101 protein-coding genes, 1 pseudogene and 1 riboswitch are annotated in these 115,343 nt (G+C 36.8%); of the genes and pseudogenes, 87 read left to right on the forward strand and 15 right to left on the reverse strand.

The genetic code is table 11. The features are described 5' to 3' along the window. Nucleotides 1-210 precede the first annotated feature (210 nt). Both D8M05_RS01740 and D8M05_RS01745 read left to right on the forward strand, forming a co-directional pair. Nucleotides 211-909: a hypothetical protein gene (locus D8M05_RS01740; RefSeq protein WP_121128036.1), complete on the forward strand. Its 699-nt coding sequence runs from the start codon at nt 211-213 to the stop codon at nt 907-909. A gap of 685 nt (nt 910-1,594) precedes the next feature. Continuing rightward, nucleotides 1,595-2,494, forward strand: coding sequence for an alpha/beta fold hydrolase (locus tag D8M05_RS01745; protein WP_121128038.1), 900 nt, complete (start codon nt 1,595-1,597; stop codon nt 2,492-2,494). A gap of 71 nt (nt 2,495-2,565) precedes the next feature. On the opposite strand, the gene uvsE is transcribed toward D8M05_RS01745, so the two are convergent. Together uvsE and D8M05_RS01755 are read right to left on the reverse strand one after the other, a co-directional pair. Next, nucleotides 2,566-3,519, reverse strand: a complete 954-nt coding sequence (gene uvsE / locus D8M05_RS01750) for a UV DNA damage repair endonuclease UvsE (RefSeq protein ID WP_121128040.1) — start codon at nt 3,517-3,519, stop codon at nt 2,566-2,568. 177 nt (nt 3,520-3,696) lie between these two features. Continuing rightward, complete coding sequence (locus D8M05_RS01755) at nt 3,697-4,701, reverse strand: tetratricopeptide repeat protein (RefSeq protein ID WP_121128042.1); 1,005 nt, start codon at nt 4,699-4,701, stop codon at nt 3,697-3,699. Between the two features lie 145 nt (nt 4,702-4,846). Next, nucleotides 4,847-4,947, forward strand: a riboswitch (purine riboswitch). A 154-nt stretch (nt 4,948-5,101) separates the two neighbouring features. Between D8M05_RS01755 and D8M05_RS01760 the strand changes: the two genes are divergently transcribed. The 6 genes from D8M05_RS01760 (at nt 5,102) to D8M05_RS01785 (ending at nt 14,879) form a co-directional block, all read left to right on the forward strand. Next, nucleotides 5,102-6,397 (forward strand): NCS2 family permease, encoded by a 1,296-nt coding sequence (locus D8M05_RS01760; protein WP_121128044.1) that lies wholly within the window; start codon nt 5,102-5,104, stop codon nt 6,395-6,397. Nucleotides 6,398-6,498: 101 nt separating this feature from the next. Then, entirely contained in the window at nt 6,499-7,407 is a 909-nt protein-coding gene (locus D8M05_RS01765) for a chemotaxis protein (RefSeq protein ID WP_121128046.1), read from the forward strand. Between the two features lie 355 nt (nt 7,408-7,762). After that, nucleotides 7,763-7,936 carry a sporulation histidine kinase inhibitor Sda gene (gene sda, locus D8M05_RS20865; RefSeq protein ID WP_121128048.1) on the forward strand — a complete coding sequence of 58 codons (174 nt, stop codon included), beginning with the start codon at nt 7,763-7,765 and terminating at the stop codon, nt 7,934-7,936. 95 nt (nt 7,937-8,031) lie between these two features. Continuing rightward, the gene (locus D8M05_RS01775) at nt 8,032-10,503 is read left to right on the forward strand and encodes an EAL domain-containing protein (protein ID WP_183072676.1); all 2,472 of its coding nucleotides are present in this window, start codon (nt 8,032-8,034) and stop codon (nt 10,501-10,503) included. A 253-nt stretch (nt 10,504-10,756) separates the two neighbouring features. After that, nucleotides 10,757-14,035 carry a response regulator gene (locus D8M05_RS01780; protein ID WP_121128052.1) on the forward strand — a complete coding sequence of 1,093 codons (3,279 nt, stop codon included), beginning with the start codon at nt 10,757-10,759 and terminating at the stop codon, nt 14,033-14,035. After that, the gene (locus D8M05_RS01785; RefSeq protein ID WP_245985133.1) at nt 14,028-14,879 is read left to right on the forward strand and encodes a CheR family methyltransferase; all 852 of its coding nucleotides are present in this window, start codon (nt 14,028-14,030) and stop codon (nt 14,877-14,879) included. The genes D8M05_RS01780 and D8M05_RS01785 overlap by 8 nt, the downstream gene beginning before the upstream one ends. A 278-nt stretch (nt 14,880-15,157) precedes the next feature. Here the strand turns inward: D8M05_RS01785 and D8M05_RS01790 are convergent, their stop codons facing one another. From D8M05_RS01790 to D8M05_RS01805, 4 genes are all read right to left on the reverse strand, one after another. Further along, complete coding sequence (locus D8M05_RS01790) at nt 15,158-16,825, reverse strand: sensor domain-containing diguanylate cyclase (RefSeq protein ID WP_121128054.1); 1,668 nt, start codon at nt 16,823-16,825, stop codon at nt 15,158-15,160. Nucleotides 16,826-16,842: 17 nt separating this feature from the next. Continuing rightward, nucleotides 16,843-17,223, reverse strand: a complete 381-nt coding sequence (locus tag D8M05_RS01795; RefSeq protein ID WP_121128056.1) for a PilZ domain-containing protein — start codon at nt 17,221-17,223, stop codon at nt 16,843-16,845. Between the two features lie 46 nt (nt 17,224-17,269). Then, on the reverse strand, nt 17,270-20,236 hold the full coding sequence (locus tag D8M05_RS01800) for an EAL domain-containing protein (protein WP_183072677.1): 2,967 nt from the start codon (nt 20,234-20,236) through the stop codon (nt 17,270-17,272). A gap of 89 nt (nt 20,237-20,325) precedes the next feature. Continuing rightward, nucleotides 20,326-20,691, reverse strand: a complete 366-nt coding sequence (locus tag D8M05_RS01805) for a response regulator (RefSeq protein WP_121128060.1) — start codon at nt 20,689-20,691, stop codon at nt 20,326-20,328. 279 nt (nt 20,692-20,970) lie between these two features. On the opposite strand from D8M05_RS01805, the gene D8M05_RS01810 reads away from it, so the two are divergent. Next, on the forward strand, nt 20,971-21,729 hold the full coding sequence (locus tag D8M05_RS01810) for an acyl-[acyl-carrier-protein] thioesterase (RefSeq protein ID WP_121128062.1): 759 nt from the start codon (nt 20,971-20,973) through the stop codon (nt 21,727-21,729). Nucleotides 21,730-21,980: 251 nt separating this feature from the next. Here the strand turns inward: D8M05_RS01810 and D8M05_RS01815 are convergent, their stop codons facing one another. Next, nucleotides 21,981-22,697 (reverse strand): hypothetical protein, encoded by a 717-nt coding sequence (locus tag D8M05_RS01815; RefSeq protein WP_183072678.1) that lies wholly within the window; start codon nt 22,695-22,697, stop codon nt 21,981-21,983. A gap of 124 nt (nt 22,698-22,821) precedes the next feature. Here D8M05_RS01815 and D8M05_RS01820 point away from each other — a divergent pair, with 124 nt between their 5' ends. The 9 genes from D8M05_RS01820 to D8M05_RS01860 all read left to right on the forward strand — a co-directional run bounded on the left by D8M05_RS01820 (nt 22,822) and on the right by D8M05_RS01860 (nt 35,199). Beyond that, on the forward strand, nt 22,822-23,295 hold the full coding sequence (locus D8M05_RS01820; RefSeq protein ID WP_121128066.1) for a flavodoxin: 474 nt from the start codon (nt 22,822-22,824) through the stop codon (nt 23,293-23,295). Nucleotides 23,296-23,417: 122 nt separating this feature from the next. After that, nucleotides 23,418-25,334, forward strand: coding sequence for a glycoside hydrolase family 15 protein (locus D8M05_RS01825; protein WP_121128068.1), 1,917 nt, complete (start codon nt 23,418-23,420; stop codon nt 25,332-25,334). A 343-nt stretch (nt 25,335-25,677) separates the two neighbouring features. After that, nucleotides 25,678-26,955 carry an extracellular solute-binding protein gene (locus D8M05_RS01830; protein WP_121128070.1) on the forward strand — a complete coding sequence of 426 codons (1,278 nt, stop codon included), beginning with the start codon at nt 25,678-25,680 and terminating at the stop codon, nt 26,953-26,955. Nucleotides 26,956-27,062: 107 nt separating this feature from the next. Further along, nucleotides 27,063-28,343, forward strand: a complete 1,281-nt coding sequence (locus tag D8M05_RS01835) for a sugar ABC transporter permease (protein ID WP_121128071.1) — start codon at nt 27,063-27,065, stop codon at nt 28,341-28,343. 1 nt (nt 28,344) lies between these two features. After that, nucleotides 28,345-29,187, forward strand: a complete 843-nt coding sequence (locus tag D8M05_RS01840; protein WP_121128073.1) for a sugar ABC transporter permease — start codon at nt 28,345-28,347, stop codon at nt 29,185-29,187. Nucleotides 29,188-29,207: 20 nt separating this feature from the next. After that, a complete protein-coding gene (locus D8M05_RS01845; protein WP_121128075.1) occupies nt 29,208-31,559 on the forward strand; it encodes a glycoside hydrolase family 31 protein in 2,352 nt (783 codons plus the stop codon). A 30-nt stretch (nt 31,560-31,589) separates the two neighbouring features. Beyond that, nucleotides 31,590-32,612, forward strand: coding sequence for a LacI family DNA-binding transcriptional regulator (locus D8M05_RS01850; RefSeq protein WP_121128077.1), 1,023 nt, complete (start codon nt 31,590-31,592; stop codon nt 32,610-32,612). 61 nt (nt 32,613-32,673) lie between these two features. Next, entirely contained in the window at nt 32,674-34,335 is a 1,662-nt protein-coding gene (locus D8M05_RS01855; protein ID WP_121128079.1) for a glycoside hydrolase family 13 protein, read from the forward strand. A gap of 300 nt (nt 34,336-34,635) precedes the next feature. Beyond that, nucleotides 34,636-35,199: a Uma2 family endonuclease gene (locus D8M05_RS01860; RefSeq protein WP_121128081.1), complete on the forward strand. Its 564-nt coding sequence runs from the start codon at nt 34,636-34,638 to the stop codon at nt 35,197-35,199. Between the two features lie 94 nt (nt 35,200-35,293). Here D8M05_RS01860 and D8M05_RS01865 read toward each other — a convergent pair whose 3' ends face one another. Next, nucleotides 35,294-35,764 (reverse strand): hypothetical protein, encoded by a 471-nt coding sequence (locus D8M05_RS01865; RefSeq protein ID WP_121128083.1) that lies wholly within the window; start codon nt 35,762-35,764, stop codon nt 35,294-35,296. A gap of 97 nt (nt 35,765-35,861) precedes the next feature. Between D8M05_RS01865 and D8M05_RS01870 the strand changes: the two genes are divergently transcribed. The 4 genes from D8M05_RS01870 (at nt 35,862) to D8M05_RS01880 (ending at nt 40,332) form a co-directional block, all read left to right on the forward strand. Continuing rightward, nucleotides 35,862-38,135 carry a TOTE conflict system archaeo-eukaryotic primase domain-containing protein gene (locus D8M05_RS01870; protein WP_121128085.1) on the forward strand — a complete coding sequence of 758 codons (2,274 nt, stop codon included), beginning with the start codon at nt 35,862-35,864 and terminating at the stop codon, nt 38,133-38,135. A 113-nt stretch (nt 38,136-38,248) separates the two neighbouring features. Beyond that, nucleotides 38,249-38,356 (forward strand): putative holin-like toxin, encoded by a 108-nt coding sequence (locus D8M05_RS20375; protein ID WP_220667571.1) that lies wholly within the window; start codon nt 38,249-38,251, stop codon nt 38,354-38,356. A gap of 331 nt (nt 38,357-38,687) precedes the next feature. Then, on the forward strand, nt 38,688-40,013 hold the full coding sequence (locus tag D8M05_RS01875; protein ID WP_121128087.1) for a globin-coupled sensor protein: 1,326 nt from the start codon (nt 38,688-38,690) through the stop codon (nt 40,011-40,013). Between the two features lie 133 nt (nt 40,014-40,146). Next, nucleotides 40,147-40,332: an EamA family transporter gene (locus tag D8M05_RS01880; RefSeq protein WP_121128089.1), complete on the forward strand. Its 186-nt coding sequence runs from the start codon at nt 40,147-40,149 to the stop codon at nt 40,330-40,332. Nucleotides 40,333-40,436: 104 nt separating this feature from the next. Here the strand turns inward: D8M05_RS01880 and D8M05_RS01885 are convergent, their stop codons facing one another. Continuing rightward, nucleotides 40,437-41,762, reverse strand: coding sequence for a short-chain fatty acid transporter (locus D8M05_RS01885; RefSeq protein WP_121128091.1), 1,326 nt, complete (start codon nt 41,760-41,762; stop codon nt 40,437-40,439). Nucleotides 41,763-42,112: 350 nt separating this feature from the next. Between D8M05_RS01885 and motA the strand changes: the two genes are divergently transcribed. The 11 genes from motA (at nt 42,113) to D8M05_RS01940 (ending at nt 55,609) form a co-directional block, all read left to right on the forward strand. Beyond that, nucleotides 42,113-42,898, forward strand: a complete 786-nt coding sequence (gene motA, locus D8M05_RS01890; protein WP_121128093.1) for a flagellar motor stator protein MotA — start codon at nt 42,113-42,115, stop codon at nt 42,896-42,898. Then, entirely contained in the window at nt 42,891-43,655 is a 765-nt protein-coding gene (gene motB / locus D8M05_RS01895; protein WP_121128095.1) for a flagellar motor protein MotB, read from the forward strand. The genes motA and motB overlap by 8 nt, the downstream gene beginning before the upstream one ends. Before the next feature lie 30 nt (nt 43,656-43,685). Continuing rightward, nucleotides 43,686-43,886, forward strand: a complete 201-nt coding sequence (locus D8M05_RS01900; protein WP_121128097.1) for a YjfB family protein — start codon at nt 43,686-43,688, stop codon at nt 43,884-43,886. Nucleotides 43,887-44,048: 162 nt separating this feature from the next. After that, nucleotides 44,049-46,004 carry a flagellar filament capping protein FliD gene (fliD, locus tag D8M05_RS01905; RefSeq protein WP_121128099.1) on the forward strand — a complete coding sequence of 652 codons (1,956 nt, stop codon included), beginning with the start codon at nt 44,049-44,051 and terminating at the stop codon, nt 46,002-46,004. 35 nt (nt 46,005-46,039) lie between these two features. Continuing rightward, entirely contained in the window at nt 46,040-46,408 is a 369-nt protein-coding gene (locus D8M05_RS01910) for a DUF8042 domain-containing protein (RefSeq protein WP_121128101.1), read from the forward strand. A 278-nt stretch (nt 46,409-46,686) separates the two neighbouring features. Continuing rightward, nucleotides 46,687-48,627, forward strand: coding sequence for a lipoteichoic acid synthase (ltaS, locus tag D8M05_RS01915; protein WP_121128103.1), 1,941 nt, complete (start codon nt 46,687-46,689; stop codon nt 48,625-48,627). A gap of 239 nt (nt 48,628-48,866) precedes the next feature. After that, complete coding sequence (locus D8M05_RS01920) at nt 48,867-50,561, forward strand: methyl-accepting chemotaxis protein (RefSeq protein ID WP_121128105.1); 1,695 nt, start codon at nt 48,867-48,869, stop codon at nt 50,559-50,561. A 396-nt stretch (nt 50,562-50,957) separates the two neighbouring features. After that, complete coding sequence (locus tag D8M05_RS01925; protein ID WP_121128107.1) at nt 50,958-51,419, forward strand: chemotaxis protein CheX; 462 nt, start codon at nt 50,958-50,960, stop codon at nt 51,417-51,419. A gap of 273 nt (nt 51,420-51,692) precedes the next feature. Then, on the forward strand, nt 51,693-53,738 hold the full coding sequence (locus D8M05_RS01930; RefSeq protein ID WP_121128109.1) for a chemotaxis protein CheA: 2,046 nt from the start codon (nt 51,693-51,695) through the stop codon (nt 53,736-53,738). 17 nt (nt 53,739-53,755) lie between these two features. Beyond that, the gene (locus D8M05_RS01935; protein ID WP_121128111.1) at nt 53,756-54,217 is read left to right on the forward strand and encodes a chemotaxis protein CheW; all 462 of its coding nucleotides are present in this window, start codon (nt 53,756-53,758) and stop codon (nt 54,215-54,217) included. Nucleotides 54,218-54,397: 180 nt separating this feature from the next. Further along, on the forward strand, nt 54,398-55,609 hold the full coding sequence (locus D8M05_RS01940; protein ID WP_121128114.1) for an MFS transporter: 1,212 nt from the start codon (nt 54,398-54,400) through the stop codon (nt 55,607-55,609). 91 nt (nt 55,610-55,700) lie between these two features. On the opposite strand, the pseudogene D8M05_RS01945 reads toward D8M05_RS01940, so the two are convergent. Further along, nucleotides 55,701-56,108 (reverse strand): annotated as a pseudogene (locus tag D8M05_RS01945) (SLC13 family permease); the annotation flags it as partial. 208 nt (nt 56,109-56,316) lie between these two features. Here D8M05_RS01945 and D8M05_RS01950 point away from each other — a divergent pair. Both D8M05_RS01950 and D8M05_RS01955 read left to right on the forward strand, forming a co-directional pair. Then, nucleotides 56,317-57,504, forward strand: coding sequence for an MDR family MFS transporter (locus D8M05_RS01950; protein ID WP_121128118.1), 1,188 nt, complete (start codon nt 56,317-56,319; stop codon nt 57,502-57,504). Nucleotides 57,505-57,520: 16 nt separating this feature from the next. After that, the gene (locus D8M05_RS01955; RefSeq protein WP_121128120.1) at nt 57,521-58,258 is read left to right on the forward strand and encodes a Cof-type HAD-IIB family hydrolase; all 738 of its coding nucleotides are present in this window, start codon (nt 57,521-57,523) and stop codon (nt 58,256-58,258) included. Nucleotides 58,259-58,414: 156 nt separating this feature from the next. On the opposite strand, the gene D8M05_RS01960 is transcribed toward D8M05_RS01955, so the two are convergent. Next, nucleotides 58,415-59,437 carry a YeiH family protein gene (locus tag D8M05_RS01960; protein ID WP_121128122.1) on the reverse strand — a complete coding sequence of 341 codons (1,023 nt, stop codon included), beginning with the start codon at nt 59,435-59,437 and terminating at the stop codon, nt 58,415-58,417. Between the two features lie 169 nt (nt 59,438-59,606). Here D8M05_RS01960 and D8M05_RS01965 point away from each other — a divergent pair, with 169 nt between their 5' ends. The 4 genes from D8M05_RS01965 to D8M05_RS01980 all read left to right on the forward strand — a co-directional run bounded on the left by D8M05_RS01965 (nt 59,607) and on the right by D8M05_RS01980 (nt 62,575). Then, complete coding sequence (locus D8M05_RS01965; protein ID WP_121128124.1) at nt 59,607-60,479, forward strand: LysR family transcriptional regulator; 873 nt, start codon at nt 59,607-59,609, stop codon at nt 60,477-60,479. Between the two features lie 68 nt (nt 60,480-60,547). After that, on the forward strand, nt 60,548-60,730 hold the full coding sequence (locus D8M05_RS01970) for a cold-shock protein (RefSeq protein ID WP_121128126.1): 183 nt from the start codon (nt 60,548-60,550) through the stop codon (nt 60,728-60,730). 264 nt (nt 60,731-60,994) lie between these two features. Further along, nucleotides 60,995-62,026 carry a hypothetical protein gene (locus D8M05_RS01975; RefSeq protein WP_121128128.1) on the forward strand — a complete coding sequence of 344 codons (1,032 nt, stop codon included), beginning with the start codon at nt 60,995-60,997 and terminating at the stop codon, nt 62,024-62,026. Between the two features lie 105 nt (nt 62,027-62,131). Then, a complete protein-coding gene (locus tag D8M05_RS01980) occupies nt 62,132-62,575 on the forward strand; it encodes an IDEAL domain-containing protein (protein WP_121128130.1) in 444 nt (147 codons plus the stop codon). 663 nt (nt 62,576-63,238) lie between these two features. On the opposite strand, the gene D8M05_RS01985 is transcribed toward D8M05_RS01980, so the two are convergent. The 3 genes from D8M05_RS01985 to D8M05_RS01995 all read right to left on the reverse strand — a co-directional run bounded on the left by D8M05_RS01985 (nt 63,239) and on the right by D8M05_RS01995 (nt 67,336). Next, nucleotides 63,239-65,251, reverse strand: coding sequence for a penicillin-binding transpeptidase domain-containing protein (locus D8M05_RS01985; RefSeq protein ID WP_183072679.1), 2,013 nt, complete (start codon nt 65,249-65,251; stop codon nt 63,239-63,241). A gap of 268 nt (nt 65,252-65,519) precedes the next feature. Then, the gene (locus D8M05_RS01990; protein WP_121128134.1) at nt 65,520-66,464 is read right to left on the reverse strand and encodes an LCP family glycopolymer transferase; all 945 of its coding nucleotides are present in this window, start codon (nt 66,462-66,464) and stop codon (nt 65,520-65,522) included. A gap of 251 nt (nt 66,465-66,715) precedes the next feature. Then, complete coding sequence (locus D8M05_RS01995) at nt 66,716-67,336, reverse strand: class D sortase (protein WP_121128136.1); 621 nt, start codon at nt 67,334-67,336, stop codon at nt 66,716-66,718. A 445-nt stretch (nt 67,337-67,781) separates the two neighbouring features. Between D8M05_RS01995 and D8M05_RS02000 the strand changes: the two genes are divergently transcribed. From D8M05_RS02000 to D8M05_RS20060, 9 genes are all read left to right on the forward strand, one after another. Then, complete coding sequence (locus D8M05_RS02000; protein ID WP_121128138.1) at nt 67,782-68,483, forward strand: TasA family protein; 702 nt, start codon at nt 67,782-67,784, stop codon at nt 68,481-68,483. Nucleotides 68,484-68,555: 72 nt separating this feature from the next. Then, complete coding sequence (locus D8M05_RS02005) at nt 68,556-69,113, forward strand: TasA family protein (protein ID WP_121128140.1); 558 nt, start codon at nt 68,556-68,558, stop codon at nt 69,111-69,113. 128 nt (nt 69,114-69,241) lie between these two features. Further along, a complete protein-coding gene (tapA, locus tag D8M05_RS02010; protein WP_183072680.1) occupies nt 69,242-70,048 on the forward strand; it encodes an amyloid fiber anchoring/assembly protein TapA in 807 nt (268 codons plus the stop codon). Beyond that, complete coding sequence (gene sipW, locus D8M05_RS02015; protein WP_121128144.1) at nt 70,045-70,626, forward strand: signal peptidase I SipW; 582 nt, start codon at nt 70,045-70,047, stop codon at nt 70,624-70,626. The genes tapA and sipW overlap by 4 nt, the downstream gene beginning before the upstream one ends. A 22-nt stretch (nt 70,627-70,648) precedes the next feature. After that, nucleotides 70,649-71,302 (forward strand): hypothetical protein, encoded by a 654-nt coding sequence (locus tag D8M05_RS02020; RefSeq protein WP_121128146.1) that lies wholly within the window; start codon nt 70,649-70,651, stop codon nt 71,300-71,302. A 189-nt stretch (nt 71,303-71,491) separates the two neighbouring features. After that, nucleotides 71,492-71,617 (forward strand): anti-repressor SinI family protein, encoded by a 126-nt coding sequence (locus tag D8M05_RS02025; RefSeq protein WP_245985136.1) that lies wholly within the window; start codon nt 71,492-71,494, stop codon nt 71,615-71,617. 84 nt (nt 71,618-71,701) lie between these two features. Continuing rightward, a complete protein-coding gene (locus D8M05_RS02030; RefSeq protein WP_121128150.1) occupies nt 71,702-72,031 on the forward strand; it encodes a helix-turn-helix domain-containing protein in 330 nt (109 codons plus the stop codon). Nucleotides 72,032-72,205: 174 nt separating this feature from the next. Further along, on the forward strand, nt 72,206-72,697 hold the full coding sequence (locus D8M05_RS02035; RefSeq protein WP_121128152.1) for a VanZ family protein: 492 nt from the start codon (nt 72,206-72,208) through the stop codon (nt 72,695-72,697). Between the two features lie 127 nt (nt 72,698-72,824). Continuing rightward, on the forward strand, nt 72,825-72,974 hold the full coding sequence (locus D8M05_RS20060) for a hypothetical protein (protein WP_183072681.1): 150 nt from the start codon (nt 72,825-72,827) through the stop codon (nt 72,972-72,974). A gap of 46 nt (nt 72,975-73,020) precedes the next feature. Here the strand turns inward: D8M05_RS20060 and D8M05_RS02040 are convergent, their stop codons facing one another. Beyond that, nucleotides 73,021-73,668, reverse strand: a complete 648-nt coding sequence (locus tag D8M05_RS02040) for a YigZ family protein (RefSeq protein ID WP_121128154.1) — start codon at nt 73,666-73,668, stop codon at nt 73,021-73,023. Between the two features lie 124 nt (nt 73,669-73,792). Between D8M05_RS02040 and D8M05_RS02045 the strand changes: the two genes are divergently transcribed. The 39 genes from D8M05_RS02045 (at nt 73,793) to D8M05_RS02245 (ending at nt 115,316) form a co-directional block, all read left to right on the forward strand. After that, a complete protein-coding gene (locus D8M05_RS02045; protein ID WP_121128156.1) occupies nt 73,793-74,929 on the forward strand; it encodes a sensor histidine kinase in 1,137 nt (378 codons plus the stop codon). 102 nt (nt 74,930-75,031) lie between these two features. After that, nucleotides 75,032-75,724 carry a response regulator gene (locus D8M05_RS02050; protein WP_121128158.1) on the forward strand — a complete coding sequence of 231 codons (693 nt, stop codon included), beginning with the start codon at nt 75,032-75,034 and terminating at the stop codon, nt 75,722-75,724. A gap of 191 nt (nt 75,725-75,915) precedes the next feature. Next, on the forward strand, nt 75,916-76,758 hold the full coding sequence (locus D8M05_RS02055) for a DegV family protein (RefSeq protein WP_121128160.1): 843 nt from the start codon (nt 75,916-75,918) through the stop codon (nt 76,756-76,758). Between the two features lie 446 nt (nt 76,759-77,204). Next, nucleotides 77,205-78,347 carry an ATP-dependent helicase ComFA gene (locus D8M05_RS02060; RefSeq protein ID WP_245985139.1) on the forward strand — a complete coding sequence of 381 codons (1,143 nt, stop codon included), beginning with the start codon at nt 77,205-77,207 and terminating at the stop codon, nt 78,345-78,347. Next, nucleotides 78,348-79,028, forward strand: coding sequence for a ComF family protein (locus D8M05_RS02065; protein ID WP_121128164.1), 681 nt, complete (start codon nt 78,348-78,350; stop codon nt 79,026-79,028). It begins immediately after the preceding gene. 130 nt (nt 79,029-79,158) lie between these two features. Then, nucleotides 79,159-79,542 carry a TIGR03826 family flagellar region protein gene (locus D8M05_RS02070; RefSeq protein ID WP_425454160.1) on the forward strand — a complete coding sequence of 128 codons (384 nt, stop codon included), beginning with the start codon at nt 79,159-79,161 and terminating at the stop codon, nt 79,540-79,542. 73 nt (nt 79,543-79,615) lie between these two features. Then, nucleotides 79,616-79,879: a flagellar biosynthesis anti-sigma factor FlgM gene (gene flgM / locus D8M05_RS02075; protein WP_121128168.1), complete on the forward strand. Its 264-nt coding sequence runs from the start codon at nt 79,616-79,618 to the stop codon at nt 79,877-79,879. A 28-nt stretch (nt 79,880-79,907) separates the two neighbouring features. Continuing rightward, nucleotides 79,908-80,399: a flagellar protein FlgN gene (locus D8M05_RS02080; RefSeq protein WP_121128170.1), complete on the forward strand. Its 492-nt coding sequence runs from the start codon at nt 79,908-79,910 to the stop codon at nt 80,397-80,399. Between the two features lie 33 nt (nt 80,400-80,432). Then, nucleotides 80,433-81,974, forward strand: coding sequence for a flagellar hook-associated protein FlgK (gene flgK / locus D8M05_RS02085; protein WP_121128171.1), 1,542 nt, complete (start codon nt 80,433-80,435; stop codon nt 81,972-81,974). A 10-nt stretch (nt 81,975-81,984) separates the two neighbouring features. Then, a complete protein-coding gene (gene flgL / locus D8M05_RS02090) occupies nt 81,985-82,887 on the forward strand; it encodes a flagellar hook-associated protein FlgL (protein WP_121128377.1) in 903 nt (300 codons plus the stop codon). Between the two features lie 83 nt (nt 82,888-82,970). Then, nucleotides 82,971-83,534: a DUF6470 family protein gene (locus tag D8M05_RS02095; RefSeq protein ID WP_121128174.1), complete on the forward strand. Its 564-nt coding sequence runs from the start codon at nt 82,971-82,973 to the stop codon at nt 83,532-83,534. A gap of 22 nt (nt 83,535-83,556) precedes the next feature. Beyond that, the gene (gene fliW / locus D8M05_RS02100) at nt 83,557-84,003 is read left to right on the forward strand and encodes a flagellar assembly protein FliW (protein WP_121128176.1); all 447 of its coding nucleotides are present in this window, start codon (nt 83,557-83,559) and stop codon (nt 84,001-84,003) included. Then, entirely contained in the window at nt 84,003-84,230 is a 228-nt protein-coding gene (gene csrA / locus D8M05_RS02105) for a carbon storage regulator CsrA (RefSeq protein WP_121128178.1), read from the forward strand. Before fliW ends, csrA begins: the two co-directional genes overlap by 1 nt. A 60-nt stretch (nt 84,231-84,290) precedes the next feature. After that, complete coding sequence (gene flaG, locus D8M05_RS02110) at nt 84,291-84,656, forward strand: flagellar protein FlaG (RefSeq protein ID WP_121128180.1); 366 nt, start codon at nt 84,291-84,293, stop codon at nt 84,654-84,656. A 44-nt stretch (nt 84,657-84,700) separates the two neighbouring features. Next, nucleotides 84,701-85,096 carry a flagellar export chaperone FliS gene (fliS, locus tag D8M05_RS02115; protein ID WP_121128182.1) on the forward strand — a complete coding sequence of 132 codons (396 nt, stop codon included), beginning with the start codon at nt 84,701-84,703 and terminating at the stop codon, nt 85,094-85,096. A gap of 1 nt (nt 85,097) precedes the next feature. Beyond that, nucleotides 85,098-85,451: a flagellar protein FliT gene (fliT, locus tag D8M05_RS02120; protein ID WP_121128184.1), complete on the forward strand. Its 354-nt coding sequence runs from the start codon at nt 85,098-85,100 to the stop codon at nt 85,449-85,451. A 625-nt stretch (nt 85,452-86,076) separates the two neighbouring features. Then, on the forward strand, nt 86,077-86,631 hold the full coding sequence (hpf, locus tag D8M05_RS02125) for a ribosome hibernation-promoting factor, HPF/YfiA family (RefSeq protein ID WP_121128186.1): 555 nt from the start codon (nt 86,077-86,079) through the stop codon (nt 86,629-86,631). Between the two features lie 178 nt (nt 86,632-86,809). Beyond that, nucleotides 86,810-89,326: a preprotein translocase subunit SecA gene (gene secA / locus D8M05_RS02130; protein WP_121128188.1), complete on the forward strand. Its 2,517-nt coding sequence runs from the start codon at nt 86,810-86,812 to the stop codon at nt 89,324-89,326. A 341-nt stretch (nt 89,327-89,667) separates the two neighbouring features. Further along, nucleotides 89,668-90,769, forward strand: a protein-coding gene (prfB, locus tag D8M05_RS02135) for a peptide chain release factor 2 (protein ID WP_121128190.1) whose coding sequence is annotated in 2 segments (ribosomal slippage) — nt 89,668-89,739 and nt 89,741-90,769 — 1,101 coding nt in all. Because the reading frame shifts where the segments join, the coding sequence is not laid out codon by codon here. A 276-nt stretch (nt 90,770-91,045) separates the two neighbouring features. Then, nucleotides 91,046-91,435, forward strand: a complete 390-nt coding sequence (cccB, locus tag D8M05_RS02140; RefSeq protein WP_121128191.1) for a cytochrome c551 — start codon at nt 91,046-91,048, stop codon at nt 91,433-91,435. Nucleotides 91,436-92,172: 737 nt separating this feature from the next. Then, nucleotides 92,173-92,859, forward strand: coding sequence for a cell division ATP-binding protein FtsE (gene ftsE, locus D8M05_RS02150; RefSeq protein WP_121128195.1), 687 nt, complete (start codon nt 92,173-92,175; stop codon nt 92,857-92,859). Further along, nucleotides 92,849-93,742 carry a permease-like cell division protein FtsX gene (ftsX, locus tag D8M05_RS02155; protein ID WP_121128197.1) on the forward strand — a complete coding sequence of 298 codons (894 nt, stop codon included), beginning with the start codon at nt 92,849-92,851 and terminating at the stop codon, nt 93,740-93,742. The genes ftsE and ftsX overlap by 11 nt, the downstream gene beginning before the upstream one ends. Nucleotides 93,743-93,882: 140 nt before the next feature. After that, nucleotides 93,883-95,256 carry a murein hydrolase activator EnvC family protein gene (locus D8M05_RS02160; RefSeq protein ID WP_121128199.1) on the forward strand — a complete coding sequence of 458 codons (1,374 nt, stop codon included), beginning with the start codon at nt 93,883-93,885 and terminating at the stop codon, nt 95,254-95,256. 605 nt (nt 95,257-95,861) lie between these two features. After that, on the forward strand, nt 95,862-97,331 hold the full coding sequence (locus tag D8M05_RS02165; RefSeq protein ID WP_121128201.1) for a S41 family peptidase: 1,470 nt from the start codon (nt 95,862-95,864) through the stop codon (nt 97,329-97,331). Between the two features lie 297 nt (nt 97,332-97,628). After that, nucleotides 97,629-98,819 carry a S1C family serine protease gene (locus D8M05_RS02175; RefSeq protein WP_121128205.1) on the forward strand — a complete coding sequence of 397 codons (1,191 nt, stop codon included), beginning with the start codon at nt 97,629-97,631 and terminating at the stop codon, nt 98,817-98,819. Nucleotides 98,820-99,416: 597 nt separating this feature from the next. After that, entirely contained in the window at nt 99,417-101,399 is a 1,983-nt protein-coding gene (uvrB, locus tag D8M05_RS02180) for an excinuclease ABC subunit UvrB (protein ID WP_121128207.1), read from the forward strand. Between the two features lie 7 nt (nt 101,400-101,406). Continuing rightward, entirely contained in the window at nt 101,407-104,280 is a 2,874-nt protein-coding gene (gene uvrA, locus D8M05_RS02185; RefSeq protein WP_121128210.1) for an excinuclease ABC subunit UvrA, read from the forward strand. A gap of 268 nt (nt 104,281-104,548) precedes the next feature. Beyond that, nucleotides 104,549-104,902 (forward strand): YojF family protein, encoded by a 354-nt coding sequence (locus tag D8M05_RS02190; protein WP_121128212.1) that lies wholly within the window; start codon nt 104,549-104,551, stop codon nt 104,900-104,902. Nucleotides 104,903-104,941: 39 nt separating this feature from the next. Further along, on the forward strand, nt 104,942-105,607 hold the full coding sequence (gene bshB2 / locus D8M05_RS02195) for a bacillithiol biosynthesis deacetylase BshB2 (RefSeq protein WP_121128214.1): 666 nt from the start codon (nt 104,942-104,944) through the stop codon (nt 105,605-105,607). A 75-nt stretch (nt 105,608-105,682) separates the two neighbouring features. Then, nucleotides 105,683-105,877 carry a PspC domain-containing protein gene (locus D8M05_RS02200; RefSeq protein ID WP_121128216.1) on the forward strand — a complete coding sequence of 65 codons (195 nt, stop codon included), beginning with the start codon at nt 105,683-105,685 and terminating at the stop codon, nt 105,875-105,877. Between the two features lie 556 nt (nt 105,878-106,433). After that, nucleotides 106,434-107,366 (forward strand): HPr(Ser) kinase/phosphatase, encoded by a 933-nt coding sequence (hprK, locus tag D8M05_RS02205; protein WP_121128218.1) that lies wholly within the window; start codon nt 106,434-106,436, stop codon nt 107,364-107,366. A gap of 20 nt (nt 107,367-107,386) precedes the next feature. Further along, nucleotides 107,387-108,250 carry a prolipoprotein diacylglyceryl transferase gene (gene lgt, locus D8M05_RS02210; RefSeq protein ID WP_121128220.1) on the forward strand — a complete coding sequence of 288 codons (864 nt, stop codon included), beginning with the start codon at nt 107,387-107,389 and terminating at the stop codon, nt 108,248-108,250. 21 nt (nt 108,251-108,271) lie between these two features. Beyond that, nucleotides 108,272-109,228, forward strand: a complete 957-nt coding sequence (locus tag D8M05_RS02215; protein ID WP_121128222.1) for a nucleoside recognition domain-containing protein — start codon at nt 108,272-108,274, stop codon at nt 109,226-109,228. Next, entirely contained in the window at nt 109,203-109,838 is a 636-nt protein-coding gene (gene ppaX / locus D8M05_RS02220; RefSeq protein ID WP_121128224.1) for a pyrophosphatase PpaX, read from the forward strand. Before D8M05_RS02215 ends, ppaX begins: the two co-directional genes overlap by 26 nt. 3 nt (nt 109,839-109,841) lie before the next feature. Next, nucleotides 109,842-110,360: an acyltransferase gene (locus D8M05_RS02225; protein ID WP_121128226.1), complete on the forward strand. Its 519-nt coding sequence runs from the start codon at nt 109,842-109,844 to the stop codon at nt 110,358-110,360. A gap of 13 nt (nt 110,361-110,373) precedes the next feature. Continuing rightward, a complete protein-coding gene (locus D8M05_RS02230) occupies nt 110,374-110,925 on the forward strand; it encodes a glycerol-3-phosphate responsive antiterminator (RefSeq protein WP_121128228.1) in 552 nt (183 codons plus the stop codon). 231 nt (nt 110,926-111,156) lie between these two features. Further along, nucleotides 111,157-111,984, forward strand: a complete 828-nt coding sequence (locus D8M05_RS02235) for an MIP/aquaporin family protein (RefSeq protein ID WP_121128230.1) — start codon at nt 111,157-111,159, stop codon at nt 111,982-111,984. A gap of 15 nt (nt 111,985-111,999) precedes the next feature. Beyond that, a complete protein-coding gene (gene glpK / locus D8M05_RS02240; protein ID WP_121128232.1) occupies nt 112,000-113,493 on the forward strand; it encodes a glycerol kinase GlpK in 1,494 nt (497 codons plus the stop codon). Nucleotides 113,494-113,651: 158 nt separating this feature from the next. Next, entirely contained in the window at nt 113,652-115,316 is a 1,665-nt protein-coding gene (locus D8M05_RS02245; protein WP_121128234.1) for a glycerol-3-phosphate dehydrogenase/oxidase, read from the forward strand. Nucleotides 115,317-115,343 lie beyond the last annotated feature (27 nt).

Genomic DNA, 115,343 nt, shown 5'->3' on the forward strand with positions numbered 1-115,343 from the left:
TTCTCACTCAATATAATCACTCCTGATGTTTCCCCCTAACATGTCATTAGGGTTATTTTCTATCAAAAGTGGCTCAGTTTTCAATTGCTATGGTGGCTCACTTTTAAGTTACCATATACACTTGGTTATGTCTTTTTAGGATTCATTATACTTGTCATCATAGGGTGGACACTATTTAATACCCCAAAAACAACAGGAGAATGGCTAGAAATGTTGTTTTTTCTATTCCCTCTTGGATTGGTTTTCGCCATTATTTTCAGCAGTCGTTCCCATTACAACAAAGTAAAGGATATTGACTTCCCTAATTCAAAGCAGCGGTTGCTCGACTTGAATCATGTGGTGATTAAAAAGGATGTTGGGTTCACGCCAAGGTTACTGTTTTTTGAGAAAGATGGTAATTTTATCGGTATAATGAAGCCGCTTGAAATTCCGTGGTGGATGTTTCCATTTCGCATTTTTAACGAGTCGCTACATGAACTTTTTCCGTTAACTTACGGATTTATATCTCATGATGAAGAAACCCAATTCACATTCCGGAAAACAGGTTGGTTGAAGCAGGTGAAGCTAACGATTTTTGACAGGGAGAATCAGGATATTGGTACATACATACAGGAGGAACTGAAGGCTTTATTCCGTATTAAAGGCAAATTGTATAACGAAAAGGATGAGGAGGTTCTTTCTATTGAAGCATCCGGTTTTTCTGGAGATTTTAGATGGAAGGATGAAGAAGGCAAACAGTGGGCTTACTTTTATAATGGTAAGTTTCCTCACGAATATAAAAATATATTCAGGGATACGCATAATGATATTGTCGAGTTGTCGGACACGCTTTCCAAACAGGATAAAGTTCGGCTATTGGCAGTGATTGGTTATTTGTTTATGGCACGAGTAAACAGTAAAGCTCAATAAAAGTTATTTACCTTTCTTCGTTCTGCAAAAAAGTCGGTAGCTACTGTCAATATGGATAACGGGCAGGATTTTAAGATTTACTAGGTGAATGTAATGGATATAGTAAAAGTGCGTTTAATAAATCGCCCAATCTAAAATGAATAGAATATGTTTTCATCTCAGTATGCAGGTTATTTTTCTAATAGGCTCTTTTCGCATAATTTGTTGCTTTATTATAATTGACATTTTATATAAACTTCGAACTAACTTAATTTAGATTATCTTAAACAGGAGCAAATCTCGCCGTCCGGGATCGCTCCGGGCGGATGCTTTCCACGGGCACGGCCTCAGCCCTCCTCGCGGAGAAAACGCCGCTGCGGGGTCTTCGGACACGTGCTATTCCCGTAGGAGTCACCGCCCTCCACTCACCCGGACTAGTAGTGGTACTATGCTCTTGACTATATGTATCGCAGGAGATAAAGGTTAGAAACTTAAACCTTCCGGGACGGTGTTTTCAGGACTATTCTGAATTAAAGAGATCAACAATTTACATCAACTATGAATTAAATTTACAATAGCTGAAAAAACAACAATCTTTTAGAAAACAGCCTACTAATCAATCAGAAGGTTTCTTGAATAAAGTTTTTACTAATAATATAGTGGCTCTTGGTGGTAGAGTTTTTTTGGGGGAATAATTATTATTTCAATTTTAAAGGTAAAACAAAAGAAGATAGAGGTACTTAGGAAAGGTAACAAAGGGAAAACGATTATCATACTAACGGGGATGGGCTGTTCTTTTGACGAATGGCACAACATTACAGAGACTTTAAGTGAAACAAATAGAGTGGTAATGTTTCACAGACCTGGACTTGGAGAAAGTGAAATTGGGAATGAGGTTCGCAATACGGAGGCTGTTGTTAAAGAATTACTCGATTTAATGTCAGTTCTCGAAATTACTGAGCCAATTATTTTGGTGGGTCATTCATATGGAGGGTTGTGTGCACAACATTTTGCTAAATGTTATCCTCAGAAGATTGCAGGAATTGTTTTAGTGGATTCAACCTCTGTGGATTTACAGGAATTAGACGAGTTGGATTTACCTGTATTAGATAGAGATGAGGCAGATGAAGTCTGGTTAGAGAAATGCACATTATATTCCTCGTTGGAACAGGAGCAATTAAGGGGAATAATACATCCTATTCTTTCAGAAAAGCTAAAATCAATTCCTAAAGAGGTTCAACAACGATTATTAGATTTTCAAACAAGACCTTCATTATACAAAGCGATGTACTCTGAAATTAGTAATTGGAAACAAGATGCTAAGGTTATTAAGTCCCTAGAAACGACTCTCAATGTACCACTAATTGTTTTAGGAAGAGATAAAGCGTTTAGCATTAAAATAGGAATACAGGATGGGCTACCAGAAAAAGAATCAAGAGCCTTTGAAGAAAAATGGCAAGAACTCATTACCAGACAGGGAAAGCTTTCTAATGATAGCAATATCTTACTTGTAAGAAGTTCAAGCCATTCCATACATATTGATAGACCAGACATTGTCATCCAATCAATTTCTGAGATTGCGAATAGGTTACTTAAAGTAAATTAACTAGCTTTTGCCAGTTATTATCTTGGATTTCCAAAATAGGGCGCATTTGTTGAAAATCATAACTTTTTAAATTACCATTCCACCGTAGAACTCGAGATTCGTTTTATTCCCCGGATGGAAGCTACTTCTTCTACAAGTCGATGCATTGCCATATTCTTCTGCTTCGCCTCTATCATTATGTCAAAGTCTTGATTACGTTCTTTTGCCATTTTTAAAAAAGGAAGTACAAAATCGAATGAGGCAAAATCAGCGTGGGCACGATAGGCTTGATCCGACTTTGGTGAAGAAATATGTGCTTTGGGTATGTGATTCCTAACGTTCCAAGTGTTAAATATACGTGGTAAATAATGAGAGAGTTCTCCCTCCGTTTTATTAGCCATATGATGGTGGTAGTCGAGAATCATTGGAATGTTTTCCTCTTCACAAGCAACCAATGTTTCTTCCACATTATAGGTTTTGTCATCATTTTCGAGGGTCATTTTATTTTTAATTTCTGTTGGTAGATTCTTAAGATTTAAGTGGAATCTTCTTAAAGTCTTCTTTTTATCTCCATAGGCCCCACCAATATGAATATTAATAATTCCTGTTTCGAGGGCGTTCATTGCTTCAAGCATCTTATAGTGGTATTCCATATCTATCACTGCATTCATGGTCACATGCTCTTTAGGACTTGTAAAAAGTGTATATTGATTTGGATGAAAACTTGGTCTAATGTTGAACTGTTGTATTAATTGACCGAGCTCTTCCCACTCCTTTTTAAATGGAGTGGTGAAGTCCCATAGTACTTCTGGATGGGTCGCTAAGGGGACAAGCGAGCTTGAAAAACGATATAGTTTAATTTCATGTGCAATATTATAATGCAAAATTCTTTTCGTATGATGCAAATTTTGTGCGGTAATGGATTTAAGTTTGTCCAATCTCTCGTGTTTAGGAAGGGCCGTATACCGTTTAAATGTTAGCGTCTTGGAAGGACTAGCATCCCACAACCCTAATGCAGTAGCTACATAACCGAAACGAATTTTCATTGTTGTCTCCCCTTATTTGTATGTAGTAAAGACAGTACGCTTATAGCAATACTATTATGATTTGTGATAACACGATTCATTATTCCTAATCAATGGGGACAGCGAAATTATCTGAGTTTGCTTATAAAGGAAAAACAACAAATTCCAACATTTTTCGACAAGTGACAGGCACCAAAATTACAGTTTGCTTAACCGCTCCCTTGCTTGCACATCCCCTTTAATCGCAGCCATCTGATACCAATGTTTTGCTTTTTTTATGCTAATTGTGGTACCAATGCCGTTTTCATAGCACATGCCAAGGTTAAATGCACCATAGACGTCTTGTCTGTCTGCAGCCATTTTATACCAATAAATGGCATCCGTACCGCGGCCTTCCTCCACGGCTTCATGTCCAAGACGGTTAGCAGCAAAAACATCACCAGCGAGTGCAGATTGGGTGTACCAATATGTTGATTTTTCATGGCTTACTTCTGTGCCAATTCCATTTTCGTATAAATAGCCTACTGTGTACATGGATTCCATGACACCATTTTCAGCAGCAAGAGAAAATAATTCAAAGGCACGTTTGTTATCCTTTTCCACGTATTCCCCGCGGAAATACATATCTGCATAATTGTTCATTGCATCTGGATGACCTTGTAATGCCGCTTCTTTATAGCATATAAATGTTTTCTCCCAATTTTTCTCTACAACAATGCCATCATAGTTATAATTACCAATCCAGTACATAGCATCTGCATTACCTGCATTTGCCGAAGTTTCATACCATATAAATGCGAGGTCATCTCGCCCAATAGCTTTATAGAATTTTCCGAGTTCAAGCTGGGCCTCCACATTACCTTGCATCGATTTTTTATATAACGTAACAGCTTCCTCTAACTCACCATCTTCTATATAAATTGTCGCAAGTTCGTCTGATGGATTGACTATTTCCTGTAAAACTAACAATATATCGTGCATGAATATGTCTTGGAAGTCTTTATTATATTGAGGTAGAGCGCGGATTTGTTCATAAAGGATGTAGATATCATCTGAAAGAGTACTGTCTGATAGATGGCATGCTTCAAAAACCTCAGAAATCACTTTGGTTTTATCATCACTATTTTCAATCGAATCTAGTAGTTTTGCTGCTTTTTGGAACTTTAGTTCTATAAGTTCTTTTTGTAAGGCTTGTATATCCATTAAGACACCCTTTCTTCAGATTGATTTCTTACCTCATATCATATCATTTCCATTTTCTTAATCAACAAATTCTAACAATTTTCGACAAGTGACAGGCACCCCATTGACGTGTCGGGTTAAAATTGTTATGATTTTTCTATTGTTTAAAAATAGAATAGCTATACCTTGTATAAGTCCTGAGAATATGGCTTGGACGTTTCTACCAGCTACCTTAAATAGCTGTCTACAAGGGGTGGGAAATAGATGATATTTTTTATTCCTTTCGTAGATGAAACTTTGGCCGTCGCTTGTTGCCAAAGTTTTTTTTGTCTAGTGCAAGCGGACCAGCGACTAGCGAGACGAAGCGGGCGCCGCGAGCTCTTCGTTATACAGAGTTTAGTAGAATAGGAGATATAACATCATGAAGAATTTTTTCCAATTTACGGAACGGAATACGTCCTTTAAACAGGAAACACTAGCGGGAATCACAACCTTCCTTTCTGTAGCTTATATATTAGTCGTAAACCCGCTTATCCTTAGTCAAGCTGGGATGGATAGGGGGGCAGTATTTACTGCAACCGCACTGACTGCGATCGTTGGTACAGTCCTTATTGGGCTTCTTGCTAACTATCCAATCGCTATCGCACCAAGTATGGGGCTTAATTCCTTCTTCACCTTTTCTGTTTGTATCGGGATGGGAATAGAGTGGCAAGTAGCATTAACAGGTGTGTTTATTGCAGGCGTTATTTTTATGATTCTAAGCTTGATGAAGATCCGTGAAAAGATAATTAATGCGATTCCAGAGGCATTAAAACATGCTATTGCTGCTGGAATAGGGTTCTTCATTGCATTTATTGGTTTAAAAAATGCGGGAATTGTTGTAGGAAACCCAGATACATTTGTAACGATTGGAGAATTAACATCACCTAAAGTTGCATTAGCTGTTATTGGGCTTATCATTACAATCTTTATGATGGTACGTGGTATAAATGGAGCGATTTTTTACGGCATGGTAATTATGACGATTATTGGAATGATTGTCGGGTTAATTAGCATCCCATCATCCATTATCGGTACGATACCAAGTCTTGAACCGACGTTTGGTGTTGTGTTTATGAATTTACAAGATATTTTTACCCCTGAGGTTTTAGCCGTTATCTTCACGTTTTTATTTGTAGCTTTCTTTGATACGGCCGGTGCATTAATTGCGCTTACGAGCCAAGCAGGAATTATGAAAAATAATGAAATTCCAAAAATTGGACGAGCATTACTAGCTGACTCTTCTGCTGGTGCAATCGGTGCGGTGCTCGGAACATCCACACCTGCAACAAGTGTTGAATCCTCAGCAGGAATTGCAGTTGGGGGAAGAACAGGATTTACGTCAGTCATTATTGCATTATGTTTTGCGATTGCTTTGTTCTTTTCACCAATTCTTTCTGTTATTACAACAGAAGTAACAGCACCAGCGCTAATTATCGTAGGGGCATTAATGGCGATGGATATAAAAAACATTGACTGGAGTAAAATCGAAATTGTTATTCCAGCATTTTTAACAATTATTATGATGCCACTTACCTCAAGTGTCGCAATGGGACTAGCATTCGGCTTCATTCTTTATCCATTCGTTCTAATTGCACAAAAACGGTATAAAGAAATACATCCAATTATGTACGCCCTTTGCTTATTATTTATTTTGTATTTTATTTTTATCGCATAGATGAACAGTATTGAGATATCAAATGTAATGAAACGTTCTTCATTCTTATTAATCTGTTATGGTAAACTATTAGTAAAAGCTGATATATAGGAGAGGCATTAATGAATACACAAAACGATGGTATTTTATTAAAAAGTGGAACGAATGAACTTGAAGTCATTCTGTTTAGGATTGGCGATGGGAGTTTTGCGATAAATGTTTTAAAGGTACGAGAAATTGTTACACCATTACCAATTACAAAAATCCCTAATTCCCATCATTATGTGGAAGGGGTTATCTATCTACGTGGGGAAGTAATCCCAGTTGTTAATGTAGCAAATGTAATCAATGTTCGGCAGTCCGAACAACCTGAACAAGATAAATTCATTATTGCAGAATTAAATGATGTAAAAATCGCATTCCGTGTGCATGAAGTGAATCGAATTTATCGCATTTCATGGGAGCAAATCGAAAAACCAAATGAATTATCAGCAGGGAAACAGCCATATGCAACAGGAATTATTAAACTAGAAAATATGATGTCTATTTTACTAGATATGGAGAAAGTAGTTGTTGAAATTAATCCTGAACTTGGTGGAAGCGTAGATAGCATTAAAACATTAGGGCGTCGCGAGCGCTCTTCAAAAAAAATTGTTGCAGCAGAAGATTCAGCTGTGTTACGCGCATTACTAAAAGACACATTAAGTGAAGCGGGTTATGATAATGTAACATTTTTCCAAAATGGAAGAGAAGCTTGGGAATACCTAGAAACGATAGCTGCAGAAGATTCAGGACCGAATGATCGTGTCCATTTACTTTTAACGGATATTGAAATGCCACAAATGGATGGGCATCATTTAACGTATCGTGTCAAACAACATGCGCAATTAAAGGATATCCCTGTTGTTATTTTCTCATCAATTATCACGGAAGACCTGTATCATAAGGGAGAAAATGTTGGGGCAAGTGCCCAAGTTAGTAAACCGAAACTCGTTAATCTTGTGCGTGAAATAGATAAATATATTTTATGATGGAAGGGCGTGATTGCTCTTCCATTTTTTAGTTGGAAAAAAGTTAACATCCTAAAACCCGTCTGCTGTACTGGAGTCCCCCCTCAGATAAAGCTATTTAATGATCAGGTATTCTACCGGAGCGAATGGTAGCTCCGAACATTAATAAGCGTAAGAGTGAACTAAACTATTCTAAATTAAATAAGTAAACAATTTACGTCAACTACAAAGAATAAAAAGCAACAAACATTACGAAAACAGCCAAGAAATAAGAAAAAATTACTATTCATAAAAGGAATGGCTTCTCATCACAAGCTGTCCCTGTTTCTTTACAATTATAAATAGGAAAATAGCGGCAATGAAATGGGGGAGTCTAATGGAACATTTAAGCGATCAACTACTTATAGAAGCTTACTTGAAAGCACGAGAATATCATTTAGAAGGGGATTTTGTAGCATTATTAATTACAGAATTAGATAGGAGGGGAATTTCCCCTTCATCAGATCAATTTGAACGCAATTGCAATCATTTGACCCTGAATCACGAGTAGATTTTTCCATTTAAGTCTAGTCCCTTTATCCTCTAGAGTATGGTAATCTAGAAATGTGTCGAAATTGTGTTGTTTTATGGGAGAGGGAGTCGACTATGCATGATAATGAGAAGATAAATATACTCCTTGTCGATGATCGACCGGAGAATTTACTAGCTATTGAAGCAATTATTGAAAAAGAAGAATATAACTTAGTGAAAGCCTCATCGGGAGAAGAGGCGCTGAAGTTTTTACTTAAAAATACATTTGCAGTCATTTTATTAGATGTGCAAATGCCAGGAATGGATGGCTTTAGCACGGCAAAGATAATTAAAGCAAGAGAAAAGACGAAAAATATTCCAATCTTATTCATTACAGCAAATAATTTAGAATCAGAACATATCTTTATGGGGTATTCTGTAGGTGCAATTGATTATATTTTAAAGCCTGTTGATCCATTAATTTTAAAGGCAAAAGTAGAAGGATTTGTTGGGATTTATAAAATGAGACAGCAGCTTATTACACAAGCTACCACTTTAGCAGAAAAGACAACAGAACTGGAAGCAGCCAATAAGGAACTTTCGGAATTAGCTGTGAAACTCAGGCTGTCAGAAACGTTAGCAAATGTGATTAGTGAGACATCAAAGGATTCGATGCTTATTTTAGATGAGAATGGGACCATTATAAAGGTAAACCCTTCTGTCCGTCAGATGTTTCAATACAGTGAAGATGAACTGATTGGAAAAAATATTCGCATTCTATTTACAGAGGATACAGCAAATAGATATATAGAAAAGGTATTCGACACGATTCAAACATTTGGTACATTAAGGGGCTTTGATCATCAAAAGGAAGTAAGTATAAATCGAAAAGATGAAACGTCCATAATCGTAGACCTGCAATTCGGACTAAAATTTCTTCAGGACAGGTATATTGTTGCCTGTACAATAAGAGATATTACCGAGCAGAAGGAAAATGAAGCATTGATTAAAAAAATGGCGTATTACGACGCGCTAACGACTCTACCAAATAGAAGAGCATGGCGTGAAACAGTGATAGATTTCCTGCAGATAGCAAAAAGTGCAAATCAGTCTCTAGGAATTATGTTTTTAGACATGGATCGCTTTAAAAATATCAATGACTCACTCGGGAATCAAATGGGTGACCGCGTCCTTCAAAAGATTGCAAAGCGGATTGTGACGACACTAAGTGAAGAGGATTATGTCGCTAGAATCAGTGGAGATAAATTTGCGATACTACTTGCAAATACGAATCGGGATAGCGCGTTAGTAGCTGCAGACCGAATACGAGATGCTTTCAGGCAAGCCTTAGTCATTAACAACTACGAGCTTTATCTAACAATGAGTATTGGGCTCAGTATCTTTCCTTATGATGGAGAAGATTATTCCGAGTTAGTTAAAAATGCTGATGCTGCTTTATATCATGCGAAAGAAATAGGGCAAAACAATTATCATGTTTTCCATGCAGGAATGAATATACAGTCATACCGATCATTTATGATGCAGAATGAGTTATATAAAGCTATTGATCGGAAAGAATTTGAAATACTCTATCAGCCTCGTATAAATGTAAAAACTGGAAAAGTGGAAAGTGCTGAAGCGATGATACGCTGGAATCACCTAAATTGGGGTTCTATCTTACCGAAGGAGTTTATTCCGCTTGCAGAACAAACGGGACAAATTGTTGCAATTGATAAATGGGTGCTAGAATCTGTATGTCATCAACTGAAAGAATGGAAGAAGGCTGGAATGGCACCGATTCGAATTGCCTTTCATTTCTCGGCGCAGCAATTTCTACAAACAGATGTAGTAGATGATATGAAACGAATCTTAAAGGAAACCAATGTATCACCGAATCTATTAGAAATCAAAATAACCGAGTCAGCCTTGCTGAATAACGAGAAATTTTCAAAAAGTACATTACAACATTTAATGGACTTAGGCATTTGTATTAGTATTGATGATTTTGGGACAGGCTACTCTTCATTGCATTATTTAAAAGAATTACCAGTAAGCATCCTTAAAGTTGACCGCTCCTTTGTTCAAGGTATCATGGATAAGAAATCAAAGAATCGAGCAATTATCACGGGAATTATTTCGTTAGCAAAAGCGTTAAAACTATCGATTATAGCCGAGGGTGTTGAGACGGAGGAACAATTTGAGTTCTTCAAATTACATGAATGTGATGAAGTCCAAGGTTATTTATTCAGTCCTCCTGCCCAGAGACCGATATTTGAGAAAATGATAGTAGATGGCAAATATGAGGTTAAGTCTACCGATAAGCCGCCAGTTACAATGGAAGAGAAAAGGGAACGGCTACAAAAGTCAAATCCAGTACCTCAAGCACTCAAAAAGTTGAAGGAAATGTACACCATATCGCAAAGAGAGTTAGAAGTATTCGAGTTAATCTTAGCTGGGTTAAGTAATAAAGAAATATCTCAACGTTTATTTATCAGTGAGCATACTGTAAAAAATCATATCTCCCATATTTTCCAGAAGCTAGTGGTAACTGATCGTGCACAGGCAATGGCATTGGTGTACCGTTACTGTATCAGTGATGGTGAATAACGTAATGGATAAAGCCTTCTTAGGTAATCGCGAATATCGGATGTCTAGCTCCAGCGCTAAAGCTGTAGCGCGACTTCCCTCACCTCACGACAATCTAAGTCAACATCAGTGTGCTCGTCACGTTGCAAGTCTATTCGGGGAGATCGCGCTCCTCGCAAAGCTGCACGTAGTTGGTCTGAGAAGTAATTCATGGAGTAAATCAAGAACGATTCGCTAAACGGGTGCTTACACTTTTCAAGGAGGAATGTAGCAAGTGAAAATTAGAACAAAACTATTGCTGGCATTAAGTACATTGCCTATTTTTCTTATCATTCTTATTGTAAGTGGAAGAATGCAGATTACGAACTTTAATAATTTTAGTGAAACATTAAATGAAAATTATGAAAGGATGGTATTAGCAGAATCTGTGCACAGAGATATTAAAGATGAATCGATTAGTCTACGTAATATAACGTTATTCAATAATGAAGAGACCATTCAAAGTGAAATTACGAAGATACAGACCATTAGTGATCGAATCAATGAAAATATTGATATCTTAGAGGAGTTAGGGCGAGAAACTGAACAGCATGATTTAATTACCCAATTAAAAGAGACGAACCAGGAATTCATCCTATATAAGGATCAATTAATTCGACTGGTAAATGACGGGAATAAAGCAGAGGCTGTCGCATTAATTGGCGAAGACTCCATGGAATTTCATCGTGATTTCTTGGATTTGATTTCAGAGCTTACGACTGCATATGAAACGAGAATGTACACTTCTTTCCAAACAGAAAGTTCATCATTTAGTAGCACAATTGTAATGGAAGTAATTATTTTAACGGCTATCATTGTCATTATCATGATGCTTCTATTACGGACTAACTGGAGCGTATCGTCAAGGTTAAATAGGGTTTCAAATGTGATGAGTGGAATTGCAAGTGGTAAGTTAAATTTAAATACCAAAGTAGAAGTTATTGCGAATAATGAGATTGATGAAGTAGCAATGTCATTTAATCAAATGGCAGCGACCCTAGAGGAACAAAGAGATAAAGAACAGAATCTTATATGGATTAAATCAAGCATCGCAGATATTACGACGAGTTTAACTGGAGCAAAATCAGTAGAATATGTAGCGGAAACTTTCTTGTCCAAGATTGTCCCACTTGTTCATGGTAATCATGCTGTATTCTATGTCGCTAATGAAAACGAAGAAGACTCGGATGCAATTTTTACATTACGTGCCTCGTATGCTTTTAAAGAACGGAAACATATGACAACTGCATTCCGAACTGGTGAAGGTTTAATTGGACAGTGTGCACGTGAGAAGTCACCGATTATTTTATCAAATGTTCCTCCCGATTATATTTCAGTGAAGTCAGGACTGGGTGAAGCTACACCACTAAACTTGTATTTGCTTCCAATTCTCTTTGAGGGGGAGGTTAGGGCTGTTATTGAGATTGCCTCTTTTGAGCCTTTTGGTGAGAAGGAACAAATATTGTTAGAGGAAATGTTAATCGATTTAGGAATTATCCTAGAGAGTGTTCTAGGAAGAATTAAACAAACAAAACTATTAGAAGAAACACAAATGCTCATGGAAGAAATTCAAACCCAATCCGAAGAACTACAATCACAGCAAGATGAGTTAAAAGCAACAAATGAAGAACTAGAACAACAAACAATTACACTTAAACAATCCGAGGAGAAACTCCAAAGTCAGCAGGAAGAACTTGAACAAACAAACACAGAATTAGAAGAAAAGGCAATCAGTTTAGAAGAACAGAATCAGATGTTTGAGGAGAAAAATAAAGAATTACTGCAGGCGAGAGCAGATTTAGAAGAGAAGGCCAAACAACTTGCATCTAGCTCGAAATATAAATCTGAATTTCTAGCAAACATGTCACATGAACTTAGAACACCATTAAATAGTATGCTAATTTTATCAAAATTATTATCCGATAATGATGATGGTGCATTGTCTACGAAACAGGTGGAATTTGCAAAAACGATTTATACTTCTGGCAAGGATTTATTGGCATTAATTAACGACATATTAGATTTATCTAAAATTGAATCTGGTAAAATGGAAGTTTATCCAAGCAATGTTGTATTAACGGATTTGGCAGCGGCAGTGGAAAGTAATTTTAAACCAGTCGCAGGTGAAAAGAATCTACAATTTGATATTATATTGAACGAGAATTTGCCAACATCTATTTTCACTGATGAAGGGAAACTGCAACAAGTATTAAAAAATCTGTTGGGAAATGCATTTAAATTTACGAAAAAAGGGAAAGTAACACTAGAAATCTCACAGGATCCGAATGCTACGATTCATCAATCACTTGTTTTTTCTGTAACAGATACAGGAATCGGGATAGCAAAAGAAAATCTGAATCTTATCTTTGACGCTTTCCAGCAGGCAGATGGTACAACAAGTCGTAAATTTGGTGGTACAGGTCTCGGTTTGTCCATTAGTAAGGAATTGGCACGTCTTCTTGGTGGAAAGGTAGTTGTAACAAGTGAAGAGGGTATTGGAAGTACATTCTCTTTTTACCTCAGAAATTATGAAGCACAAACGGATACTAATCTGGAATTTGTACATTCTAAGGAAGTTGCAGCAACCGTTGAGGAAAAAGTGGATTCCCAACCACAAGTGGGGGAAAAGCTTGAAGAACCTGTAGTAGCAGTAACGGAGCAGCTAGTGGAAGAATATAGCCATATTAAGCGATTATTAATTGTTGATGATGATTCGAACCAACGGAATAGTCTAATGGAGTTAATCGGGGATATGGACGTTATTATGAAAGCTGTCTCATCAGGTAAGGAAGCAATTGGTGAGTTAAAACGAAATAAATATGACTGTTTAATCCTCGATTTAGGATTAACGGATACTTCTGGGTTTGATTTGCTAGAAAAAATGAGTGATAAAAAAGAAAATCAAAATCTGAAAGTTTTCATCTATACAGGAAAAGACGTTACCCTTGAAGAAGAATATTTCCTAAATCAATATGCACACACGATTATTATTAAGGACCAGCATTCTCCAAGAAGGTTAAAAGAAGAACTGGCATTATATTTGAATGATGTAAATCCTGATGAACGTAATTCTCATAAAGCGTTGACCAAGGAGCCCATAGAAGCGGTAGAACTTCAGGGGAAAAAGATCCTGTTAGTTGATGATGATGTACGTAATGTCTATGCGCTATCTAGTATTCTGGAGCATTCCGGAATGGATATTCGTTTTGCGGAAAATGGGATGGAAGCTTTAAAAATATTAGAAGAAGATGTATCGATTGACCTTATCATTATGGATATTATGATGCCTGAAATGGATGGGTATGAAGCAATGCAGCGGATACGAGAAATGCCAGCCTATGAAAATCACCCAATTATTGCTCTAACCGCTAAGGCGATGATCGGGGATCGTGAGCAGAGTTTGTCCAGTGGAGCATCAGACTATATTGTTAAACCAGTGGATACAGATCAGCTAATCTCCTTAATCAAGGTTTGGTTATTCGACTTGGAAGGGAAAAACGAGGAAAATGGTTGATAGAAATGTAACTGAAATGGATTCGCTCGAGTACCTTGAAAAACTAGAAATTGAATTGTTTTTGCAAGGAATTTATGATTGGTATGGATACGATTATAGGGATTATGCTTACCAATCGATAAGGAGAAGGATATGGCATCGGGTGGAAGCTGAGAAGGTATCTAGCATTCTCGAATTATTGGATAAGGTATTACATGATACCAGCTGTGTGCAGCGTTTAATGGCCGATTTTTCAATCAATGTAACAGAGATGTTCCGTGACCCCCTGTTCTTTGGGCAATTTCGGGAGAAGGTCGTACCATTACTACGCACCTATCCTTCCATTCGGATTTGGCATGCTGGCTGTTCAACGGGTGAAGAGATATATTCAATGGCAATCCTGCTGAAAGAAGAAGGATTGTATGATAAAACGAAAATCTATGCAACAGACATCAATGCAGATGTGTTAAAAATTGCTAAAAACGGTTATTATCCGCTTGATAATATGAAGAAATATACAAGTAATTACCTACAAGCTGGAGGAAAAGATGCTTTTTCAGCGTATTACACGGCGACAAATAATGGTGTACGATTCAATCCATGTCTAACGAAGAATGTTGTTTTTGCCCAGCACAATCTTGTTACAGATCGTTCTTTCAACGAATTTCATGTTATCATATGCCGAAATGTACTCATTTACTTTAATAAAACATTACAAGCAAAAGTACATCAGCTTTTCTATGAGAGTTTAGGTATGTTCGGAATTCTCGGTCTTGGTGATAAAGAAACAATTGCCTATACGAACCAAGCAGACCATTACAAGGAATTAAGTGGGAAACATAAATTGTATCAGAAAGTGAATTAGTATGGGTGCCTACGTGTACAGGCCTTGCTTACGGTGCTATAGCGCTAATGATGGAGATATAGATGATATAGGTTAGAAATGAAAAGCCGGAATCCAATTTGGACTTCGGCTGTTTCGTGATTATAAGGGATGATGATGGCCATGGACGTTTTGAAGGAGAAGGTTAGGTAAAGTGGTAGAAGAGAGAGGGTGTCATCGCTCTAAAGAGGATAAGAGTAAAAAAATGCCTGTCACTTGTCGACATAAATCGATAAGTGACAGGCACCGTTAAAAGAAGATTAAAATATTTTATACGTATTTTTGCCTGCGTCTTTGGCGATATAGAGCGCTTTATCGGCTTCTTTTAGTATGGTATGGGTTGAAGTTTCATTTGATATTGAGTAGGAGATTCCAATACTCGTCTTCAGGTCGATGTGCATGTCATCAATTTTTAAAGGTTGTTCCATCAGTATCTCTACTTTTTTTGCAACCATTATTGCATTGTTGATTGATTTAACATTTGGTAATAAGACGACAAATTCATCTCCACCAAGCCTTGCCACCATATCCTTCTCATCAATACATTTACAGATTCGTCTTCCGAATGCATCAATCACTTTATCCCCAATATCATGTCCATAGGTGTCATTAATCTGTTTAAAATTATCCATATCCATCATCAGGACTGCAAGCTTATTCCCATTTTCTTGGAAGTCTTTCACAGCTTCAGACAAGCGTATATTAAATAAACGGCGATTTGGTAAGCCTGTTAACGTATCATGTAGTGCAAAATACTTCAGTCGTGTCTCGTAATCCTTTTCTGGTGTTATATCCCTTGTTAGCACAACGATATGCTCTAACTGATTTTCATCATCAAATACTGGTGTTCCAACCATTTCAGACCAAATCCAATCTTTCGTTTTATGGCGCTGTCTGAATTGAATTTTACATGTTTTCCCACTCGCAATGGAGGTATTCATCGCCTCTTTTAAAGCTTCAACATCATCTGGAAATACATTGTAGAAGAGTGATTGTCCTTCATACTCATAATAGTCAAAGCCAAGTATTTCCTTATAAGAAGGAGATACGTAGGTCATTTCCCCATTGGGATTAATTAAGGAAATAAGCACATGGGCGTTTTCGGCGATTATTCGGAAACGCTCTTCACTTTCCGTTAACTTCTTCAATAAATCAATATGATCAGATATATCTTTGAAAATACCGTAAATACCCGTAACTTTCTTGTCTACAATAATTGGCGTAAACTTAGTAACGACATGAATTGGATTTCCAAGATTATCATTAACTTTCACTGGGAAATCCTGTGCAGCACCACGGATAGCTAGTTGGAAATTTTTCTGAACAAGCATTATATCCTCATCGGTAGGAACAAAATCACAATAATGCCTTTGCTTCAGTTCTTCACGGCTATATCCAAGGATCTTTTCCGCTGCAAGGTTTGCGTTTTCAATATATCCGTCTAAATTAAGCGAAATAATGGCATCTAAATTATATTTGTAGAGAGATTGATATTTTTGCTTGCTCTCATGTAACCGCTCTGTTGATTTCTTTGACTCCAATTCTGCCAGTTTTCTATCCGTTACATCTTTAACGACAGCGACAATATGTGTACACTTGTTTTCCTCATTCGTCAAAGGTGTTAACGTTGTTTCTGAATAGTGGCGCACACCAGATGGAGTAAGATAAGAATCTTTGTAAGTCAAAACGCTCAAGCTTGTTGCAACTTCTCTATATTGTTCACATAAGAAATTCGCTGTTTCAAGAGGATATATGTCCGTAATTTTCTTTTCAATATCCTTCACTGTTAATATTGTGCTATCTATTGCTGCGCGATTGATAAATTCATAATAAAAGGAAAACTCTTCCTCCACACGTATTAAAAATACAATATCTTGTATTCCATCCAATATTATTTTAGTCATTGAAAGTTGACTCAACTGATTCATTATCCATCTCCTTCCCCTTAATGCGTATGTGCAACTTCATTCTTAGCGATAATTTTCAGTTGTACAATTAACGATTCTTGAACTTCTTCTTCCATGTCAAAATGTATCCCATAATCATAGGTGTTTCCAAATTGCCGCTTCCACATAATTTTTCCAATAAGATTAAATTCCTTATCATTTATTTGAAATATGACCCGTAATATAATTTCTTTATGCTCAACTTCTGGTATGTTTAATTCTAAGTGAAGTTTCGCACCTTCTGGGCTAAGGTCAATAATCTTAGCAATACCATCAGACGTTTTCACTGGATCGTCATCGATTCTAACAATTTGAAAAAGCGCATCTAATGGTGTGCCAAAAACGTAACGAAATGCTTCATCTCTTTTATATCTCATCATTTATATATCACCTACTATGAATAACTAAGGAACAGACTACCGAGTTTTATAATGGATTTTTACGCAAGTATGCATACGTATTTTCATAAATAAACGTTGTATTTGGAATTTCTTGGTTTAAGTTACTCAATACAGTCATTTTATTGATAATCTCAGCTAGCCTGTTCTGTTCTTGTTCAGTTGTATCGAATGCAATACCATAAAAGAACGTTTCTTCTTTTGATTGGCTTTTCCAAACGAATGTACCAGATAAATGAAAGGTTTCATTCATAATCTGAAAAGTAAAATTGAATTTCATGTTCGTATGAATCGGCAGCCTTAATGTAGACAAAACTTTTAGTCCGCCAATACTTAAATTCTCGATTAATATTTTTGCAGAACCTAGATTTACTTTCCGATTATTTACTTCTAGTATCTTCATTTCACCGAGTAGAGGATAAGGGAAATCAAAGCGAAAGGATTCTCTACGCTCGTTCTCCTTGGAAAAAGTCCGTTTCTGAACGTTTAATTTGATATATCCTACTTTTAGTATTTTTTCAAATTGCCGTAATGGAATAGGTTTAGAAAATAGATAACCTTGGAAAATGTCGCATTCCTTTTGTTTAAGGAAAAGGTATTGATCGTACTCCTCTACACCTTCTGCAACGACCTTCATGTCGAGTCCCTTTGCAAGATGTAAAACAGTAGAAACAATTGCATTTTCTGTTTTGTTTTCTGGGCTAAGATTTTGAACGAAACTCCGATCGATTTTAATCGTATCTGCTTGGAATTCTTGCAAGTAACTTAAGGAGGAATAGCCAACACCGAAATCATCAATTGCTATTTTTACTCCAAGTTCTTTTAATCCTTTTAGAGCGGTTAGAACGCTATTTTCGCTCTTTAGTTTAGATCCTTCTGTTATTTCAAATTCCAAGTATCTTGCTGGAATGGAATAAATCTCTAGTTGTTCTTTTACTAATTCTACTAATCCCTTTTTCATGAAGCGAATAGGGGACAGGTTAACTGCAATTGGGCGGAGTGTATACCCCTTATCCTTCCAATCCCTTAGTTGGGCGCAAACTTTTCGGATAACCCAGTCACCTATATTGTTAATTAAATGATTCTCTTCGGCTAATGGGATGAATTCTCCAGGTGAAATTAGTCCCCAGTCATGATGGTTCCAACGTAATAACGCTTCAGCACCTTGAAGAATACCTTTCTCATTTACTTGAGGTTGATAATAGATTTCAAACTCCTCATTGACATACGCTTTTCGCATATCCTTTTCCAGGATGAATTTCTTGTAAGAAGAGATGTCTCTCGAGTTAGAATAAATTTGATAATTATTTTTCCCATGCTTCTTGGCATGAAATAAGGCAGTATGTCCATTTTCTAGTAACGTTAGTTTATCCCTGCCATCCTCTGGGAAGAAACTAATTCCCATACTCGTCGTAACTTGTAAGTCAAATTCTTTTATTGTCATTGGCTTCTGGATACGTGTTATTATATCTTCGGCAAACTGAAATAAGCTATCTTTAGATGCATAGTCCTTTATTAGAATAACAAAGTCATTGCTGCTAATACGAGAAAGGAATCCGCTTTCTGGAAGAGCCTGGGTGAGTCGATTTGTAACACGAATAAGTAGTTCATCACCAACATGATAACCTAGCGAATCATTTATAACATTTAATCGGTCTAGGTCTAGATACAGTAAAGCAAATGGCTGATTATTTTCACACAGTTTATCTATTTTTTCATAAAGGGTTTTCTGATTCGGTAGTGCGGTCAAGCTATCATAACTCGCAATGTATTGTAATCTTTCCTGCATTTCAATTTCGGAACTTATGTCTATAACCATTCCAAATAAATTCGTTATCTCGCCATTTTCATCTACCCAAGGTATTGTTTCTTCCGCTAACCATTTCGTTTTTCCATCCCCGCTTTTTATACGATATTTCACTTGTATCCTTTCGCCGTTTCGTAATCGTTTAAACGCTTTAAAAACCTCTTGACGATGAGAGTGGAGAATCATATTCATCCAGTAATCTGGTTCTTTATAAAGCTTTTCTAAAGGGATTTGTAAAATATCTTCTATTCCTTTAGAAGCAAAAACAATGTTCCCATCAATCTTTTCTCTCATCCAAATACCGATGGATAAATTATCGTAAATATGGATCAAACGATTATTCGTTTCCGTCAATTTTAATTCAAGTAGTTTCTGTTCTGTATTGTCTTTAATAACGCCTACTAATTTATAGGGTTTCTCATTTTTTCTAATCGTTTCTGCCTGAACCCTAAGGTAACGGACTTGCATAGTCTTTCCATGATGGATGCGAAAATCCGCAGTATAGCCAGTCCCTTTTTGCAGCGATTCACTCATGATATCCCATGTGGTACCATAATCATCTGGATGAACGAGTTCATAAGTTGAATTCATTGGTAATGCGACTGTCTTGTCAATTCCGAATATATCGTAAAAGTTGTCGGAACAAGTTAGTTTATCTTCTGCGATTAAATATTCCCAGCTGCCAACTTTAGCTACCGTTTGGGCAGTATTTAAATGGGTTTCACGAATCAATAACGTTTGTCGTAGTTCCACCTTCTCCGTAATATTTTGGACTAAAATATATACCCCTTCAACAACATTGTCGCTCGCTTTTATCGGGATAAAGGTTGTAGATAGATAAATAAGTTCATCATAGATTGTTGGTAAATTGACCTCTAGTCGTTCGGCATTTCCTTTTAATGCTTGTTTAAATGCTAGATGAAGCATATCGTATGTTTCAGGCGGCATGCTTCTTTTGAAATCTGTACCCTGCTCAGGTGAGAAACCTAATATTTTACGAATGCTATCTCTATTTTGTGAGACAATCTGCCCATTTGGTGAGAATACTAAAATGATATCTGGATGATAGAGTGCCAATGATGCGTAATAACTTAGTAAGTCATCCCCATCCTGTATAGGAGTAGATTGATTTGAGAAAATCGTTGATATCCCTTTTCTTTTAAACCGATCAAATAACTTTTTTTCCATGTGAACTCCCCCTAACTGGAATGGCCTCCCGACATCCATTCCGATACTTTAGCAGGTACAATCAGTAAACATTTCTGTTGTACCTTACTTTACCTTGAGATAACTTCTGATTCTTTCATACGATCAATAATGGAAACTAAATTATCAAAGTGTGGTTTGACGATAAAATCTGTTGCACCTATTTGTAGTGCTGTAATCATGTTGTTCCTTGTCCCCATCGCGGAGCACATGATTACTTTTGCATTTGAATTAATTTCTATTATTCTCTTTAAAACGGTTATTCCGTCCATATCAGGCAAGGTAATATCAAGGATAACGATAGCTGGTTTTAATGTATGATATTTCCTAATGCCATCCTCTCCACTTGAGGCTTCAATTGTAGTATAGCCATGCTGCTCTACGATATTCTTTAACCAATTTCGCATAAATCTGGAGTCATCAATAAGTAATATCATTGTAAAACCTCCTGTCGTCTTTTAATGATTCAGATAAAAGTTGTTGCGTTAGTATAGAGCATTAGTGATTAGTCTAGTATTTTGCCCCTTACCCGAAATTACTTTCTAATTCTATTCTCCTACATAGGGGGCGAAAGGAGTATCCCCATACATTCTTATTTCTAATGATTCAATAGGAACTACTATAGGAAACACATCCTATTTCTTGAGTGCCAGGCTCCTAATCGATTAAAATAAAGAGAGTAATTAATATACTATCGATGTGAGAGAGGCGTACATATGGAAGCTGTTACCTTATTTAAGAAGAAATACCATATTGATCTTAGAGATGTTGATTTTAAAAAAGATCTTAAATTAAGCGTGTTATTTAGTTATTTCCAGGATATTGCAAGTGAAGCCGCAGCTAATCTTGGTGCTGGAATTGATTTATTAGAAAAGGAGCATAATGCACTTTGGATATTGATGCGAATACGTGTGGATATTGCGAGACTACCTAAATGGGATGAAGATATTACGATAGAGACCTGGCCATTAGAACCGAAAAGATTGGAATTTGATCGGGATTACCTTGTGCGTGATCGGAATGGTGAAGTCATTGTTCGAGCTATTTCTGCATGGGTAGTGATGGATAAAAAGGAAAGAAAGTTAAAGCGTGCCAGTTCGATATCGCTTAATTATCCGTCACCTATTGAGGAAAGAGCAATTGATAGTAAATTAGGTAAGTTAAAAAACACAGGTATAATGGAGACTGCATACAAACGGGTAATTGGGTATAGTGACGTTGATTTTAATGGATACCTAAATAATTCAAAATATGTTGATTTTATTATGGATTGTTTTCCTATTGAAGCCCATAAGAGAATGGGTGCAAAAACAATTGAAGTGAATTTTATTAACGAAGCATTACCTGGAGATGTAATTATTTTAAATATAGATACTTCAGCTACCGGTTCGAATAAGCTATATATTGAAGGTGTAAACGAAGAAAGTCAAAAGACAGTATTTAGAGCACAAGTGAAAATTGGAGAAATACATTAAGAAGGAGCCTTTTTTGGTTCCTTTTTTTGTTGGCAAGAAGGTACTACAGTGCCATCTAATACGAAGGACATAAAGATTTCTTAGGTAACTTTGTGTTTATTATATACAATGTGACACTTTTTGTCATAATTTTATTTTAATTTTTATTATGTGATGCATTCTCTTTGATAATGAGAATCATTATCGATTAAAATGGGAGTAAGGTTAATTTTCATATTGGTTGTTGCTAATGATATAAATGCGAGGTAGCACTACTTTGGGAAATTCCCATAAACGGCGCCTATCAAGTTCATTTCAAGAGAACTTTGCTCTATTTCAATCTTGAGAAGGGTTATCAAGTTCATTTCAAGAGAATTTTGCTCTATTTCAATCTTGAGAGAGCTTATCAAGTTCATTTGAAGAGAATTTTGCTCTATTTTAATCTTGAGAAGGGTTATCAAGTTCATTTCAAGAGAATTTTGCTCTATTTCAATCTTGAGAAAGGTTATCAAGTTCATTTCAAGAGGATTTTGCTCTATTTCAATCTTGAGAAGGCTTATCAAGTTCATTTGAAGAGAATTTTGTTCTATTTTAATCTTGAGAAAGGTTATCAAGTTCATTTCGAGAGAATTTTGCTCTATTTTAATCTTGAGAAGGGTTATCAAGTTCATTTTAGGAGAATTTTGCTCTATTTCAATCTTGAGAAAGGTTATCAAGTTCATTTCAAGAGAACTTTGCTCTATTTCAATCTTGAGAAGGGTTATCAAGTTCATTTTAGGAGAATTTTTCTCTATTTTAATCTTGAGAAGGCCTATCAAGTTCATTTTAGGAGAATTTTGCTCTATTTCAATCTTGAGAAGGGTTATCAAGTTCATTTTAGGAGAATTTTGCTCTATTTTAATCTTGAGAAGGGTTATCAAGTTCATTTTAAGAGAACTTTGCTCTATTTTAATCTTGAGAGCTCCTTTTGAACTTGAGAGTACAAGCAAGAAATTTTTCTAAGTTCGATTGTTACTTCACAATTTATATATTTTACCTTGCAGCTCATATCTTTAAAGAAGCAACAGCCCTTTTGAAAACAGTCAAATGAAAAAAGATGTTAGGAGTGTTACGATGGGGAAGGTACTGGTTTTATATGCGAGTGCAACAGGTAATACCGAATTAATGGCTGAGACAATAGCGGAATATATAAGAAAACAGAACCATGAAGTTACTATGAAAGATTTTGACATAGATAATGTTAACGCTAATGAAATAACAAAATATGATACTGTCCTTTTAGGAATCTATACGTGGACAAATGGCGAGTTACCATTTGAAGTAGAAGATTTTTATGAGCAATTAGACTTTGTTGATCTTAAAGGTAGGGTATTTGCTGTGTTTGGGTCAGGTGATTCATTTTATGATGTGTATGGTGGGGCCGTGGATATCATGTATGAACGTCTTCGTGAATTGGGTGCAAAACTTGTACCAGTAAGGTTAAAGGTTGATTTAGAACCAGATCAGGCTGATGTAGAGCGCTGTCGTGAATTAGCTAAACAAGCATGTCAGATGATTGGAGAGAGTAAAAGATTTTTCGACAAGTGACAGGCACCGCATTGGTACCGCATTGACAAGTTTTGTTAGAGTTGGTATCATTCCGGGGGAAAACGCTTGCAGGAAATTTGCAATCTAACTATACTTTTGCACCGAGAATTGAGGGAAAAAGAATGCGTAAAAAACCTTATTTAATTGACGGAATTATCGGGAATGGGAGGATGCTTTTAGGCCTCACCAAAAATGGGGAAATCCAACGATTGGCATGGCCGAGAATAGATGGATTGGATCAAGTAAATCGGCAATGGGCTGGATTTGTCACGGAAGATGAATCAGATATTCATTTTTTTCATGAAGATGCTTATCAACATGAGCAAGCATATATCGAGGATACGAATATTTTACAAACGAACCACAACAATGAAATATATAACATAGAGCAACTAGATTACGTATTACCTAATCAAGATGTTTGGGTGAGGGACTTTATGATTAAAAATATTTCTTCTGTAGAGAAAAAGCCTACTTTTGTATATTTTTCCGATTCAAGCTTACAAAGTCAACGTAGATTTCAAACAACAATGTTTGATGTACGTAATGACAGACTAAGCCACTATTACAGAGATACGGCGATGGTGATAGCTGCTTCAGCGCAAATTACCAGTTATCAAGCTGGAAAGGCTTTTGAACAGCTAATGCAAAATAATCTTGAAGGTAGGGAAATACTAAATGATTCAGAAGGTGTTTTTACAATTGATCTTGGGTCAATCCCACCTGGTGAGTCGAGGAAGGTTTCTTTCTTCATTAGCTTAGCTAGCTCAGAGGAAGAAGCCGCAATTCTTGTCGACAATGCAAAACAAACTGGGGAAAAAACGTTAAGAGAAGCAACAACAAATTATTGGCATATGATTTTAGATAAAAGAGAAAAACGAAACATACCGGATAAGGTAGTAAATGATTTATACAAGCGCTCGATATTAACTTTCCACTTGTTACAAAACAAGGAAACAGGTGCATTTATAGCTGGACCTGAAGTGGATGAGGATTATGATTACTCTGGCGGTTATGCCTATTGTTGGGGGAGAGATGCTGCATTTATCGCATCAGCTGTTGACGCAGCAGGATACCATGATTCGGTTAGTAAGTTTTACCGATTCGTTCTTACAACCCAAAATCCAGAAGGGTACTGGGATCAAAGACACTATACAGATGGTGTGTTGGCACCAACATGGGGCATCCAAATCGATGAAACAGGTTCCATTGTATGGGGTATGAACCAGCATTACCAACAAACGAAAGATGAAGCATTCCGTAAAGAAATCTGGCCAAGTGTGAAAAAAGCAGCAGATTTCTTGGTTTCTTTTGTGGATTTAGAGACTGGTCTTCCGATGCCTTCAAAAGATTTATGGGAAAAACGCGAAGGCGAGCATTTATACTCTACAGCAGCTGTATATGGCGGGCTAATGGGAGCAGCTTCTATTGCGAAAGTTGAAGGCGAGCTAGACGTAGCAGAAGCGTACCGTAAGCAAGCAGAGAAAATGAAGGAAGCAGTTATAACAAAGGGATGGAATGATGAAAAAGATCATTTTAATCGATCATTAAAATTAAGCCTAACAAAAGGTCAATACGAAGAAGCAAAGGAAGCAGGGAAAAAAGTTTCTATCACTGAGAACGAGAAAGGTGTTAAGAACTATATTTTATATGAAGACTTAACTCCAGATATCTCCTTACTTGGATTGTCTTATCCATTTGAGATGATAGAGGAAACGGACGAGCAAATGATAAAAACAGCGAACGTAATCGAATTAACCTGTACATCGAAAATAGTTGGAGGAGTTGAGAGATTTCCTGGAGATGTCTATATTGGTGGAAATCCATGGTTAATCTCAACATTATGGCTTTCTATTTACAAATTTAGAACAGGAAAAAAGGATAAAGCAATCGAACTGTTTAGCTGGACAACAGAACATGCGAATCATTTAGGATTAATGCCAGAACAAATTGACAAAGAAACGAACCAACCAGCATGGGTAATGCCATTAACATGGTCACATGCAATGTATGTCCTCACAATAAAAGAGCTCGTATAACCCACCACGCCTGCCACTAATTGGTTTTTGAATAAAACGACAAAGTTCTACATAAACTGACAAGTGACAGGCACCTAATGCAAACGTTTGTGCAATAAGGTTCTTTTTTGTAACTATTTAACCCAAAGACTAACTACTTATCTTTGAAACCAATACGATATGGAAATACTGAGTAAGCGTAACCAACGCTATTATGATAGAGTAGTAAATGTTGGAAACCGTTTACTTTTTTGTTGACGTTTGTTTTAAAAAATGTATAATAAGAGGTGCAATGTTAGTGCAAACGTTTTCCTTGGTATGCGCATACATTGACACTTTATAAAAATCCTAGGGGGTTTACTAGATGAAAAAAGGTATTTTATCTTTACTTGCGATTATTTTGATTGTGGGTTTACTTGCAGCGTGTGGTCCTGATGATGAACCTGCAGAAACTGGGTCAGAAAATGAGACAGGCTCTGATGCAGCTACAACAGAAACAGACAAACCTGAGAAATTAATTGTATGGGAAGACCAAGATAAAGGTGCAGCATTGGAAGATGCAGCAGCGAAGTTTACAGAGGAATATGGGATTGAGATTGAGTATGTAGAATATAACATAACTGAAATACAAGAAAATCTAGCGTTAGACGGAAATACAGAAAACGCTCCAGATGTTGTAACGATGTCACATGATGGTGTTGGCCCATCCGTAGTTAAAGGGTACATTTCACCACTTGAAGTAAGTGATGAAGTTTTAAGTCAGTATACACAGTCTTCTGTTGATGCTTTTGAATATGAAGGACAATTATATGGATTACCAAAAGCAACTGAAACAACTGTATTTATCTACAACAAAGATTTGCTACCTGAAGTTCCAGCAACAATGGATGAAGTATTTGAGTTATCAAAAGAAGCACATGATGGTGAAAATTATGGTTTCTTAGGATTGTGGGATGACTTCTATCATAGTCACGGGATCTTCCATGGATTTGGAAGCTATGTATTTGGCGATGAACCTACAGATATCGGTTTAAATAATGAACAAGGTGTAGAAGCGCTTGAATATATGGATACTTGGTATGAAGAAGGATTATTCCCAAGAGGTATTATTGGTGAAACTTCTAATGACCAAATGAATGGATTATTCAAAGAAGGCAAAGCATTTGCTGTACAAAATGGACCATGGGCGTTCAAAGATTACCAAGATGCAGGAATTAATATTGGAATCGCACCAATGCCATCATTACCAAATGGTGAGCCAATTGGTACGTACATGGGTGTGAAAGGTTGGTTCGTCACAAACTTTAGTGACAACAAAGATTGGGCACAAACATTTGTTGAATTTATTACAAATGAAGAAAATGCAACAAAACGCTATGAGTTAACTGGAGAAATTCCTCCACTAGTTTCACTTCTTGAAAATGAAGAATGGGTTGCTGAAAACGAAGGAGCTGCAGCTGTAATGGAACAATCAAAAGTTGCTGTAGCGATGCCATCAATTCCTGAAATGGCAGAAGTTTGGGATCCAATTAAACAAGCTGTTCAAACAGTAGCAACAGATAAAGCAGAAGCAAAAGAAGCACTTGATCAATCTGTTGAACTTATGATTCAAAATATCCAAATGAATCACGGTGGAAATTAATTAACAAAAATCGGGAAGTATCTCTCTAGGTACTTCCCACACTTAATTAAAGTTTAATTGTTTTACTAACAAACTAGTAAAGCGTTTAAAGAGGGGAGTCTCTTTCAATGAGTAATGAATATACATCCAACCACCGGAAAATCGCTACTATTTTATCGATTATCCCAGGTTTAGGTCAATTTTATAATCGCCAATATCTTAAAGGTTTTCTTTTTCTAATATTAGGTTTCTCATTTGTTATCGCATTTTGGGATTTTATTGATATCGGATTATGGGGGATTTTTACACTTGGTACCCAAGTTCCTAGGGATAATTCTGTTTTCTTAATGGTATATGGAATTATTGCGTTTATTCTATTGGCCTTGGCCGTAATTGTAATGATTATTAACTTACGTGACGCATACAAAAATGGTGAAAAAAGGGATATGGGGCAAAAACTAAATTCAGTTCGCGAACAATACCATAACCTGATTGACAGCGGATTTCCTTATTTAATGTTATCTCCTGGTTTCCTTCTTCTATTATTTGTTGTAATCCTGCCGATTGTTTTTGTGCTCTTACTCGCATTTACAAATTATGATTTGTATCATACTTGGCCCGCGCAATTAACAGATTGGGTTGGAATCCAAAATTTTATTGATTTGTTTACGCTAGATGTATGGAGAGAAACATTCTTAAGTGTATTTGCTTGGACTGTTATATGGACGTTTGGGGCTACGACATTACAAATTGCACTAGGAATATTTTTAGCTATCCTTGTTAATCAGAAAGACTTAAAAGGAAAAGCCATTATCCGTACAATTTTAATTTTACCATGGGCAGTACCTGCTTTCGTATCCATTCTAATTTTTTCAGGTATGTTTAATGAATCGTTCGGGGTAATTAATACAACGATTCTAAATTTCCTAGGAATTGATCCACTACCTTGGATGACAGATGCAATGTTTACCCGAATTGCTTTAATCATGATTCAAACATGGTTAGGTTTTCCATTTATTTTCGTAATGGTAACTGGAGTTCTTCAATCAATACCTGGTGAATTATATGAAGCAGCAACAATTGATGGAGCAAATGGCTTACAGAAGTTTAGAAAAATAACATTGCCACTCGTAATGTTCTCGATTGCACCAATATTAATTACGCAATATACATTTAACTTTAATAATTTCAATGTTATCTTCCTATTTAATAGTGGTGGACCTGCAATGCCAGGACAAAATGCTGGTGGAACCGACATTCTAATTTCGTGGATTTACGACTTAACGATGACTACACAGCAATACGGTATGGCAGCAGCAATCACAATGATTATGTCAGCTATCGTAATTGCAGTTGCATTATGGCAATTTAGAAGAACGAAGTCATTCCAAGAAGAGGATATGATGTGATATGAATATGAAAAGATCGAAAATAATCAGATTAACATTAACGTATTTAGTTTTTGCCATCATGGCAGTAATTATTATATATCCACTTGTCTGGGTGTTTGGTGCATCACTTACCCCTGGTACAAGTTTAACAAGTTCTAGTATTATTCCGGAGAATCCTACATGGGATCATTATAAAGAAATTTTTAACCCTAACGAAAGTCTCTACCTAACATGGTATTGGAACACGATTAAAGTGAGTGTTATATCAATGCTTTCAACCGTAATTACGGTAAGTTTGATGGCTTATGCATTCTCAAGATACCGTTTTGTCGGTCGTAAAAATGGTTTGATGACTTTCCTTATCTTACAGATGATACCTAACTTTGCAGCATTAATAGCTATCTTTGTATTAGCAAATGTTACGGGATTAATTAATACCCATCTTGGCTTAATTTTAATTTATGTCGGTGGTGCAATCCCGATGAATACATGGCTAATGAAGGGATATCTTGATTCCATTCCAAAAGAGCTTGATGAAAGTGCACGCATGGATGGTGCTGGTCACTTCCGTATTTTTTGGCAAATTGTTATGCCATTAGCAAAACCAATGATTGCCGTCGTAGCGGTAAATTCATTCATTATACCATTTACTGATTTTATATTGGCAAAAGTTATCCTGCGTCAACCGGAACAATATACGTTAGCAATTGGCTTGTATGAACTCGTTTCACGTCAATATGGAAGTGAGTTTACGATGTTTGCAGCAGGTAGTATTTTAATTGCGATTCCAATTGCGATTCTATTCTTATCCTTACAAAAATATTTCGTATCTGGCCTAACTGCTGGTGGTATTAAAGGCTAAATAAATAGGAGGGGATTAAGGTGCTAGAAGATACTAGCTTTGCCATTCATCCTGGTAAAGGAACTAACTCAGAAGCCGTCATTTATCGCAGTGTTGGTAATCTTAAAAGCTATTCAATAAAAGATAACGTATATCAATTTCATTGCGAAAACGGAGAGGTTGCAATTCAATTTTACACAGAATCGATTGTTCGAATTGTAATGAACCAACATGTAATGCCAAATTTAAAAGACTCACAAACCGTTATTTCCACACCTATAGATGTAGTAGTTACGGAAGAATTAATGGGTGAATTATTCGAACTGAAAACAAACCAACTCTCATTGCATATAGAAAAAGCACCATTTCGATTAACTGTAAAAGATAGACAAGGTAGAACAATCGTTTCAGAAGGTAAGCGGGGCATAACTTACCAGGAAAATGGAAGAGTTACTGTGTTCAAAGAAATGGATGAGGCAGATCATTTCTATGGGTTCGGTGAGAAAACTGGCCATCTTGATAAACGTGGAGAAAAATATGAAATGTGGAACTCAGACGTATTTGCTCCGCATAATCCAGAGACAGATCCATTGTATGAGTCCATTCCATATTTTATGACATTACGAAATGGTAAGGCACATGGTATCTTTTTTGATAATACTTTCCGTACCGTATTTGATATGAAATCAGATGAGGATTACTACTCCTTTTCTGCAGAAGGTGGACAAGTTGATTATTATCTCATGGCTGGCCCATCTCCGAAAGAGGTACTTGAACAATATACACACTTAACCGGGAGAATTCCATTACCACCAAAATGGGCCATCGGATATCACCAATCACGGTATAGTTATGAAACAGAAGCGGAAGTACGCGAACTTGCTAAGAACTTTATTGAGCGAGATATTCCGATTGATGTGATCCATCTAGATATTCACTATATGAATGGGTATCGTGTATTTACATTTGATAAGGAAAGCTTTCCTAATCCAGAAAAATTAATTGCTGATTTACGAGATATGGGTATTCGCATTGTGCCAATTGTTGATCCAGGTGTGAAAAAGGATCCAGAATACCCGATTTATCAAGAAGGAATCAGAGAAGATCAGTTTTGTAAATATATCGAAGGAAATATTTATTTTGGAGAGGTATGGCCTGGGGATAGTGCTTTCCCTGATTTTACAGATGAAAAGGTTCGTAAGTGGTGGGGCGATAAACATGCTTATTACACGGATCTTGGTGTTGAGGGTATCTGGAATGATATGAATGAACCAGCTGTTTTTAATGAAACGAAAACGATGGACTTAGAAGTAATGCATTATAATGATGGAGAACCAAGAACACATCGTGAACTTCATAACGTATATGGCCTTCTTATGGGAAAAGCAACGTATGAAGGTTTAAGAGAGCAACTAAATGGCAAACGTCCATTTTTATTAACACGAGCGGGGTATGCTGGTGTTCAACGCTATGCTTCTGTTTGGACTGGTGATAACCGAAGTTTCTGGGAGCATTTACAAATGTCCATTCCTATGGTGATGAATCTTGGGTTGTCAGGTGTTGCCTTTACTGGACCAGATGTTGGTGGATTTGCTCATGACACGAATGCCGAACTATTAACACGTTGGATGCAAGTCGGGGCGTTTACACCATTTTTCCGAAATCATTCAGCGATTGGAACGGTTTATCAAGAACCATGGCAATTTGGTGGGAAATATGAGAAAATCATGAAGAAATATATTCAAATGCGCTATGAGTGGATGCCACAGCTTTATTCGCTGTTTTATCAGGCAAGCAAGAGTGGCTTACCTGTGATGCGTCCTTTATTGATGGAATATCCTAAAGATGAGAAGACGTATAACTTAAACGATCAATTCATGATTGGTGATAATGTTGTCATTGCACCGATACTTGCACCTTCTGTAACCGATCGTGCTGTATATCTACCTGAAGGAGAATGGGTAGAATTTTCAACAGGAGAAGTATACGAAGGAAGTAAAACGCATCTGGTACATGCTGAACTTAAAGACTTACCAATATTTATTAGAAAAGGTACAGCAATCATGCAAGGCAGTTGGAGTTCTAATAAAGATAAAGAAACGAAAAATGTAACAATGAATGTTTATCCAGGTTTAGATAATACTTACAGATTCACATTTTATGATGATGATGGAGAGACGTTTGACTATGAAAATGGTAACTATCATGAATTAGAGATAGAAGTCGTTTCCACATCTGAACAGCTCAAAATTGATATTATCAATATTGAGGGGAACTATATCCCGCCATATGAAAAAATAGACGTTCATATCATAGGTAGGAACAATGAACAGGAAGTTTTCATAAATGGAGTAAAATGCAGTGACAACCCGATTATTTCTTTAGTAGAATAAAAGTTAAATATGTGATAGAGGGTGAAAATGATGGTAACGATTAAGGATATAGCGAAAGCAACAGGTGTTTCACCCTCTACGGTTTCGAGAGTACTAGCGGATAACCCTAGAATTAGTGAAGATACAAAGAAAAAAGTGCGAAAAACGATGCGTGAATTAGGATATCATCCAAACATTCATGCTCGTAATTTAGTAGCGAAATCATCGAAGGCAATTGGTGTTATCTTACCTTCTTCGGCTGACAAAGCATTACAAAACCCATTCTTTCCAGAAGTCCTACGGGGCATTGGTTCAGTCACACATGAAAGGGAATATGCAATGGTTCTTTCCAGTGCGCAAAATGGAGAAGAAATAATGTCTGAAGTTCGGCGAATGGTGTTCGGAAGATATGTAGATGGGTTGATTCTCCTTTATTCTCGTATCAATGACCCAGTTACAGAATTTTTAAATGAACAGGATTTTCCGTATGTTATTGTCGGAAAACCATATGAAAATATAAATACAGTTACACATGTCGATAATGACAACTTTACAGCTGGTAAGGAGATTACCAAATACTTAATCGACCAGGGGCATGAATATATTGCTTTTATCGGTGGCTCAAGAGAGTTATTTGTGACTGTTGATCGTGAAGCTGGCTACGAAGCGGCCCTAAAGGAAGCTGGTTTACCGAATATAGAGGAACAAAAACTGCATACCGAATTCCTGAAATCAGGTGGCCGTGAAGCGGTAGAGAGTATCTTAGCTCTGGAAAAACGCCCGACTGCCATTGTTGTCAGTGATGATTTAATTAGTCTAGGCGTGCTAAGTCGACTTGAGCAATCTGGAGTAAATGTGCCAGAGGATATTTCAGTAGTAAGCTTCAATAATGTGTATCTATCAGAAATTACGCGGCCAGCACTTACAACAATTGATATTCATATTTATGAATTGGGTGCACAATCTGCGAAGGCACTCATTGAAAAGGCAGAAAACAAATCCGAGCCAGCAAAACGGATTATTATTCCACATGATATTATTTATCGTGACTCTGTTAGTAAAAGAGAAAGCTAATACATGGGCTTTCTCTCTTTTTAAAAAAGTAAATTATTACGTTTCAACTAGGAGGACTATCATGAAAAAAACTTGGTGGAAAGAAGCAGTTGCATATCAAGTATACCCACGTAGCTTTATGGATTCGAATGGAGATGGGATTGGTGATATCCAAGGGATTATTTCCAAACTTGATTATATAAAAGACTTAGGAATTGACGTGATTTGGATTAGCCCGATTTACAAATCACCAAACGACGACAATGGATATGATATAAGTGATTATAAAGATATTATGGATGAGTTCGGGACGATGGAAGATTTTGATGAATTGCTTGATGAAGTTCACAAGCGTGACATGAAATTAATTATGGACCTAGTAATCAACCATACATCTGATGAACATCCATGGTTCATTGAGTCAAGAAAATCAAAAGATAACCCGTATCGTGATCACTATATTTGGCATCCTGGTAAAGACGGTAAGGAACCAAATAACTGGGAATCCATTTTTGGTGGGTCTGCCTGGAAGTATGATGAGAATACGGATGAGTATTTTATGCATCTATTTTCCAGTAAACAACCTGATTTGAACTGGGAAAATCCCGAAGTCCGTACTGAGTTATATAATATGGTTAACTGGTGGCTTGATAAAGGAATTGACGGCTTCCGAGTAGATGCAATTTCACATATTAAAAAAATTGCTGGATTCCCAGATTTACCGAATCCAAATAATTTAAAATATGTTTCATCTTTTGAAGGGCACATGAATCGTCCTGGTATTCAGAAACTGTTAAAAGAACTAAAAGAAAATACATTTGCAAAGTACGATATCATGACCGTTGGTGAGGCAAACGGCGTAAATGAGGACCAGGCAGATGAATGGGTTGGTGAAGAAAACGGGAAGTTTAATATGATTTTCCAATTCGAGCATCTTGACCTCTGGGGAAAAGATACAAACAATGGTTTAGATATTCATGCATTGAAGGAAACATTAAGTAAATGGCAGAAAGGGCTTGACGGTAAGGGCTGGAACGCTTTATTCCTAGAGAATCACGACCAACCACGGTCTGTTTCCACTTGGGGGAATGATGCAGCTTATCGCGTGGAATCAGCGAAAGGACTTGCGACGATGTATTTCCTTATGCAAGGTACACCGTTTATTTACCAAGGGCAAGAACTGGGTATGACAAATGCGGCCTTCCCTTCGATTGACGATTATAACGATGTTAGAGCAAAAAATATGTATAATGAGGCATTAGAAACGGGCAGATCCACCCAAGATATTATGGAAGTTATCTGGAAAGCAGGTCGTGACAACTCTAGAACACCAATGCAATGGAATGACGAGAAGAATGCAGGATTTTCGGAGGGTAAACCTTGGTTAAAAGTAAATCCAAATTACAAAGAAATTAATGTGGAAAATGAATTGGCTGATTCAAATTCTGTTTATCATTATTATAAGCAGCTAATCGAATTGCGCCGTAAGAATCAAGTTTTCGTGTACGGTAGCTATGAGCTCATTTTGGAAAATCATGACCAGATTTATGCATATACAAGAACATTAGAAGATGAGAATGTAATGATTTTGGTGAATTTATTTGAAGAGGAAGCAGTATATAATTTGCCAGAAGAGATTAAGAGCATGGATGCTGAATTATTGATTAGTAATTATGCGGATGCGAAGAATGAATTAGAGTTAACGCTTCGTCCATATGAGGCGAGGGTTTATCGGTTGAAATAATTTTTGGCACTTAGGTCTTTGGGTTTGTGTGATTGGAGATTGTGCTCGTTTGGGATCGTACTTTATTGCTGATATTTTGCCGTTTCGCCAAAGTTCACAGTGGTTTCGCTGAAGTTCACGGAGGAATCGCTGAAGTTAACAATTGTTTCGCCGAAGTTCACAACTAAATTCCCAAAGTTCACAATTGGGGAGAGTTGATAACTTATTAAGATTAACCTTTATATCAGTTGTTGGTACGTTGGTTGTGGAATATAATAAAAAGTAGAAAGCAAATCTCATTTAGGAAGGAGCTTTTCATAGATGAGTTTACCAAGTGAAAGGAAAGTTTCATTAGAGGAATTTTATATTCTAAGGGAAGAATCTGATCAATTATTGGAGTACATTGATGGTGTAGTTTATATAGCTACATCGCCATCTACTGTACATCAGCGTATTTCTGGGCGTTTACATGCGCAGCTTTTTCAATTATTAGAAGGTAAAGAATGTGAGGTTTTCCACGCTCCTTTTGATATCCAACTTAGTAGCGCCAACATGGAGGATAAAAAGATAGTAATTCCTGATTTGTCGGTTATTTGTGAAAAAGATGGTTTGAAGGCAGATAAATATATTGGTGCACCAACAATGGTGATAGAGATCACAAGTCCGTCTAATCAATCCCATGATTTGGTAACGAAATTAAACTTATACATGCAGAATGGTGTTAAAGAATATTGGATTGTCAACCCATTACTAAATTCTGTGCAAATTTACACATTAGATCAAGCAGGAAATTATCAACAAAAAGATGTTGCAAAGGATACAGGTATTGTTAAATCTAGTGTTGTAGAGGGGTTTCGTGTGGATTTGGAGGGGTTATTTCAGTAATTTTTTCCCAATATACCCCCAAAAAATCAGTGCACCAAATAATTGAAATAAATGAGGGATGAGCACGATTTACATTTTGCTCATTCCCCTGTATTTAAAACGGTAAATCATCATCATGGATGTTTATCCGTATTTCTTTATTTGGCTTCGTTCGACTCTCTTTTTTAGGAATAATCTCCTCATTCCATTCTTCCCACGTAATCCCGTAAGGAGCACCGCTATCCGTATATCCTGCAATAAATGCGAAGGTTTCATCACTATCCTCCCAAAGTTCTTCTTCAAACTGTTGTCTTTTTGCTTCCTTTCTTCGTTCCGTTTGTATTTGCTTTTGCAACTCCGCATCTTTTAATTTTTGTTTATAGTTATCGTCAAAATTATAACCTATCATTTCCAACTCTCTAACAGCACATAGTTTATTAACGGCAAAGTGCTTGCTGTAGCCATTCACTAGATTTTTACCAGGATATTTAGGAATCCAATGTTTAGCAGCATCAAGTCGCCTTGGACGATTTAGTCGTTTGTGTCTAGGTGTGTTGGTATTTTGTTTCTTCTTTCGTTTTCCCATGATATATTTCCTCCTGAAAAATTAATATATATCGTATGTATTGACGCTTTTTTAGTTAAAATTGTTGATAGAATGATAACTAGAAAAGAGGGCTACTATGGAACAAATGAAAATAAAACTTCAACTAGCACTTGAAGAATGTGAACGATTGAAACAAGAAAATCTCCATTTGAAAAAACTCTTAAACAAGTACAATATACCATTTCCTGATGAAGCTAGCGTAAAACACTATGAAATAGAAAGGGAAATAGATAAAAGGATTAGTATTTTTAATAATTTATTTAAAGGACGAGAAGATGTATTTGCTATACAGTGGCAGAAGGAAGAAGGAAAAGTTGGTTATTCTCCTGCCGTTAAGGGGAAATCCTATATTCCATTGATAAATCAAGTCATCTACAACCATCTTAATGGAAAGGAAACCATTGGTATATATCCTTTGTTAAAAGATAATACATGTTGGTTTTTAGCAGTAGACTTTGATAAGAAAGCGTGGAAAGAGGATGCATCGGTGTGTCTAAATGTATGTAAAGAATTGAATGTACCCGCCAGCATGGAAATATCTCGCTCAGGCAATGGTTGTCATATATGGATTTTCTTTGATGTTCCAATTTCTGCTGCAGATGCAAGAAAACTTGGGAACATGGTTCTTACAAGGACATTGGAAAATGGCTACCAAGCTGGAATTTCTTCTTTCGACAGATTATTTCCTAGTCAGGACACACTACCTGAAGGTGGTTTTGGAAATCTAATAGCCTTACCACTCCAAAAAGGTCCTCGTAAAAATAGTAATAGTGTATTTGTTGATGAGCATTTTAGACCGTATCCTAATCAGTGGGAATATTTAGCGAGTGTTAGAAAGATGAGCAAAGCTGAAGTTGAAAACTTAGTTAAGGACATAAGACACGAAGAAAAGATATCCGAAATTAATCAGCCCTTACCACATAAGCTTGAGGTTATATTAAAAAATGGGATCTACATACAAAAAGACGGCCTTCCTAGAGAATTCGCAAATAAATTAATTCAGTTGGCAACGTTTAGTAATCCAGCATTTTATAAAGCACAATCACGGAGACTTTCAACGTATAAGATACCTAGAACGCTAAAATGTGCTGATATTTTTGAGGACTATTTCATTTTGCCTAGAGGATGTATAGATGGCTTGGAAGAATTATGTGCTGAAAATAATATAGAGTTAGTTATTAATGACAGTACAAATCATGGAACAGAATTAGAAGTTAAATTTTTGGGGGAATTAACAGCACAACAGGAAGATGCAGCTGAACAATTGCGTAATAGAAGACATGGTATTTTATCTGCAACAACAGGATTTGGGAAAACAGTTATAGCAGCTACTTTAATATCAAAGAGGAAGGTTAATACATTAGTAATTGTCCATACGAAACAATTACTTGAACAATGGAAGGAAAAACTATGTCAATTTTTAGATATAGATCCAGGAAAAATTGGTCAGATTGGTGGTGGCAAAAATACTGCAAAAGGATTCATTGATATTGCAACCATTCAAAGTCTAAACTATGAAGGGGAAATAAAAGACGCTGTTCGCAATTACGGGCAAATTATTGTAGACGAGTGTCATCATATTTCCGCTTTCCGATTTGAAGCAGTATTGAAAAAGGCAGAGGCCGAATTTATTTGTGGATTAACAGCTACTCCAAAACGAAAAGACGGGTTACATCCGATTATGACCATGCAATGTGGGCCAATTCGATATAAGGTGACGGCTAAAGCGCAAGCAAAAGTTTTACCATTTAAGCGAGTATTAATACCTAGAAAAACAGCATTTAAGAGTAATTTATTTGATAAAGAAAGTACGTTGCAAAATCTCTATTCAAGTATAATCCAGGATAAGAAGCGAAACGAGATGATCTTTAACGATGTATTGTTAGAACTGGAGAAGGGGTCTACGCCTTTAATTTTGACAGAAAGAATTGAACATGTTGAGATATTAGAAAACATGTTTCGAGGATTTGCAAAGAATATGCTTGTTTTAACAGGTGGCTTGAAGAGAAAAAAGAGGGAAGACAGACTGAAAAAATTGCAGGAAATTCCAGCAAATGAGGAAAAGTTAATCATTGCCACAGGTAAGTATATAGGAGAAGGGTTTGATTATGCGGTATTAGACACCCTATTTTTGACAATGCCTATTGCGTGGAAAGGTACCCTAGAGCAATACGTAGGAAGATTGCATCGACTATATGAAAACAAAGAAACTCTGAAAGTTTATGATTATATCGATGCTCGGGAAGAAACATTTCGAAAAATGTTTATGAAAAGAAATTCAGCATATAAGTCATTAGGATATAAGGTGGATAATAAAGAGTTTAGCGAGCAGATGAAATTATTTTTATAAGAATATTCATCCTATTTTGTTATTATTATCAATAATAAAATGATAATATAAAAGAAAGCAACTCATATCTATGGTGGGCGGTTGGCCATCTCCTGATAGATAGGAGGTGGTTGATGACGACATATGAAGCATTAAGTCTGATAGCTCAATTTAGCTTAATTATAGTAGCTATCCTGACATTAGTAGTAACAATTGTCGTCTTTCTAAACAAAAAGAAGTAACCGTCCACATTGGTCAATGACGTGACGATTACTTCTCTTTGATTATTTACTTAATTCATTTGGCCGACCGCTCTTTATGCGGTAGGTAGTTGCTACCGAGTGGTTCCCGCCACTCGGTCTTTTTTATATCTTTATTATACGCTATTTGTGTTTGTTTATTCAAGTGATTATGACACTTGAGTATACATAAAGCTTGCGATGGCAGGCTTTTTTTTCTGTGGCCCAGGATGAACAAATATTAAAGTATTGTGAACATAATAAAAAAAGCTATCCCCTATGAGAAATTTGTCCCATAATAAGATAAATATCATTTTAAGGGGACGAGTAAGGCATGTTATCTTTCACAGTGAAAAGTCAAAAGGAAACAAAATATTCAATAATATCATTAGGTAAAGAAATGAATCCAGTTCTAGAAATCGAAGCGGATTCAGATTTGGAAAAACAGTTAAAAATGTTGGATTTAAAACGAGAAGACCTTACGATTGCACAGGTATTAAAACCATATATTGAAAAGGAAATCTACCCCTTAGTTGATGCCTTCTATGAAAATTTACATTATAATCCAGACCTTATAGCTATTATCGATAAGCATAGTTCCATTGAGCGGCTAAAACAAACATTTCGTACCCATATTGTTGAGATGTTCTCAGGACGGCTGGATGAAGCTTTTATGAAAAAGCGTAGAAGAATTGCACAAGCTCATTTGAAAGTTGGGCTGACGCAAAAGTGGTATATCGCATCCTTTGGGAAATTATTTTTAGAGCTAACCAACGTAATACACAAACATTTTGCAACGAGTGAAAATAGAGAAGCTGGAATCAGAATATGCTATAAGCTAATCTGTTTGGAACAGGAAATCGTATTAGACGCATACGATGAGGAATTTGTTGCGCTAAGAGAATCTGAGATGAAGACACAGATGAAGATGGATATGCTGAAATTATTAGAAAAAACATCGATAGATTTGGCGGCACTTGCTGAGGAGACAAGCTTAGCTATTGAGGAAATGAGTTCAAAAGTTAATCTGATTACGGAAAATTCGAAAGGTAGTACAGAATTAGCTGAGAATGCAATGTATGCTGCAGATGAGGGGAAAACATTGCTAAATGAGATGGAGCATTCACTTGGGAGGATGGAGGAAGAGTCATCAACAGTGAGTAAAAATATGCAGTTTTTAGAAACGATGGCCGTACAAATAAAGGATATTGTTGGGATTGTAAAGTCAATAGCAGATCAAACGAATTTACTAGCGTTAAATGCCTCGATTGAAGCAGCACGTGCAGGTGAGCATGGTCTGGGGTTTGCTGTTGTTGCTAGTGAAGTTCGGAAGCTATCAGAGCAGACTAGTGAGTCCGTACTAAATGTAAGTGATTTAGTGAAACAAATTAATAATCAGGTTCATCATAGCACATCTTCCATCCGAAATGTACAGGAAACATTATACAATGTGAAGGATAAAATGCATGAGACGCTCTCAGCCTTTATGAATATTAATGATGGGATGAGGGAAACAAGGGCAAGTAATAAGAATATCCAAGGCGAACTAGAACACTTTGGAAGTATACTTCATGAAATTGAATCATCCTCAGCAACGATTGCTGAAAAAGCAGAAGGGTTAAGTAGTATGATGGAGGACCGCGAAGAATGGAGAAATTAATTAGAAAGTACTAATCTTTAATAAGAAGATATTAGTAGCATGGATCATTAAAGTGGTCTGTGCTTTTTTATTGTATGAAAAAGACATTTAATGTAGTATGCTTTGATAAACATTGAAGTGGGGGCGAGAAACCATGTCACAAAGGACTAAAACATTTTTATCTATTCTACAAAAAAGGAAAAGTTTCTTATGGTCTTTCATAGTTGTCATAACACTTCTCTGGGGATATGCTTGGGTATTAATGAAGGAAGCACACCATTACATGGAGCCATTTACGTTTTCTTCCTTTCGTTTCGGTATTGGGACAATCACTTTATAGTTCTTAAGTATTGTAGCAGGTTCGGTGTTGATTATTGTGGGGATTGTTGTTACACAATAAAAAACTCCTCGGGCTTAATACGCGCTACCGAGGAGTTTTTTATTTTAAAAGACCAACAACCCAATTGTTATCGGTATAAAGCTAAACAATAAAATCATGACACAGAATCCCATAATATCACGAACTTTAAGTCCTGCGATTGCTAATGCTGGAAGTGCCCAGAATGGTTGGATCATATTTGTCCAGGCATCACCCCAGGCAATGGCCATGGTAGTTTTTGCAACGTCAGCATCAAGTTGGAGTGCAGCATCTATCATAATTGGCCCCTGTACTGCCCATTGTCCTCCGCCAGATGGGACGAAGAAGTTTACAAGCCCTGCACTGATAAAGGAAAGAAAAGGCAATGTATAATCTGTTGCAATGTTTACGAAAAACAGTGACATTTGATCGGACAATCCAGAAGCGACCATCATACCCATAATCCCTGCATAGAAAGGGAATTGGATAATAATTCCACCAGCATTTTTAACACCTTTTCCTACTGAATCCAAGAAGCGTCTTGGTGTACGGTGAAGGATAATTCCTAGGAAAAGGAAAATAAAGTTTACAATATTAATATTTAAGTCAAATCCACTGTTAACAAAATGATAGATGACAAATGCAAGTCCCATCACGCCAATTATAAGTGAAGGAATTTGACTGTTTTCTAGTTTCTCAGCTGGTGTTGTTGCTTTAGACTCCACCAATTCATCATCATCTTCTGGTGGGCGTAATGCTGTATTATCAACCTTCTTATCCGTATTTTCCGTAGATTTTAATAGGTAGCGATTGAAAAAAGGTAAAGTGATAACCAATACAACCACAACGAAAATATTAAACGGACTGAATAATGTTTGAACAACAGGAATGAGTCCCATCGTATCTTCTAAAAAATGTCCTGGTGTTGCGATAGTTAGTGGGATGGATGCGGAAAAGCCACCATGCCACACGATAAATGCACTATAGGCACTAGCAATTAGAATGCGGTAATCCACTGTGGGAACTCTTCTAGCAACATGAATGGCAAACAATGCACCAACAACAAGGCCAAATCCGTAATTGATTAAGCAAGCAATTAACGCAACGAACGTCACGAGCATAACAGCCTGTGAGGGTGTTTTAGCAAGTGTGCTTAATTTCTCTAAAAATCGCTTCACAACCGGTGTACTCGCTAAAATATATCCAGTAACAACAACGAGTGACATCTGCATAGCAAATTCTAGTAAATCCCAAAATCCTGTTCCCCAATGCTCAATCATTTGAATTGGGCCACTATCTGTGAAAAAGACACCTAACAAATACACAACAAATGTTAGGATAATAGCAAATAGAAAAGCATCCGGTAAATATCGCTGCACCATTCTGTCAAAGAATGACGTGAGTGCTTTCATAGTATTCCTCCTAGTTATAAATTCGAAAACGATTTCATGTAACTACTAGTATGTTTGGGCACTTAATAAATGTCCAGACAAGTTATCCCTGAAATATTCTCCAAGCCACCTTCAATTTCTAATTTATTTCAATGGACTAATGTGACAGCCGTAAAATTTGAATAATAGAATTATATTCTAATTGTAAAGAATAAGTCAATTGACTTAAATAAATGTTGTGTTTTGTCGATATAGTAAATAGATACAGGTATTTTTTACTGTTTCACAATAAAATTAAATCTTGCTGTATTTACTTGGTAGTACAGGTGATATAAGATATTACCATTTAGGTAATTAGGAGGAAAATCATCATGGATATAACATCGCTTATTGGTATATTATTAGGACTTATCGCAATTGGAGTTGGTATGGTATTAAAAGGTGTCGCACTATCTGCATTAATAAATCCCGCTGCCATATTAATTATTATTCTAGGAACAGTTGCCGCAGTTCTTATCGCATTTCCGTTAAGCACCATAAAAAAGGTACCTTCTCTGTTTAAAATATTATTTACCGAGAAAAAATTAGTAGATAATAAAGAAGTTATTAAAAAATTTGGGGAATGGGCAGATTTGACACGTAAAGAAGGATTACTGTCATTAGAATCACAAATTGATAAAGTAGAAGATCAGTTTCTATCATCAAGTCTACAGTTAGTGGTAGATGGACAAAGTAATGAATATATTAAAGAAGTTTTAGAAGAGAAGATAAATTCAATGGAACAACGACATGAGGAAGGAGCAGCGGTCTTTACGCAAGCGGGGACATATGCACCAACACTTGGTGTTCTAGGAGCTGTTATTGGTTTGATTGCCGCTTTAGGGGATATGTCAAACACGGATGCTTTAGGTCATGCAATTTCTGCTGCATTTATTGCTACATTATTAGGGATTTTTACTGGATATGTGTTATGGCATCCATTTGCCAATAAATTAAGGGAAAAATCCAAAAAGGAAGTATTACAGAAAGAATTGATGATTGAGGGTGTCTTATCAATTACAAACGGTAATTCCTCGAAAATGATAAAAGAAAAATTAAGTTCGTTTCTTTCTTCAAAAGAATCAGCTAAGATGAATGAGGAGGAGCGTAATGAGTAGGAGAAAGAAGAAAAAATCTAACCATGTTGATGAATCCTGGCTTCTCCCATACTCGGATATGCTAACACTTCTCGTTGCATTATTTATTGTCTTATTTGCATCAAGTAATGTCGATGCACAGAAATTTCAAGAATTAGCGCAAGTTTTCAGGAGTGAATTTTCCTCAGGGTCAAATGGGATTATTGATGATGGTCCAGCCCCAGGGGAGGCACTACCTCCAGTTGAAACAGACGAGGAAACAGAAGAAAATGAAGAAGAAACAAGTAAAGGTTCTGTTGAGTTAGCAAACTTGCAAGAGATGCAAGAGGGAGTGAATCAGTACATTACTGAAAATGAACTGATAGAGTCATTGGAAACAAGTTTAACAAATGAAGGTTTATTAATTACCATCCTGGATAATGTATTCTTTGACCCAGGTAGTGCGGAAGTGAAAGAAGAAGGGATTGAAACGGCTATAGAAGTTTCTAAACTGTTATACTCAGATCCGCCACATCAGGTTGTAATTAGTGGGCATACGGACGACGTACCCATGCACAATCATGAATTTTCGTCAAACTGGGAACTTAGTGTGGAACGTGGAGTTAATTTCATGTCACTCGTATTACAAAATGAAAAACTGGATCCGACACTTTTTAGTGTGAAAGGGTATGGGGAATACAAACCACTCTTCCCGAACAATAGTGATGAAAATCGTGCAAAAAATAGAAGAGTAGAAGTGTTAATTTTACCAAATTATGAGATCAATGTAGAAGAATAACAGAGATAATAGGAGAAAGGGGTTGTTTTTGTGGATATCGCATTAATGTCAATGGCATTAAGTCAGGGTCAAGCCCAGCAGCAAGCTTCCATATCAGTAATGAAGATGGCAATGGGAAATGCTGAACAGCAGGGTGAAGCTATTCAGAAATTAATGAGTACGCCTAATACAACTGCGATCCAACAAGCTACCCAGCCGCATTTGGGTAGTAGAATTGATTTGAAGGTTTGAGGAAGGATAGTGTCTTCGAAAATAGAGATGATTTCTGTATTGAGCAGGGATCATTTTATTTTTATTAAAGGAAATACGTTAAAGAATGAAGAAAAATAACCGATATAATGTATAACTACAAAATGATTAAATTTCTATTAGGATAATAATGAGGTGAACAGAATGTCTAGTATGCGTATTGGTGGTCTTGCTTCAGGGATTGATACGGATTCAATTGTAAAACAGCTGATGCAAGTTGAGAAAATGCCACTAGATAAATTGGAACAAGATAAAACATGGATGACATGGCAACGAGATGCTTATCGTGAAATAAATTCTCTACTGTTTGATCTTGATGCTGCTGTTTTTGACATGAAATTATCAAGTACCTATCAATCGAAGACGGTGAGTTCGTCTGAAGATAAAGCGGTGACAGCGATAGCTGGGGCAAATGCACCGAACGGGTCACATACGATTGAGGTACATCAAGTAGCTACTGCGGCTCGTAATATTAGTAATAAAGGTATTTCTGAAGGTTCGGAGAGTAAAATTGATGCTGATAAAAGTCTTTGGAGTCAAAAAGACGTGTTAGGTATTGATAATATTTTCTCTGAAAGCGAAACATACACAGAAAATAAAGATATTAAAGTTGGAGAAAACGGTGGCGATACATTTAAACTCGATAAAGGTGCGATAGTAAGTTTTGGAGATAAGAAGGAAATAATAGTAACTGATAGCGAAGGAAATAACACTGAGCAATATGAGATAATTACTGGAACCGGTCCAATTGATGAAGCAAGTATAGGTGCTAAGCAAGTTTACGTAAATACAGATACAGGTGAAATGAAATTTGGAGAACCTTTAAAAGAGGGTAGTACGATTAAAGGACCAGAATATACCCGGAATACAATTTCTTTTTCCTTTACAACATATGATGAGAATGGACAACCAATAGAGGATGATCCTAACAATAAAGATGGCGATTATGATTTTGTATTCGATGCAACAACATCCTTAAATCAAATCATGAATGAAATTACAAGATCTGATGTAGGGATTTCAGCGTTCTATGATTCGTATACGGATAAAGTAAGTTTCCAGCGTACGGAAACAGGTGTGTTAAATCAAGAAAAAAGACTAACAGATGAAGAAATTGGAAAACTAGTAGACAAGGAAATTGAAAAACTAAAAGAAGAAAATGTAGTACTAACAGATGAAGATATTGCAAAAATAAGAGAGGAAAAAGTTGCCGAACAATACGCTAAACAAGCTGAAATAGGAATGTCTGGTGAGTTTTTTAAGGTTTTGGGAATGGATTCTAAAAATGAAGTAGCTAGTCAAAACGCCGAATTTACCCTAGACGGACTTAAAACCCAAAGAACATCTAACACGTTTAACATCAGTGGTGTAACCTATTCCGTAAAAGCAATAGGTACTTCAACTGTTAGTGTAGAAGATAACACAGAAGCTTCTTTTGAAAAAATAAAGGAATTTGTTGATAAATATAATGAAACCATTGACAAGATAAACGAGAAATTAAATGAAGATCGCTATCGTGACTTTAAACCACTTACTGATGATCAAAGAGCTGAGATGTCAGAAAACGAAATAGAGCTTTGGGAAGAGAAAGCGCGAAGTGGACTGTTAAAAAGGGATAGTATTTTATCGTCAGCTTTATCAGAAATGAGATCAAGTTTTTATAGCCAAATTGAGACAGGTGGAACGTTTAAACACTTATCTGAAATTGGGATTGAAACTACTTCGAACTATCTAGATGGAGGAAAACTTGAGATTAATGAAACAAAATTAAAAGAAGCACTCGCCAAAGATTCTGAAGGAGTTTATAAGCTCTTTAGTAATGATGTAGAAGGCAGTGACCGCGGGATTATGAACCGTCTAGAGGACGCAATAGCGGGAACGATGGATCGTATCGAAGTAAGAGCTGGAAAATCTACGCAAACAACACAACAATATACCATGGGTAGACGACTTGATAATATTGACGACCAAATTGAACGTTTTCAGGATCGTTTAACGCAAATTGAAGATCGTTACTGGAGTCAATTTACTCAAATGGAAATGGCTATTCAACAAATGAACTCACAATCCACTTACTTAATGCAACAATTCAGCTTCTAAGTAATGATTAATTCTTTTAAAAATGGGGACTCGTAATGGAAAAAAACACAGAAGTAATGCAGCAATCCAAAGAACTACTACAGACAGTAAATGAAGCACTACAACATATTCAGAACTTGCTTAAAGAAGGAAAGTTCGAATCTACCATTACACTATTTGGCGATGTTGTCCAAGCTTATTCAGCTGTAGAAGGTGCTGTGGATCATTTACCTGATGAACTCCTATCCGTAGAAAATAGAGAGTTAACAACAGAAGTGAGAAATGCAATAGAATTGATTGTAAGTGCCTATGAATCGAAAGACTATGGGAAAGTACAAGAAGTGTTGCAGCTTTCCTTGATACCAAGATTCTCAAAATGGCAGGAAGATTTAGAATCGGTATTTGAGCAGTATTTAGTTTCATAAAACATATAACTGGGAAGCTGTCTTAGATGGCTTCCTATTTTTTTCGACAAAACCTGACAAGTGACAGGCACCACTATTGGCTCCGCTATTAAATATGAATCTATATTTCTGTCACGATATAAGTAAATACTCCTTAATATCCAAAATGAACTGTCTATTCTTTAATATTTGATTAACTCTGACAAGCGATAATCACCTCGACAAGGAGCAAATATTACGCTATAATATGAACTTATCATAAAAAATATTAAACGAATGTAAATTATGAGGTGAGAAAAGTGAAGAAATTAGTATCTACGAAGATGGGATTCTTCGCGATTGCTCTAGTTCTTTTTTGGTTAAAAACCTATTTAATATATAAAGTAGAATTTGATTTGGGTGTAAGTGGAAGTATGCAGGAATTTCTGTTATTCCTAAACCCACTTAGCTCAGGGTTAATTTTCCTTGGACTAGCTCTTTTTGCGAAGGGTAAGAAAGCAGGACGAAACATCATTATAATCGATGCGATTATGACATTTATCTTATATGCAAATGTTGTTTATTATCGATTTAATAGTGATTTTATAACACTAGCTGTTATGAGACAAACGGAAAACTTCGGTAGTCTTGGTGGAAGTATTATCAACTTAATGCAATGGACAGACCTTTTGTATGCAGTGGATATTATTCTATTAATCGTATTATTTACTAAAACAAAAATAAATTGGTCAGCTGAACGATTGAAATTCCGTAAATCTGTTAGTGTACTTCTTGCTGGTGTGATTGTATTTTCTATCAATCTTGGTTTAGCAGAAGCCGACCGACCACAGCTATTAGAACGTACATTTGACCGAAACTATTTAGTTAAGTATCTAGGAATTTATAATTTTTCAATCTATGATGGCATTCAAAGCACAAAGACATCAACACAACGTGTATTAGCAGATAGTGATGATGTGGCTGTTGTTGCGAACTATACTAGATCGAAATATGCTGAGCCGAATGAAGAACTTTTTGGCGTTGGAGCTGGAAAGAATATTATTAAGATTCATTTGGAGTCATTCCAATCGTTCTTAATTGATTTTGAGTTACATGGAGAGGAAGTAACACCGTTCTTAAACTCCTTAGTAAGTGATCAGAGTCAGGATTTTACGTATTTTGATAACTTTTTCCATCAAACAGAGCAAGGAAAAACAGCCGATGCAGAGTTGCTTATGGACACCTCATTATATGGCTTGCCCCAAGGTTCTGCTTTCTCAACAAAAGGAGACAATACGTACCAGGCATTCCCTGCTATAATTGGGCAACGTCAAGGGTACACGAATGCTATCTTCCACGGAGATGGGAAATCTTTCTGGAATCGGGATGAAGTATATAAGCATATGGCAATAGACGAATTCTATCATGAGGATTTTTATGATATGAGTGAAGTGATAGGCTATGGCCTAAAAGATAAGCCCTTCTTTGAACAGTCCATGCCGTATTTGGAAGAAATGGAACAACCATTTTATGCGCATATGATGACATTAACGCATCATCACCCATATTTAATTGATGAGGAGGATGCAACGATCGCTCCCGCTGAAACAGGGGATAAATCGGTTGACCGTTATTTCCAAACAGCAAGATATTTGGATGAATCATTGGAACAGTTTTTCAATGACTTGAAGGAATCTGGTTTATATGAGGATTCAATTATTATGATTTACGGGGACCATTATGGTATCTCTGATAATCATAATCGTGCAATGTCTGAGATTCTCGGTGAAGAAATTACGCCACTGAAAAATGCAGAATTACAACGTGTACCATTTATGATTCGAATTCCTGGAGTAGATGGACAAGGAACCAATCATGAGTATAGTGGTCAAATAGATGTCGTACCAACGATGTTACACATCCTAGGTATTGATGCAAAAGATTATATACTATTTGGAACAGACATGTTTTCTGAAGGTCATAAAGCATACGTTCCATTCCGTAACGGAGACTTTATGACTGAAGAATATAGTTCCATTAACGGTATTTATTATGATAATGCAACCAAAGAAGTCATCGAAGAACCAACCGAAGAGATGAAGGAAATGAAAGAAACTGTCCTTTATGAACTAGGGCTTTCCGATAAAGTATTGTATGGCGATTTGCTTCGTTTTTATACACCTAACGAAGCCTGGGAACCCGTTGATATTAGTGAGTATTTTTATGTGAAAGATCCATTAGGAGATAATGAAGAAGAATAATGTGAAAAGGAAACCTTAGTGATTGCTAGGGTTTCCTTTTTTACTTTGATTAGGGATAGACCAACATAGCATCTGTCCGTCAAATAACGACAATAATCAACAAGAAGCGACAAGTGACAGGCACCTCTGATTAATTGTAATATTACGTGTTTTTGTATTTGTATTCATAATACAAATATTAGTCCGATATAAAGATTGGTTTATTGTATTTATCTTCAAGAAAGGGTGTATATCATATAATGAAAAAAAAGTTTCAATTCAAGCGAATTCGATCAAAAATATATGCTGGATTCGCAGTGAATATCGTATTAATCTTATTTTTAGCAGTTTTTTCTATTGCTTCAATTATAAATATTAATAAGGATACAGAAGAAATAATTAATCACCAGTTAGAATTGTTGATTGTTGATGAACAATTGGCATTAAACATGTCTGAAAGAACAGGGCTAATGCGTGCTTATATCCTATATGATGATCCATCATTCCGTGATGAATTTACACTATCCATAGATGATTCAATAGAATTGGAAGAAAGACTTCTAGAATTAAATGATTCAGAAGAAAATCGTGAAATTATAGATAAGAAAGTGCAATGGGGTACTTTAACGGATGAGGTCATCGTTGAAGCAGAGAATGGAAATAAGGATTATGCTCTTGCGTTAATGAATACAGAGGTGTTGCCACTAGAACAAGAAATCATCCAACATTTCAAAGATAGTGCGAAAGAACGAGAGGCAAACATCAAGGAATTGGGTAGCGATATGGTTAACGCTGGGAAAGATATATTAATGAGTAGTATTTTTATTGTGGTATTTGTACTTGTTCTTTCATTAATTATTCCATTTGTAACTTCACGCAGTATTACAAAGCCAATTCATTCCGTGATGGTGCGTATGAAAGATATTGCTACGGGTGTATTAGATGGTGAGCCGCTTAAAGTAACCACTCGTGATGAGGCAGGTCAGCTCGTTGAAGCTACAAATAATATGACTAGTAGCACAAAGGATTTATTAATCAAAATACAAACCGCATCAGAAACACTATCAAATCATGGTGAAGAACTAATGAACGCTGCAGGTGAAGTGAAAGCTGGAACAGACCAAGTGGCAATTACGATGCAGGAAATATCATCAGGTACGGAAACCCAAGCGAACAGTGCATCTGATATAGCTACACGGATGAAGGGACTTTCAGGAGAAATTGGTGATGCGAATGAACGAGGGAAAAATATTCATCAATATTCAAATAATGTTCTAGATATGACAGCTAAGGGAATCAAATTGATGGAAAGCTCCAATGGGCAAATGCTAAAAATTGATCAACTTGTTAAGCATGCTGTTAAGAAAGTGGAAGGCCTTGATTCAGAGGCGCAGCAAATATCTAAGCTTGTATTAGTTATTCAAGAGGTTGCCGACCAAACAAACTTATTAGCACTTAATGCGGCGATTGAAGCTGCAAGGGCTGGTGAGCATGGCAAAGGTTTTGCAGTAGTAGCGGATGAGGTTCGGAAGTTAGCGGAACAAGTATCTGCTTCGATAAAAGATATTACTTCGATTGTAGGGAACATTCAGCACGAATCGAATAGTGTTGCAACATCCCTTCAAGATGGGTATGTTGAGGTAGAAAAAGGGACCAAGCAAATTAAAACTACTTCTGAGACTCTAGATGAGATAAGTACGTCCATCAAGAAAATGTCTCAAGACATTACAACGATATCAGATAACCTTGCGATGATTGAAACAAACACGAAAACAATGGATCATTCAATTGAGGAAATTGCATCTGTTACAGAGGAAGCAGCGGCGGGTGTTGAACAAGTTGCAGCATCATCTGAGCAAACGAGTAGCTCGATGGATGAAGTTACTACTAGTGCTGAACAATTGGCGAAATTATCCGAGGAATTAAACGAATTACTACGTCATTTCAAAATATAAGAATAAGTATCGGTGGAATAAAGGTTTGCACCTACGTTTAGAAAAAACAGGAATCTCTCAAGGGAGCTCCTGTTTTTTTTGAGAGCCTGGCACCCTCCTGAATCAATCGACAAATTTCGACGAGTGACAGGCACCAAAAAAGGGCCAAAAATACCTTCACAATCCGATAAATGTTGCCGATATTAAGAATATAGTTCATTTTTACTACAGATGACATGATTCCCGCCTTACTGTTGTAGGTAATTAAGTATAAAAACTTGCTTACCTGAATAAGCGGGAAGCAGGATATAGGTCAGTTCGGTGTTGCGACAAGGACATCGCATTTTTAACCGAACTTCCCCAAAGGCTTGGTTTAAGTCTTCATTTTCTAAGAGATTTTTCAGAAGGAGCTTTTATATGTCAGTATCAATTGAAGAAAGAAATCGATTAATTTTGCATTTATTGAATGGAACAAATGCGTCACTGAAAACAATCATACCAATCCAACATAAGATCTCTAAACCAGAACTGTTAGGGAAATTCCTGAAAATTCACTTTGGTGTGTTGATCGGATTTACAGGGGATGTGAAGGGAAAGTTAATTATCGACGGTGAACCCTCCGTATTCAGTATGATTGGTCAATCCATGTTTGGAATGACGGTTGAAGGGGAGATGCTTCAATCGTTTAGTGGAGAATTGGGGAATATGATTGCTGGAAATCTTTCCACAAATATCGTAAAGCAAGGGATTCAAACTGACATTACAGCACCTTCTATTATGGAGGGAAGCACAACAATATCAGGTTATGAGCGAGCACTATCAATCAGCGTTATCTTTGAAAATGCAGGGGAAATCAACGTTCACTTATTACTAGATTGATAAGATAAACGTGTAAAATGGAAAATGCTAGATTTTTCGCGTCAATTATCTTATTTTGTAGTAAAATAATAGTAGATACGGATATGGAAAAAATGACTTCAGCTAGCATTTAAATAGGTAGTAAGACATCCATTCGATTCGTTCAAAGAATTCGTATGGCGTATAAGGCATGGACCAAAAAGTCTAGTGCCCGATTTATACGGTTTATCATAATCATAAGAACCTATCTAACAGGTTTCTTTTTAAATTCTAGTTATAGAAAGGAATTATCATATGAATACAGATCAATACTTAGATGTGTTCTTGGACGAAAGCCGTGAGCATTTGCAGGCTGTTAATGACAACATTCTCGAACTAGAAAAGCAACCAGAAAATCTTGAGCTTGTCCAAGAAATCTTCCGTTCTGCCCATACACTTAAGGGAATGGCTGCAACAATGGGCTTTGAAGATATTGCATCACTTACACATAAAATGGAAAATGTTTTAGATCAAATAAGGAACAGCAAATTGGCTGTAACGACTGAGGTTATCGATATTATTTTCGTAGCCATTGAGTATTTGGAAAACATGGTGAATTCGATTAGTGAAGGAAATGATGGTAAAAAGGATGTCTCTGAACTTGTTAATCGTTTGGAACGTGTTGAAAAGGGAGAAACAGTTGTAGCTCCTACTCGTTCTGATCAGGTGACAGAACTAGCAGTGACATTAGAAGTGGAACCTACTACACAGGTAAAAATAGATTTAGATGAATTCCAAATGGAAATTGTTCAACAAGCAAAAGAACAAGGGTTTTCAGTCTATCAAATTACAGTGACCTTAACCGAAGAATGCATCTTAAAGGGTGCACGTGCTTATATGGTGTTTGAAATTCTTGAGAAAAAAGGAGAAATCATTAAAACGATTCCTACTGTTGAAGAAATTGAAGAGGGAAGTTTTAATGGTCAATTTTCCTTTGTCTTTGTATCAAAAGAAACGGAAGAAGATATAAAGGCTCCTATTTTTAAAGTATCTGAAATAGAAGAAGTTGAAATAAACTATTTCACTTCAACTCCATCTCCTAGTACAATGGAAGAACTAAAAGAAGAAGCGAAAAGTAAAGAGAAACAGGCCACTTCTGCTGTGTCACCTTCAAAAGACAATAGTCAACCGCAAGAGTCGAAACACAATGCTTCAAAAACCATCCGTGTGAATTTGGAACGGATTGATGATCTATTAAATATTTTTGAAGAAGTAGTGATTGACCGAGGTAGATTAGAAGTTATAGCAGATGAGATAGCGAATACAGATTTAAAAGAAACAGTTGAACATTTAAGCCGTGTATCATCTGAAATGCAAAGCTTAATATTATCCATGCGAATGGTACCAATTGAGCAAGTGTTTAATCGTTTTCCAAGAATGATTCGCGGGTTAGCGAAAGATTTAAACAAGCAAATTAATCTTGAAATCATAGGTGCGGACACAGAACTTGATCGTACCGTAATTGACGAAATTGGTGATCCACTTGTTCACTTAATTCGAAATTCTGTTGATCATGGGATTGAACTGCCAGGTGTTCGCAGTCAAGCAGCTAAGCCAGAAGAAGGCACAATAAAGCTTCGTGCCTATCATAGTGGGAACCATGTTTTTATCGAGATTGAAGATGATGGTGCTGGAATTAATCGTGATAAAGTACAAGCGAAAGCAATTGAAAAGGGATTAGTAACAAAAGCTCATGCTGAAACATTATCTGATGATGAAATTGCTCAATTTATTCTAGCATCTGGATTTAGTACAGCTGATAAAGTTTCTGATATATCTGGTCGAGGAGTTGGACTAGATGTTGTTAAAAATAAAATAGAAGCATTAGGCGGGCAGATTAACATTGAAACACAATCTGGAAAAGGTAGTATTTTCTCTATACAACTACCATTAACACTTTCCATTATTGCTACGTTATTGGTGAAAGTTCAAAAAGAAACCTATGCGATTCCGTTATCATCCATTATTGAAACAGTGCTTTTAGAAGATAGTAAAATTATGTATGCCCATGGAAAACAAGTAATGGACTTCCGTGGAAAAGTGATTCCACTCGTTTCCTTAAGTGATGTTTTTCAAGTGCCTCGTGAAGAAGAAGTGGATAACCCATACCATGCTATTGTTGTTGTGAAAAAAGGAGACAAAGTTACAGGATTAATCGTTGATTCCTTCATTGGTCAAAAAGAGGTTGTCTTAAAAGCGTTAGGAAGTTATCTAAAAGATGTATTTGCCATTTCCGGTGCAACGATTCTTGGAGATGGTGAGGTAGCGTTAATTATTGATCCAAATGCTTTAATTAAATAAAACTGGGAGGCATATATATGGCTGAACGTTCTAAATATATTATTTTTAAATTACATGACCAGTCTTTTGGTGTGAATGTAGAGCAGGTCACTTCCATTGAACGCTTACAGGAAATTACGGCTGTCCCTAGGGCATCGCGTTTTATTAAAGGTGTGACATATATTCGGGAGGAAACGACTCCTATCATTGATTTGAAAGAACGATTAGTAATGAAAGAAACGGAAACAACCGACGATACTCGTATATTAGTTGTCACTATTCAAGGAATGCAAATTGGCCTAATCGTCGATGCCGCAACAGAAGTAAAAGATATTGATGTTGCAATGATAGAGCCAGCACCAAAGATTGTTGGTGGAGTGCACGATACTTTTATAAAAGGTGTCGCAAAATTAGAAGAAGGATTGCTGATTTTATTAGAATTAGATGCTGTTATCGATTCGGAGGAAGAAGCAGAACTTCATGGTGTTGTAACAAAATAGATGTGAGGAGTAGCATATTGTGTGCTGCTCCTTTTTCTGTCTCCAGCTTCTAAAGTAAGAAGTTTCTTTCGCTAAACGCCAGCATTCATACTTTTTTTACTATTCGTGAAATATTGTGTTATAGTAGTAATTGAGCGTCTTTTTTATTGTATAACAGAAAAGGTATTAGGAAGTGAATTTATGCAACAGAGGAAGTATGGCTTTCATGATTTCTACTTTTGGAAAATTACAGTTAGTTTGGCGTTTGCATCGTTTTTTGTCTTTGCAGCGATGTATGTTGTACAGCCACTACTCCCACTTTATGTAGAGGCGTTTGGGGTTTCAATTAATATGTCAAGTTATGCGCTGTCATTAACAATTCTCGGTCTGATTCTTGGTTTAATTACTTTAGGATTTTTATCTGATCGTATTGGTAGGACAATGATCATAAAATTTTCTCTTATTGGATCCGTAATCCCGTTCTTTGTTATTCCGTTATCAGATTCATTTACACTTTTGTTAATCCTTCGTTTTATTCAAGGTTTTGCACTTGCAGGGCTCCCAGCAGCGTCACTAGCATATTTGAATGAAGAAATAGAACGAAGAAGTGCAGGTGTAGCAATTGCATTATACATATCAAGCAATGCTTTAGGTGGAATGGCAGGACGTGTGCTAACAGGATACATTGCTGATCATTTTTCATGGCAACATGCTTTTTACTTTTTCGCAATCTTAGGAGTCATTATTGTCGTTATCGTATGTATGACGCTTCCAAAATCAAATTTTTTTGAACCGAGCAATGAATCATTTAAGAGGGATATCGAGGGATTCTTCTTCCATTTAAAAAATCCAGTACTCGTTTTAGTAATTGGTATTGGAATTGTGTTACAATTTTCGTTTACTGGTATGTGGACATACTTACCGTTTCACTTGGAAGTAGAGCCTTTCAATTTATCACTTGAAGCGATTTCCTATATGTATTTTGCCTATGCATTGGGAGTGGTTGGTTCTCCTTTAGCTGGGTGGCTTGCAGGAAACTTTGGATTAAACCGGGTTAGGAATATTGGGATCTTTGTAATGGCATTGGGTTCCTTTATTACGTTTAGCAAGTCGCTTGTTTTAATTGTTGTCGGATTATGTGTGCTATGCCTTGGTTTTTTTACCGCGCATTCCCTTACAGCAACATCCGTCGGCGAACAAGCAACACATCACAAAGGGAGCGCATCAAGCTTGTATCTAGTAGCCTACTATATTGGTGTAACACTAGGGAGTTCTGCTGTAAGTCCACTATGGGAATTGGCAGGATGGAATGGAGTTGTATTGTTAGCTGGAATGTTACCAATCCTATATCTGCTGTTTGTTACGGTTATGTCAAAGCGCGTACAAACAGGTGAGGAGAAAATGCAAGCATAACGACATGCAAGTAAAGGTAGGTAGCGAAGTTTATCCTTTCCTATCTGTCAAAAAAAAGAAGCTTCCCATCTTATGGAATGGAAGCTTCTTTTTACTGTTTTTTTAACCTAAATGCATCTGGGAATGTATTAATATTAATTCCTAAAGCTAGTGATAGAAGGAAGTATACGGTTAAAGTAACTAATACGATGGCAACAACATTTAATAGAAATCCCGTTTTTGCCATGTCAGGGATACGTAGGTAACCTGATCCGAATACAACGGCATTTGGTGGTGTTGCAACTGGTAACATGAATGCGCACGATGCAGCTAAACTGGCAGCAACCATTAATACAAGTGGATGTACGTCTAATGCTACGGCAAGTGCTGCCATTATCGGGTACATCATCGTAGCTGTTGCTGTATTTGAAGTTATTTCAGTAAGAAAAATAACGAGTGTTGTAACAATAAGTACCACAACTAATAGATTTACGTCTTGTAATGAGGTTAATTGTGTACCAAATAATTGATAGTTTAATAGCGGGTTAAGCGCTTTAATCGTTTTTTTTTATTAAAATCAGTGTGTTTTGATGTGGAACAGATCCAGAGCAAGATATGCACATGTATCAATGTTTTCTTGCGGCTTCCCCTTTTTTTCCTTTGCCAACCTATCATAATTGTATTAGAATAGCTAAAGATAAACATCATAAGAAGCGAGATGATAGGGGATGCCGAAAGAAATTTGGCTTTTAGTTATTGCGACAACCATTAACGTTACTGGCGGATCTTTTTTATGGCCGTTAAATACCATTTACATGCATAATGAACTTGGTAAAAGTTTAGCTTTTGCTGGGTTCATTTTAATGTTTAACCAAGGAGCAAATATCGTCGGTAATCTAATTGGTGGGACGCTTTTTGATCGATATAGTGCCTATAAGACAATTCTTTATGGGACAATACTATCGGCAGTAGCAGCGGTTGCGTTATCTTTTTACCATAGTAGTGTAGTAGCTTATGCCATTCTTCTTGTATTAATTGGATTTGGTTCAGGTATAACATGGCCTGTCATGTATGCAATGGCAGGTTCGCTCTGGCCAGAGGGTGGTCGCCGTACATTTAATGCAATTTATGTTGCGCAAAACTTAGGTGTCGCATTGGGTGCAACGATTGGTGGATATATTGCAAGTATTTCGTTTGACTACATCTTTATGGCAAATGCTATTTTGTTTGTTGTATTCTTTTTCATTGTGTTGTTTACATTTAAGGACTTTGATAATGCGCGTGACAGGCAAATGCACACATCTGTCATTGAACAAAGAGGGGAGATTAAGGATAAATCTGCTTTTGTTTCTTTGTTGGTCTTGTGTAGTGGATTTTTAGTTGTTTGGATTGCGTACACCCAGTGGCAAGCAACCATCGCGCCATACACGCAAGATCTTGGTATTCCACTGGAACAATATAGTACTTTATGGGCGATAAACGGTTTCCTTATCGTTTTCTCTCAACCTTTGATAAAATGGATAACGGGTAAGGTTACTTCTGTAAAAGCACATATCTATATTGGCACCGTGATAATGATTATTTCATTCTTAATTGCCATGTTTGCAAGAGATTTTACGATGTTTGCTGTGGCGATGGTCATTCTAACATTGGGTGAAGTGTTGATGTGGCCAGCCTTCCCGACGCTCGCAAACGAGTTAGCACCAAAAGGACGCTCTGGTTTTTATCAGGGGCTTGTCAATAGTATTGCAGCAGTAGGGAGAATGATTGGACCTGTTCTAGGTGGATTTATCGTTGATACGACCAATATGGAAGTATTATTCTATGTTGTTATTGCACTATTATTTATTCCATTTGTAACGACAACGATATTTGAACGATTTGGAAAAGGTGAAGGTGAAAAACAAACAAATTAAGTTAAGGAGTGTTATCATGACAAAAGAAATCAAGCTTATCGCTTTAGATATGGATGGAACATTGTTAACGACCGATCATAAGGTTTCCACAGCAACGAAATCGGTTATTAAAAAAGCGTTGGACAGAGACATCCATGTTGTACTTAGCACAGGAAGAGGCATCGGGAATTGTCATCCAATTGCTGAAGAACTTGGACTAAAATCCTATCTTGTTACTGCCAATGGTGGGGAGATATGGACGGTGGAAAAAGAGCTACTCGATCAGCATTTGCTTGCGACTGAAACGATTGAAAAACTATGGAACACTGGAAAAGAAATTGGTGTCTTTATGTGGATGATTTCCACAGAAGGTGTCTTCTATAATGAAGCTCCAGACAACTTTTATGACTATAAATGGCTGAAGTTTGGTTGCCAGTCGGATGAAAAAGACAAACTAGATAAAATGGTAAAAGAACTATCTTATTTTGAGGAATTAGAATTAACAAATTCATTGGAAACAAATGTAGAAGCTAATCCAAAAGGAGTTAGTAAAGCACAGGCTTTAGCATTCGTCTGTGAGAAAATCGGGATTACGATGGATGAAGTAATGGCATGTGGTGATAGTTTGAATGATATTAAAATGATTCAAGAAGCAGGTATTGGTGTTGCAATGGGGAATGCGCAAGAAGCGATTAAACAAGTTGCCCAGTTTGTTACCGATACGAATGATAATGATGGTGTTGCAAAAGCGATAGAGAAGTTTGTTTTAGTTTGATTAAGATTGGTGGGGCCCCGCTGGATTGGCGGGGCTTATTTTGATGTTGCGTAAATGTGTGTGAAGCTATGGATAGAATCTAGTTTATCAGCAGATGAGGCGAAGAAATCAAAAGCTGCAAGTAATATAACATCACCTGCAACCTCCAACAATCAATTAAATGCCAGCCACCCAATACATCAAAACGGATACCAACACTGATGCGGTAACCATTGCAGCTAGCGGACGGAGTGCTTTTGTCTTTACTTCTTTCAAATTAACATTAAGACCAAGACCGACCATAGCCGATGTTAAGATAAAGGTTGTTGCAAAACTAATCCCATCCAGTAACCCAGCTGTTACAGGAATAACATCTCCCAGTACAAAGCTTCCAAACAAACTCATTGCAACAAATCCCAACAAGAACCATGGAAATGCTACTTTTGCATTCTTATCTGTTGAAGAAGTTCGACGGCGGTTTTTCATCCAAAATATGAATAGAAAACAAAGTGGCACAAGTAAGAAAACACGGCTGAGTTTCGCCAATAAAGCCATAGCAAGTGCTTCTTCTCCAGCAGGTTCGGTAGCCAATGCAACGTGTGCTAACTCATGGAGACTGAGCCCTGACCAAATTCCATACTGTACATCAGCTATCGGTAAAATAGGCATGAAGATCGTATAAATAATAGAGAAAACAGTACCGACTAAAGCGATAATCCCCACGCTAATCGCTGTGTCATCGTCTTCCGACTGTACAATTGGTGCAACTGCTGCGATTGCTGCTGCTCCACAAACCCCAGTACCCACACCTAATAATAAGGATATTCGCGAATTTGCTTTAAATAATTTTGCAAGAAACATTGTAACAAGAATGGCAAAAATAATGGTAACAGCACTCTTAGCTAGAAGTCCTAATCCATCAGTCAAAATAATATCGATATTTAATTTTAAACCGTATAAAATAATTGCGAAGCGTAATAAATATTTGGATGAAAATTGAATTCCAATCCGTAAAAATTCAGGGTAACCAAAAACTTGTCGATATATGATGGCTAAAATGATAGCACAGGCTAGTGGGCCTGCCTGATTAAATCCTGGGATAAGAGAAAGGAAGGACCCGAATAACGCAATGATAAATGTAAAACCAATTCCTAAATATAATTTCTTCCAGTAGTCTGCATTCCTTGATAATAAGGACATGTAAACAGCCCCTTTCAGTAACAACTAGTGTTTATTATAAATTTGTTTTTATTATAAGAAAAATAAATTATAATTATCATTATGATAAGGTTTACTTATAAAAAGAACGGATTCTAATAAGTTGTTCGTTCACCCTCCACATCCAATATTCCCAGAAAGGAGCACACCAATGGATCAACACCTAAACGTATTTATCCAAGTAGTAGAGAATAGAAATTTTTCCCGAGCGGCGGAAGCGTTGCATATGTCACAACCAGCAGTAAGTCAATATATTCAGTCTTTAGAAAAGGAGCTCGGCACTAAGTTGCTTGAGAGAACGAATAAATATGTAGAAGTAAATAAAGCGGGAAATATTGTTTATCAATATGCAAAAAAGATTTCAAGGAATTATGAGCAAATGCGTGTGCTTGTCTCTGATTTGAAAAATAAACCTAGTGGAGAGCTGAAGATAGGTGCTAGTTATACGATTGGGGAATATCTTCTACCGCAAATATTGGCTCAGTTGCAATTTCAATACCCCGATATCATTCCAATCGTGTCAATCGGAAACACAGAGGATATTGGAAAAAAACTGATTCAGCATGAAATTGATATTGGTTTAATTGAAGGGGAATTCTCCCATCCGCAAATACAAGCAAAGGACTTCTGGACGGATGAGATGTATATCATTTCAAGTAGTAGGCAACCCTTATTAATACGTACATATAAGGATTTAGAAAAGCAGACTTGGATTATTCGTGAAGAAGGTTCGGGTACTCGAAAAATGTTGGAACGATTTTTTGAAAGTTATCATATTTCACCAGCTCGTCTCATAACATTAGGTAGTACGCAAATAATTAAAGAAGGAGTGGAGTCTGGTCTTGGAATCAGTTTGCTTTCTGATTTAACCTTTAAGAAGGAATTAGAGTTAGATCGGATTGTAAAATTAGATGTAGAAGGAACTCCAATCAGGCGCCAATTCTTTATCATTAAGAACCATCATGAATTTCATTCAAAAGCATTTCAAGTATTTGAAAATTTAGTTATGTCATGGCTTGATTAGGTGTGCGGCCTTTCTTTATTCATTTGAAAGGCGTATAATAGGATGTATTATGGAAAGGGGATGCTTTCATGTCATTTTCTCGTGGTCCAAAAGAACCAGTACCAGAAGTGGAAACAAATATTTGGTCATGTACTAGTGATGATTGCCAAGGTTGGATGAGGGAATCATTTAGTTTTGAAGAAGAACCATCCTGTCCACTATGTCAATCGACAATGGGACGAGAAGTACGAGTACTTCCCGAGATTAAGTAGGAAACAGTATCTCCAGATTTTTGAAGCTAAATATAATGTTTCGTACAGGTATGGTGTCGCGCTTATGACATCTTTTTCTATAGCTTCTGTAAAAGCACTGATTCGACCAAGAATCAGTGTTTTTTACGTTATTTCTGTGATAACAACTAACAGATAAGAATAGGCTCTAATAAGGGATATTTTTTATTTTTTCTTGCCTCGAATTCACCCAATACGTATTTTTATCATATTTTAATAAAGAACGTTTAAAAAGGATGTGTCTAGTTGAAAACATATTACGTTAGCGGCAATACTGCAGAGGGATTTGTTACTTATCTCGATAGCAATGTGGAAAATATAAAGCAAATTATTGTTTTAAAACACCCATCTAATACGTTAAAAACGACGATTATCAATCGTTTGATTGTGGCATATAAAGATAATGAGATCGAAGTGTTGAAAAGTCCATTAAGTAATAACTATCTAGATGGTGTGATCATTCGTGATAAATCAATCGCTATTATTAATAATAGGCTTTCAACACCCGATTTAGCAGGAGCAATCGAGCTTGACCTCAGTTTATTTATTAAAGATAAGCCGAATGTAAATAAGGAAGCGACAGAGAAATTCAATCTCTATACTGAAAAAGCCTACGAAAATTTCAAAACTGGGTTAAGTGTGCATGATGATTTAGAAGAAATTTATATTACGGAGATGAATTTTAAAGCAGCTGACAAACTAGCGGACAGCCTCATTCAAAAACTTCTCCACAATAAGAGAAAACAAAATCGAAATGCATTTACATCTCACCGCCTTTTTGGAACAAACACTGCGGATGGCGTTGTAAATGAAGTGCCTCACATCATTGAACAAATTAAAAATGTTTATTACATTAAAGGTCGTGCTGGTACAGGTAAGTCGACGTTCATGAAAAAAGTCGCGACGGCTTGCACACAATTCGGTTATGATGTGGAATTGTATCATTGTAGCTTTGACCCAAATAGTTTGGACATGGTCATTGTCCGTGATCTCGAATTTTGTATGTTTGATAGCACGGATCCACATGAATTTTTTCCAAGTAGAGAAGGAGAAGAAATTATCGATTTGTATGAGGAAGCAGTGACACCAGGAACGGATGAAAAATTTGAAAAACAAATTAATGAGATCAATAATAACTATAAAGCATTTATGAAAAAAGGTGTGAAAGATTTGAAAGAAGCAGGAATATATTTGGAAAAAATGGAAAAAAACGTTGTATTTACAGAGAAAGAAACAGATAATATTACAGCGTTTATCAAGGAACAAATTGTTCAGTGATGTAAATTCTACGTAAATATTCCTTGCTATTTCGTTAAATATACGATAAAATAAATTAACTGAAAATTATGATATGTTGTTCAAAAAATTAGGTAGGTGGATTGGATGGTAACCGTTAAAATGCTAAAGCCTTACTACATTAAAACGGATAATGAATATGTCCGTATCGTGTTGGCTTACCAGTACTTTTCCGTAGTAATTAAAGAAAAGGACTATCAATTTATTCCAATTGAAGCAAATGAAATTAGAATGAATCGTCGCACCCAAAAGGTGGAAAATGTTGATGCTAGGTTTGCATTTCAAAATGGGAAAGAAGTTATTTATCTCACCATGGCCAAATTAATCACCCTCCCGGATTTCCTTCAGCAGCTACATTCTATCGTTGGCTCGTACTATATTCGTGAAGAAGAAGAAAGTATGGGTGAACATGGTATTGAAAGCGCAATCATCATTGAGCAGCTTGAGAGAATGAATGTGAGAAGATTGATTGATAAAGCACTGGATGAGCATGATGAAGCAGCATTCCATGAGTTAATAAAATATCTTTAAGAAAATTACCAAAGAAGCAGTCAAAATCGGCTTGCTTCTTTTTTTTGAAAAAAAGAGGCTGGGACAAAACTAAAACCTTCCAATCAAAAGACGAATATTATAGCATAGGAATCTCAGAATGTTAACTTTCTACAATTGAATGTTAGTTCATAGTTGATGTAAACTTCGGACTAATTTAATTCAGAATATCTTAAATCGGAGCAAGTCTCGCCGTCCGGGATCGCTCCGGGCGGATGCTTTCCGCGGGCACGGCCTCAGCCCTCCTCGCGGAAAAAACGCCGCTGCGGGGTCTTCGGACACGTGCTATTCCCGCAGGAGTCACCGCCCTCCACTCTCCCGTACTGGTGAGGTAGTACAATGCTTTTGACTTTCCATATCGCAGGAGATAATGGTTAGTAACTTAAACTCAGTGGAGGAAACACACGTAGACTCCTACGGGAGGATAGGCCTAGGTGAGACTACGTAGTGCGTTAGCACGAAGAAGGCTCACCAGCCGCCCGTGGAAGAGAAGTGTGTTTCCGGAACGATTTGTTTTGCACAATACTGAATTTCACTAGTCAGCAGTTTATACGAAGTCCTCCATTAATTTGAATTTAATGGAGGACTTAAACTTATCGTTCGGATTTTCTTTACTAAATTTCTTTTTTCCCAGCCTCTTTCACATTATTTTTTGTAGTCCATTAATACATCAGTAACTTTTTGTACAGCAAGGCCAGATTCTTTATTATGAGTGTCCTCTACTTGCATAGCAATTAAAATATCTTGGTCATCGGTTGGATATGCAACAAACCAACTATTCTCCTCACCAGATTCATCAAGTGTTTGCTTTAATTCCACGGTGCCTGTTTTCCCGGAAATCGGGAAATCCGCAGCTTGTGCTTTCTTTGCTGTTCCATCCGTTACGACTGCTCGGAGTGCGTCTTGGATGATATCTACTTGCTCAGGAGTGATTAAACCTTCCTGTAACACCTGTGCCGTTTCTTCACTTGCCAAGAAAGTTGGTTTTATCATATTTCCATCATTTAAGAAAGAAGTATAGGCTGTTGCTAAGTGTATCGCAGTCATCAAGATTTCGCCTTGACCATAGCTTGTATTCGCTAGCAAAAGTTCATCATCTAAATTACCACTATTGGATATTGATGATGCTGTAACGGCATAGCTGTATGGGAAATCAGCACCAAATCCAAACTGTTCTAAGCCACTTACAAATGCGTCAGCTCCCATTTCAACTGCTTGCATTGCAAAGTAAATATTATCTGAGCGAATAAGCGCGTCTTTTAAATCAACTGGACCGTTTGAAGTTGAGACTCTTGTTACTTCATAATCTCCCCACTCTGGTCCCTTGCTCCACGTTAATCCATTAATTTCAAATCCCTCATTCGGATCGATTGTACCATTATGAAGTCCGATTGCTGCTGTAATTGGTTTAAATGCAGAGCCTGGAGCGACAGGAGTAACAATCCGATTAATTAATGGTTGATCTTCGTCGTTATCCCATTTTTCCCATATATCAGCTGATGTACCATACAATATTTCGTTTGGATCGAAGGATGGGCTACTAACAAGTGCTAAGGTTTCACCTGTTTTTGGATTAATTGCAGCCGCTGTACCTGCATCATCTTGGTAGGAGTTGAATAATTTCTCTTGAACATTGATGTCGATCGTAAGTCTGATGTTTTCTCCATGTTTTACAGGTTTCTCAGCAAGTGTAATCTCATCATCTTCGTTTCCATTTGAAACATAGATTTTGATCCCTTGCTCGCCCTTAAGCTGTTCTTCATATAACCGCTCAAGTCCTCTAGCACCAATCAAATCATTCGCGCCATACTTGCTTTCTTCAAATGTTTCGAAGTCATCTGCTTGGATTGTTCGTAAATAGCCTACGAGATGGGCAGCTGCTTCTCCTGCTGGATAAATACGACCGGTAGTCGTTCTTAGACCAATACCACCCACTTCTACTAAACTATTGATTAATGCTTCATCTGTTTTCGTGATTGTAGCAATCGGAACATTGAGATCTGGCTCAACCCAGCTTGCATTAAGTTTCTTATCAATACTTTCTACACTCATCCCAAGTAAGTTTGCAATTTTCTTCTTCGACTGTTCGACATCCCCGGTCATCTTTTCAGGCACAATTCCTACCTCAAATATTTCATCATTTAGTGCTAATGGCATTTCGTTACGATCGAAAATTACACCACGAGTAGGCGTAGTGGTGCTAAAACGAATTTCAGCCCCATCTTTTATTTCTGGGAAAATAAACCCAGAATCCCAGTTAATAAACCAATTTTTCTCTTCTTCTTCGCCCTCTAGGGTAAGAGTTGCCTCGTAATCAAAGGAAATTGGCCCTGCAATTGTTTCCATACCTACAGAGAAAGGAATGGTAGCTGAACCTTCTTCAAAAGCAACTTCAATCGCTTCTTCCTCTATTGGTTCAAAAGCAATTTCGATATTCGTTGCCCCTATATCTTCATAGACATTCTGTGTTCTTTCAACGGAATCTGTAGCTGAAAAGGTCTCTTTCGCCTCGTTTGAGAAAAATCCATACATTTGTTCATAATTCTGCCCGTTCCAATCGTTTACGAAGGCCTCGAAACGGTCATTTGGTGTAGCTTGGTCGTCTGAACAAGCCGTTAAAAAAATGACTAATAATAAGAATAAGCTGATTTTCTTCAACAGTTTGAACCTCCAATCGTGTTCTCTTCAGTATACCATGCCTAATTTGTGACTGCATAAAGGAAAAGTCACACTGTTTAATCACAGGTGACTTTGTTTAAATGTGTGTTTTCCCGATGTCTAGCTCCAGCGCCCAACGACTAGTGGACTTCCCTCACCCCCGTACAATAAGTCAACATCGATTTGCTTACGCTCACCGTGTTTCCTTTATCTCCTTCGGCTCATTCCAGCCCATACGTCGTTAAACGGGCGCTTGCACTTTTTTTTATTACCTAGCTTCCATATGTTCATTGATTTCTGTTGTAATGCGACCGAATTCTTCATCAGGAACAACATAGTAGTATATACCGCCAATTAATTGACCGTTTCCGCTAATTTTCATTGTCTCAATGTTCTTACGTGTACCAATGTAATCGGTAAACAATGTTTGTATTCGATTCATGTCTAAGTCGGTTTGAACGTTGCCACCGAGAATTTCCAGCATATCACCAAATTTAGTAATACTAGAGAAACTAGCAGCTTCATCGATCGCTGCAGCAATTACTTTACGTTGTCTTTCGGTTCGTCCGAAATCGCCATTTGGGTCTTGTTTACGCATGCGAATGTAACTTAGTGCTTCTTTACCATCTAAATGAATATTGCCTTCTTGGAAAGTTGTTCCGTCTTGGGTAAATGCCAAGTCATTTTGAACAGTGACACCACCGAGGGCATCAATTCCTTGTTGGAATCCTTCCATATTGACCCTACCGTATACATGGATTGGAACATTGAATGTTTCTTCAACTGTCTGGACAGATAAATCCGTTCCGCCAAAAGCGTAGGAGTGGTTAATCTTATCCATTCCGCGACCAGGAATATTCACATATGTGTCCCTTGGAATACTTAGCATAAGCATGGAGTTTGTATTCGGATTGAGAGATAATAAAATCATTGTATCGGAACGACCACGATCACCCGCGCGTTCATCAACTCCTAATAAAAGTGCGTTAATGGAATCCTTCTCTTTAAAACGATTTGAAATTTCAGTTTGTCGTTCTGGATTATTGTTTCTTTCTAGTGGACTATGCATCGTTTCAACAGTGTTACCAACTTGATTCCATAAATAAAAAAGGGTTCCACCAATTATTAGGATAATTGCAAGGATAATCCCCCCAACCCAATATGGCCATTTACGTTTTTTCTTTGTGTTTCTTTTGTTTGATCTAGAATCCACTCTCGTATCTCCTTTAATTTCCTTTTCCTAACAAATTTTGTCTGATACTGTATAAAAATAACATATCTTGTCTAGATTATAATCGAATTAGAATAGATAGTCTATGGACTTCTTGCAATTTTTTCATTATTTAATCGTATGATAAAGGTTGTCTCCACCTTATCTTGTGTAATTAATGAAATGTTAAACAGATTTTTTCAGGCAAAAAAAAGAGGCGTGTAGAAAACTGCCTCTTCAATGGTTGTATTCATTTACTCCTCTTCTACCGGAAGTGCTGTAAGAATATAGCGATCAGGTGCATCTCCAATAAAATCGAATGGATAGCATGTTGTAACGGTTAAGACTTCTTTTCCTTGTGGGCGAATAATGGTACGGTCATCTGCATCAACGATTTGTGTTTTTGTAATCTCGTAGGAGAATTCCCCATGCGGAAGTTTTATTGTAAAAATATCACCAATCTCTAATTCACCCATTCTTCGGAAAACAGTATCACGATGTCCAGAGAGAACGATTTGTTCTCCTTGCCTAGGGTGTGCCGTTCCTTTGTAATGACCAACACCTCGTGCAAGATCATCTTCATCCGTTCCCTCCACAATCGCAAGGTCTTCCCCTAATTTGGGGATATGTAGAACACCGACTGTTTCACCAGTAGCAGGAGAAAAGGATTCCGCCTCTTCTAATGAGGAATCTGAAGAAGAAGCTGACACTGTTTTTGAGTGTAAAGAAAGTTCTTCGCCATCATCATCTTCTAACAATGCCTTTGCTTCAGCCAAACTATCTTTTTGCGCCTTCTCTGTTGCGAACCATTGATACCCACCAAAAGCTAAGAAAAATACTCCAGCAGAAATTAATAGGATGGAAAACTTTTTCATTTGGGAAATCTCCTTATTACTTACAATTTATATAAAGTATATACATTATAGACAGTTGAATCAATAAAATATTCAATTAATAATATTAATTATGATGTTTGCGTTCTTTATAAAGATTTAAATAAAATGAAAAACTAAGTATTGCAAAGAATTAATGAGTAAATTAAAGGGATTTGTTCTTAATAACGTAAAAACGGCTGAATTTGAAGTTTTTCTAAATATGAAAAATGTCCTATACTCCAATTATGTTGTTCTTTATAACAAACGAAATTGTTTTAAAAGAGAACAAATGTGGATTATACATACGGAAGGAGGCAATTGAACGCTTCTAAGTCTAACAATGTTGAGAAGAAGTGGATAGGGAAGATGTCCTATCGATAGCAATTGTTATTAGTATGTAAGAAATGGCTTTATTAAAAAATTATATTTTGGGAGGAATTCGATTATGAGTCTTAAAAAGAAATTAGGTATGGGTGTAGCATCAGCGGTATTGGGTGTTTCATTAATTGGTGGAGGAACGTTTGCATATTTTAGTGATACTGCAGCACAATCAAATACATTTGCATCAGGAACAATTCAATTGGATGTTGATCCAACTGTACAAGTACCGATGAATAATTTAAAACCAGGTGACTGGATGCCAAGATCGTTTGAATTACAAAACAATGGAACATTGGATATGAAATATGTTGATCTTAAAACTAATTATACAGTAACAAAAGATGGTGAGCCTGTTGGTTCTACATTAGAAGATAAATATGCAGAACAACTGTATGTTCAATTCCTTAAGAACACAACTGGTGATGAAGATTACGAAGTTCTTTTTGAAGTGTCTTTAAAGGATTTACGTGATTTAACTCCAGAAGATTTAGCTACCAAGGTTGATATTGAAAGGATTATGACAGAAGAAGGTTACGATTATTGGGAATGGATTATTTGGCCAATCTTCGGTAAATGGGTAACTGTAGATCCTGTATTTGAAAATGTTCCTGAAGAAATAACAGGAATTGCTGCTGGCGAAAAAGCTGACTTTGATGTTCAATTTAGATTTAATGACACAGGAGAAGCTCAAAATGATCTTCAAAATCTTGATTTAGAACTTGAATGGACATTTGAAGGATTCCAAACTGATGGAGAAGAAAAATAAGAATTTCTTAAACGGGAAGGCGAGTTAACTCGTCTTCCATTCATACATATCTAAACATTAGGAGGGATTCCCTTGAGTTGGAAGAAGAATATTGCAATGGGAATGGCTACTGGATTAATAGGCATGGCATTGGTTAGTGGTGGAACGGTTGCGTATTTTAGTGATACGGAAGTAACTACTAACAAAATTGTATCAGGAACATTGGATTTAGGTGTTACAGAGGTTAATGATGAAGGAATACTTTTTGAATTTGAAAATAAAATGCCTGGAGATACTTTTGATTATACCTTTCAATTATCAAATGATGGTTCATTAGAAATTGGAGATGTCAAACTCATCTCGAATTATAAAGTAAATGATGAAGAAGCGAGTGAAAACGACTTTGGAAGTCAAATAATTATAAAAGCATTGAAAGTAAATGATACTAGCGTTTTGGAAGAAAACGAAAATATTACTTTGTATGACATTGTAGATAATCCAACAGTGTTAATCGAAAATTTCGGTGCTGATAAAAATATAGATGTTTATGTGGAATTTGAATTTATGAAAACGAATGAAAAGCAAAACCAATATCAAGGGAATTCATTAGAGTTAGTCTGGACCTTTGAAGCAATGCAAACAGATAACTAAGTCTTCAGGGACTTATTCTATTGGACTATATTGTGTGTAGTCCTAAGAGTCTTACAAGATAATGTTTTTAGGAATACACATAAATAATCTGTATAACTAGTGATCCCATAAAAAGGACGGAGATACAAGTGAGACAAAGTAGATTGCGTAAGTTTAAAACAAAATATCGCTGGTTCTGGTTTACAACAAAAATTGTACTCATTTGGTATGCACTAATATTCTCTACGACTTATTTAACATCTAACACGGCGGCAGTATTTACGAACTCTGAGGAATCAAGTGGAAAAATAGAAGCTGGCTTTTGGGAGCCAGAAGAATTCGTATTAGAATTCACTACTAAAGGTAATCAAAATATTGATGCATGCAAATCCATTGAAATTAAAACTATCGTAAAAAATAATGGACCAGGAGATATGAATGAAAATGGTAGTTTTGAAGTTTATTATATTGCAAAAGGTAATCCAACTAAGGGAGCAAAAGACGGTGTAGGTACGTTTGAATCAATAGAAAGTGGTAAGTCAACCGAACTCACTTATAAAGCTAGTAAACCAGGAAGATATGCTTTTCTTATTTATCAACAAAGTGACAGTAATTTGAAGTTATGGAGCAAAGAAATCAGAATAGATTGTGGTTCTGGTCAAGAACCAAATAAATCTGATCAGGAAGTTAAGGAAGATGAAAGTATTGTTACAGACGAACAACAAGGGGAAAATACCGATACATTAAATGAAGCGGTGGAGAATACTGAAGCACATGAAAATGCTAAAGAAGATTTAGAAACAAAAGAAGAAGTCGTAGAAAATAACGAAAATAATACAGAAACAAGCGAAGAAGAGATTGAAAACGAAACAAATACTGAGAAAGAAGAAGAGGAGATTGAAGAATTAGAAGGGATAGAAGACGAAACAATAACTGAGGAAGGTGGAGGAAATTGAAAAAGAAAACAGTTTTTAAATGGTTAAATCGATTTGTAACAGGTGTACTAATGATTTTGTTAATTGGTGTAGCCTTCTTAGCTGTTACAGCAAAACTAACTGGTGGGGATCCGCAAGTTTTTGGATACCAATTGAAGACAGTGTTATCAGGATCAATGGAACCAGATATTCAAACTGGTTCAGTTATCGCAGTCAAACCGATAGCAGATGAACAACGTGGGGATTTAAAGAAAGGTGACGTTATTACATTCATGGAATCTGAGGATAAACTGGTAACGCATAGGATAGTTGATAGTAAGACTACTGGTAATGGCGTGATTTATACAACAAAAGGGGATAACAACAATGCAGCTGATTCCAGTCCAGTGCTAGCGGAGAATGTTGTAGCAGTATACAGTGGAGTAACAATTCCTTATGTTGGCTATATTTCTAGTTTTGCTCAATCACCAAATGGCAGCATTGCATTTCTAATTGTACCAGGTTTACTGATGTTAGGTTACTCTGGATTTACTATTTGGAGAGCAATTAGGGAACTAGATGATCAGAAAAATAAGCCAGTGGATGTTCCGAATTCATAAATCCATATAGAGGAAGATGTTTATGAAGCGTAATAGAGTGGTGTTATCATTTATTCTAACTATATTATTTGCTTGTTATATATTGAATATCCCTAAAGCCTCAGCTGAGGATACGTTGTCTATTGATGTATTGCCAGAAACGATACTATTTGAAATAACGAATATGAAACCAGGTGACTGGGCACCTAGAACTGCTGTCGTTCAGAATAATGGTGAAATCGAGTTTGAATATATCACTAGTGTTCAACCTAATAGTGAGTCGTTAAAATTGTATAACGAATTAATACTAGAAGTAACCGATGATAATATTCAATTATACAATGGTAAATTATCTGATTTTAATGGTGTATCACCAAGAGAGCTTCAACCGGGTGAAGAAGATGAATTAGAATTTATCGTGAGGTTTCCTGAACATTTAGGTAATGACTTTCAAGGGTTAGAAGCTGAATTCACCATTTTTTTTAAAGCTGAAAGTGATTATAGTGAACAAAGTGAGGAAGAAGAAGTAACTGGCTCAATAGATAGCGGCGATGAATCAGGTGGTCTAGCTTTACCGAGTACAGCAACTAATATTTTTAACTATTTGTTAGTTGGTTTGATACTTTTAGTTACTGGAACCGTTATAGGACTATTTTTCCTTTACAATAGAAAATTAAAAAGTATAGATAAGCTATAATTCCCATCCCTCTACAAAACTAGTTCTAATCCGACAAAAGTAGTCATACCAATGAATATGAGGTTGTAGTATGATTGATGTAGAAAAATTTGAATCATCTGAATAAAAGGGGACATAGTAATAGACGGAATAGGTAATCTATAGGTAAGAAGGCTGATTCGATAATTTATTATAATGGGGGACGGAAAGTTGGAAAAAGTATTGGGGAATATAATACTGGACCAGGAATGGATTGCATTAATGAAAGAAGCTAAAGAAATAGGCTTGACGCTTGAAGAAATACGTGCTTTTTTTCATATAGAAAGAAAAAAATGATTATTCACAAAAAAAGATTGTGCTATATATAGAACTTGTCTCCTGGTTTATGGTATAATACCGATTGAAAGTGGGTGAGAGGACTTGATCGGTGAAAAAATTAAGCAATTACGCCAGGATAAAAAAATGTCTATCTCAGAGCTTGCCGAAAAAGCAGGCGTTGCGAAATCATATTTAAGTTCGATCGAGCGAAATCTGCAATCAAATCCATCGATCCAATTTATCGAGAAGATTAGTCACGTATTAGGTGTCTCTGTAAACGACATAATTAATAATAGTGAAAATATAGATCCATCCGAGTTGGATACGGAATGGTTAACCATTGTAAGGGAAGCAATGGAATCAGGTGTTTCAAAAGAACAATTTAAAGAATACTTAGAGTTCAATAAATGGCGAAAAAAACAAGATAGTTAACATACTTCTTCTTAAAAAGCCGAAAGCAAACACTGCTTGCGGTTTTTTTGTGCTGTTGAGCCAAACTTAAAACGTACAATCAACTGCTTCTTGCTATAATAATCATCATTAAAGATTGTTTTGTGTTATAAGCAAAAAAACAATTACGGAAAGTATCAAAAAGTTAGGTGACCTATGAAAAAAATACTATATTGGCTACTACCAGTCGGCTGGATGGGGATTATTTTTATATCATCATCCACACCATATGAGAATCAAGATATTAAACCTTTGTTAGGAAGTTTCATTGATTTTTCTTTCTTAGAACCCCTTGTCAGCTGGATAACTTTTACTTATAACCAATCACTGGTAAGTGTAGATGCCCTGGGGATAAATGGTTTTATCGAATTTTTTATTCGGAAGGGTGCGCATTTTGGGGTATTCTTTGTTTTGTTATGTCTTTTTTATTTTGCCATTGTGAAAACAACTCATCTTACATATAAAAAGGCCATTTTTATTTCCTTTTTATTAAGTGTTGCATATGCTATTACAGATGAACTTCACCAAGGGATGACGCCGAACCGTACACCATATGTTGGGGACGTGATAATTGATAGCATTGGGGCAGGTATTGCTATCCTATGTATTTCTATATTACGTTGGTGGAAAATGGACACAAAAAATTAATAGTATTCTTTTTATTTATGTGATAAAATATTCTAAATATGATAGATTACGACAAGTTCATCCTTGATTTGATATATTACAAGAATGGTAGAATAGGTAAAATATAATAAGGGCGGGATTTCCTGTTATGGGGGAACAAGAAAAGTATAAGAAAATGTTGAAAGAAGTCATTGACGAAACAGAAAGCCGCAAAATTAATTCTGCGGAAGAATTAATACAAAAGCTAGTACGAGAATTAACAAGCAATAAAGTTTTAAGCCAACGCACGCAATCATAAAAGTGAAGAGAGCTACATTTCAATATGAGATGTAGCTTTTACTATTTCAATCTGTTGTAGAGGTCACTTCCAATTCCACATATTTTGCTTCTAAACTAGAAATGGTCGCCTGGTCACTGGTTAAATCGATGATCCATTCTTTGAAGCTTTCTTCCTCTCCGTCTTTAACGTAAACAAGAAATTCTACATTCTCTACGTAATTAATCTTATCTAAAATATGTTCTGAGTTTCTTAACATGTTCTCAAGTTTTCCAAGCAGGCCATATTCAACGGTTACCTGAACCCCTTGCATAAGTTGGCGTTTAACAATTCCAGTCGTGGCAATGCTCTGAGATGTTGTGGAACCATATGCGCGGATTAAACCACCAGCACCGAGCTTAATGCCCCCGAAATACCTAGTGACAACAACTGCAGTATCTTTGAGATGTTTTTTCTTCAATACCTCTAACATTGGAACACCTGCCGTACCACTTGGCTCCCCATCATCATTTGCTTTTTGTATTTCATCATGTTCCCCGATAATATATGCTGAACAGTTATGAGTGGCATCATGATGTTTCTTTTTTATTTCTTGAATAAAGGTTTGGGCTTCTTCCTCTGTCTCTACCCTGCGTACGTATCCAATAAATCGGGATTTTTGGATAGTTAATTCGTCATTACCTTCCAATTTTACAGTATAATAATTAGATAACATCTATAAATCCTCCTACATGGATTAGTATAACGCTTTAGAAAAATACTTATAAAAAATAATAAAAAATAACCCCACAAAAAATGAAAAATTTACGTATAATTATAACATAGGTTGGTGGAAAATGATGGCTATTAAATTTAGTGACAAAGCATTGGATCATGTGATTGATGAAATGATTGATGTAGTCGAAAATAGTAAGGACGAAATATTTAATATTAGTGAAGGTGCACGTTCTGAATATGAACGACTTGTTATTGAATTAAAAGAAACAAAAGAAAAAGTTATCCAACACATAGAAAATGGTGACCAACTTGAGAAAAAGGTAAAGCTTTCCAGACAGCGATTAGCTGAAGTTAGTAAGTATTTCAAGAAATATTCTGAAAGCGATATTAGGGAAATATACGAAAAAACACATGCAATGCAAACGAAACTCGCAATGCTTAGACACGAAGAGAAAGTATTGCGTGACAAGCGAGATGACTTAGAAAGAAGACTCATAAGCTTAGCTGGTACGATTGACCGCGCGGAAGGATTAGCAAGTAAAATTTCTGTTATTCTCAATTATTTGCAGGATGATTTCAAGCGAGTAAATGAGATGATTGAAGATGCGAAAGAAAAACAAGAATTTGGTTTGAAAATTATCGAGGCACAAGAAGAAGAGCGTAGAAAAATATCTCGGGAAATTCATGATGGACCTGCTCAAATGCTGGCAAATATATTGCTTCGTTCAGAAATTGTGGAAAAAATATCTCGTAATGGTGACCTTGATAAGGTAATAAATGAATTGAAGAGTGTTAAAACAATGATAAGGACATCATTGTATGAAGTACGGCGGATCATTTATGACTTAAGGCCAATGGCTTTAGATGATCTTGGATTGGTTCCAACCATCAGGAAATATATTGCAACAACTGCAGATTATCATAAAATGGAAATTAAATTTATCATAATAGGGAAAGAAAAAAGATTGCCGCAAAAATATGAAATAGCCTTTTTTAGATTAATGCAAGAATCCCTACAAAATGCAATTAAACATGCACGTCCTACTCTTATCCAAGTGAAATTGGAAATTCAATCGAATTATTTAACCATGTTGATTAAAGATAATGGGCAGGGTTTCGATCCAGAAACAAAGAAAGACAATTCCTTTGGATTGATGGGGATGAGAGAGCGTGTTGAAATGATTGAGGGTAAACTAATGATTGATTCTAAAATAGGGAAAGGGACAACTGTTTCGATTCATGTACCCTATTCGTGTTAAATACGTTATAATAGATTAAAAGGATCTTAATTAACTTTTGTTTTTTTCTAATTATGAACCAATAGCTGGGTTATTAGAGAAACTAGGAGGAGAAAGAGAAGAATGAACACAGAGAAAAAGATTAAAATTATTCTAATAGATGACCATAAATTATTTCGCGAAGGTGTAAAACGAATCCTAGAATTTGAACCATCCTTTCATGTTGTTGCTGAAGGGGATGACGGTTCAGAGGCTGCGAAATTAGTGAAAGAAAACAATCCAGATGTCGTATTAATGGATATTAACATGCCAACAATTAATGGGGTGGAAGCTACATCCGATTTAGTAAAGTACTTCCCGAATACGAAAGTAATTATTCTTTCCATTCATGACGATGAAAGTTATGTAACCCACGCATTAAAGACGGGCGCACAAGGATATCTGTTAAAAGAAATGGATGCAGATTCTTTGGTCGAAGCAATTAAAGTTGTTAGCGAAGGTGGTTCATACTTACATCCAAAGGTTACACATAACTTAGTAAATGAATATCGTCGTTTAGCAAAAGAAAACACATCTTCCATTACTGACCGTGGTATTGAGTATCGCAAGCCATTGCATTTACTTACAAAACGGGAGTGCCAGGTATTACAATTGCTAGCTGATGGTAAAAGTAACCGCGCTGTTGCAGAGACACTTTACATAAGTGAGAAAACCGTTAAAAACCATGTAAGTAATATTTTGCAAAAAATGAATTGTAATGACCGTACCCAAGCAGTAGTGTCTGCTATACGGAATGGCTGGGTAGAAGTGATATAGTTTTAAAGCTGCCTCAATTATGTAAAGGAAAAGACACCCTGATACAATGTATGAGGGTATTTTTCTATGTATCAAGTGAAGACTAAGTTTATTCATGCGTTTTTTGTATGTTTCGTGTAAAATAAAAAGAAAAACGGCTACAATTTGTTTACCTCATAAATGAGCCAATAAATGTAGAGGAGAAGGATATAATGAAGGTAGCTGTCATGACGGATAGTACAGCTTATATTCCTGGGGACATGCGTACAGAGCATCATATACATATGGTCCCGTTAAATGTCGTATTTGATGATGCATCCTATCAAGAAGAAATAGATATAACATCCGAAGAATTTTACTTGAAAATGAGAGAGGCGAAAGAGTTACCAACTACATCACAGCCTGCAATTGGTCTAATTGTGGCCAAGCTTGAAGAACTTCGGGAAGATTATGATGCAGTTATCTCTGTTCACCTCTCAAGTGCAATTAGTGGAACTTACCAGGCTGTCATTAGTGCTGGTGAAATGGTAGAAGGAATTGATGTATATGCATATGATTCTGAAATAAGTTGCTTCCCACAAGGGTTTTATGCATTAGAAGCATCGGAGCTTGCGAAGAAGGGCAAAACAGCCGAACAAATTATTGAGCGACTTGATGAAATGAAAGCATCGATGCGTGCTTATTTTATGGTAGATGATTTAACGAATTTACAGCGTGGTGGGCGATTAAGTGGAGCACAGGCACTTGTCGGTGGTTTGTTGCAAATAAAACCAATCTTACACTTTGTTGATAAAGTGATTGTTCCTTTTGAAAAAATTCGTACACGTAAAAAAGCACTGAATCGAATTACTAGCATGTTGGAAGAAGATGCAAGTCAAGGGAAGGATTTAAAAGTTGTTTTTATCCATGCTAACGATGAAGTATCTGCAAATCAGTTACGTGAGGAATTTTCACAAAAGTATCCAGCAATCGAAACGAGCATTGGTTATTTCGGTCCTGTAATTGGTACCCATCTTGGTGAGGGTGCAATTGGTGTTGGTTGGTATACGAAATAGCAAGTCAACTTCAGGCGTGAATTCGTTTTTCCTGGCTTGGACCGAAGAATTCACTTTATCGAATAAGCTAGTAGACGCAAGTGCAATCATTGGCAATTATTTTTTATAAATGATGTATGCTGCCAGCCTTAGGTTGGTAGCAAATTCTTTAGAAAGTGTGTGATAATATGGTTGAATCAGAAGCCTTTCCTCCTGAGATACCTAATCCTCATGACCTCGCAATACGTTACGCAGGTAAACTCCTGTTACGGCATGAAATTCATCTAGATGAAAGCCTCCTCCAACAACTTATCCAATCAAATTTTTTTACTCCAAGGAAATCAATTTCAAGAAAAAATTTCTCCAGTCAATGCATGCGTTGTGGCAATCAAAAGAAATCCTTATTTGGCCTAATCCCATGTGCATCTTGTAATAAAACCCATCTGTACTGCAGGAAATGTATCGAAATGGGACGTGTAATGGCGTGTGAGAACTTATTTGAATGGAAAGGCCCTAATCCTCAGTGGCCAGAACATGAAAATCCTTGTTCTTGGCAGGGGGAGCTAACCGAGGCGCAGGAAAAAGCGGCAGATCGAATGGTGCAAGCGATACGAACGAAGGAAAAGGAAATCTTGACTTGGGCAGTATGTGGAGCTGGAAAAACAGAAATGCTTTTTCCTGGAATTACAGCAGCAGTTCGTAGTGGGAAACGTGTCTGTATTGCCACACCAAGAGCGGATGTTGTAAGGGAGTTGCTTCCACGTTTCGAGCAGGCATTTAGCGGTGTTACGGTTGAAGCCCTTTATGGTGGAAGTGAAACGAAGCAGGGCACGGCACAGCTCGTTATCGCTACTACACATCAATTGCTTCGCTACAAAGATGCCTTTGATGTAATGATTATTGACGAGATTGATGCATTTCCCTTTCACGCTGACCCGTCCCTACCATTTGCCACAGACCGTGCAAAAACACACATGAGCACAACCATCTATTTAACCGCAACACCTAGAAAAAATCAGCGAATATTAATTCATCGTAATAAACTTCCTCATGTCTTTGTGCCAGTACGATTTCATGGCCATCCATTACCCGTTCCTGTTAAGAAAATGTGTTTTACATTAAAGAAAGATTTACTGCAATTCTCACCACCGACTCCATTTGTCACCTGGATTAAAAACAGGAAAAACCCGAATCGACAGGTCTTAATATTTGTCCCAACGATAGCTTTGGCAGACAAAATGAAAGACAAGCTTGCAGTACTGTTAGCGAAGGAAGGAATAATTTCAACAGAAGAAGTACTACATTCCGTTCATGCGGATGACGCTAGACGCGCGGAGAAGGTCCAAATGTTCCGTAAAAGGGAAATTTTTGTGTTAATAACCACGACAATATTAGAGCGTGGGGTTACGTTTCCATCGGTTGATGTTGCGATACTGGATGCAGGGCACTCCGTATTTGATGAAGCCGCCCTTGTGCAAATAGCAGGCCGAGCTGGAAGAAGTCCAGATGACCCAACTGGTGAGGTGATGTTTTTCCATGATGGAAAGACAGAAGCAATGGAACAAGCTATTGAATCCATCAAGAAAATGAATAAGCGGGGAGGTTTTTAAATGGAGTGCTTATGGTGCGATAGAGAAATGATCCCTGAGATTAGTTGGAAAAATCTGTTTCAAGGAGAGAAAAAACGAATACTATGTGAAATGTGTGAGGGAAAGCTTCAGAAACTAATTGGTAATCGATGCAAGAGGTGTAGTCGGATGACGGTTGCTCCTACTTGCGCTGATTGTAAACGCTGGGAGAGGCAAGGAGAAATGGATAGTATTAAATGGAATTATTCTATTTTCGGCTATAACACATTTATGCAGGACGTGATTGCCAAATGGAAATATCGCGGGGATTATCTTTTAGGAAATGTATTTAAAGAATATGTTATACAAGCTTTTAAAGAGAATTTCGCACAACTTGGAAAAGATGTCGTTGCCGTGCCGATTCCACTTAGTACAGAAAGGGAAAAGGAACGTTCCTTCAATCAAGCAAAAATGCTCGCACAATTTTTACCGATTGAAATGATGGATGTAATGTCTCGTATTCATGGTGAAAAGCAGTCAAAAAAGACAAGAATTGAAAGAATTGGAGGGCAAAATCCATTTTTTATTAGCGAAAGGGTTAACAAGTCGGTCATTTTGGTCGATGATATATATACAACAGGTACGACTTTAAGACATGCAGCAACAACGTTGAAAGCTAGTGGAAGTTCAACTGTTTATTCATTAACATTAATCAGAGGATAGCTGTGATTTTCTACGGAACGTAAATGGTTTGACTTTCCGAGAAGAAGTTTCTACTACGTGTTATAATAATGATAAATGAGGGATTATTATGGCTGATTTAGCTAATTGCTCACGCTGTGGAGCTGTTTTTTTGAAAAATATTCGCGACATCTGTCCAGCGTGTTATAGAGAAGAAGAAAACGCCTATCAAACGGTTTATCAATTTCTAAGAAAACAAAAAAATCGCCAAGCTACAATGTATGAGATTGTTGAAGCTACTGGTGTTGAAGAATGGTATATTACCAAATTTATAAAAGAAAAGCGGTTATTACCATCTCAATTTCCGAACCTAAACTATCCTTGTGAGCGTTGTATGGCACCAATTACTAGTGGGAAACTATGCACAGATTGTACAAGTGAATTAAAAAAAGAATTGGATATACAGGAAGAAATTGAAAATCGTAACGAGAAGTTACATAGCGAGGAAAAAGAAGCGGCAAAAACTTACTTCACATTAAACAAACGCAGGGATTAATGCTTTAACAATTCGGGAACGATGCCGATATAAGATATAGATGAAAAATGATCGAAAAAAGGGGTGAGTCATTATGAAAATAAATGGCCCTAATCAACCAAACTTCAATCCATACAATAAGATTTTACAAAAACAAGCAGCAATGCAAAAGGAAATCAAAAAGCAGGATCAAGTTGAGATTTCGACGCAAGCGAAGAAACTACAAGAAGCTGAAAAACCGAATGAGCAACGTGCAGCATATATTAAAGAAATTAAGAATGCTGTCGAGTCTGGTGAATATAAAGTGAATGCAGAGAAAACCGCAATCAAAATGATTGATTTCTGGTCGAATAAGTAAGACAGCATATAAAGAGGAGGTTGTCATTTTGTCCGTTTTACCTATTATTCAATCTTTGGAGCAATTAGTGCTCATGCATGAAGAACTCCTAAACGTATCGAAGGAGAAAACGGAAGTGATAAAAGAAGGTTCTGTGGAGAAACTTCAGGCAATTCTTGCTAAAGAACGGAAGCAAATACGAAAAGTAGAACAAGTAGAGGACAAGCGTAGGGTAATTGTTGAGGAATGGTTTACTTCACGGAACTTGTCTTTAGAAGATATGACGATTTCACGTATCCTTGATGGTTTGGAAGAGGAAGCGGATAAGGAAACGATTGCTGCAGTGACAACGAAATTAACGGAAGTGATTACTGCTTTAAAGCAACAGGAACAATTAAATCAAACGTTACTGAATCAATCGATGCAATTTGTGCAGCTATCACTAGATGTCCTACAGCCTTCCATTACGAAACTGAATTATGGGAAACAAAAGAATGAATCTGAACGGGCTAGCCGTTCAATATTTGATTCACAAGCATAGTAAAACGATTCTACAGGTTAAAGGAGTCACAAAATGAGTACCTTTCATGGTTTAGAAATGGCAAAGCAAGCTTTATTTGCGCAACAATCGGCATTGTATACGACAGGACATAATATTGCTAATGCGAATACAGAGGGGTATACGAGACAGCGTGTTGATTTTGAAACGGCTTCTCCATACCCATCTGCATCACGTAACCGTCCGCTAATTGCTGGGCAAATTGGAACGGGAGTAAATGTAGGCTCTATACAACGCATTCGTAATGAATTTTTAGATACGCAATTTCGTGGGGAAAACAGTTTAGTTGGCTATTGGGAAACGAAGTCAAATTCATTTAGTAGAATGGAAAATGTCTTAAAAGAACCTTCAGAGACAGGATTATCCACAACAATGGATCAGTTCTGGCAATCGTTACAGGATCTTTCTGCTAATCCAGAGAATTCTGGTGCAAGATCGGTTGTTATACAACGTGGACAAGCGTTAGCAGATACTTTTAATTATCTCTCAACATCTTTACGTAACATTCGTGGAGATTTAAAACAACAAATTGATACTTCGGTAAGTGATATGAACACGACACTAAAACAAATTGATGAGATCAATAATGAGGTGAAAAAGCTCGAGGTTCATGGATATGTACCGAATGATCTATATGACAGGCGTGACAAGCTCATTGATCAACTGTCAAAAGTAATGGATATCGATGTAAAATATACAGAAAGTAGCAACCGTGCGAAAGATGTCGCTGCTGGAGTTGTGACGATTAGCGTGCAAGATAGTAATGGGAATTCTATCAATCTCGTTGATGGTGCTGCTGGTGGATACAATGAGGTATCGGTTCAATACCTTGATTCGGATGCGGATTCTTATCGGGCTATTAGTGCGATAAATATTGTTGATTCGGAAAATGGTGCTATCAATGCAACATTAGCGATTCCACCAAAAACAGAGGGTTCTTTAAACGGTTTAATTGATGCTTATGGTTATAGCGCTGAGGACGGAGAATCTACTGGTGACTATATCGATATGATGAAACAAATAGATGATATGGCATTTAAATTTGCCGAGAAGTTTAATGCGGTTCATGGTGAAGGAAATGGGATCGAGGATTCAAATGATGGGAATGCGAATGTCTTTTTTGAAGTAGAGACGTTAGAAGGAGCTGCTGGTTCAATTAAAGTGAACCAAGCCATTGTTGATAATCCAGACCTTTTTGCAGCGAGTACAGATGAAACTACTGGGAATGGGAATAATGCTTTAAGGCTTGCGAACGTGTTCAATGATGATTTAACATTTGAGAACGGTGAAGTAACATCGATAAAGGATTTCTATGAATCTGTTATTGGTGAACTCGGTGTACGGGCCCAAGAAGCGAATCGAATGGAAGGAAATTCTACGATTCTATTATCTCAGGTTGAGAACCAACGCATGTCTGTAAGTGCTGTATCTCTTGATGAAGAAATGACAAATATGTTGAAATTCCAGCATGCATATAACGCTGCTGCAAGAAGTCTGACTGCAACGGATGAAATGCTAGATAAAATCATAAATAGTATGGGATTAGTAGGAAGGTAGGTGAATAATGGTGCGTGTTACACAGGGAATGCTGTCAAATAATATGCTTCGCAATCTCTCCCAAAGTAATGCAGCGTTAGGGAAATATATGGACCAGCTAACAACTGGGAAAAAAATCAATAGACCATCGGATGATCCAGTTACTGCGATGAATGGAATGGGATACCGAACAGAAGTAGTAAAAGTAGAACAGTTTCAAAGAAATACGAATGAAGCATATAATTGGTTCGAAAATACGGACGCTGCATTAAGCCAAGCAACAAGTGCCCTGCAAAGGATTAGTGATTTAACAAAGCAGGCAAGTAATGATACGTATGATGCTGACCAGCGTAAAAATATTGCTACGGAGATAGAGCAAATTAAGCAAGATTTAATCGATATTGCAAATACGAAAGTAAACGATAAGTATATTTTCAACGGGACAAATACTAGTATTCCTCCTTTTGATAAAGAAGGAGTACTGTCGATTACAGATGGTGACATAAAACCTGTAAAAATTGAGGTTGCGACTGGTACGTATCTTCAAACCAATACCGATCCATTTGAAGCGTTTGGTGAAATGACAGAGAATGGTGATACAACAAAATTATTTTCTGATATTGATAAACTAATTGGAGCTTTAAATGAGGATAATCAAGAAGGTATATCAGAAGCTATTTCAGATATGGAAGTCAATTTTGATAGTCTTGTTAATACCCGAGCAGATTTAGGTGCTCGTATGAATCGACTAGAATTAATTGAAAATCGTTTAGGAGACCAGGAAATCGCAGCAATCGATACCATGTCAAAAAATGAAGATATTGACTATGCTAAAGTTATTACGCAATTAATTACACAGGAAAGCCTGCATCGTGCTGCTTTATCAACGAGTTCAAAAATTATACAACCTACTTTAGTAGATTTTCTGAGATGATTTAAAGAAAGTGAACGTATGAAATTTTTCACCCTAACCCATGATAGGGTTAGGGTTTCGTTCTACATTAGGGGTGTAGTGTTATGCAAATACCACAAATAAGGTTGCAATCGGTACCAGCAAAAATACAAATCGAGCAAATAGATGCTAAACAAGAAATTAGGCAACCTAAAGCTGAACTGTCTATACAACAACCAGCTGCAACGATGTCTATTCAATCGGAACCAGGAAAGTTGCAGATTGATCAAACGCGAGCCTGGGAAGATATGAATAGGATGCATGTTTTTAGGTTGAATGAAAAGTTTGCAGATGAAGGAAAACAGAAAGTATTGGAAGGTACTGGCAGACGTGCAAGTGAAGGAACGGAAATGATGAAAATTGAACATGCTGGAAATATAGTTGCCAGTCAAGCGGTCCGAAATGCATTTGAGGAAATGAAGCCGATTAATATTGCTTTTATCCCTTCACCCTTTTCAGTAAAGGTGAATTATGAACCTGGAGAAGTAGTGGTTGATGTTAAACAAAATAAAGCCATAATAGAAGCAACTGCACATAAAGTAGAACATCAGTATCAACCAGGGAAGGTAGACATTCGGTTATCGCAACATCCTAGTTTAGAAATAAATTTTGTGAATGTGGAAATATAATTTGTCAGAGGAGATACATATAATGAAAATGCAAACAAAGTACTTGGGAGAAATTGATATAAAGGAAGATAAGATTATCAAATTTCCAACTGGTATTCCAGGTTTCTTAGATGAAACAGAATTTGTGCTCCTTGATTTTCCAGATAATACATTTCTTCAAATATTACAAGCTGTTAAAACGGCAAATACGGCCTTTATTGTTACAAATCCATTTCTAATCTATCAGGATTATACCTTTGAGCTAGATGATTCTATCCTAGAAGCTCTTAAGATTAGAGCGGTAGAAGATGTCATTACCCTATCTATTGCTACAATCCGAAATCCCTTTGAAATGAGTACGTTGAACTTGAAAGCTCCAATAATCATTAATTCAAAAGAAATGATAGGGAAACAGTATATTTTTGGTGAAGAAGATTATCCAATCAAAGCATCTTTTGTTCCCCCTAAGGTTAAGAAAGGGGTTAAGTAATGCTTATACTATCAAGAAAAACGAATGAAGCCATTCAAATCGGTGATGACATCGAAATAAAAGTAATAAGTGTTGAAGGAGACCAAGTGAAATTGGGAATATCTGCTCCTAAATCAATTGAAATCTATCGAAAAGAAATATACACAGGTATCGAACAGCAAAATAGCGAAGCAGCTAATATTAATTTGGATGTAATTAAATTATTGAACGATACAAATAAACTTTAAAATGTACGTCTTTTTACCGATATAAAAAATAAATAACTATCAAGTAAGGGGTTCTTGGGGATGGGAATCGATAAGTTATATGTACATGGGCTTCCACGTGGAGAATACAACTTAGATAGAACTTCGAAAACGGAAAAAGTCACTTTTGAAAATGATAGACAACATGTAGTACCTTTAGCAAAAAATGAGAATGAAAGAATTCAAAAAGAAAGTGTACAAGAAATTGTATTTTCATTAAACGAATTTATCAAACCAACACAGACAAATTTAAAGTATGAATTACATGATGAGCTTGGAGAATATTATGTCACCATCGTTAATTCAGAATCAAACGAAGTAATAAAAGAAATTCCAGAGAAAAAGTTATTGGACATGTACGCAAAAATGGCTGATTTTATGGGGCTTTTGATTGATAAAAAAATATGAGTACTGGATAAATGTAATAGGAATACTAAGGAGTGAATTTTCACATGAATAAAGCGTATCAAACATACCAAAACAATGCAGTAAACACGGCTTCTGGTGGTGAGTTAACGTTAATGCTTTATAATGGGTGTATGAAATTTATTAAACAAGCCATGAAAGATTTAAACGATAACAATTATGAAGCCAAAAATAAAAATATTCAAAAGGCGCAAAATATTATTCAAGAGCTGATGCTTACGTTAGATACAAAAGTGGAAATCTCACAGCAAATGCTACCACTATATGAATATATGCATTTTCAATTAAAAGAGGCGAATATTAAAAATGACCGAGCCCTTTTAGAAGAAGTATTAAGTTTTGTAACAGAATTTAGAGATTCTTGGAAGCAGGTCATTCTTCAATCTCGTAAACAGCAATATGCACAAGGTGCGAATGGATGATATGAACAGAGTCAGGCCCATCTATGAGCTAACATTGGAAATGCAGGAATTATTGGATCAACGGACACCCATGAAAGAAAGAGAAAAAATAATTACAAAATTAAATGAGCTTGTTCTACAAAGAGGAACATGCATGGATTCCGTACGTAGTCCATACACAGAAGAAGAAAAGCAGTTGGGTGCACAGCTTATCCCATTAAATGAATACGTACAAAATAAAATGCAATTGCTATTTGGAGAATTAAAAGTTGAAATGAAACAAGTGAAAAAACAAAAATCCTCAAATAAAAAATATGTTAACCCATATCAAAATGTCCAAATTATGGACGGAATGTATATGGATAAGAAAAAATAACGTGAAAATCTCCTTTTAGTCTAGGGGATTTTTTTATATGGCTAATTATTGCTCATTTTTTAGCATTTTATATAGACTTCGGATCTCTTTAATTCGGTATTGTGCAAAACACATCGTTCCGGAAACACACTTCGCGCATCTTAGGGCGGCTGGTGAGCCTTCTTCGTGCTAACGCACTACGTAGTCTCACCTAGGCCTATCCTCCTGCAGAAGTCTACGTGACTTTCCTCCACTACATATTGCTCTCTACTCAAATAATGTCATAGTTAAGCACTGATAAAATAGTTGATTGGAGTGGAGGGCAGTCGACTCCTGCGGGAAAAGCACGTGTCTGAAGACCCCGCAGTGAGCAATCTTTGCTCGCGAGGAGGGCTGAAGCCGTGCCCGCGGAAAGCGTACTGCCCGTAGCGAAAATCAACAAAGCACTTACGCAGATGTTTATATCAACTATGAATTAAATTTACAATATCTGAAAAAGGAAATTATCTTTAAGAAAAAAAGATGCGATTGAGGTCCGGGTGTTCACAGGAAAAAGAACGAATTTAGACATAATTTTTAACTGTTAGGCAGGAATTTCCGTTATGAATGTAGTATAATATAAGTATAAGGAAAGGAGGACACTTTTATGAAATATAACATTCGTGGTGAAAATATTGAGGTGACTGCAGCTATACGCGAGTATGTCGAGAAAAAGATTGGGAAATTGGAAAGATATTTCGACACACCTCTAACATCAGAAGTACATGTTAATCTAAGTGTCTATAATGATGAGCAACGAATTGAAGTAACCATTCCAATGACAGATTTATTATTGCGTGCGGAGGTACAGCGCACAGATTTATATGCTGCTATCGACCTTGTTGTTGATAAGCTCGAAAGACAAATTCGTAAATATAAAACAAAAATAAATCGTAAAGTTAGACAAAACGGTGCTCCTAAACATGCCTTTGCTAAAATGGAAAGAGAAACATTTGATAATAATGATGAAGAAATTGACGAAATTGAAATTGTTCGAACAAAGAGATTTAACTTAAAACCAATGGATCCGGAAGAAGCAGTATTGCAAATGGACATGCTTGGTCACGCATTTTTCGTATTTACAAATGATAAATCTGGTGAATCTAATGTTGTTTATCGTCGTAATGATGGTAAATATGGATTAATTGAGCCAAGTGTATAAATAAAAGCATAATTTAGATGAAAACGGCGATTATAAATTAATCGTCGTTTTTCTGTCATATCTGCTCACACCTCTGACGGAGCAACCGACAAATAACCGCCATTCGGTTGTCATAAATTATTATCTAGTGTTATTATTAAAATAATGGATTACAGTACTGATTTTGAGGAGCGTTATTATGGCAGGATTACTTACTAAAATTTTCGGAGATGGCAGCAAAAAGCAACTTAATCGATTGCAGAAAATGGTAGATCAAATAGAGTCACTCGAATCTGATATAGAAAAATTAACGGATGATCAATTGCAACAAAAAACAGAGGAATTTAAAAAACGGTCCGCTGGTGGAGAGGCACTTGATGATATGCTAGTTGAAGCATTTGCAGTAGTTCGTGAAGCATCAAAACGTGTATTAGGCATGCGTCCATTTAATGTACAGCTTATTGGTGGTATTACGATTCATGAAGGAAATATCGCTGAAATGAAAACCGGTGAAGGAAAAACCTTAGCATCCACTCTTCCAGCATATTTAAATGCAATTGAGGGTAAAGGTGTTCATATTATTACGGTCAATGAATACCTAGCTGACCGTGATGCAAAGGAAATGGGTAAATTATTTGAATTCCTTGGATTAACGGTTGGTTTAAATGGAAATGGATTAACAAAAGAAGAGAAACGCGAAGCATATAATTGTGATATTACGTACGGAACGAATAATGAATTTGGCTTTGACTATTTAAGGGATAACATGGTGTTATATAAACATCAAATGGTACAACGCCCGCTTCATTTTGCTATTATTGATGAGGTTGACTCTATTCTAATTGATGAAGCAAGAACACCACTCATTATCTCAGGTTCTGCTAAGAAGTCTGCTGCACTTTATCAACAGGCAAATGGCTTTGTAGTGACCCTGAATACAGATACAGATTATACCTATGACGAGAAGACAAAGGGTGTTCAACTGACAGAAGAAGGGATTAATAAAGCGGAGAAATATTTCCACGTTGAAAACCTGTTTGATACAGACAACGTAACCATAACCCATCACATTAATCAGGCACTAAAAGCACATGCATCCATGCATAAAGATGTCGATTATATGGTGCAAGATGGTGAAGTTGTCATTATCGATTCCTTTACTGGACGTTTAATGAAAGGGCGCCGCTATAGTGATGGACTCCATCAAGCAATTGAGGCAAAAGAAGGGCTGCAAATACAAAACGAAAGCATGACGCTCGCTTCGATTACATTCCAGAATTTCTTCAGAATGTATGATAAACTCTCTGGGATGACAGGTACAGCGAAAACGGAAGAAGAAGAATTTAGAAATATCTACAATATGGATGTCCTTGCCATTCCAACAAATAAACCTATCGTTCGTGATGATCGGCCTGATTTAATTTATAAAACAATGGACGGGAAATTCCGTGCTGTGGCAGAAGAGATTAAAGAACGGCATAAAACTGGACAGCCTGTATTAGTCGGTACAGTTGCTGTTGAAACGTCTGAGCTCATTTCTGCATACCTTAAAAAATCAGGAATTCAGCACAACGTTTTAAATGCTAAAAATCACTTTAAAGAAGCTGAAATTATTGAAAATGCAGGACATAAAGGTGCCGTTACGATTGCGACGAACATGGCTGGTCGTGGTACAGATATTAAACTTGGTGAAGGTGTAATAGACCTTGGTGGATTAGCTGTAATTGGTACAGAACGTCACGAGTCTCGCCGAATTGATAATCAGCTCCGTGGTCGTTCTGGACGTCAAGGAGACCCAGGTATTACGCAATTCTACTTATCGATGGAAGATGAACTAATGCGCCGATTTGGCTCAGATAACCTGAAAAACATGATGGACAAGTTGGGAATGGATGACAACCAACCAATCGAAAGTAAAATGGTATCTCGTGCCGTTGAATCAGCTCAAAAACGTGTAGAAGGAAATAACTTTGATGCCCGTAAAACAGTACTTTCCTACGATGATGTGCTTAGAGAACAACGGGAAATTATCTATAAACAACGTTTTGAAATTATTGATGCTGATGAGAGTATCCGTGAGATTATCGAAACAATGATTAAATCATCATTAGGACGTGTTGTTTCTACACATACACAAGATAACGATGAGGCAAATTGGGACCTTCAAGCAATCGTTGATTATGCACAAGGGAACCTCCTTGATCAAGATAGTCTTTCTGTTAATGATTTGAAGGACAAGGAAGCAGAAGAAATTACGGAGTATGTCTTTAAGAAAGTACAAGAAAAATATGATGCAAAATCTGAGGAACTTCCTCCAGAGCAGTTCCAGGAATTCCAAAAAGTAATTGTATTACGTACTGTTGATACAAAATGGATGGACCATATTGATCAAATGGATCAACTAAGACAAGGGATTCATCTTCGTGCATATGGACAAAATGACCCGTTACGCGAGTATCAAATGGAAGGTTTCCATATGTTTGAAGAAATGATTGTAAGTATTGAAGATGAAGTAAGTAGATACATTATGAAAGCTCAAATTCGCGAAAACCTGCAGCGTCAAGAAGTAGTGAAAAATACACAAGCAGTTACAGGTGGCGATGATAGTAAGAAAAAGGTACGTAAGCCATTTGTGAAGCAAGTCGATGTTGGTAGAAATGACCCATGTCCGTGTGGTAGTGGTAAAAAGTATAAAAACTGTCATGGTAAGAATTAATTTTTGAGTAGTAGAAGATAATAGAGGCTAGGACAAAAGTGTTTTTAATATAGGGAAAACGGAATATTTTAGAAAATATACCCGCTACGGAAATATACGTCGCTTTCCACGGGCGGCTGATGAGCCCCTTTGTGCTGACGCACGAAGGTGGCTCATCTAGGTCTTTCCTCCCGTAGGACAAAGAAGGCTACGTCAGCGTCGCATCGCACGCAGAAAAAGTGCTTTTCTTTTTCAAGGAGTCTACGTATATTTCCTCCGCTAAGGTAGTAATAGTTCGGTTATACTAATATACACTTTAGTTGTGTCCTGGATTCCTTACTGAAAAACAAGAGGTGACTGATATGGAATTAGCAGATATTAAAAATGAATTAGATAAAATAGCAGTACGAGTTGAAGACTTTAGGGGGTCTCTTTGACTTAGAAACAAAGGAGGAGCGTCTCAAAGAACTCGAGCAGGTAATGACAGAACCTGGATTTTGGGATGATCAAAACAAGGCGCAAACCGTTATTAATGAATCAAATCAACTTAAAGAGCTCACGACTTCTTTCAACAATATGGAGAGCAGATATGAGGACATGGAAGTTTCTTATGAACTTGTAAAGGAAGAAAATGATCAGGAGCTTTTTGATGATCTGCAGGCTGAATTACAGTCATTCCTGAAAGATGTGAATGCATTTGAACTGCAGCTTTTATTAAGTGAAGCCTATGATGCGAAAAATGCTATTCTAGAATTACACCCTGGTGCAGGTGGAACAGAATCACAGGATTGGGCTAGTATGCTTTTGCGCATGTATCAACGTTGGGCAGAGGATAAGGGTTTTAAAGTGGAAACGATTGATTATTTACCTGGTGAAGAGGCTGGGGTGAAAAGTGTAACATTGCTAATCAAAGGTCATAATGCGTATGGGTACTTAAAAGCGGAAAAAGGGGTACATCGACTAGTTCGTATTTCTCCTTTTGACTCGTCAGGAAGACGTCATACATCATTTGTATCCTGCGATGTTACACCGGAAATGGATGATGATGTCGATATTGATATTAGACAAGAAGATATCAAAATTGATACATACCGGGCAAGTGGTGCTGGTGGGCAGCATATTAACAAAACTGACTCAGCAATCCGACTGACCCATCTTCCTACGAATATTGTCGTTACTTGCCAAAATGAACGGTCACAAATAAAGAACCGCGAAGCAGCAATGAAAATGCTAAAATCAAAACTTTATCAGTTAGAAATTGAAAAACAGCAACAAGAACTTGCAGAAATACGTGGGGAACAAAAGGAAATTGGTTGGGGAAGTCAAATTCGTTCTTATGTGTTCCATCCATACTCCATGGTGAAGGATCATCGTACCAATAGGGAAATAGGAAATACACAAGCTGTTATGGATGGGGAATTGGATCCATTTATTGATGCATATTTAAGACTGCAAATAAAGTAAGCAATAAAAATATAACGCTGGTTAAAAACACTTGTAATTCAAATAGAGATTTACAAGTGTTTTTATATAAATACGATCAAGAAAGTTTTTACAAAAAAATGGATAATATCCCATTTCCTACCATTATTTCATAAATTTGCCATAAACCATCTGTATACATTGATATAGTAGGCTTTTATTCATTTATAGTGAATGAAAGTGCTATTTTAAAAAAAATGATTAAGGGTATAATAGATGGTGTAGAACTTACATTATAATGGTTAGGGGGATTTTCACATGAAAAAAAGCTTATTAGCGGTATTATTTGCAATGGTCCTTGCTCTGGCAGCATGTGGTGGCGGAGATGACGAAGGGGCTTCAGAAGAACCAGCTGATACTGGCGATACTGCAACAGAAGAACCAGCAGATGAAGGCACTGACGATGCTGCTGAAGGTGGTACAGTAGATACGGCTGCTGGTGAGGAAGTATACGCAAATAGCTGTGCAATGTGTCATGGTGCTGATCTTTCAGGCGGTGCAGGTCCTAATTTAACAAAAGCTGGATCAAAATACTCAGCAGAAGATATTGCTGATATCGTTACAAACGGTAAGGGAACGATGCAGCCTCAACCAGTTGAAGGTGAAGATTTAGATAACCTATCAGCATGGTTAGCTGAACAAAAATAACATTAACTTTGAAAGGGCTTGTTTCGCTTGTATGCGAGATAAGCTTTTTTTCATTCTCTGATAATGTGTTTTTGAAAAGTCCGCTGTATTTTGTGATATTCTCCTTTTAGTTGTGTTACTTCACAGTTGATATAAAATGCGCAGTAAGTGCTTTGTTGATTTCCACTCCGGGCAGCCAGTACGCGCACCTTAGGGCACGGCCTCAGCCTCCAAAGAAGCAAAGAGCGCTTCTTCTGGAGTCTTCGGACATGTGCTTTTCCCGCAGGAGTCGACTGCCCTCCGCTACAATCAACCATCATTATACAGTAATCATATTGCAAAATTGAATAATGCAAACCCAGTGGAGGAAACATACGTAGACTCCTGCAGGAGGAGAGGCCTAGATGAGACACCGTAGTGCGTCAGCACGAAGGGGGCTCATCAGCCGCCTGCGGAAAGCGAAGTGTGTTTCCGGAACGACGTACTTCTCACTATACTGAATTAAAGAAATCAACACTTTATATCTTTTATGACAAAACAGCCTTTCTATAACAAACCTCTCATAATTTCAATCATTTTACATAATTACCATCAATGAAACATAAATGTAATAATATTTGTCTAAAAATCTTGGCGAAAAATGTTATAATGGAAAAAGATTGACGAAAAACCACATCTATTTTATAAAATGTGTGGTAATTATTCATCATTTGACAGAAGTTCGTGTAAGTAAAACTATTTATAAAGGTGATTATTTTATGATAGAAATGGAAAATGTATATAAAACGTATCCAAATGGAGTTACAGCTCTAAACGGAGTGAACGTAAAAATAGATCAAGGTGAATTTGTATACATTGTTGGTCCCAGTGGAGCTGGTAAATCGACATTTGTTAAATTAATGTACCGTGAAGAAAAACCTTCAAGTGGAAAAATTATGATTAATAATTATGATTTAATGGAAATAAAAGAAAAAGAGATTCCCTTCTTTCGCAGAAATGTCGGTGTAGTGTTCCAGGATTTTAAATTATTACCGAAAATGACAATTTATGAAAATATCGCATTTGCACTTGAGGTTATTGAAGAATCTCCCCGCAATATCCGTAAACGTGTGATGGAAGTTCTAGAAACGGTTGGTTTAAAAAACAAAGCACGATTTACTCCGAATGAGCTATCTGGTGGAGAGCAACAGCGTGTATCCATTGCACGTGCAATTATTAATCATCCCAAGATTGTAATTGCAGACGAGCCTACAGGGAATTTAGATCCAGAAACATCTTTAGAGATTATGAAAACATTTGAATCGATAAATGCAAGTGGTACAACCGTTCTGATGGCAACACATAGTAAATCTATCGTTAATAGATTTAAGAAAAGAGTTATAGCTATCGAAAGCGGACTAATCGTTAGAGATGAACATCGAGGAGAATACGGTTATGAAGTTTAGAACCTTAACACGTCATTTAAAAGTTGGTAGTAAGAATATTATACGAAATGGATGGATGACAGTAGCGTCAATTGGTGCTGTAACGACAACTTTGATTTTAGTGGCTGCATTTCTTGCATTAATGTTAAACCTTAATGAAATGGCTGTAAACATTGAAGATGATGTTGAGATAAAAACGTTAATCGACCTTACAGCAACAGAGGAAGATGTTCTCGCTTTAGGGGAACAACTCAAACAAATAGATGGTGTGGATACGGTTGTGTTCTCGTCAAATGATGAGGAACTTGAAAGTCTAATATCAGGCATGGGTGATCAAGGTAATGCTTGGCAAATGTTTGAACAAGATAATCCGCTAAATCATGTTTATGTTGTTCGAGCAACTGATCCTCAAAACACTGAAACAATTGCAAACGAAATTACTGCACTTAACCATGTCGATAGAGTAGTGTTTGGTAAAGATGTTGTTGAGCAGTTGTTCCAATTTAATAATTATGCTAGAACAATAGGGTTGGTACTAATTGTTGCGCTCGTATTTACGGCAATTTTCCTGATTTCCAATACAATCAAAATTACAATTATGGCACGTAGTACGGAAATTGGAATTATGAAGTTAGTGGGAGCGACAAATGGTTTTATTCGATGGCCATTCTTTATTGAAGGATTACTGCTTGGGGTTTTAGGATCTGTAATACCGATAATTAGTATATTAGTAGGATACTATTATTTGGATTCGAGCGTATCAGGATCAATATCCTTTAGCTTTGTAGAAATTCTACCTTTTAACCCATTTGCTTGGCAACTTGCACTAATCGTTATAGCAATTGGAGCAATTATTGGTGTATGGGGTAGTGTGATGAGTGTGCGTAAATTCTTAAAAGTATAATGAAGCATTACGAGAACAAACCTTTTAATACACATATAGCCTAGTAAACTCGCTTCGTATTTAGGAGTCTACTAGGCTAATATGGTGGTACATAACAGAATGACTCGATTTATTTTAAAGCGGAAGAAGGGATGAACAAGATGAAAAAGGGTTTTATTTTTTTGTTAACGACAGTGATAATACTCACTTCTGCTAGTTCAACAGGCATTGTCTCTGCTGAATCATTAAATGAAATTAACGAAAATATTAAAGAAGTAGAAAAAGAAAAAGAAGCACTTGAACAAGAGAAACAACAAATTGAAGAAAAACAATCAGATGTTGAAAACAATAAGGCTGACACAAACAAAAAGATAGAAGAAAATCAAGGAAAACAAAAAACAGTTAAAGAAGAAATCAATGATATTGACCAACAATTAACAACTACAAAAAATGATATTGCAACGAAAGAAAATGAAATAGAAGCAACAAATAAGGAAATAGAAGATTTAAAGAATCAAATAGAGGAATTAAAGAAAGAGATTAAAGCATTAGAAGAAAAGATTAAAAAACGAGATGCCCTTTTGAAAGATCGCTTGCGCTCCATTCAACAAAATGGTGGAGATATGAAATATATGGAAGTTATCTTTGGTGCAAAGAGCTTTGGTGATTTTATTAGTAGAACAATTTCTGTAACAACTATTATGGGACAAGATAAAGACATTATGGAACAACAGGCTCAAGATAAAAAAGTGCTTGAAGCAAATAAAGAAGAAGTTGAAACGAAGAAGATAGAAGTAGAAGATAATAAAGTTGCTTTAGAAGCACAAAAAGAAGAGTTAATAGCATTAAAAAAGCAATTAGATGAACAGATGGCTGAAAGAGAAACATTAATGGCGCAGTTAGAGGAAGAAGAAGCACATTTAGAAGAGATTATCTTAAGTTATGAAGAAGAGCAATCAGTATTAAATGCGGAGGCTGCCGCAAAGCAAAAGGCATTGGCGTTAGCTGAAAGTAAAAAAGGTGATCTAGAACAACTTGCAAAAGAAGAAAAAGAAAGACAAGAAGCTGCAAATAAGGCGGCAGAATCAAATAATTCTAGTGAACCAACTACACAAGCTTCCACTGGAAATCCAAATGGAATTTTTATCTTGCCAGCAAATGGAAGAATCTCTTCCCATTACGGGATGAGATTTCATCCAATTCATAACGTAAATAGACTTCATGCTGGAACGGACTTTGCTGTTGGTACTGGAACAACATTAGTTGCACCTGCTGACGGGGTTGTTTTCCGGGCGGGATGGCTTGGTAGCTTTGGTAATGTCATTATGATTTCGCATAATATTAATGGACAAAGCTATACAACGGTCTCTGCACATTTAAGCCGAGTGAATGTATCAGTTGGTCAGGTAGTTTCACAAGGGCAAGCAATTGGTGCAACTGGTAATACAGGAGGCTCAACTGGACCGCATCTGCACTTCGAAGTGCATCTTGGCGGATATGGAAATCCAGTAAATCCACTCCCATATTTGAAATAAGATCGAATAAACATAGCTGATATACTCCTAAAAGTTGGACGGACGGAAAAATCTAACTTTTAGGGGTATTTTTATTGATTGGATTTATAATTGAATTAAGTGTGGATGAAGCAGAGCTGTATAATCTAGGAAACGAGTGTATATTCTGAGAAGCGAGCGTATATCCTGAGAAACGCGCGAATATCCTGAGAAGAAAGCGTATATCCCGAGAAACGAGCGAATATCCCGAGAAGAAAATAAATATCCGGAGAAACAATCATATATCCCAAGAAGAAAATATATATCCTGAGAAGCGAGCGTATATCCCGAGAAGAAAATAAATATCCTGAGAAGCGAGCGTATATCTCGAGAAGAAAATAAATATCCTGAGAAGCGAGCGTATATCCCGAGAAGAAAGCATATATCCCGAGAAACAATCATATATCCCGAGAAGATAACAAATACTCCAAGAAGTAGCTTAATATACTATTCAGTTCACACAAGAAAGCTGTTACAATGCCTTTTTTCGAAATTTACAGGTAAAATCATGGTCAGTTGGAAGAGATAATGGTATGCTTTTCTATATTAAACTGAAAATAATTGGCTAAATAAACTGAGGTGGAAAAATGAATTTGAAAAAGTCGCAAATTGTGCTTATACTCATTGCAGCTCTATTGTTAGGTTTTGCTGGTGCATTTACTGGTGTAAAGTTAGCAGAACCAAATGAAGCTGTTTCAGAACAATTATCGAGCAATATCGGTGAAGAAAGTGATGATCCAAAAAAGCAAAATGATACGGAACTACCAAGTAATTTAATGAAAATTGCACAGGCCTATACATTAATACAAAATAATTATATTGAGGATACTCCAGATAAACAATTAATTGAGGGTGCTATTGAAGGGATGCTTACAACACTTGAAGACCCGCATAGTTCTTACATGGATGTAGAAGTAATGGATCAATTTAACGAACAAATTGAATCATCGTTTGAAGGTATTGGTGCTGAGGTGAGCATGGTAAATGGGGTCGTTACAATCGTTGCACCAATTAAAGATTCACCAGCTGAAAAATCAGGTTTACGCCCAAATGATCAAGTATTAACAGTAGATGGAGAAAGTTTACAAGGATTGAATTTAAATGAAGCCGTTGCAAAGATTCGTGGGGAAAAAGGTTCTGAAGTTGTGTTAGAGATTGTACGTGCAGATGCAACAGAACCGTTTGAAGTAACCATTGTTCGCGATGAGATACCTGTTGAAACAGTTTATAGTGAAGTAGAAACAGTAGAAGGAAAACAAACTGGAGTCATTGAGATTACAAATTTCTCTGAGCAAACTTTTACAGAATTTGAAACACAGCTTAATGCCTTAGAAGATGAGGGGATTGAAGGATTAGTAATCGATGTCCGTGGAAATCCGGGTGGCCTTCTAAACGTTATCGAAGAGATGTTAGGATTATTTGTTCCGGAAGATACGCCATATTTACAAATTGAGGATGCCAATGGAAATAAAACACCACTCTATTCCAAGCTTTCAGAGAAGAAAGGGTATCCAGTAAGTGTTCTAATTGATGAAGGTAGTGCATCGGCTTCTGAAATTTTAGCCGTTGCAATGAAGGAAATGGGTTATGATGTCGTTGGTAAAACAAGTTACGGGAAAGGTACGGTACAACAGGCTGTTCCAATGGGAGATGGAAGCTCCATTAAGTTAACAACAAATAAATGGCTTTCACCAAATGGAGAATGGATAAATGAAGTCGGTGTTGAACCAACAATAGAAGCGAGTCAGCCAGATTATTACTATGCGAACCCAATTATTATTGAAGAGCCGTTGGAATATGATCAATCAGACGATTCAATTGAAAACATGCAAGTGATGTTAGATGGATTGGGTTATGATACAGGTAGGATGGATGGCTATTTCAGTAAAGAAACAGAAGAGGCCGTTAGAGCATTCCAAACGGATAATGAAATAGAGGCTACTGGAGTTGTGGATAAGAAAACAGCAGGTTTGATAGAGGCGAAAGTTGTCGAAACAATCCGCAATGGAGAGAATGACAGTCAATTGGAAATTGCATTAGAAGAGCTTTACAAATAGCCAATATAGCCCGGGAAATATAATAAATGCGAAAAGGAAATTTTGTAAGGAAACTTGCAGAATTTCCTTTTTTAATCGAAATATGTCTAAACGAGTTGTTTTTGATAATTGGATGTCAGAAATTTGCTGTCCCATTTTTACTAGACTTTTTGAACATCTTCTATAAATATTTGGTATACTTATACTATCAAGCAGGAGAAAGCTTTGCGAATATCGAATAATGTTATTTAGGTAAAGTAAAACTTCTTAATTGGCGCAGAATTCACTTCGCATCTGTGTGTATGGAAGGTGATTTAAATGATAGAACAATGGTTGGTTGAAGTAGGAAAAGGTATAGGAAGGTTATTTTTAAATCCATTGGTTTATTGGGCTATCTTTTTAGTTTTGTTTGCTGGATTAAAAAGAATAAAAAAGGAAAGACAAGATTTTGGTTCGAAAGTCTTTGATATATTCTCAGAATGGAAGCATACTTGGGGAATTTCACTCATTGCAGGTTTACTTATTTCCGTCGTTTCTTTGGCGTCTGGAATGGTTTTTACTTATGAAACCTTCATACTATTAAGCGTTGTAATAATTCTTCTTAGTTTGACCCTAAACTTTAGTACGCTTTCAGCTGCTTACACGATAGGTATTACGTATCTTTTGTTATTAGTTTTACCATTATTGATGGGAAATCAAACGATATTAAATGAGAATTTATTTTCAAAATCTAATTTTACAGCTTTGTCTATTTTGCTAGGATTATTTTTAGTTGTTGAATCGTATCTCATTCGAGGTACTAAGAGAAATGGGTCGTTTCCTAGTTTGACGTTAAGTAGTCGTGGAATTTGGATTGGACAACATCGAGTGAAAAGAGTAGCATTTATTCCTTTTTTTACTTTCATACCAACTGGAATGATTGGTCCATTTGAACCTTACTGGCCAACTCTGTCGATGGGAGAAGAATCGTTTAGTTTACTTCTTTTTCCGTTTTTGATTGGTACGGACTTTCTTGTTAGAGGGCGTTTGCCAAAGCTGGCTGCAAAACACCTAGCAAATGCTATCCTTTTATTAGCATTGTTCGTAACGGTAATTGCCTTCACGAGTATGATACTTCCTTGGTTATCCGTTGTTGCTATCTTACTAGCTATCATTGGAAAAGAATATATTCGGTATCGTTTTCGTGTGGGAGATCTAGGAAGAACACCTTATTTTCATCCAGAAAATGATGGCCTTAAAATACTAAGTATCATTCCTGGGACAACTGCTGAACGATTGGATGTTTTTGTTGGGGAAACGATCGTAAAAGTAAATGGTAGGAAAATTAATAATGAGGATGAATTTTACATTGCTTTACATGATAGTGGTGCATATTTTAAATTAGATGTCCTAGATGATTCAAGTGAAGTGCGCTTCGTACAAGGAGCAATGTATGAAGGAGACCACCATGAGTTAGGCTTCGTGTTTGCTGACAAGCCATATCGAATGGATAAGAAAAAGGCAAATTAAACAAAAAGACTCCTATCAGGTAGATAGGAGTCTTTTTGTAGAGTTTATGGGTAAAATAATAGGATGAAAGAAAGCTCATTCGTAGTTGTTGTTATCGATATAAACTTCTGCGTAAGTGCTTTGTTGATTTCCGCTACGTGCAGTACGCTTTCCGCGGGCACGGCTTCAGCCCTCCTCGCGAGCAAAGACCGCTCACTGCGGGGTCTTCAGACACGTGCTTTTCCCGCAGGAGTCGACTGCCCTCCACTCCAATCAACTATTTTATCAGTGCTAAACTATGACATTATTTGAGTAGAGAGCAATATGTAGTGGAGGAAAGACACGTAGACTTCTGGAGCGACCTAGATGAGACACCGTAGTGCGTTAGCACGAAGAAGGCTCATCAGCCGCCCTAAGGTGCGCGAAGTGTGTTTCCGGAACGGCTGTTTAAGACTATCCTTAATTAAAGAAATCAACAGTTTATACATTTTGCGTAGTAAATGAAATAATCCAATAGTAATCAACTTGAAGAAAAATAGAATATTCGTTCGTAATTCTGTTAATATAGAACAATAGTATGGTAAAATAAAGGAAGAAGTTTTGAACGGAGGCGAGAGCATGGATAATAAATTTGAACTTGTATCAAAGTATCAGCCTGCTGGTGATCAACCACAAGCGATTGAAGAAATTACAAATAATATTCTAGCTGGTAAAAGACATCAAACACTCCTTGGTGCAACAGGTACTGGTAAGACATTTACGATTTCGAATGTAGTGAAAGAGGTAAATAAGCCAACGTTAGTCATTGCACATAACAAAACACTTGCAGGCCAATTGTATAGTGAATTTAAGGAGTTTTTCCCGAATAATGCAGTAGAATACTTTGTTAGTTACTATGATTATTTCCAACCAGAAGCATATGTACCATCTACAGATACATTTATTGAGAAGGACGCTAGTATTAATGACGAGATAGATAAATTGCGTCACTCTGCAACATCTTCCTTGTTTGAACGAAAAGATGTATTAATTGTTTCTAGTGTTTCTTGTATATATGGTTTAGGTTCTCCTGAAGAATATGGAAATCAAGTTCTCTCGTTAAGGATGGGAATGGAAAAAGACCGTGATAGGTTATTACGGGATTTGGTGGATATACAATATGATAGAAATGATATGAATTTTCAGCGTGGTACATTCCGCGTACGTGGAGATTCAGTCGAGATTATTCCAGCATCACGAGAAGAACACTGTGTTCGTGTAGAATTTTTTGGTGATGAAATTGATCGAATACGTGAAGTTGATGCTCTAACAGGTGAAATCATTGGAGATAGAGAGCATGTAGCAATTTTCCCAGCTTCCCACTTCGTAACTGGTGAAGAGAAAATGAAAATTGCAATTAAAAATATCGAAAAAGAGTTGGAAGAGAGATTAACAGCATTACGTTCGGAAAATAAGCTACTTGAAGCACAACGGTTAGAGCAGCGAACAAACTATGATTTAGAAATGATGCGGGAAATGGGATTTTGTTCTGGTATAGAAAATTATTCGCGTCATTTAACCTTAAGAGAAGCTGGAGCTACACCATATACATTGCTTGATTATTTTCCAGAGGATTCATTAATTGTTATTGATGAGTCGCATGTTACCTTGCCGCAAATTAGAGGAATGTATAATGGTGACCAAGCTAGAAAACAAGTATTAGTCGATTATGGTTTCAGGCTTCCTTCAGCATTGGATAATCGACCACTAACATTTGATGAATTTGATAAAAAAGCTAACCAGCTTGTTTTCGTATCTGCCACACCTGGGCCATATGAATTGGAACATACGCCGCAAATGACGGAGCAAATTATACGTCCGACTGGCTTATTGGATCCAGAGATTGAAGTTCGTCCAATAGATGGGCAAATCGACAATTTAATAGGAGAAATTAATAAACGGGCAGATCGTAATGAGCGTGTCTTAGTCACAACATTAACAAAGAAAATGTCGGAGGATCTAACAGATTATTTAAAAGAAATCGGTATAAAAGTTGCCTACTTGCATTCTGAGATTAAAACATTAGAACGAATAGAAGTTATTCGAGACCTAAGAGTTGGGAAGTATGATGTATTAATCGGAATTAATTTACTTCGGGAAGGTATAGATATTCCAGAAGTTTCACTTGTAGCAATTCTAGATGCAGATAAAGAAGGATTCCTCCGTTCCGAACGTTCGTTAATTCAAACAATTGGTCGTGCTGCACGTAATGCAAACGGACAAGTCATTATGTATGCGGATAAAGTCACAGACTCGATGCAAAAGGCAATTGATGAAACGTATCGTAGACGGGAAAAGCAAATTGCTTATAATAAAGAACATGATATTACACCAAAAACGATTATTAAAGAGGTTCGCGATGTGATTCGTGCGACCGTAGCAGCAGAAGACACTGAAAAATATGAAGGAAAAACAAAGAGCCTAGGATCATTATCGAAAGAAGAAAAAGTAAAAGTGATCGAACAAATGGAAAAAGAAATGAAGGAAGCTGCAAAAGCGCTTGACTTTGAAAAAGCAGCAGAGCTTCGTGACATTATATTTGAATTAAAAGCGGGAGCGTGATTAAGCAATGTCTACGAAATATATAAATATACAGGGAGCGAGAGCACATAATTTAAAAAATATTAACTTAAAAGTCCCTAAAAATAAACTTGTTGTCGTTACTGGACTGTCTGGATCTGGTAAATCATCTCTAGCTTTTGATACGATTTATGCAGAGGGGCAGCGCAGATATGTTGAATCACTCTCTGCTTATGCAAGACAATTTTTAGGTCAAATGGACAAACCAGATGTCGATGCCATTGATGGGCTTTCCCCTGCAATCGCAATTGACCAAAAGACAACAAGCAAAAATCCTAGGTCAACCGTTGGAACGGTAACAGAAATCTATGATTACTTACGTCTACTCTTTGCAAGAGCTGGACGACCGATATGTCCGAAACATGGAGTTGAAATTACGTCACAAACCATACAGCAAATGGTTGATCGAATGATGGATTATCCTGAACGAACAAAAATGCAACTATTAGCCCCTGTTATTTCTGGGCGAAAGGGCGAGCATGTAAAGGTTCTTGAAACGCTTAAACAAGAAGGATTTGTTCGTATTCGCGTTGACAAGGAAATGATGGAAGTAACAGATGAAATTAAATTGGACAAGAACAAAAAGCATTCCATTGAGGTTGTGGTGGATCGAATTGTCGTGAAACCAGGGATAGAGGGAAGATTAAGCGACTCTCTTGAGACTGCGCTTAGCTTAGGTGAAGGAAATGTTATTGTTGATGTAATGGGCGAAGAAGAGCTAATTTTTAGTGAAAATCATGCATGTCCAATCTGTGGATTCTCCATTGGGAAGTTGGAGCCAAGGTTATTTTCGTTTAACAGTCCTTTCGGTGCTTGTACATCCTGTGATGGTATAGGTACCAAACAAGAGGTTGACCTTGATTTAGTCATACCAGATTGGGAGAAATCGTTAAATGAAGGTGCCATTGCCCCTTGGGAACCAATTAGCTCAAAATACTACCCACAACTATTGAAAAGTGTTTGTGACCATTTTCATATCGATATGGATACGCCTGTTAAGGACCTTCCGAAAGATCAGTTAGATAAGATTTTATATGGAAGTGGTAAGGAAAAAATTCATTTTCATTATAAGAATGACTGGGGAAAAATACATGACACCGATATTATATTTGAAGGTGTATTAAATAATATTAACAGACGTTTCAATGAAACTTCCTCTGATTATACGCGTGAAGTGTTAGAAAAATATATGGCAGTAAAGAAATGTCCAAAATGTAAGGGACACCGTCTAAAAGAAGAAGCTTTAGCAGTGAGAATTGATGGATTACATATCACAAATGTCACGGAATTCTCCGTGATTAAAGCAATAGAATTTTTTAACAATGTGAGTTTAACGGAGAAAGAAAGACAAATTGCAAAATTGATTTTAAAGGAAATTAACAATCGTCTGGAGTTCTTAAACAATGTTGGCTTAGAATACCTCAATTTGTCAAGAGCAGCTGGTACGCTTTCTGGTGGGGAGGCACAGCGCATACGATTAGCAACACAAATTGGTTCTGCATTAACTGGTGTCCTATATGTACTGGATGAGCCATCAATTGGCCTCCACCAACGAGATAATGATCGGTTAATTGATACATTGAAACGGATGCGGGATATGGATAATTCCCTAATCGTTGTTGAACATGACGAAGATACGATGCTTGCCGCAGATTGGCTCATTGATATTGGTCCAGGTGCTGGTGAACATGGTGGAGAAGTGATCGCAAGTGATACACCAAAGAATGTGATGAAAAATGAACTTTCGATTACTGGGAAATATCTATCAGGAAAGGCATTTATCCCTTTGCCAACGAAAAGAAGAAAAGCAGACAAACGTTATATTGAAGTCATTGGTGCAACGGAAAATAATTTAAAGAATGTATCCGTAAAAATTCCAATCGGGTTAATGACAGTCGTTACAGGCGTTTCTGGTTCTGGAAAAAGTACTTTAGTAAATGAAATCATTTATAAAACAATGTCAAAAGAGCTATATCGTGCAAAACACAAACCTGGTAAATATAAAGCGCTAAAAGGCCTGGAACATATTGATAAGGTAATCGACATTGATCAATCACCAATTGGTCGTACACCACGTTCGAATCCTGCTACATATACAGGTGTGTTTGATGATATCCGTGATGTTTTTACCCAGACAAATGAAGCGAAAGTTCGTGGATATAAAAAAGGACGTTTTAGCTTCAATGTGAAAGGTGGGCGCTGTGAGGCATGTCGTGGAGATGGAATCATCAAAATTGAGATGCATTTCTTACCTGATGTGTATGTCCCATGTGAAGTGTGTCATGGCCAACGTTACAACCGAGAAACCCTAGAAGTTAAATATAAAGGGAAAAGCATTTCAGATGTGCTAGATATGCGAGTAGAAGAGGCGTTAGAATTCTTTGCGCTGATTCCTAAAATTAAGCGAAAAATCCAAACGATTGCAGATGTTGGGTTAGGGTATGTTAAGCTTGGCCAACCAGCTACAACCTTATCTGGTGGAGAAGCGCAACGCGTTAAATTGGCAAGTGAGCTGCATAAGCGTTCTACTGGAAAAACGTTTTATATATTAGATGAACCAACAACAGGACTACATGCGGATGATATTAAACGTCTGTTATCTGTCCTGCAAAGACTTGCTGATAATGGTGATTCGGTATTGATTATTGAGCATAATTTAGATGTGATAAAATCGGCTGATCATATCATTGATTTAGGACCAGAAGGTGGCGATCAAGGTGGGACAATTGTTGCTACAGGTACTCCCGAAAAAATTGCCGAAGCAGCAGACATTTCTTATACCGGCCGCTATTTAAAGAGTGTTTTGGAACGAGATAGGAAGCGAATGGAGAAATTCGTTGCTGAGAAGGAGACAGTAAGATAGAACAGATGCAGCAAACCATGAGGCGTATGGTTTGCTGTTTTTTTATAAGAAGGAGTGTGTGCTCCTAATCGTACAATGCTTATTACACTATGTTTACTGCTTTATATATTGAGTTTACCACTCATAAATCTGGATATTCATGTAAGAGGATGCCCCATCGCCAGTAAAAGTGCAATCATTAATCAAATATCTCCAAAGCAGTATATAATTTTTGACTAAAATTCACCTGTTAGGTAGAGTGAAATTACTAGGTATTGGAGGAAAGCTTATGAAACCGATTGAAGTGGAAAAGGTTCAACAAATGCTAGATATATTTAAAGATAAAGAAGTCTATGTCCATTTGGAAACAACAAATGGGGCATATGCAAGCCATGTAAATAATGCGGCCTACAATGTTGGAGCATTTATACGAAATGCGAAAGTTTTCTATAATCAAGCCAAAATAGTAGGTGATGGAAAGTCATATCGTGTTGGTCTAAAAATGGAAATGGGCTGGATTTATGCGGAAGGCTTAACGGATTGGGTCATACACGAAAATGAGCAATTATTAATGGCTGGGCATGATCGCGAAGGACGCTTAATGGTTTCACTAGAAATTAGTGAAAAACCATTTAGGTACTAAATGTATTCTGGATTCTAACGTTTAAGGAATGGTGATAAGATGGAAAGTCATGTTGTAGTTATATTCCCGCATCCAGATGATGAATCATTTGGGGCGGCTGGTACGATTGCTAAATTTCGAGCGCAGGGTGTTCCGGTAACCTATTTATGTGGTACGTTAGGTGAAATGGGAAGAAATATGGGGAATCCCACCTTTGCAAATAGAGAAACACTGCAAGCTGTTAGGAAAAAAGAATTAATTAATGCTTGCAATATCTTGGATGTGAAGTTAGAAATGTTAGGATATCGTGATAAGACGATTGAATTTGAGGATAGAATGCAAGTAGCGAATCATCTAAAAGAATATTTAGATAGAATTAAACCAAGTCTAGTCATCACGCATTATCCTGAATACGCTGTTCATCCTGATCATAATGCATTAGGAGCGGCTACGATTGAAGCGGTACGATTGATTGAACCTGACGAGCGTCCTGTAGTTTGGGCACAGGGTTTTTCAAGAAATACGTTAGAAGATTTAGGAAACCCTGATATAGTGAATGACATTAGTGATTTTTATGATAAGAAAGTAGAAGCTATCTTCGCACATGCTTCACAAGCACAGGGAGTAATCAGGCAACAACAAAATAACCCTGATGAGCAAATGGATATAAAAGAATTAGCGAAGAAGAATTTAAGTGATGAAGTCTTTTATACGTGGGAATTTTAATCGACTTTGTCGTAAGTGAATCTTTATACAATGATAAAACGTATATAAACTAGAGATTAAAAGGGAGGAAGCTATATGAAGCGTCTGTATAGGTCTACATCAAATCGCATGTTGTCTGGAGTATTAGGTGGTTTGGGAGAATTCTTTAACATCGATGCAACGATTTTGCGTTTGATATTTGTTATCCTGTTAATTCCTAGTTTTTTCACATTTTTAATTGTTTATTTGGTAGCAGTATTTATTATTCCTAATGATGTGGATATCTATTAAAATAGCTGCTGTTTAATAAGATTTAATGAGTAGTTGATATAAAATGCGACGTAAATTTAAAGAGATTTGCTTAATCACGCCGTTCCGGAAACACACTTCGCGCACCTTAGGGCGGCTGGTGAGCCTCCTCCGTGCTAAGGCACTACGTAGTCTCACCTAGGCCTATCCTCCCGCAGGAGTCTGCGTGTGTTTCCTCCACTACTAATTGCTCTTTACTCAAATAAATCATGGTTTAGCACTATTATCATAGTTGATTGGAGCGGAGGGCAGCCAGTCGACTCCTGCGGGAAAAGCACGTGTCCGAAGACTCCAGAAGAAGCGTTCTTTGCTTCTTTGGAGGCTGAGGCCGTGCCCTAAGGTGCGCGTACTGGCTGCCCGGAGCGGAAATCAACAAAGCACTTATTGCGCATTTTATATCAATTGTAGAGATAAACCAGTAGAGTTATTAAAACAATCTAAAAATAATTCCCAAGTAAAACTCGTAGGTGTATCGCCTACGAGTTTTGTGCTACAATGAATAGCAGTTAGCGTAGTTAAAGGAGGACTTAAATTTCCTATGGGTTCAATGGTACGTACAAAAGATTTATTAGACAATTTTAATTTAACCCTTGTTGCGGGAGAAGATGGTGTACATAGAGAAATTATTACGAGTGATATTTCACGTCCAGGGATTGAAATGACTGGATATTTTAAATATTATCCGAAAGAACGTTTGCAATTAATTGGAAAAACAGAAATGACTTATTTCTTAGACCTCACAGAAGAGGAAAAGCGAATAAGGGCCGAGAAGTTATGTACCGATGTGACTCCTGGAATTGTAATCTCGAGAGGCATGGCCGTTCCGAATGCTTTAATTGAAGCGGCTGATAAAGCAGGTGTTCCTATCCTATTATCACCGAGAAAAACGACACGTGTCATTAGTAGGTTAACTAATTATTTGGAAGCAAAATTCGCTCCGTTTACTGCAGTGCATGGTGTACTTGTTGATATCTATGGTGTTGGGGTACTAATTACCGGGCAAAGTGGTGTTGGTAAAAGTGAAACAGCATTGGAATTAGTAAAGCGTGGTCACCGTCTTGTTGCGGATGATAGTGTGGAAATTAGACAAGAGGACTATGATACGCTAATTGGTAATTCACCTCCGTTAATAGAACATATGCTGGAAATTCGTGGGTTAGGGATTATTAATGTAATGACTCTTTTTGGTGCTGGTGCAGTTCGGAGTCATAAGAAAATTTCCATGACAGTTAATTTAGAAATTTGGGATTCCAAAAAACAATACGATCGTCTCGGTTTGGACGAAGACACGATGAAAATCATGGATGTTTCCTTGCAGAAAGTAACGATTCCTGTCAGGCCAGGACGAAATCTTGCTGTAATTATTGAAGTTGCTGCGATGAATTTCCGTTTGAAACGGATGGGTGTTAATGCTGCCGAGGAATTTTCAGAGCGATTGACAAATATGATTGAAGGACCGAAAGAAGACTAAGAGAAGAGTGGGGTTAGATCATGTTATATACTGCACCATTAGACCGAGTTTTTCTAGAAATCGGTCCACTAACAATTTATTGGTATGGAGTAATCATTGCAACTGGTGCTGCACTAGGATTATGGATAGCGATGAAAGAAGCTGACCGCTTACGTTTGAATAAGGATTTAATCATTGACTTTATCGTCTTCGCAGTTCCAATTGCCATTATTTTTGCGCGTATTTATTACGTTATTTTTGAATGGCACCGTTACGTAGAGGGTCCGTTTTGGAAGGTATTTGCCATCTGGGAAGGTGGCATAGCCATTCATGGAGCGGTTATCGGTGGTGTGCTGACAGCGATTGTTTTTTCTCGTGTTAGAAAAATTCAATTTTGGCAGTTAGCTGATATCATTGCTCCAGCACTTATTTTGGGTCAGGCAATTGGTCGCTGGGGAAATTTCATGAACCAGGAAGCACATGGTGGCGCCCTACCTGATGGATCTGTTGTTTATGATATTGTCCCAGACTTTATTATCAATCAGATGACAATTGATGGGATAACGTATCATCCAACTTTTTTATATGAGTCAATTTGGAATGTTCTTATTTTAGTATTGTTACTTGTATTACGGAGATTTAATCCAATTCGGGGCGAAGTGTTCTTAACGTATCTCATTGGTTACTCGATTGGAAGATACTTCATTGAAGGATTGCGCACAGATAGTCTGTATGTTTTTGGGGAAGTTCGGACAGCGCAGCTAATCTCTATCATAAGTATTGTTGTTGCAATCATTATCATTATTTATCGTAGAAGAACAACCAAGGTAAGGTATAATGATTTGCCACCATCGAAGAAGAAAGTATCAGCAAAAAATAAAAAGAAGAATAAAAAGCGAAAATAAGTATGTAAGGGGGGGATAGAGATGTCTGGGATGATTATTCGAGGACTAAAGCAAGGTTCACTGACCACATGGACACTTGGTAAAGTGATTTTCCCGATAACATTAATTGTGACCATCTTACAGTTTACTCCCGTTCTGCCTTGGATTATCAAACAGTTGGAACCAATTATGGGATTGATTGGACTATCTGGTGAAGCGGCAGTGCCATTAGTTTTGGGTAATTTCCTGAATTTATATGCAGGGATTGCTGCCATTATATCGTTTGATTTTACCGTAAAAGAAGTGTTTATGATGGCGATGATGCTGTCGTTTTGTCATAACTTATTTGTTGAATCTGCTGTTGCCACAAAGGTAGGCGTAAAATGGTGGGTAATCATCAGCGTTCGAGGTGGGTTGGCTTTATTATCTGCAATTATTATTAACTTATTTTGGAATGGTGGGGCAGAACAAGCACAATATGGATTCATTTCTTCCTCGGCGACAACACCGACTGGCATTACAGAAATCGCTTTTCATGGATTAGAAACTGCTGTTATTACGATTGGACAGCTGGCATTAATCGTGATTCCTCTTATGGTCATTATGCAAATCCTTAGAGAAAAAGGATGGTTACATGCTTTATCGAATAAATTTGCTCCTTTTATGAAATTACTAGGGATAAATAAAAACGCTTCGATGACGATGGTTGCTGGATTGACGATTGGCCTCGCTTATGGTGCGGGACTTATGATACAGGCAGTAAAAGAAGATGGGGTTTCGAGAAAGGATATGACGTTAGCACTTATTTTCCTTGTTGCATGTCATGCTGTTGTGGAAGATACGCTTATCTTTATCCCACTAGGAATTCCAGTTCTACCATTATTAATTATTCGCTTAACGACAGCAATCTTATTAACAATGATCATTGCCTTTTTCTGGAATAGGGCAGATAACAAAAGAAAGGAAGCAGCAAATGAGCATTCATACCATACTATTTGATTTAGATGGTACATTAATTGATACCAATGAATTGATTATCGAGTCATTTAAACATACGTTTAATCATTATAATCTTGATTACACGAGAGAAGAAATCATTGAATTTAATGGTCCGCCATTATACGAAACGTTTAAAAATATTGATCCCGATCGTATAGATGAAATGATTGATGTGTATCGCGGGCATAATTTACAAGTACATGATCAATATGTTGAGGCTTTTCCTAAAGTAGTAGAGACATTGGAGGAATTAAAAAAACGTGAAATAAAACTAGGTATTGTTACAGCTAAGATGATGGACAGTGTTGGAAAAGGAATCCGTATAGCAGGGTTAGAAGGTATGTTTGACACCATTGTTTCGTTAGATGATGTCACACATCCAAAACCACATCCAGAGCCTGTTTTAAAGGCAATGAAAGCACTTGATGCGAAAGCGGGAACAACCCTTATGGTTGGCGATAACTCACATGATATTGAATCTGGACAAAATGCAGGAGTTAGAACTGCTGGTGTTGCTTGGTCATTTAAAGGAAAAGATAGGCTACTAAAGCTAAATCCTACTTATATGTTAGAAGAAATGACAGATCTTCTCGCAATCATTGGAGAGTAGAAAATGAGGAGAACCAACAGGTACCCTGTAAATGACGCAAATTCCTTGTGGCAAATATACAAAACGGTCTCCTTCCTTAAAGTGTTTAAGAATACACTCATTATTATAATTGCCAGGTACACGCCGTTTATGAAAGTGAAAAATTGGCTTTATCGTACCTTTCTTAAGATGAGGATTGGCGATAAGACTTCTTTCGCTTTCATGGTTGTACCAGATATTATGTTTCCAGAAAAGATAACAGTTGGGAGAAATAGTATTATTGGATATAATACAACAATCCTTGCACATGAATATTTAATTGATGAATATCGTGTTGGTGAGGTAATCATTGGTGATGAAGTAATGATTGGTGCCAATTGTACCATTCTTCCAGGTGTTTCCATTGGCGATGGTGCGATCGTTTCGGCAGCAACACTTGTACACAAAGATGTCCCTGCCGGTGCCTTTGTAGGTGGTAATCCGATGAAAGTTATTTATACAAAAGACGAGATGGAAGCAAGAAGAAAGAATTCTCTCCTTTAGAGGTGATAGAGATATGGTCATTCAAGCGGGTGTACTGCCTGCAGTTAGAAAAATGAAAGATTTTGAAAAAGCCTTAGAAGATCCTAGTGAAACGATTGTTTTGTTAGACACAAGGTTAAGTCAATTAAAAAGTATGGTTGATTATGCAAACCGAGAAAAGAAAAAAGTACTTATTCATTTCGATCTAATTCATGGGTTAAGAGCCGATAGTTATGGAATGGAATTTCTAGTTAGGGAAATTAAACCAGAGGGTATATTATCGACAAGAGGAAATGTAATCGACCTAGCGAAGAAAAATAAACTTTTAGCTATTCAGCGTATTTTTTTATTGGATAGCTTAGCTTTAGAGAATAATTTGAAGCAAATAGAAAGGTTCAGGCCAGATTGTATTGAAGTGTTGCCAGGAGTTATACCAAAAATGATAGATAAAATTTATCATCAAACCAATATCCCAATTATTGCAGGTGGATTGATTTCAAGTATCGATGATGTAAAAGGTGCATTAGATGCAGGTGCCCAAGCTGTAACTACTTCAAATACTGAATTATGGGGTTATAAACATTAGAAGTGTTAAACATGATAGCTCCATTTCTTTTCAGTTTGATAGGGTAATAAAAAAGTATTGACAACGTTTTCAATTACAGGTATTATTGAAAATAAGTTAATGTTTGTGACGGAGATTTGGAGAGCCACGTATGAATCGTACTTAATCATAAGTACGCTTTTAAGACGTGGCTTTTTTTTCGTTTTCTGAATATTGATTGGTCTTTCAGAATAGTACTAGGGGGAATGACGTATGTCTGAGTTTTTAGCAGAGTTAATAGGAACGATGATTGTGATTATATTTGGTGGTGGTGTAGTAGGAGGGGTTGTGCTTAAGAAAACGAAGGCAGAGAGCGCCGGGTGGATCGTCGTTACGATTGGCTGGGGATTAGCTGTAACAATGGCTGTATATGCAGTAGGGGAGTTTTCGGGAGCACATGTAAATCCAGCTGTTACATTGGGGTTTGCAGTTGTAGGTGAATTTCCTTGGGCTAAAGTACCAATCTATCTTTTAGCTCAATTTATTGGTGCCTTTATTGGTGCTGTTATTGTATTTTTAAATTACTTGCCACATTGGAAAGAGACGAAAGATCAAGCAGCAAAGCTGGGAGTATTTGCAACAGACCCTGCAGTAAGAAGTCCGTTTTCCAATTTAATAAGTGAAATGATTGGGACATTCGTGCTAGTATTAGGATTATTGTTTATTGGAGCAAATGATTTTACAGATGGTTTAAACCCACTAATTGTTGGAGCTTTAATAGTGGCTATCGGAATGTCTCTAGGAGGTACAACTGGGTATGCAATTAACCCTGCGCGTGATCTTGGCCCAAGAATAGCTCATGCATTACTTCCGATACCAGGAAAAGGATCTTCTGATTGGAGCTATGCATGGATTCCAGTAGTAGGACCGATTATGGGCGGAATTTATGGTGCGGTATTCTATCATGGATTGTTTTTAGGTGATTTCTCTGTATTGTTCTGGGTATTAAGTGCAATTGTTTTCATACTTATTGTAGGAGCAGTTATTATGGAACTAAAGAAAAATGCTTCATTAGAAATAAAAGAAGAAAAGGTTATCTAAAAGGGAGAGAGTATAATGAGTGAAAAATATATATTATCGTTAGATCAAGGGACAACAAGTTCAAGGGCAGTACTATTTAATCATCAAGGGGAAATCGTAGAAACAGCTCAAAAAGAATTTGAGCAGTTTTTCCAAAAACCAGGTTGGGTGGAACATGATGCGAATGAAATTTGGACTTCTATTTTAGCTTGTATCTCTGACGTATTACGAAAAGCAGATATAAGTCCAAGTCAAATAGCAGGAATCGGCATAACAAATCAACGCGAAACAGCTGTCGTTTGGGATAAGAATACAGGGAAACCGATATATAAGGCAATCGTTTGGCAATCAAGGCAAACGGAGGAAATATGTAAAGAATTAGCTGAACAAGGCTATGAAAAAATAATTAGAGAAAAAACAGGTTTATTAATTGATCCATATTTTTCTGGGACGAAAGTAAAATGGATTCTCGATAATATAGAGGGTGCAAGAGAACAAGCTGAAAACGGAAATCTATTATTTGGGACAATAGATACATGGCTCGTCTATAAACTTTCAGGTGGAAAAGCACATATCACCGACTATTCAAATGCTTCAAGAACATTGATGTTTAATATTTACGATTTAAAATGGGATGATGAACTATTAGACATCCTAACTGTTCCAAAAAGCATGTTACCCGAAGTTCGTCAGTCTTCTGAAGTATATGCAAATACAGTTGATTACCATTTCTATGGTCTTGAAATTCCAATTGCCGGAATAGCTGGTGATCAACAGGCAGCACTTTTTGGGCAAGCATGTTTCGAAAAAGGAATGGCAAAAAATACGTATGGTACCGGTTGCTTCATGTTAATGAATACGGGAGAAAAAGCTGTAGAATCTAAACATGGATTGCTAACAACTTTAGCATGGGGTGTTGATGGTAAAGTTGAATATGCGCTTGAGGGAAGTATTTTTGTTGCTGGATCAGCAATTCAGTGGTTACGTGATGGATTAAAAATTATTGAAAATAGTTCGGAAAGCGAGGATTTTGCAACGAAAGTGGATTCAACAGATGGTGTATACATGGTACCAGCTTTTGTTGGACTAGGAACACCTTACTGGGATAGTGATGCAAGAGGTGCGGTATTTGGTTTAACACGAGGAACGACAAAAGAACACTTTATACGAGCTACATTGGAGTCACTTGCATATCAAACAAAAGATGTATTGGATGCAATGATTGCTGATTCTGAAATTGATTTAAAGACGCTTCGTGTAGACGGTGGTGCGGTAAAGAATAATTTCTTAATGCAATTCCAAAGTGATATTCTTGGGGTACCGGTAGAACGACCGGTTGTACAAGAAACGACTGCACTTGGGGCTGCCTATCTTGCAGGATTAGCTGTTGGCTATTGGAAAGACAAGAATGAGATAGCAAAACAATGGCAGAATGAAAATACGTTTGTGAATCAGATGGGAGAAGAAGAAAGTAATAAGCGATACGCAGGATGGAAAAAGGCTGTACAGGCAACAAGAGTATTTAAATAGAAAATTTGTATATACTATGCTAGAAAAGTATGTTATAATAAAGACAAGTTAATATATTGGACGGAGATATGGAGAAACCGCAGCAACTAGTGCTATTATGCATTAGTTTGTTTGCGGTTTTTCTTTTTTTCTCTCAATATGAAGAGGAGTGAATGATAATGACTATATTTTCAAGTTATAAAAGAAATGAAATACTAAATACATTAGAAGATGAAACATTAGATTTACTAGTGATTGGTGGGGGAATTACTGGTGCTGGTATCTCGTTAGATGCAGTAACTCGTGGATTAAAAGTAGGTTTAGTAGAAATGCAGGATTTCGCTGGTGGAACATCTAGTAGATCGACCAAACTTGTTCATGGAGGACTCCGCTACTTGCAACAATTTGAAGTGAAAATGGTTGCTGAAGTTGGAAAGGAAAGAGCAATTGTATATGAAAATGGACCACATGTAACAACTCCCGAATGGATGTTGCTGCCTTTCCATAAGGGAAGTACGCTTGGTCCTTTTACTACAAATATTGGATTACGAGTTTATGACTTTTTAGCAGGAGTGAAAAAGAGTGAACGCCGTAAAATGTTTAAGCCAACTGAAGCATTAAACAAAGAACCATTGGTAAAAAAGCAAGATTTAAAAGGTGCTGGGTATTATGTGGAGTACCGTACAGATGATGCACGCCTAACGATTGAAGTAATGAAAAAAGCAGTTGAAAAAGGTGTACATGCAATTAACTACGCCAAAGTGGTAGAATTTATTTATAACGATAGCAATAAGGTTATTGGTGCAGTGGTAGAAGACCAAATAAATGGAGAAAAACATACGATTTATGCGAAGAAAATAGTTAATGCTGGTGGTCCTTGGGTGGATGATTTAAGGGAAATTGATGGCTCGAAACAAGGCAAGTCACTACATTTAACGAAAGGCGTTCATTTGGTATTTTCTAAAGAGGTATTTCCATTGCAACAAGCGGTTTACTTCGATACACCAGATGGAAGGATGATCTTTGCTATCCCGCGTGAAAATAAGACATATGTCGGAACTACCGATACAACCTATACAGGTGATATTAGTCATCCATTGTTAACAGTAAAAGACCGTGATTATATACTAGATGCGATTAATTATATGTTCCCAGAGGTAAATATTAAAGCCGAACATGTAGAGTCGAGTTGGGCGGGACTTAGACCTTTAATTGCTGAAGAAGGAGCAAATAGCCCTAGTGAAATTTCTCGAAAAGATGAAATATTTATCTCTAAATCTGGGTTGATATCAATGGCTGGTGGAAAGTTAACAGGCTACCGGAAAATGGCGGAACAAGCTGTCGACACCGTTGTTAACAAATTAAAAGAAGAAGCAGGAATCCTTTATTCGAAATCGGATACAAAAAATTTACCGATATCTGGTGGAGAAGTAGGCGGATCAGAAGGCTTTGAGAATTTTAAGCAAACCAAAGTGAAAGAAGGAGTAGCATTAGGTTTACAAGAGGCGGAAGCGATGGAACTAATTCAAAAGTATGGGGCAAACGTTGATAAAGTCTTTGAAATATATCAAAGCACGAAGCATAAAGCGAAAGAGGAAAATATCGATCCAATCGTCTTTGCCCGCCTTCACTATGCGATAGAATTTGAGTTAACCTATAAACCAGTTGACTTTTTTATTCGGAGAACAGGCGCTTTATTTTTCGATATTAATTGGGTATATGCACACAAGGATAATGTTATAAATTACATGTCTAACGTTTTTGAATGGAGCAATGAACAGAAGGAATCCTACAAGTTAGAATTAGACCAATTATTACAAGAAGCAGTAACACCCGTTCAATAATCTACAAAAACAAGTTAATCGTTGCGA

Origin of the sequence: Oceanobacillus bengalensis (assembly GCF_003628445.1) — a bacterium.
GTDB classification, from domain to species: Bacteria; Bacillota; Bacilli; order Bacillales; family Amphibacillaceae; genus Oceanobacillus; species Oceanobacillus bengalensis.

Bases quoted from the DNA above. Each gene is read 5' to 3' on its own strand.
- D8M05_RS01740 (WP_121128036.1), top strand. From the start codon at position 211: ATGTTGTTTTTTCTATTCCCTCTTGGATTGGTTTTCGCCATTATTTTC.
- uvsE (WP_121128040.1), bottom strand. From the start codon at position 3,519: ATGAAAATTCGTTTCGGTTATGTAGCTACTGCATTAGGGTTGTGGGAT.
- D8M05_RS01755 (WP_121128042.1), bottom strand. From the start codon at position 4,701: ATGGATATACAAGCCTTACAAAAAGAACTTATAGAACTAAAGTTCCAA.
- D8M05_RS01760 (WP_121128044.1), top strand. From the start codon at position 5,102: ATGAAGAATTTTTTCCAATTTACGGAACGGAATACGTCCTTTAAACAG.
- D8M05_RS01765 (WP_121128046.1), top strand. From the start codon at position 6,499: ATGAATACACAAAACGATGGTATTTTATTAAAAAGTGGAACGAATGAA.
- sda (WP_121128048.1), top strand. From the start codon at position 7,763: ATGGAACATTTAAGCGATCAACTACTTATAGAAGCTTACTTGAAAGCA.
- D8M05_RS01775 (WP_183072676.1), top strand. From the start codon at position 8,032: ATGCATGATAATGAGAAGATAAATATACTCCTTGTCGATGATCGACCG.
- D8M05_RS01785 (WP_245985133.1), top strand. From the start codon at position 14,028: ATGGTTGATAGAAATGTAACTGAAATGGATTCGCTCGAGTACCTTGAA.
- D8M05_RS01790 (WP_121128054.1), bottom strand. From the start codon at position 16,825: ATGAATCAGTTGAGTCAACTTTCAATGACTAAAATAATATTGGATGGA.
- D8M05_RS01795 (WP_121128056.1), bottom strand. From the start codon at position 17,223: ATGATGAGATATAAAAGAGATGAAGCATTTCGTTACGTTTTTGGCACA.
- D8M05_RS01800 (WP_183072677.1), bottom strand. From the start codon at position 20,236: ATGGAAAAAAAGTTATTTGATCGGTTTAAAAGAAAAGGGATATCAACG.
- D8M05_RS01805 (WP_121128060.1), bottom strand. From the start codon at position 20,691: ATGATATTACTTATTGATGACTCCAGATTTATGCGAAATTGGTTAAAG.
- D8M05_RS01810 (WP_121128062.1), top strand. From the start codon at position 20,971: ATGGAAGCTGTTACCTTATTTAAGAAGAAATACCATATTGATCTTAGA.
- D8M05_RS01820 (WP_121128066.1), top strand. From the start codon at position 22,822: ATGGGGAAGGTACTGGTTTTATATGCGAGTGCAACAGGTAATACCGAA.
- D8M05_RS01825 (WP_121128068.1), top strand. From the start codon at position 23,418: ATGCGTAAAAAACCTTATTTAATTGACGGAATTATCGGGAATGGGAGG.
- D8M05_RS01830 (WP_121128070.1), top strand. From the start codon at position 25,678: ATGAAAAAAGGTATTTTATCTTTACTTGCGATTATTTTGATTGTGGGT.
- D8M05_RS01835 (WP_121128071.1), top strand. From the start codon at position 27,063: ATGAGTAATGAATATACATCCAACCACCGGAAAATCGCTACTATTTTA.
- D8M05_RS01840 (WP_121128073.1), top strand. From the start codon at position 28,345: ATGAATATGAAAAGATCGAAAATAATCAGATTAACATTAACGTATTTA.
- D8M05_RS01850 (WP_121128077.1), top strand. From the start codon at position 31,590: ATGGTAACGATTAAGGATATAGCGAAAGCAACAGGTGTTTCACCCTCT.
- D8M05_RS01855 (WP_121128079.1), top strand. From the start codon at position 32,674: ATGAAAAAAACTTGGTGGAAAGAAGCAGTTGCATATCAAGTATACCCA.
- D8M05_RS01860 (WP_121128081.1), top strand. From the start codon at position 34,636: ATGAGTTTACCAAGTGAAAGGAAAGTTTCATTAGAGGAATTTTATATT.
- D8M05_RS01865 (WP_121128083.1), bottom strand. From the start codon at position 35,764: ATGGGAAAACGAAAGAAGAAACAAAATACCAACACACCTAGACACAAA.
- D8M05_RS01870 (WP_121128085.1), top strand. From the start codon at position 35,862: ATGGAACAAATGAAAATAAAACTTCAACTAGCACTTGAAGAATGTGAA.
- D8M05_RS20375 (WP_220667571.1), top strand. From the start codon at position 38,249: ATGACGACATATGAAGCATTAAGTCTGATAGCTCAATTTAGCTTAATT.
- D8M05_RS01875 (WP_121128087.1), top strand. From the start codon at position 38,688: ATGTTATCTTTCACAGTGAAAAGTCAAAAGGAAACAAAATATTCAATA.
- D8M05_RS01880 (WP_121128089.1), top strand. From the start codon at position 40,147: ATGTCACAAAGGACTAAAACATTTTTATCTATTCTACAAAAAAGGAAA.
- D8M05_RS01885 (WP_121128091.1), bottom strand. From the start codon at position 41,762: ATGAAAGCACTCACGTCATTCTTTGACAGAATGGTGCAGCGATATTTA.
- motA (WP_121128093.1), top strand. From the start codon at position 42,113: ATGGATATAACATCGCTTATTGGTATATTATTAGGACTTATCGCAATT.
- motB (WP_121128095.1), top strand. From the start codon at position 42,891: ATGAGTAGGAGAAAGAAGAAAAAATCTAACCATGTTGATGAATCCTGG.
- fliD (WP_121128099.1), top strand. From the start codon at position 44,049: ATGTCTAGTATGCGTATTGGTGGTCTTGCTTCAGGGATTGATACGGAT.
- D8M05_RS01910 (WP_121128101.1), top strand. From the start codon at position 46,040: ATGGAAAAAAACACAGAAGTAATGCAGCAATCCAAAGAACTACTACAG.
- D8M05_RS01920 (WP_121128105.1), top strand. From the start codon at position 48,867: ATGAAAAAAAAGTTTCAATTCAAGCGAATTCGATCAAAAATATATGCT.
- D8M05_RS01925 (WP_121128107.1), top strand. From the start codon at position 50,958: ATGTCAGTATCAATTGAAGAAAGAAATCGATTAATTTTGCATTTATTG.
- D8M05_RS01930 (WP_121128109.1), top strand. From the start codon at position 51,693: ATGAATACAGATCAATACTTAGATGTGTTCTTGGACGAAAGCCGTGAG.
- D8M05_RS01935 (WP_121128111.1), top strand. From the start codon at position 53,756: ATGGCTGAACGTTCTAAATATATTATTTTTAAATTACATGACCAGTCT.
- D8M05_RS01940 (WP_121128114.1), top strand. From the start codon at position 54,398: ATGCAACAGAGGAAGTATGGCTTTCATGATTTCTACTTTTGGAAAATT.
- D8M05_RS01950 (WP_121128118.1), top strand. From the start codon at position 56,317: ATGCCGAAAGAAATTTGGCTTTTAGTTATTGCGACAACCATTAACGTT.
- D8M05_RS01955 (WP_121128120.1), top strand. From the start codon at position 57,521: ATGACAAAAGAAATCAAGCTTATCGCTTTAGATATGGATGGAACATTG.
- D8M05_RS01960 (WP_121128122.1), bottom strand. From the start codon at position 59,437: ATGTCCTTATTATCAAGGAATGCAGACTACTGGAAGAAATTATATTTA.
- D8M05_RS01965 (WP_121128124.1), top strand. From the start codon at position 59,607: ATGGATCAACACCTAAACGTATTTATCCAAGTAGTAGAGAATAGAAAT.
- D8M05_RS01970 (WP_121128126.1), top strand. From the start codon at position 60,548: ATGTCATTTTCTCGTGGTCCAAAAGAACCAGTACCAGAAGTGGAAACA.
- D8M05_RS01980 (WP_121128130.1), top strand. From the start codon at position 62,132: ATGGTAACCGTTAAAATGCTAAAGCCTTACTACATTAAAACGGATAAT.
- D8M05_RS01995 (WP_121128136.1), bottom strand. From the start codon at position 67,336: ATGAAAAAGTTTTCCATCCTATTAATTTCTGCTGGAGTATTTTTCTTA.
- D8M05_RS02000 (WP_121128138.1), top strand. From the start codon at position 67,782: ATGAGTCTTAAAAAGAAATTAGGTATGGGTGTAGCATCAGCGGTATTG.
- D8M05_RS02020 (WP_121128146.1), top strand. From the start codon at position 70,649: ATGAAGCGTAATAGAGTGGTGTTATCATTTATTCTAACTATATTATTT.
- D8M05_RS02035 (WP_121128152.1), top strand. From the start codon at position 72,206: ATGAAAAAAATACTATATTGGCTACTACCAGTCGGCTGGATGGGGATT.
- D8M05_RS20060 (WP_183072681.1), top strand. From the start codon at position 72,825: ATGGGGGAACAAGAAAAGTATAAGAAAATGTTGAAAGAAGTCATTGAC.
- D8M05_RS02040 (WP_121128154.1), bottom strand. From the start codon at position 73,668: ATGTTATCTAATTATTATACTGTAAAATTGGAAGGTAATGACGAATTA.
- D8M05_RS02045 (WP_121128156.1), top strand. From the start codon at position 73,793: ATGGCTATTAAATTTAGTGACAAAGCATTGGATCATGTGATTGATGAA.
- D8M05_RS02050 (WP_121128158.1), top strand. From the start codon at position 75,032: ATGAACACAGAGAAAAAGATTAAAATTATTCTAATAGATGACCATAAA.
- D8M05_RS02055 (WP_121128160.1), top strand. From the start codon at position 75,916: ATGAAGGTAGCTGTCATGACGGATAGTACAGCTTATATTCCTGGGGAC.
- D8M05_RS02060 (WP_245985139.1), top strand. From the start codon at position 77,205: ATGGGACGTGTAATGGCGTGTGAGAACTTATTTGAATGGAAAGGCCCT.
- D8M05_RS02065 (WP_121128164.1), top strand. From the start codon at position 78,348: ATGGAGTGCTTATGGTGCGATAGAGAAATGATCCCTGAGATTAGTTGG.
- flgM (WP_121128168.1), top strand. From the start codon at position 79,616: ATGAAAATAAATGGCCCTAATCAACCAAACTTCAATCCATACAATAAG.
- flgK (WP_121128171.1), top strand. From the start codon at position 80,433: ATGAGTACCTTTCATGGTTTAGAAATGGCAAAGCAAGCTTTATTTGCG.
- D8M05_RS02095 (WP_121128174.1), top strand. From the start codon at position 82,971: ATGCAAATACCACAAATAAGGTTGCAATCGGTACCAGCAAAAATACAA.
- fliW (WP_121128176.1), top strand. From the start codon at position 83,557: ATGAAAATGCAAACAAAGTACTTGGGAGAAATTGATATAAAGGAAGAT.
- csrA (WP_121128178.1), top strand. From the start codon at position 84,003: ATGCTTATACTATCAAGAAAAACGAATGAAGCCATTCAAATCGGTGAT.
- flaG (WP_121128180.1), top strand. From the start codon at position 84,291: ATGGGAATCGATAAGTTATATGTACATGGGCTTCCACGTGGAGAATAC.
- fliS (WP_121128182.1), top strand. From the start codon at position 84,701: ATGAATAAAGCGTATCAAACATACCAAAACAATGCAGTAAACACGGCT.
- fliT (WP_121128184.1), top strand. From the start codon at position 85,098: ATGAACAGAGTCAGGCCCATCTATGAGCTAACATTGGAAATGCAGGAA.
- hpf (WP_121128186.1), top strand. From the start codon at position 86,077: ATGAAATATAACATTCGTGGTGAAAATATTGAGGTGACTGCAGCTATA.
- secA (WP_121128188.1), top strand. From the start codon at position 86,810: ATGGCAGGATTACTTACTAAAATTTTCGGAGATGGCAGCAAAAAGCAA.
- cccB (WP_121128191.1), top strand. From the start codon at position 91,046: ATGAAAAAAAGCTTATTAGCGGTATTATTTGCAATGGTCCTTGCTCTG.
- ftsE (WP_121128195.1), top strand. From the start codon at position 92,173: ATGATAGAAATGGAAAATGTATATAAAACGTATCCAAATGGAGTTACA.
- ftsX (WP_121128197.1), top strand. From the start codon at position 92,849: ATGAAGTTTAGAACCTTAACACGTCATTTAAAAGTTGGTAGTAAGAAT.
- D8M05_RS02160 (WP_121128199.1), top strand. From the start codon at position 93,883: ATGAAAAAGGGTTTTATTTTTTTGTTAACGACAGTGATAATACTCACT.
- D8M05_RS02165 (WP_121128201.1), top strand. From the start codon at position 95,862: ATGAATTTGAAAAAGTCGCAAATTGTGCTTATACTCATTGCAGCTCTA.
- D8M05_RS02175 (WP_121128205.1), top strand. From the start codon at position 97,629: ATGATAGAACAATGGTTGGTTGAAGTAGGAAAAGGTATAGGAAGGTTA.
- uvrB (WP_121128207.1), top strand. From the start codon at position 99,417: ATGGATAATAAATTTGAACTTGTATCAAAGTATCAGCCTGCTGGTGAT.
- uvrA (WP_121128210.1), top strand. From the start codon at position 101,407: ATGTCTACGAAATATATAAATATACAGGGAGCGAGAGCACATAATTTA.
- D8M05_RS02190 (WP_121128212.1), top strand. From the start codon at position 104,549: ATGAAACCGATTGAAGTGGAAAAGGTTCAACAAATGCTAGATATATTT.
- bshB2 (WP_121128214.1), top strand. From the start codon at position 104,942: ATGGAAAGTCATGTTGTAGTTATATTCCCGCATCCAGATGATGAATCA.
- D8M05_RS02200 (WP_121128216.1), top strand. From the start codon at position 105,683: ATGAAGCGTCTGTATAGGTCTACATCAAATCGCATGTTGTCTGGAGTA.
- hprK (WP_121128218.1), top strand. From the start codon at position 106,434: ATGGGTTCAATGGTACGTACAAAAGATTTATTAGACAATTTTAATTTA.
- lgt (WP_121128220.1), top strand. From the start codon at position 107,387: ATGTTATATACTGCACCATTAGACCGAGTTTTTCTAGAAATCGGTCCA.
- D8M05_RS02215 (WP_121128222.1), top strand. From the start codon at position 108,272: ATGTCTGGGATGATTATTCGAGGACTAAAGCAAGGTTCACTGACCACA.
- ppaX (WP_121128224.1), top strand. From the start codon at position 109,203: ATGAGCATTCATACCATACTATTTGATTTAGATGGTACATTAATTGAT.
- D8M05_RS02225 (WP_121128226.1), top strand. From the start codon at position 109,842: ATGAGGAGAACCAACAGGTACCCTGTAAATGACGCAAATTCCTTGTGG.
- D8M05_RS02230 (WP_121128228.1), top strand. From the start codon at position 110,374: ATGGTCATTCAAGCGGGTGTACTGCCTGCAGTTAGAAAAATGAAAGAT.
- D8M05_RS02235 (WP_121128230.1), top strand. From the start codon at position 111,157: ATGTCTGAGTTTTTAGCAGAGTTAATAGGAACGATGATTGTGATTATA.
- glpK (WP_121128232.1), top strand. From the start codon at position 112,000: ATGAGTGAAAAATATATATTATCGTTAGATCAAGGGACAACAAGTTCA.
- D8M05_RS02245 (WP_121128234.1), top strand. From the start codon at position 113,652: ATGACTATATTTTCAAGTTATAAAAGAAATGAAATACTAAATACATTA.